The sequence below is a fragment of the Desulfitobacterium elongatum genome, assembly GCF_055378975.1.
The window spans coordinates 173,014-288,356 of record NZ_AP038772.1; the positions used below are offsets into that span (position 1 = coordinate 173,014).

The 115,343-nt window shown below is 42.8% G+C and carries 83 protein-coding genes and 8 pseudogenes (2 of these 91 only partly in view); 73 read left to right on the plus strand and 18 right to left on the minus strand.

Annotated elements, in window-relative coordinates; translation table 11 throughout:
- From uvrA to ACZ42W_RS00870, 3 genes are all read left to right on the plus strand, one after another.
- Positions 1 to 2,041, plus strand: partial view of an excinuclease ABC subunit UvrA gene (uvrA, locus tag ACZ42W_RS00860; protein WP_464167729.1) — the 3' portion only. It extends 779 nt beyond the left edge of the window; the window shows 2,041 of its 2,820 coding nt (coding positions 780-2,820); its start codon lies off the left edge, out of view; its stop codon occupies positions 2,039 to 2,041.
- Positions 2,042 to 2,128: 87 nt separating this feature from the next.
- The gene (locus tag ACZ42W_RS00865; RefSeq protein ID WP_464167730.1) at positions 2,129 to 2,935 is read left to right on the plus strand and encodes a Cof-type HAD-IIB family hydrolase; all 807 of its coding nucleotides are present in this window, start codon (positions 2,129 to 2,131) and stop codon (positions 2,933 to 2,935) included.
- A 205-nt stretch (positions 2,936 to 3,140) separates the two neighbouring features.
- Complete coding sequence (locus tag ACZ42W_RS00870) at positions 3,141 to 4,229, plus strand: polysaccharide deacetylase family protein (protein ID WP_464167731.1); 1,089 nt, start codon at positions 3,141 to 3,143, stop codon at positions 4,227 to 4,229.
- A gap of 67 nt (positions 4,230 to 4,296) precedes the next feature.
- Here ACZ42W_RS00870 and ACZ42W_RS00875 read toward each other — a convergent pair whose 3' ends face one another.
- Complete coding sequence (locus tag ACZ42W_RS00875) at positions 4,297 to 5,586, minus strand: glycosyl hydrolase family 18 protein (protein WP_464167732.1); 1,290 nt, start codon at positions 5,584 to 5,586, stop codon at positions 4,297 to 4,299.
- 197 nt (positions 5,587 to 5,783) lie between these two features.
- Here ACZ42W_RS00875 and ACZ42W_RS00880 point away from each other — a divergent pair, with 197 nt between their 5' ends.
- The 31 genes and pseudogenes from ACZ42W_RS00880 to ACZ42W_RS01030 all read left to right on the plus strand — a co-directional run bounded on the left by ACZ42W_RS00880 (position 5,784) and on the right by ACZ42W_RS01030 (position 43,382).
- A complete protein-coding gene (locus tag ACZ42W_RS00880; RefSeq protein WP_464167733.1) occupies positions 5,784 to 7,553 on the plus strand; it encodes a B12-binding domain-containing radical SAM protein in 1,770 nt (589 codons plus the stop codon).
- 12 nt (positions 7,554 to 7,565) lie between these two features.
- Positions 7,566 to 8,756, plus strand: coding sequence for an extracellular solute-binding protein (locus ACZ42W_RS00885; protein WP_464167734.1), 1,191 nt, complete (start codon positions 7,566 to 7,568; stop codon positions 8,754 to 8,756).
- A gap of 54 nt (positions 8,757 to 8,810) precedes the next feature.
- Entirely contained in the window at positions 8,811 to 9,710 is a 900-nt protein-coding gene (gene rapZ, locus ACZ42W_RS00890; protein ID WP_464167735.1) for an RNase adapter RapZ, read from the plus strand.
- Complete coding sequence (locus ACZ42W_RS00895; RefSeq protein WP_464167736.1) at positions 9,707 to 11,080, plus strand: gluconeogenesis factor YvcK family protein; 1,374 nt, start codon at positions 9,707 to 9,709, stop codon at positions 11,078 to 11,080. The genes rapZ and ACZ42W_RS00895 overlap by 4 nt, the downstream gene beginning before the upstream one ends.
- 15 nt (positions 11,081 to 11,095) lie before the next feature.
- Positions 11,096 to 12,031 carry a DNA-binding protein WhiA gene (whiA, locus tag ACZ42W_RS00900; protein WP_464167737.1) on the plus strand — a complete coding sequence of 312 codons (936 nt, stop codon included), beginning with the start codon at positions 11,096 to 11,098 and terminating at the stop codon, positions 12,029 to 12,031.
- Between the two features lie 31 nt (positions 12,032 to 12,062).
- Positions 12,063 to 13,472, plus strand: a complete 1,410-nt coding sequence (gene rpoN / locus ACZ42W_RS00905) for an RNA polymerase factor sigma-54 (protein WP_464167738.1) — start codon at positions 12,063 to 12,065, stop codon at positions 13,470 to 13,472.
- 158 nt (positions 13,473 to 13,630) lie between these two features.
- Positions 13,631 to 14,266 (plus strand): phosphate signaling complex PhoU family protein, encoded by a 636-nt coding sequence (locus ACZ42W_RS00910; RefSeq protein ID WP_464167739.1) that lies wholly within the window; start codon positions 13,631 to 13,633, stop codon positions 14,264 to 14,266.
- A gap of 42 nt (positions 14,267 to 14,308) precedes the next feature.
- Positions 14,309 to 15,916: a Na/Pi cotransporter family protein gene (locus tag ACZ42W_RS00915; RefSeq protein ID WP_464167740.1), complete on the plus strand. Its 1,608-nt coding sequence runs from the start codon at positions 14,309 to 14,311 to the stop codon at positions 15,914 to 15,916.
- 183 nt (positions 15,917 to 16,099) lie between these two features.
- Entirely contained in the window at positions 16,100 to 17,284 is a 1,185-nt protein-coding gene (locus ACZ42W_RS00920) for a phosphoglycerate kinase (RefSeq protein WP_464167741.1), read from the plus strand.
- 54 nt (positions 17,285 to 17,338) lie between these two features.
- A complete protein-coding gene (tpiA, locus tag ACZ42W_RS00925) occupies positions 17,339 to 18,106 on the plus strand; it encodes a triose-phosphate isomerase (protein WP_464167742.1) in 768 nt (255 codons plus the stop codon).
- On the plus strand, positions 18,103 to 19,635 hold the full coding sequence (gene gpmI, locus ACZ42W_RS00930; protein WP_464167743.1) for a 2,3-bisphosphoglycerate-independent phosphoglycerate mutase: 1,533 nt from the start codon (positions 18,103 to 18,105) through the stop codon (positions 19,633 to 19,635). The genes tpiA and gpmI overlap by 4 nt, the downstream gene beginning before the upstream one ends.
- 110 nt (positions 19,636 to 19,745) lie before the next feature.
- Positions 19,746 to 21,022, plus strand: a pseudogene (gene eno, locus ACZ42W_RS00935) (phosphopyruvate hydratase).
- A gap of 148 nt (positions 21,023 to 21,170) precedes the next feature.
- Complete coding sequence (gene secG / locus ACZ42W_RS00940; RefSeq protein ID WP_464167744.1) at positions 21,171 to 21,395, plus strand: preprotein translocase subunit SecG; 225 nt, start codon at positions 21,171 to 21,173, stop codon at positions 21,393 to 21,395.
- Positions 21,396 to 21,693: 298 nt separating this feature from the next.
- Entirely contained in the window at positions 21,694 to 23,709 is a 2,016-nt protein-coding gene (locus ACZ42W_RS00945; protein ID WP_464167745.1) for a sodium-translocating pyrophosphatase, read from the plus strand.
- A gap of 268 nt (positions 23,710 to 23,977) precedes the next feature.
- Complete coding sequence (locus ACZ42W_RS00950; RefSeq protein ID WP_464167746.1) at positions 23,978 to 25,399, plus strand: sigma-54 interaction domain-containing protein; 1,422 nt, start codon at positions 23,978 to 23,980, stop codon at positions 25,397 to 25,399.
- Between the two features lie 318 nt (positions 25,400 to 25,717).
- Positions 25,718 to 27,298 carry an acyl CoA:acetate/3-ketoacid CoA transferase gene (locus ACZ42W_RS00955; protein WP_464167747.1) on the plus strand — a complete coding sequence of 527 codons (1,581 nt, stop codon included), beginning with the start codon at positions 25,718 to 25,720 and terminating at the stop codon, positions 27,296 to 27,298.
- Entirely contained in the window at positions 27,295 to 28,041 is a 747-nt protein-coding gene (locus ACZ42W_RS00960) for an SDR family NAD(P)-dependent oxidoreductase (protein ID WP_464167748.1), read from the plus strand. The genes ACZ42W_RS00955 and ACZ42W_RS00960 overlap by 4 nt, the downstream gene beginning before the upstream one ends.
- A 28-nt stretch (positions 28,042 to 28,069) precedes the next feature.
- Positions 28,070 to 29,248, plus strand: a complete 1,179-nt coding sequence (locus tag ACZ42W_RS00965; RefSeq protein WP_464167749.1) for an acetyl-CoA C-acetyltransferase — start codon at positions 28,070 to 28,072, stop codon at positions 29,246 to 29,248.
- A gap of 53 nt (positions 29,249 to 29,301) precedes the next feature.
- Positions 29,302 to 30,696, plus strand: coding sequence for a GntP family permease (locus ACZ42W_RS00970; RefSeq protein WP_464167750.1), 1,395 nt, complete (start codon positions 29,302 to 29,304; stop codon positions 30,694 to 30,696).
- A 172-nt stretch (positions 30,697 to 30,868) separates the two neighbouring features.
- A complete protein-coding gene (gene smpB / locus ACZ42W_RS00975; protein ID WP_464167751.1) occupies positions 30,869 to 31,339 on the plus strand; it encodes an SsrA-binding protein SmpB in 471 nt (156 codons plus the stop codon).
- 115 nt (positions 31,340 to 31,454) lie between these two features.
- Positions 31,455 to 31,742, plus strand: coding sequence for an AbrB/MazE/SpoVT family DNA-binding domain-containing protein (locus ACZ42W_RS00980; RefSeq protein ID WP_464167752.1), 288 nt, complete (start codon positions 31,455 to 31,457; stop codon positions 31,740 to 31,742).
- A 108-nt stretch (positions 31,743 to 31,850) separates the two neighbouring features.
- Positions 31,851 to 33,581, plus strand: coding sequence for an ABC1 kinase family protein (locus ACZ42W_RS00985; RefSeq protein ID WP_464167753.1), 1,731 nt, complete (start codon positions 31,851 to 31,853; stop codon positions 33,579 to 33,581).
- A gap of 55 nt (positions 33,582 to 33,636) precedes the next feature.
- The gene (locus ACZ42W_RS00990; RefSeq protein WP_464167754.1) at positions 33,637 to 34,002 is read left to right on the plus strand and encodes a hypothetical protein; all 366 of its coding nucleotides are present in this window, start codon (positions 33,637 to 33,639) and stop codon (positions 34,000 to 34,002) included.
- A 178-nt stretch (positions 34,003 to 34,180) separates the two neighbouring features.
- A complete protein-coding gene (locus tag ACZ42W_RS00995; protein ID WP_464167755.1) occupies positions 34,181 to 34,648 on the plus strand; it encodes a methylated-DNA--[protein]-cysteine S-methyltransferase in 468 nt (155 codons plus the stop codon).
- Between the two features lie 69 nt (positions 34,649 to 34,717).
- Positions 34,718 to 35,638, plus strand: coding sequence for a patatin-like phospholipase family protein (locus tag ACZ42W_RS01000; RefSeq protein WP_464167756.1), 921 nt, complete (start codon positions 34,718 to 34,720; stop codon positions 35,636 to 35,638).
- 446 nt (positions 35,639 to 36,084) lie between these two features.
- A complete protein-coding gene (locus tag ACZ42W_RS01005; RefSeq protein ID WP_464167757.1) occupies positions 36,085 to 38,655 on the plus strand; it encodes a molybdopterin-dependent oxidoreductase in 2,571 nt (856 codons plus the stop codon).
- A 21-nt stretch (positions 38,656 to 38,676) separates the two neighbouring features.
- Positions 38,677 to 39,273, plus strand: a complete 597-nt coding sequence (locus tag ACZ42W_RS01010; protein ID WP_464167758.1) for a 4Fe-4S dicluster domain-containing protein — start codon at positions 38,677 to 38,679, stop codon at positions 39,271 to 39,273.
- Between the two features lie 3 nt (positions 39,274 to 39,276).
- Positions 39,277 to 40,113, plus strand: coding sequence for a dimethyl sulfoxide reductase anchor subunit family protein (locus tag ACZ42W_RS01015; protein ID WP_464167759.1), 837 nt, complete (start codon positions 39,277 to 39,279; stop codon positions 40,111 to 40,113).
- 178 nt (positions 40,114 to 40,291) lie between these two features.
- Complete coding sequence (locus ACZ42W_RS01020) at positions 40,292 to 41,983, plus strand: c-type heme family protein (protein ID WP_464170835.1); 1,692 nt, start codon at positions 40,292 to 40,294, stop codon at positions 41,981 to 41,983.
- The gene (locus tag ACZ42W_RS01025) at positions 41,964 to 42,668 is read left to right on the plus strand and encodes a response regulator transcription factor (RefSeq protein ID WP_464167760.1); all 705 of its coding nucleotides are present in this window, start codon (positions 41,964 to 41,966) and stop codon (positions 42,666 to 42,668) included. Before ACZ42W_RS01020 ends, ACZ42W_RS01025 begins: the two co-directional genes overlap by 20 nt.
- Positions 42,669 to 42,692: 24 nt before the next feature.
- Positions 42,693 to 43,382, plus strand: coding sequence for a TorD/DmsD family molecular chaperone (locus ACZ42W_RS01030; protein WP_464167761.1), 690 nt, complete (start codon positions 42,693 to 42,695; stop codon positions 43,380 to 43,382).
- A gap of 72 nt (positions 43,383 to 43,454) precedes the next feature.
- Here ACZ42W_RS01030 and ACZ42W_RS01035 read toward each other — a convergent pair whose 3' ends face one another.
- From ACZ42W_RS01035 to ACZ42W_RS01060, 6 genes are all read right to left on the minus strand, one after another.
- Positions 43,455 to 44,333, minus strand: a complete 879-nt coding sequence (locus ACZ42W_RS01035; RefSeq protein WP_464167762.1) for a nucleoside hydrolase — start codon at positions 44,331 to 44,333, stop codon at positions 43,455 to 43,457.
- Between the two features lie 21 nt (positions 44,334 to 44,354).
- A complete protein-coding gene (locus ACZ42W_RS01040; RefSeq protein WP_464167763.1) occupies positions 44,355 to 45,368 on the minus strand; it encodes an aminoglycoside phosphotransferase family protein in 1,014 nt (337 codons plus the stop codon).
- A complete protein-coding gene (locus tag ACZ42W_RS01045; RefSeq protein ID WP_464167764.1) occupies positions 45,358 to 46,434 on the minus strand; it encodes an ABC transporter ATP-binding protein in 1,077 nt (358 codons plus the stop codon). The genes ACZ42W_RS01040 and ACZ42W_RS01045 overlap by 11 nt, the downstream gene beginning before the upstream one ends.
- Before the next feature lie 64 nt (positions 46,435 to 46,498).
- Positions 46,499 to 47,314, minus strand: coding sequence for an ABC transporter permease (locus ACZ42W_RS01050; protein WP_464167765.1), 816 nt, complete (start codon positions 47,312 to 47,314; stop codon positions 46,499 to 46,501).
- Entirely contained in the window at positions 47,307 to 48,182 is an 876-nt protein-coding gene (locus ACZ42W_RS01055; protein WP_464167766.1) for an ABC transporter permease, read from the minus strand. Before ACZ42W_RS01055 ends, ACZ42W_RS01050 begins: the two co-directional genes overlap by 8 nt.
- A gap of 42 nt (positions 48,183 to 48,224) precedes the next feature.
- A complete protein-coding gene (locus ACZ42W_RS01060) occupies positions 48,225 to 49,472 on the minus strand; it encodes an ABC transporter substrate-binding protein (protein WP_464167767.1) in 1,248 nt (415 codons plus the stop codon).
- Between the two features lie 662 nt (positions 49,473 to 50,134).
- Here ACZ42W_RS01060 and ACZ42W_RS01065 point away from each other — a divergent pair.
- Both ACZ42W_RS01065 and ACZ42W_RS01070 read left to right on the plus strand, forming a co-directional pair.
- The gene (locus ACZ42W_RS01065; protein ID WP_464167768.1) at positions 50,135 to 50,431 is read left to right on the plus strand and encodes a DUF2325 domain-containing protein; all 297 of its coding nucleotides are present in this window, start codon (positions 50,135 to 50,137) and stop codon (positions 50,429 to 50,431) included.
- Positions 50,432 to 50,465: 34 nt separating this feature from the next.
- The gene (locus ACZ42W_RS01070; protein ID WP_464167769.1) at positions 50,466 to 51,059 is read left to right on the plus strand and encodes a DUF3793 family protein; all 594 of its coding nucleotides are present in this window, start codon (positions 50,466 to 50,468) and stop codon (positions 51,057 to 51,059) included.
- Between the two features lie 94 nt (positions 51,060 to 51,153).
- Here ACZ42W_RS01070 and ACZ42W_RS01075 read toward each other — a convergent pair whose 3' ends face one another.
- Genes ACZ42W_RS01075 through ACZ42W_RS01090 form a run of 4 tightly spaced genes read right to left on the minus strand, consistent with a single transcriptional unit; the run spans position 51,154 to position 56,262 of the window.
- Positions 51,154 to 52,479 carry an efflux RND transporter periplasmic adaptor subunit gene (locus ACZ42W_RS01075; RefSeq protein ID WP_464167770.1) on the minus strand — a complete coding sequence of 442 codons (1,326 nt, stop codon included), beginning with the start codon at positions 52,477 to 52,479 and terminating at the stop codon, positions 51,154 to 51,156.
- A 30-nt stretch (positions 52,480 to 52,509) separates the two neighbouring features.
- Positions 52,510 to 54,888: an ABC transporter permease gene (locus tag ACZ42W_RS01080; RefSeq protein ID WP_464167771.1), complete on the minus strand. Its 2,379-nt coding sequence runs from the start codon at positions 54,886 to 54,888 to the stop codon at positions 52,510 to 52,512.
- Positions 54,882 to 55,586: an ABC transporter ATP-binding protein gene (locus tag ACZ42W_RS01085; protein WP_464167772.1), complete on the minus strand. Its 705-nt coding sequence runs from the start codon at positions 55,584 to 55,586 to the stop codon at positions 54,882 to 54,884. Before ACZ42W_RS01085 ends, ACZ42W_RS01080 begins: the two co-directional genes overlap by 7 nt.
- Positions 55,587 to 55,614: 28 nt before the next feature.
- Positions 55,615 to 56,262, minus strand: coding sequence for a TetR/AcrR family transcriptional regulator (locus ACZ42W_RS01090; RefSeq protein ID WP_464167773.1), 648 nt, complete (start codon positions 56,260 to 56,262; stop codon positions 55,615 to 55,617).
- 311 nt (positions 56,263 to 56,573) lie between these two features.
- Here ACZ42W_RS01090 and ACZ42W_RS01095 point away from each other — a divergent pair, with 311 nt between their 5' ends.
- The 3 genes from ACZ42W_RS01095 to ACZ42W_RS01105 all read left to right on the plus strand — a co-directional run bounded on the left by ACZ42W_RS01095 (position 56,574) and on the right by ACZ42W_RS01105 (position 61,880).
- Positions 56,574 to 59,207 carry a DUF4118 domain-containing protein gene (locus ACZ42W_RS01095; protein WP_464167774.1) on the plus strand — a complete coding sequence of 878 codons (2,634 nt, stop codon included), beginning with the start codon at positions 56,574 to 56,576 and terminating at the stop codon, positions 59,205 to 59,207.
- A complete protein-coding gene (locus tag ACZ42W_RS01100) occupies positions 59,200 to 59,904 on the plus strand; it encodes a response regulator (protein WP_464167775.1) in 705 nt (234 codons plus the stop codon). Before ACZ42W_RS01095 ends, ACZ42W_RS01100 begins: the two co-directional genes overlap by 8 nt.
- Before the next feature lie 149 nt (positions 59,905 to 60,053).
- A complete protein-coding gene (locus ACZ42W_RS01105) occupies positions 60,054 to 61,880 on the plus strand; it encodes an APC family permease (RefSeq protein WP_464167776.1) in 1,827 nt (608 codons plus the stop codon).
- Positions 61,881 to 62,245: 365 nt separating this feature from the next.
- Here the strand turns inward: ACZ42W_RS01105 and ACZ42W_RS01110 are convergent, their stop codons facing one another.
- Complete coding sequence (locus ACZ42W_RS01110) at positions 62,246 to 62,707, minus strand: MerR family transcriptional regulator (protein WP_464167777.1); 462 nt, start codon at positions 62,705 to 62,707, stop codon at positions 62,246 to 62,248.
- A 171-nt stretch (positions 62,708 to 62,878) separates the two neighbouring features.
- On the opposite strand from ACZ42W_RS01110, the gene ACZ42W_RS01115 reads away from it, so the two are divergent.
- The 9 genes and pseudogenes from ACZ42W_RS01115 to ACZ42W_RS01155 all read left to right on the plus strand — a co-directional run bounded on the left by ACZ42W_RS01115 (position 62,879) and on the right by ACZ42W_RS01155 (position 75,358).
- Positions 62,879 to 63,724 carry an aldo/keto reductase gene (locus ACZ42W_RS01115; RefSeq protein WP_464167778.1) on the plus strand — a complete coding sequence of 282 codons (846 nt, stop codon included), beginning with the start codon at positions 62,879 to 62,881 and terminating at the stop codon, positions 63,722 to 63,724.
- Positions 63,725 to 64,452: 728 nt separating this feature from the next.
- Positions 64,453 to 65,352, plus strand: coding sequence for a LysR family transcriptional regulator (locus tag ACZ42W_RS01120; RefSeq protein WP_464167779.1), 900 nt, complete (start codon positions 64,453 to 64,455; stop codon positions 65,350 to 65,352).
- 172 nt (positions 65,353 to 65,524) lie between these two features.
- A complete protein-coding gene (locus tag ACZ42W_RS01125) occupies positions 65,525 to 66,547 on the plus strand; it encodes an alpha/beta hydrolase (RefSeq protein WP_464167781.1) in 1,023 nt (340 codons plus the stop codon).
- A 20-nt stretch (positions 66,548 to 66,567) separates the two neighbouring features.
- Positions 66,568 to 67,737 carry an iron-containing alcohol dehydrogenase gene (locus ACZ42W_RS01130; RefSeq protein WP_464167782.1) on the plus strand — a complete coding sequence of 390 codons (1,170 nt, stop codon included), beginning with the start codon at positions 66,568 to 66,570 and terminating at the stop codon, positions 67,735 to 67,737.
- 19 nt (positions 67,738 to 67,756) lie between these two features.
- On the plus strand, positions 67,757 to 68,497 hold the full coding sequence (locus ACZ42W_RS01135; RefSeq protein WP_464167783.1) for a flavodoxin: 741 nt from the start codon (positions 67,757 to 67,759) through the stop codon (positions 68,495 to 68,497).
- A gap of 60 nt (positions 68,498 to 68,557) precedes the next feature.
- A pseudogene (locus tag ACZ42W_RS01140) lies at positions 68,558 to 69,087 on the plus strand (flavodoxin family protein).
- Between the two features lie 264 nt (positions 69,088 to 69,351).
- Positions 69,352 to 70,317 carry an aldo/keto reductase gene (locus ACZ42W_RS01145; protein WP_464167784.1) on the plus strand — a complete coding sequence of 322 codons (966 nt, stop codon included), beginning with the start codon at positions 69,352 to 69,354 and terminating at the stop codon, positions 70,315 to 70,317.
- 680 nt (positions 70,318 to 70,997) lie between these two features.
- Positions 70,998 to 74,273 carry a cell wall-binding repeat-containing protein gene (locus tag ACZ42W_RS01150; RefSeq protein ID WP_464167785.1) on the plus strand — a complete coding sequence of 1,092 codons (3,276 nt, stop codon included), beginning with the start codon at positions 70,998 to 71,000 and terminating at the stop codon, positions 74,271 to 74,273.
- A gap of 813 nt (positions 74,274 to 75,086) precedes the next feature.
- A pseudogene (locus tag ACZ42W_RS01155) lies at positions 75,087 to 75,358 on the plus strand (NAD(+)--rifampin ADP-ribosyltransferase).
- Here ACZ42W_RS01155 and ACZ42W_RS01160 read toward each other — a convergent pair.
- Positions 75,332 to 75,796: a Uma2 family endonuclease gene (locus ACZ42W_RS01160; protein ID WP_464167786.1), complete on the minus strand. Its 465-nt coding sequence runs from the start codon at positions 75,794 to 75,796 to the stop codon at positions 75,332 to 75,334. The pseudogene ACZ42W_RS01155 and the gene ACZ42W_RS01160 overlap by 27 nt on opposite strands.
- A gap of 426 nt (positions 75,797 to 76,222) precedes the next feature.
- On the opposite strand from ACZ42W_RS01160, the gene ACZ42W_RS01165 reads away from it, so the two are divergent.
- From ACZ42W_RS01165 to ACZ42W_RS01235, 15 genes and pseudogenes are all read left to right on the plus strand, one after another.
- Positions 76,223 to 79,630 carry a DUF7507 domain-containing protein gene (locus ACZ42W_RS01165; protein WP_464167788.1) on the plus strand — a complete coding sequence of 1,136 codons (3,408 nt, stop codon included), beginning with the start codon at positions 76,223 to 76,225 and terminating at the stop codon, positions 79,628 to 79,630.
- Between the two features lie 68 nt (positions 79,631 to 79,698).
- Positions 79,699 to 85,953, plus strand: a complete 6,255-nt coding sequence (locus ACZ42W_RS01170; RefSeq protein ID WP_464167789.1) for a DUF7507 domain-containing protein — start codon at positions 79,699 to 79,701, stop codon at positions 85,951 to 85,953.
- Between the two features lie 194 nt (positions 85,954 to 86,147).
- Positions 86,148 to 86,494: pseudogene (locus ACZ42W_RS01175) on the plus strand (transposase); the annotation flags it as partial.
- Positions 86,495 to 86,835: 341 nt separating this feature from the next.
- Complete coding sequence (locus tag ACZ42W_RS01180) at positions 86,836 to 87,015, plus strand: transposase (protein WP_464167790.1); 180 nt, start codon at positions 86,836 to 86,838, stop codon at positions 87,013 to 87,015.
- Between the two features lie 283 nt (positions 87,016 to 87,298).
- Positions 87,299 to 88,741: an IS4 family transposase gene (locus ACZ42W_RS01185; RefSeq protein ID WP_464167791.1), complete on the plus strand. Its 1,443-nt coding sequence runs from the start codon at positions 87,299 to 87,301 to the stop codon at positions 88,739 to 88,741.
- Between the two features lie 552 nt (positions 88,742 to 89,293).
- On the plus strand, positions 89,294 to 91,039 hold the full coding sequence (locus tag ACZ42W_RS01190; RefSeq protein ID WP_464167793.1) for a GMC family oxidoreductase: 1,746 nt from the start codon (positions 89,294 to 89,296) through the stop codon (positions 91,037 to 91,039).
- Between the two features lie 557 nt (positions 91,040 to 91,596).
- A complete protein-coding gene (locus tag ACZ42W_RS01195; RefSeq protein ID WP_464167795.1) occupies positions 91,597 to 92,184 on the plus strand; it encodes a TetR/AcrR family transcriptional regulator in 588 nt (195 codons plus the stop codon).
- Between the two features lie 318 nt (positions 92,185 to 92,502).
- Positions 92,503 to 94,329, plus strand: coding sequence for an FAD-binding protein (locus ACZ42W_RS01200; protein ID WP_464167797.1), 1,827 nt, complete (start codon positions 92,503 to 92,505; stop codon positions 94,327 to 94,329).
- A gap of 300 nt (positions 94,330 to 94,629) precedes the next feature.
- A pseudogene (locus tag ACZ42W_RS01205) lies at positions 94,630 to 94,854 on the plus strand (IS1634 family transposase); the annotation flags it as partial.
- 656 nt (positions 94,855 to 95,510) lie between these two features.
- On the plus strand, positions 95,511 to 96,311 hold the full coding sequence (locus tag ACZ42W_RS01210) for a FadR/GntR family transcriptional regulator (RefSeq protein ID WP_464167799.1): 801 nt from the start codon (positions 95,511 to 95,513) through the stop codon (positions 96,309 to 96,311).
- A gap of 527 nt (positions 96,312 to 96,838) precedes the next feature.
- The gene (locus tag ACZ42W_RS01215; protein WP_464167801.1) at positions 96,839 to 97,432 is read left to right on the plus strand and encodes a TorD/DmsD family molecular chaperone; all 594 of its coding nucleotides are present in this window, start codon (positions 96,839 to 96,841) and stop codon (positions 97,430 to 97,432) included.
- A 21-nt stretch (positions 97,433 to 97,453) separates the two neighbouring features.
- On the plus strand, positions 97,454 to 100,018 hold the full coding sequence (locus ACZ42W_RS01220) for a molybdopterin-dependent oxidoreductase (RefSeq protein WP_464167803.1): 2,565 nt from the start codon (positions 97,454 to 97,456) through the stop codon (positions 100,016 to 100,018).
- Between the two features lie 3 nt (positions 100,019 to 100,021).
- Positions 100,022 to 100,573 (plus strand): DMSO/selenate family reductase complex B subunit, encoded by a 552-nt coding sequence (locus tag ACZ42W_RS01225; RefSeq protein WP_464167805.1) that lies wholly within the window; start codon positions 100,022 to 100,024, stop codon positions 100,571 to 100,573.
- Between the two features lie 34 nt (positions 100,574 to 100,607).
- Positions 100,608 to 101,489 (plus strand): dimethyl sulfoxide reductase anchor subunit family protein, encoded by an 882-nt coding sequence (locus tag ACZ42W_RS01230; RefSeq protein ID WP_464167807.1) that lies wholly within the window; start codon positions 100,608 to 100,610, stop codon positions 101,487 to 101,489.
- Between the two features lie 502 nt (positions 101,490 to 101,991).
- Positions 101,992 to 103,314: an MFS transporter gene (locus ACZ42W_RS01235; protein WP_464167809.1), complete on the plus strand. Its 1,323-nt coding sequence runs from the start codon at positions 101,992 to 101,994 to the stop codon at positions 103,312 to 103,314.
- Between the two features lie 233 nt (positions 103,315 to 103,547).
- Here ACZ42W_RS01235 and ACZ42W_RS01240 read toward each other — a convergent pair whose 3' ends face one another.
- A complete protein-coding gene (locus ACZ42W_RS01240) occupies positions 103,548 to 104,780 on the minus strand; it encodes an IS110 family RNA-guided transposase (RefSeq protein ID WP_464166797.1) in 1,233 nt (410 codons plus the stop codon).
- 556 nt (positions 104,781 to 105,336) lie between these two features.
- Here ACZ42W_RS01240 and ACZ42W_RS01245 point away from each other — a divergent pair.
- The 6 genes from ACZ42W_RS01245 (at position 105,337) to ACZ42W_RS01270 (ending at position 110,646) form a co-directional block, all read left to right on the plus strand.
- Positions 105,337 to 106,524, plus strand: coding sequence for a mandelate racemase/muconate lactonizing enzyme family protein (locus ACZ42W_RS01245; RefSeq protein WP_464167811.1), 1,188 nt, complete (start codon positions 105,337 to 105,339; stop codon positions 106,522 to 106,524).
- A 65-nt stretch (positions 106,525 to 106,589) separates the two neighbouring features.
- Positions 106,590 to 106,916, plus strand: coding sequence for an enolase C-terminal domain-like protein (locus ACZ42W_RS01250; protein WP_464167813.1), 327 nt, complete (start codon positions 106,590 to 106,592; stop codon positions 106,914 to 106,916).
- 256 nt (positions 106,917 to 107,172) lie between these two features.
- On the plus strand, positions 107,173 to 107,334 hold the full coding sequence (locus ACZ42W_RS01255; RefSeq protein ID WP_464167815.1) for a hypothetical protein: 162 nt from the start codon (positions 107,173 to 107,175) through the stop codon (positions 107,332 to 107,334).
- A gap of 391 nt (positions 107,335 to 107,725) precedes the next feature.
- Positions 107,726 to 108,487 carry a FadR/GntR family transcriptional regulator gene (locus tag ACZ42W_RS01260; protein ID WP_464167817.1) on the plus strand — a complete coding sequence of 254 codons (762 nt, stop codon included), beginning with the start codon at positions 107,726 to 107,728 and terminating at the stop codon, positions 108,485 to 108,487.
- A 566-nt stretch (positions 108,488 to 109,053) separates the two neighbouring features.
- A complete protein-coding gene (locus ACZ42W_RS01265) occupies positions 109,054 to 110,244 on the plus strand; it encodes a mandelate racemase/muconate lactonizing enzyme family protein (RefSeq protein ID WP_464167819.1) in 1,191 nt (396 codons plus the stop codon).
- A 276-nt stretch (positions 110,245 to 110,520) separates the two neighbouring features.
- The gene (locus ACZ42W_RS01270; RefSeq protein ID WP_464167821.1) at positions 110,521 to 110,646 is read left to right on the plus strand and encodes a hypothetical protein; all 126 of its coding nucleotides are present in this window, start codon (positions 110,521 to 110,523) and stop codon (positions 110,644 to 110,646) included.
- A 48-nt stretch (positions 110,647 to 110,694) separates the two neighbouring features.
- On the opposite strand, the gene ACZ42W_RS01275 is transcribed toward ACZ42W_RS01270, so the two are convergent.
- Positions 110,695 to 110,820: a hypothetical protein gene (locus tag ACZ42W_RS01275; protein ID WP_464167823.1), complete on the minus strand. Its 126-nt coding sequence runs from the start codon at positions 110,818 to 110,820 to the stop codon at positions 110,695 to 110,697.
- Positions 110,821 to 111,421: 601 nt separating this feature from the next.
- Here ACZ42W_RS01275 and ACZ42W_RS01280 point away from each other — a divergent pair.
- From ACZ42W_RS01280 to ACZ42W_RS01290, 3 pseudogenes are all read left to right on the plus strand, one after another.
- Positions 111,422 to 112,284: pseudogene (locus ACZ42W_RS01280) on the plus strand (transposase); the annotation flags it as partial.
- Positions 112,285 to 112,535: 251 nt separating this feature from the next.
- A pseudogene (locus ACZ42W_RS01285) lies at positions 112,536 to 112,595 on the plus strand (hypothetical protein); the annotation flags it as partial.
- Positions 112,572 to 112,679: pseudogene (locus tag ACZ42W_RS01290) on the plus strand (DUF2935 domain-containing protein); the annotation flags it as partial. The pseudogenes ACZ42W_RS01285 and ACZ42W_RS01290, both read left to right, overlap by 24 nt.
- Before the next feature lie 108 nt (positions 112,680 to 112,787).
- On the opposite strand, the gene ACZ42W_RS01295 reads toward ACZ42W_RS01290, so the two are convergent.
- Together ACZ42W_RS01295 and ACZ42W_RS01300 are read right to left on the minus strand one after the other, a co-directional pair.
- A complete protein-coding gene (locus tag ACZ42W_RS01295; protein WP_464167825.1) occupies positions 112,788 to 113,474 on the minus strand; it encodes an LrgB family protein in 687 nt (228 codons plus the stop codon).
- Positions 113,471 to 113,848, minus strand: coding sequence for a CidA/LrgA family protein (locus ACZ42W_RS01300; protein WP_464167827.1), 378 nt, complete (start codon positions 113,846 to 113,848; stop codon positions 113,471 to 113,473). Before ACZ42W_RS01300 ends, ACZ42W_RS01295 begins: the two co-directional genes overlap by 4 nt.
- A 111-nt stretch (positions 113,849 to 113,959) precedes the next feature.
- Here ACZ42W_RS01300 and cidR point away from each other — a divergent pair, with 111 nt between their 5' ends.
- On the plus strand, positions 113,960 to 114,865 hold the full coding sequence (cidR, locus tag ACZ42W_RS01305) for a cidABC operon transcriptional activator CidR (RefSeq protein WP_464167829.1): 906 nt from the start codon (positions 113,960 to 113,962) through the stop codon (positions 114,863 to 114,865).
- A gap of 312 nt (positions 114,866 to 115,177) precedes the next feature.
- On the opposite strand, the gene ACZ42W_RS01310 is transcribed toward cidR, so the two are convergent.
- Positions 115,178 to 115,343 carry the final stretch of a formate dehydrogenase subunit gamma gene (locus ACZ42W_RS01310; protein WP_464167831.1) on the minus strand. The gene runs 584 nt beyond the window's last position, so only the last 166 of its 750 coding nucleotides appear in the window; its start codon lies off the right edge, out of view; it ends in the stop codon at positions 115,178 to 115,180.

The window sequence follows — 115,343 nt, forward strand, 5'->3', positions numbered from 1 at the left end:
AGAAATCTCGCCTCGCCTTTTTTCCTTTAACAGTCCGTTCGGAGCCTGTCCTGCTTGTACAGGCTTGGGGGCAAATCTGGAAGTCGATGTAGACCTGGTCGTTCCTAACAAGAAGTTATCTTTAAATGAGGGAGCTGTAGCCCCTTGGGCTAAATCCCAATCGAGTTATTATCCAGCGATGATGTCAGCAGCCAGTGAGGCTCTTGGATTTACGATGGATACCCCTCTAGAACAACTTACAGACGAACAGTGGAAAGGGCTTCTTTATGGGATAGATAAGCCTATAAAATTTCACTATATGAATGTTTTCGATCAACCTAAAGTCTATAGTGCTCCCTTTGAGGGATTACTCCCTTATTTTGAACGACGCCATAGGGAGTCTACCTCAGACTATGTGCGGGCGGAGATGGAAAACTTCATGAGTGAGCGCCCATGCCCAGCCTGTGGGGGGAAGCGTTTAAAGCCGGAAGCCTTAGCTGTCAAAGTTGGGGAGATTTCTATCGATGATCTCACTCGGATGCCTATTACAGAAGCCTTGGAGTTCGTGAATCGAGTAGAGCTCAGTGAAAAGGAACAAATCATAGCCCAACAGATTCTTAAAGAAGTCCGTGAGCGGCTAGGGTTCCTCGTCAATGTGGGCTTGGATTACCTCACGCTTCATCGGGCTGCGGGAACACTTTCCGGTGGGGAAGCTCAGCGCATTCGCTTGGCTACACAGATTGGATCGAGTCTCATGGGGGTTCTTTATGTTCTGGATGAACCTAGTATTGGCCTTCATCAACGGGATAATGCTCGACTCCTGATGACCTTAGAGAGGCTTCGAGACTTAGGGAATACCCTTCTAGTGGTCGAACATGATGAAGATACCATGATAGCAGCGGATCATATCATTGATATAGGTCCGGGAGCTGGTGCTCATGGAGGACAAATTATTGCGGAGGGAACGCTTGAGGAGATCAAAGCTAATCCGAACTCTGTAACCGGGCAATACCTTAGCGGCAGGAGAGAAATCCCGGTTCCTACCGAGCGGCGCAAGCTGAATGGGAAGTGGTTAGAGGTTAAGGGCGCCAGAGAGAATAACCTAAAAAATATCAATGTACGGGTTCCGCTGGGAGTCTTCACAGTAGTCACTGGAGTTTCAGGCTCAGGAAAAAGTACTCTAGTGAATGAGATTATATACAAAGGTCTCGTAGGTCGACTGAACGGCGCAACAAGGGTTAAGCCCGGCCTCCATAAGAGCCTCGAAGGCCTAGAACACCTTGATAAAGTCATTGATATTGATCAATCGCCAATTGGTCGGACTCCCCGATCGAATCCAGCAACCTATACTGGAGTCTTTGATTTTATCCGCGAACTCTTTTCCCAGACTACAGAGGCTAAGCTGCGTGGCTATGCTCCTGGCCGATTTAGCTTTAATGTCAAAGGAGGACGCTGTGAAGCGTGCCGTGGGGATGGAATCATTAAAATCGAGATGCACTTCTTACCTGACGTCTATGTTCCTTGTGAAGTTTGTCGAGGTCAACGTTATAATAGAGAGACCCTCGAAGTAAGATATAAAGGAAAAAGTATTGCAGAAGTCTTGGATATGACCGTCGATGAAGCGGTTGAGTTCTTCCAGGTTGTTCCAAGGATTGCTCGAAAGATGCAGACACTACAAGATGTCGGACTTGGATACATTCGGCTAGGACAACCGGCTACGACCTTATCCGGTGGAGAAGCCCAGAGGATTAAGCTTGCAACGGAGTTAAGTCGTCGAAGTACTGGAAAAACGATTTATATTCTGGATGAACCGACAACCGGATTGCACACTGCCGATGTCGATCGTCTGCTCCAGGTTCTGCACCGTCTTGTTGACGGAGGAGATACCGTTCTCGTTATCGAGCATAATCTCGATGTCATTAAAACAGCTGATTATCTAATTGACCTAGGCCCTGAAGGTGGAAACAAAGGGGGGCAGGTCTTAATCGCCGGGACTCCAGAAGAGGTAGCAGTCTTCCCCGAGTCCTATACGGGACAATTTTTAAAGAAATATTTAAGCTAAAAATAGAGGCTGCCAAATTGGCAGCCTTTGTTAGAGGAATGCCACGCTACTTGTCGAATAAACGCAAGGTAAGGAGATGAAGACACTGTGACGATTCAATTGATCGCAACGGACTTGGATGATACTTTACTTCGAGATGATCGTACCCTTTCAGAACGGGTCATTCAAGCGATTCGCAAGGCACGGGAACAAGGCGTTCATGTCACGTTTGCTACAGGGCGGATGCCCGTTTCAGCTCTGCCATATGTAGAACAATTGGGGTTAGATGTACCGATTATTACTTATAACGGGGCAATGATTCAAGAGGCCCTGAGCGGGGAAATCCTATACCGAAAGGTAATCCCAGTAGAGACGGCCCGTGAGATTGTAAGATGGTTGCTGAATCAGGAGGTCCATCTTCATGTGTATCGAAGGGATCAGGTTTTTGTTCAGAAAATGAATGATTGGTCTATGGGATATGCAAAGGCTATACGGGTTCCCGTCGAAGAAACTAATCTTATCGAGTTACTTCAGCGTGAAGAGGATGGAATAGAAAAGATTATTTTGTTTGGTGAGAACAAGGAGTTAGAAGCCTGGGGTGAGAAAATCCATGAAGAGTTTACGGGAAAAGTACACATTACCCGTTCCAAACCGCACTTCCTGGAGTTGATCCATCCTGAAGTCAATAAGGGAGTTGCTCTAACAGCTTTGGCAAAACGTTTAGGGATTAACCAAGAGAATGTCATGGCGATAGGAGATAATTTGAACGATATTGAGATGATTCGCTGTGCTGGGCTCGGAGTAGCCATGGAAAATGCCCGTCAGGAAGTAAAGGAAGCAGCTGATGTCGTTACGACTTCAAATCAGGATGACGGTGTAGCCCAAGCTATTGAAAAGTATGTCTTGAAGGGGTAGGAAAGTCATTACGCCTCGATGTGCGCCCTCGATTATAGAAGTTAATTAAGTGAAGCCTCTAACTCTTTACAGCCCTTTGGAATAAATTACAGGTAGGATATTGTCTTAAATCGTAACAGATTTTATTATAGTTTACGTCTATATTTGGTGGATAATCTTGTAATATATGAAGTTTCGTCATGGCAAAAGAAGAGGGGCGTATAAAATGTGGAACAAGCAAGAAAAGTTAATGAGAGGATTTGCGCTAACGATACTTCTCATAGGGACGGTTGTTTTGAGTGGGTGTAGCGTAATTCCTTCGGTTTCACTTAAAACAGCGAAATCGACCCAAGTCGCCCAAACCGATGGGGGCTCTGAGAACTTGAAGGATGCATCTCACGAGGGGCAAAATCCTAATGTTAAATCAGGAGAGAAGGCTGGAGAGAGTACAGGAGAAGAAAACTTGACGGCAACTGGATCAGACGCTCAGAATAATGCCTCAAAAACAACTGGGACGCTAAATCCTTCTCAAATCGGTTCTAACTCTAATCCACAATCGACTCAACCCCCTCAACAAACCCTCTCTCCTCTTCCTGCTCCTCCTAATACACCCATTCGCCCGTTCTATGAATTATCCGGAACCCCTCCAACGGCTCCCGGACTGGCTATGAAGCAACGGATATTTAAGACAGAGCCTGCAAAAATTGCATACTTGACGATAGATGATGGGCCCTCTAATAATACCCCTTGTATTCTGAAGACGCTTAAGGATGAAGGAGTTAACGCGACGTTTTTTGTTATCGGGCGTCAAGTCGAACAATATCCCGGATTTTTGAAACAGGCCTTCGAACAAGGAAATGCTATTGGGAATCATACCTATTCACATAACTATGCAGAAATATATAAAACTCCAGAAGGCTATCTAGCGAACATCAAGAAAAATGAGGACTTGATCTATCAGTTAATTGGAATTCGACCCAAGATTATTCGAACTCCCGGCGGGACCCAAGGAAACTTTCATGTACGCTATTACAACGCAGTAGATGCAGCCGATTATCTCGTTTATGACTGGAATGTGAGCACTGGAGATGCGGCAGCTCCACTCGTACCTGCAGATCAAATCGTTCGTAATGTCATGGAACAAGTCCCTGGAAAAGACCGAGTCATCATCCTCATGCATGATGCCCCAGGAAAGACTACGACGCCTGATGCCTTACCGCGCATCATTCATTATCTTAAGCAGCAAGGCTATGAATTCGGAGTTATAACCCCTGAAGTTGCGCCGATTCTTTTCCCAGGCGGATTTAAAAGTTAATACAGAATTGAACTATAGCAAAGAAGGCACCGGAGGAATTTCCTTAGGTGCCTTCTTCGTATAAACCCTACTCCAACCTCTCCTTAATCACATTATAAATCTCGGGGTCATCCTCACCCGGATACCAGATGGAAATCCCTCGGATATTATATTGATTAACTAAATCGATGAACGAAGAGAAGTTTCTCGCATTCGTGAACCAGACTTGATGAACTACTCCACTGGAGTCCGTATAACTAAAATGTGGTCCATTTTGGGGATCCTCAATGATTTGAGCTTGAAAGCGCTGAGCAATGCTTATGGCGGTGTCATAGGAAATTCCAATTCTCTGATTGCCCCAATCATAACCATAAGTGGGAAGACCTGCTTCAAGCTTCCTTCTAGGGATTACAGAAACTGCGTAATCGAGAACCTGCTTAACCCAGCTCGCAGGAGCAATAGGACCAGGGGTCTCCCAACTATAGTCATAGAGCATAAGACGTACTCTGTCTACGGCACTACCAATTCCAGGGTAGTCATGACCAGCACTGCTACCGGAGGAAGTTGCGCTTGTCTTTGCCTGAATCGCGACCACGAGTTTTTTATTAATGGAGGTTAAAGCCGCTTTAAGTTCTTGTAAGAAAAGAACAAAAAGATCCTTATCGGCAACTGCAATATTCTCATAATCAATCTCAATTCCATCATAGTTCATTTGGGTAACTTTATTTATGATGTTCGTGATGTGTTGTCGCCGAATAGTAGGGTCGTTCAGAACTGTGGAGATTAATTGGGTATTAAAGCTATTGGCAATAAGAGGTATTAACTCAATTTTGCGATCCCTTGCGAATTGAATAACGGAGGATTCCTCCCCATTGGGGTATACAATTAAATCTCCTGTGGGGGTTACCTCATACCAAAAGGGGGAGAGGGTAGTGATGATATCGGCATGTTGTCTGATGACGGTCATCGCTTCTTGCTGCTTCCAGTAGGGAACCCAAGCAGCAACGTAATGTCTTTTTGGGATTTTAATTTGCTGGCCAATGCGCAATTGATTTGGATCTACACCAGGGTTTGCCGCAATAATACTGCTCACTGATACTCCATACGTTATAGAGAGCTTATAGTAGGTATCTCCCGCTTTTATCGTATAAAGAATATAGCCCGGTTGAGGTTCCGGTTGGAATAAAGCATTGTAAGTATTCGGACCAACAATTCCATCCGGGGTCAGACCACGATCCCTTTGGAATCTTATGACAGCTTCTTCTGTCATACGACCGAAGACTCCATCCACAGGACCAGGAATATAACCGAGTTCCCTTAAGCGAGTTTGGACGTCTGCAACATCTGTTCCTCTGGATCCTCGTTGTAAAACTCTCATAGTGCTCACCCCTAAACGTTGCTCTTAATATCATAAACAGTATATTCAAGGCCCCCTTCGAAGGGTGACACTATCACAGTGCTTTTGCAGAGAGTGGTAAATTTTCCAAGTACGCGAATTTATGCACAAATTCTGGCACAAGAATTGCAATAGACACCAGATGCGGCTATACTAAAGAGTGAAAGGAGTCGGTCCTTTTGCGAATTTTGCTTGTAGCCATTAATGCGAAATATGTGCATACCAATTTAGCGATACGGTATCTGCGAGAGAGTGTGATCGCTGAATTCCCTCAAGTTGAACTCCGTGAATTCACGATAAACGAGCCGATTGAGCGGATTGAAGCAGAAATTTTTGAAGCCAAGGCGGATGTCATTGGCTTTTCGTGTTATATCTGGAATCTCAGCGAAACGATGGCCGTCATTCGGCAGTTGCGCCCGGTATGCCCTAAGGTACGAATCGTAGTCGGAGGACCCGAAGTATCTTATGATGCTGCTCAATTTTTAAAGGAGCACCCGGAACTTGATGGAGTCGTATATGGGGAAGGAGAGATAACATTTCTCGAACTTCTGCGCGCCTGGAGAGATAGATCAGGGCTTGAGAGGGTAGATGGTTTAGCTTGGCGAGAGACCGATTTAATCCGCGTGAATTCTCCCTCCCGGCAGCTTTCCTTTGAACAAGTACCAAATCCTTATAGCAGAGACGAAGACTTTACGGGGCGACTTGCCTATGTTGAAACGATTCGGGGGTGCCCCTTCAATTGCCAGTACTGCCTCTCATCTACCTTTCAAGGGGTGCGTTATCTCGACCCAGAGAGCTTTCGCGTGATTTTAAGCCAACTCTTACGATGTGGGGCCCGTACGATTAAGTTCGTCGACCGAACGTTTAATGTGAACAAGCAGCATTCCTTTAAGATATTAGATATCGTTCGCGAAGAGTCCGCGAACTACCCACCTGATGCAGGAATTCGGGCTCATTGTGAGATGGCAGGGGAATTACTCGATGAGGATTGGATTCGGTACTTAAGAGAGTACCCAAAGGATCTCGTTCAGTTTGAAATCGGGGTCCAGTCGACAAATCCTGAGACGCTAGCGATCATCTCCCGCCCTCAGCACTTCGAACGATGGGCAAGTTCTGTACAGGAAATCCAGGCTATGAGAAAAGCTCATCTTCACCTAGACTTAATCGCGGGGTTACCAGAAGAAGACTGGACAAGTTTTCGCACCTCGTTTAATGATGTATATAATGTCCAACCCGATATGCTTCAATTGGGCTTTCTTAAAGTGTTGAAGGGCTCAGGGCTCCGTGAGAAAAGCGAGAAATATGGTCTAACCTATTCTCCTGACCCTCCCTATATCATACTCGAAACTCAAGTCCTAAGTCATGAGGAGCTACTCAAACTTCATCGCTTGGAGGAAATCCTTGACAAGTACTATAACTCGGGGAGATTTTCAACGATTTTGCCCTGTGCGCTGGAATTATTCCCTACTCCCTTCGATTTTTATTATGAGTTTGCTGAGTATTGGCATAAGCGAGGCTGGTTCAGACAGAACTGGTCGGGCAAAGCGCTTTTCGAGAAGTTGTGGGAGTTCCTGATTGCGACGGATAGTATAGAAGAGAGTAAGGGGAAGGTGGATTCAGAGGGTAACGTAAATCCTAAGGAAAATTCCATGGACCGATTTAGGGAGCTCTTAAGATTTGACTATTACCTGTGGGAACGCCCTAGCGTTGTACCCGATTATCTCCTTCAGTCATCGGAATCGCTGCCTATAGATTATTCCAAGGGAAAACTTCAGCTTCAGCACGATGAGGCTTGGGCTAGTAGGATTCCCGAATTTAGGAGTATGGACCGAAGACAATGGTCTCGGGCAACCGCTCTAGAATATTTCACGTATCCAAATCCACAGTGGGTTTTATTCTTCTACGCTCAAGGGCAAACAAAAGTCTATCCGCTATTAAACCAGCACTAAAGGAGCGATTTAATGGGGAAGGGTCCGGTTTCGCGAATTCAGAAAATGACTAAGTTCTTCGGCATTCTATTAATTATTATTCTCGGGCTCACAGGGTGTGGAAAGGATCCACTTCAAGGGCTTCCTGGTGGAGCTGCCCCCGCAGTGATTGAACTCTGGCATTCCTTGCAGGGAGCAGAAGCTGAAACACTGAGCAAACAGGCCCAACGAATCATGGATGGGCATCCCGAAGTTATTGTGCGGCTGGAATACCTTCCAGAAGATAAACTGGCTAAACAGGCGTATCAAGCACAGGCAGGGGGGGAAGGACCAGAGATCTTTCTAACTTCCGGAGAGGTTTTAACGACATTGTTCCATCAAGGAGCACTCGCACCCGTTCTTGGAAGCGCAGATTCTTTCCCTAGCGTAGTCTCACAGTTCCACTACGGAGAGAAGGATTATGCGCAGCCTGTTGTGACGGATATTCCGTTGTTCTACTACCGGACGGATTTGGCCCAGCCACCAGCAAACCTAGCAGGTTTTCTAACGACCAAGGGAGTCTTAGCCTTACCCACGCTCGATACAAAAACCTTAACCCCCTGGTGGAGTGGCCAAGCAGGAAAGTTATTGAGCAATGGACAGCCAACCTTGGAGGATCCAGCAAACCTCATCTTTGTCCAACAACTTTTGGCATGGCGAGATGCCAAACTCTTAGTCGTTGATCCCAATGCCTGGCTTCAATTCGTGAATGGACAAGCCGCTTACACGATATCTTGGGCTGGTCAAGCCAAGGGGTTAGCACCGACTATCCCTTGGGGAAGTGCTCTACTAACCCAATTAACGGGAGGACAGGGACAAATCCTTACCGGGAGAACACTTGGGCTTGCGAACTCATCCATTAAATCCTCTGAAGCCCTAAGCCCTATGATTCGACTAGTTGAAGAAGAGCTCCTTAACCCAGATACCCAATGGGCCTTAGGACAAGCTGGAAACCGTTTTCCAGTCAGCACTTCCTTCTACAAGCGTACCGAAGCCCAGTCAGGAGTCCTTCAGCAGGTTGGACAAGGCCTAGAAAAAGCCTGGCCCTTAAAGGGAGCTGCCCTCGAATGGAAGCTCATCCCCCTTCAAGACCAAGCCTGGCAAAAAGCTTTGAGCGGCATCGCTCCAGAAACAGCTCTGGCTGGAGCACAAGCAGAAGCCATAAAGGTGCTCGGTCAGAAGTAGCCATAAAATCAGACAACCTCTCATACAAATAATTAGTACAAGGGGGTGAACCCATTGGAATTAGATTCAAAACATGTACGCCTGCTTGTTATCACAGGACTCTCTGGAGCGGGAAAAACTCAAGCTTTGCAAAGCCTTGAAGATCAAGGATACTTTTGTGTAGATAATCTTCCACCCTCGCTTATTCTAAAGTTCGCGGAGCTCTGTGGTCAATCCCAGGGTAAAGTCTCAAAGGCCGCAATCGTGTGCGATTTGCGAGGGGGAGAGTTCTTCTCTTCCTTGACCGAAGCCCTGGTGAATTTGCAGGCCGAAGGGTTCCAGTATGAATTAATCTTTCTAGAGGCCTCAGACGGGATTCTCGTCGGACGCTATAAGGAATCGCGGCGAAGACACCCCCTCTCTCCGCAAGGGGGAATCCTCGAAGGTATTCAAATGGAACGTCAAAAGTTGGCTGAAATTCGGGGAGAAGCACATAAAATCATTGATACTTCAAGCCTTACCTCACAGCAACTTCGTCAACAGGTATCAGAACTTTTCGGAGGCGAACCTGGGCGAGGACGCTTAGCTGTCTCGGTTGTCTCCTTCGGTTTTAAATATGGGATTCCGCTGGATGCAGATTTGCTTATTGATGTTCGGTTTTTGCCTAACCCCTTTTATGTTGAGGATTTACGACCTCTCACAGGGGAGCATCCTCAGGTTCAAGAGTATATTTTCAAAAATCCTGTTGCTCAAGAATTCCTTGATAAGTATCTTATCCTGCTGGAGTATATTCTCCCTTACTACGTAAAAGAGGGAAAAAGGCATCTGGTTATCGGAGTGGGTTGCACGGGCGGTCAGCATCGTTCGGTCGCAATTGCAGAACGTATCGGAGTGTTTTTAAATGACCATCAGTACACGATGAGTGTTAAACACCGAGATGCTGTTCGTAACCGGAAGGGTGATAAAACGAAATGAAAAAGGGATTAGGCCGTTTTCTATCTAACAACCTTAAATGGCTTTATCCCAATCTTGGGGTAAAACGTTGGTTTTTGTTAGCGGTCGTCGGAATTTTTTTGTTCGCCACCGGCTTCTCAGTTATGAATTACGGGGTAGCGCTTGGATACTTGGAACTTCAGTTTCGTGAAGGTATCTATCGATTGACCGGAAGTGCCCCAAGTACGGCCGTTCCCATGGGAGCGTTTATCAGCTTCTTAGGAGTTATAGCCATCGTTATCGGGTTTAAACGGTTACTCCGCTCAATCATTTCCGTGCTTTTGCCCGATAATGAATCCAAGATTGTTGATGTTATGTATTCTCGAATGCATTTACGGCGTGGCCCGAAAATTGTAGTCATTGGTGGGGGAACTGGACTGTCCGCACTTCTGAGGGGTCTTAAGGAATATACCTGCAATCTCACCGCGATCGTCACAGTAGCAGATGATGGTGGAAGTTCAGGTAAACTTCGGCATGAAATGGGAATCATTCCGCCAGGAGATATTCGGAACTGTCTCGTCGCTTTAGCAGATACTGAGAATATCATGGACGATTTATTCTCCTATCGATTTGAAACAGGGACCTTAAAGGGACACAGCCTTGGAAACCTGTTTTTAGCAGGGATGGCAGATACTTTCGGGGATTTTCAAAAAGGTGTGGAACACATAGGTAAGGTTTTTGCACTTCGGGGAAATGTCTATCCCTCTACCTTAGAGCAAGTGGTGCTTGTGGCCGACTTAGCGGATGGAACCTCTGTAAAAGGGGAAACGGCGGTACGGGATACACAGGGGCGAATTAAGCGAGTGTATCTTGAACCGGGGGATAGCCAGCCGATCCCCGAGGCCTTACGAGCTTTAGAAGAAGCTGATTTGATCGTTTTGGGACCAGGGAGTCTATATACCAGTGTCCTCCCAAATCTACTTGTGGATGGGCTAAGAGAGAAAATCAGGGAAGTAGAAGCTCCCTGCGTATACGTTTGTAACATTATGACAGAACCTGGAGAGACAGATGGCTACCAGGTGTCAGACCACTTGCAGGCGATTATGGATCACTGCGGTTCTGACTTTGTGGATGTTGTTCTGGCCAATAATCAAGAGATTCCTGAGTACCTACTTAAGCGCTACGAGGAAGAAGGGTCCTATCCGGTTCGGGGCGAGGCGGTTAGTGTAGGATGGTTAGGAGTAAAATATGGTGAAGCAGAGCTTTTGCAAGCGGGGGAAACGATTCGCCATGATTCCAAGCGTTTGGCTCGCGAATTGGTACGCCTACTGTTCCGGATGAAGCCCATGGGAGAACGGATTGCGCTCGTTGATTCCTATCTCCTGAATCAAAAGTTGAGGGAAGAGCCCTAGAAAGGATGAGGGCGAATGTCCTTTAGTGCAGTAACCAAAGAAGAATTGGCTCGTATTACGGAACAAAAAGAATGCTGCAATCTCGCTGAGTTAGCAGCCCTTGTTCGAATGGATGGCACGCTACAGATTTCGAATCATTCCTATGCTTTAAACGTCATCACTGAGAGTGCTCCTGTCGCTCGAAAAGTCTATCGCCTAGCAAAAAATCTCTTAGAATTACCAGTTGATATCGTGGTCCGGAGAAAATTACGTTTGAAAAAGAATAACTCCTATATGGTTAAGATTTATCCCAAGGGAATTGTGGATCTGCAGCGGCTAGGTATTTTAGATGAAGAAGGAGAGATTCTCCCAGGAATTCCAGAGGATCTGGTGAAGAGCCGATGTGATAAGAAAGCGTACCTGAGGGGCGCCTTTCTGGCGGGAGGGTCGATCAATAATCCTGAGGGGACCTATCACTTAGAGATTATTACCAATGATCCCATTCACGCCGAAGCGCTCAGTAAACTTCTTAACAAATTTCGTCTGGGATCTAAGGTCAGTATGCGTAAAAATTGGCACGTGGTTTATATTAAAGAGAGTGAGCATATCGTTGAATTCCTGGGCTTTATCGGGGCTCATCATGCCTTACTTGAATTCGAAAACGTTCGAGTGTTTAAGGATATGCGCAATCAGGTGAACCGCTTGGTCAATTGTGAGACAGCAAACCTTAATAAGACGGTGGATGCATCAGTGCGTCAAGTGGAAAATATCCAACGTGTGGCGAAGACGATTGGACTGCAGGCACTTCCTGAACCCTTAAGGGAAATCGCCGAGCTTCGCCTTGAGTTTCCGGATGCAAGTCTTAAGGAACTTGGGGAGATGCTCCAGCCGAAAGTTGGTAAATCTGGAGTGAACCATAGGATGCGTAAGATTGATGAACTGGCAGAAAAGCTTCAGCAAGGTAAGAGTTGAGTTACAGTAGTGATGCGAGAGGAGGGATATCGTGCGTTTAAGTTATGGCCTTAACTTAGAACAAACACAGAAGTTAATCATGACACCAGAGCTGCGTCAAGCCATTGCAATTCTGCAGTTGTCGGCCCTTGAGCTTACCAATTATGTCGATCAGCAGATTTTAGAAAATCCACTTTTGGATGTTGTTGAGGACGCTACAGAGCAAAGCGTGGAAAGTCCGAATGAAGACAGAAGCAAACCAGAGAAAGAAGAGGTCAGCCCCGAAAATAACTGGGACATGGACTGGGAAGAATACTTTCAGCATCAAGAAGAGCGAGTGACTATAACCCGTGAGTATGATCCGGATGCGGGGCAGAATAATAGGATGGAGCCTTTTCTTACAGCGGCTCCCACACTTCAGGAACATTTACTTGAACAACTCCACGTCCAGAAGCTTCCAGCCTCTCTACCTCTCCTTGAATATATCGTAGGAAACTTGGATGATAATGGCTATCTGACAGTCACCTTGGAAGTGATAACGCAGGAACAAAAAATAGCCCTTGACGAGGCGGAAAAAGCCCTGGCAATTATCCAGGGGTTAGACCCACTCGGCGTCGGGGCAAGGAGCTTAGAAGAATGTCTGAGACTTCAGTTACCCCTTCTTCCTGACTGTCCCCCTGAGATGTCCGAGTTTCTTAAGTATTTGGAGGATCTTGCTGCTGGACGGCTTCAGAGAATTGCTACTCGCATGAAGCTTACCCCATGCCAGGTTCAACAACTAGCGGACCTTGTCCGAAAACTTGATCCAAAGCCCGGTCGACGTTTTTCAGGTTCCGGGGAAATTCGGTATATTGTACCTGACGTTGTGATCGAGGAAATTGAGGGTCAATTCATCATTCTCGTAAATGATGTCACGGTTCCGCGGTTGGGGATTAATCAAGCCTATCGTAAAGCGTTAAGTCAGGATAGTGAGTCAGAAACACGAAAGTTTGTAGAGCATAAACTCAATGCGGCCGCCTGGCTTATTCGGAGTATTGAACAAAGAAGGATGACCCTGTATAAGGTTGCGAATGCGATTGTCGAGAGGCAGGAGGATTTTCTGAGACGAGGAATACGATACTTGAAGCCTCTCACTCTTAAGGATATTGCGGAGAAAGTTGGAGTTCACGAATCTACTGTTAGTCGTGCAACAGCTAACAAATATGTGCAAACTCCACGTGGGATTTTCGAATTTAAGTTCTTCTTTGCCTCAGGTCTTGGAACCGAGCATGGGATGACTACAGAAGGAATTAAAGAAGCCTTAAAGGACTTAATCGCCAAAGAGAACCCGAGAAATCCTTATTCAGATCAGAAACTTTCTGAGCTATTAAAGGAAAAGGGAATGGAGATTTCGCGCCGAACCGTAGCAAAGTATCGGGATGAACTTGGAATCTCATCAACGGCTATTCGGAAACGCTATTAACCATAAAAATGTAATGAGCATAATTAAACGCATTTCCATATAATAAAATAAATCAACTTTTTTAGCCTGTTCATTGCAGGGAAAAGGTGGATTAGCCACAAATTTGGACTTGGGTTTAAGCCCATGAAATTTGTGGCTTTTTTTAAGGAGTGGCAGCTATGAATAATTACAGATTATCTGGCTATGATCGTGCATTGATGGAAATTCGAAGCTCAATCGTTGAGCTAGCGCAAGGGGTAAGTGCCTTGCTTGAGAAGGGCTTGAGAGTACTTGCTACTCCGGAATCCGCGAGGACTATTGATTGGCGGAAAGAAGATGACCAGATCGACCAGATGCGAGATCGCATCGTTCAGCGGATTCTAGAAATCATGACTCTCCAGCAATTAAGAACTCAGGATCTGAGGTGGTTACTCGGGTATCACCGAATGGCCCAGGAACTTGAACGAGTTGCAGATTATGCTTGTGATATAGCAGAATTAGCGGGCTTGAGTTCAGAAATCAAGCAGCCGGAAGAAATCCTTCAGATGGCTGAACAAACACAATTAATGTGTGAAAAGACGATAGAATCTCTTCAACTTGAGCAAGATAGGGTTGAAGAGCTTGATCGCCTGGATGACTTTTTGGACTCAACGTATATAGCTCTTCAGAAGAGGTTCGTGTCAGAGAGTCAGATCGAAAAAACTGGATATCTGGGTTTTTCACTTATTCTTGCTCGGACGATGGAGCGCATTGGAGATCATATTCTAAATGTTGCCGAAGCCCTTGTATATATTAAAGTAGGAAAGCAGAATTAAGGGCTAAGGGAGGGCTCAATCATCGACTGGAGTACGCTATTCATGTTCTTAGGAGGTTTAGGGATTTTCATGTATGGGGTGCATACGACCTCGGCGGGCTTACAGATGTTCGCTGCCAATAGGCTAAAGGAAATCCTGCAATCCTTGACTAAGAAAAGTTATTTAGCTGTGCTCTTTGGTATCGTCATGACAGTGGCTTTTCAGAGCAGCACAGCGACCACCGTTCTCGTGGTAGAGTTTGTCAATGTCGGGATGATGAGGCTAGGGCAGGCCTTAGGGATTGTCCTTGGCTCTGCCCTTGGCACCTCCATTTCAATACAACTTATTGCTTTTAAAATGCTGAATGTGGCTCTAGGGCTCATTTTCATTGGATTTATCCTTTATCTATTCGTAAGTTCTCCTTCTTTGAAGCATCTCGGACAGGCTATGATCGGTTTTGGGCTGATTTTTGTGGGGATGGCAAACATGTCTGGGGCGTCCGCTCCATTGAAGGAGGTCCCAGAAGTACAGCATTTCCTAACTCAGCTAGGAGTTAAGCCTTTTCTGGGGATTTTAATCGGACTTGTCCTAACTGCTATGATGCAGAGTAGTACGGCGACTTTAGCGATTGTTATTTCCTTGGCAGATCAAGGGCTGGTAAATTTGGGAGCTGTAATTCCGCTGGTTTTAGGAGCGCATATCGGAGGGACAGTGACCACCCTTTTTTCTTCCTTGGCAACTCAAAAGCTAGATGCGCGAAGAGCAGCTTTGGCGAATACGTTGTATAAAGTTGTCGGAACCATTCTCATTTTCCCCTTTTTGGGGGCTGTAGCCGATCTCCTGGTTTGGCTCAGTGGAGATTTGAAACGGCAGGTCGCTAATGCGCATTTGGTATTCTCCCTGTTCATGATTATTATCTTCTTGCCGTTAAATAACTGGATAGCTAAAATGCTTGTCGAGATTTTACCAGAGCGGCGCCACAAAAAAGGAGAAGTTCATTTTTTGTTCATTGACGAAGCTTCACTTGAACTGCCAACGGTTGCGATAACTCAAACTCGTCTGGAAATCCGAGAGCTGGGAAAGAGAATACGAGATCAGATTATGTTAGAAATTCCGGCGGTCTTTAAAGAGAACAAAACCGAGCTTCCCAGTAAGGGATCGGCAGTTGAGAAGGAATTTCACGGGTATTACAACACTATTTCTCGCTTCTTGTCGATGTTGTCAATGAAGGACACTTCTGGAGAACAACGGGAGGATATCCTCCATACCCAATTCATCTTGAAGGAATTTCAATATATCGGGGAGGTACTTCTTGATTTAGCCCCCTTTATCCAAAGATTACGTCGTCAGAATCCAGCCCAGGCCGATGAAATTTGGGATGAGATGAAGGAGCTTTATGAAAGCGTACTGAATAACTATAATCGGATGATTCAGTCGTTAAAAACTTGGGATACGGAGTTGGCAGGGGAAGTTATTCGTGAGCACCCAGAAATTGTTCGCCTGCAGCGCACTTTGCAATTTGGTCTTTTGGCACAGGGTGCAAAGTGTAATTTACCAGAAGGGGAACCCTCTCAAACAGTCTATTGGGGAAATCTCGATGCTGTAAATTTGCTTTATCGAATGGATAAACACACTGTAAACATTGCACAAGTGATTATGGGGCTTGTCTAAAATAGAGTAGGATTTTCCTTTGAAAGGTATACTAAGGATTATAATCCATGGTAAACTAAAGTTCGGAAACAGGGGAAGGTTTTACCAAAAATAGAGTAGCAGCAATATTCCTTGGGTTACTATATTGTTCCTATACATAATTGTTAAATGTTTAGTGTTTAGAATAAAGGAAGGAGAGTTAAAATGAACAAACAAAGTGTGAAGGATATCCCAGTACGGGGAAAGCGTATCCTAGTTCGCGTTGATTTTAATGTACCTATGGATGATAGCCGAAATATTACGGATGACACTCGGATACGGGCAGCTTTACCCACAATCCAGTACTTGATGGGAGAGGGAGCAAAAGTTATTCTTGCCTCGCATTTTGGGCGACCTAAGGGTCAGATGAATCCGAAATACTCCCTTGCCCCAGTCGCAACCCGGTTAGGGGAACTTCTTGAACAGGCTGTTCCCATTGCTCCAGACTGTATGGGGCCTGAGGTGGAGAGGGAGGTGGCTCAGCTCCAAGAGGGACAGGTTCTCCTTTTGGAGAATGTTCGCTTTCATCCCGAAGAAGAGAAGAATGATCCTGAATTTGCCAAAGCTCTTGCTAGATTGGCTGATATTTTCGTTAATGATGCTTTTGGGACAGCACATCGGGCCCATGCCTCAACTGAAGGAGTCGCTCATTATATCCCAGCAGTTGCTGGTTTTCTCATGCAAAAAGAAGTTGAAGTTATGGGGAAAGCCTTGGAAGAACCGGCCCGTCCCTTTGTAGCAATCATCGGAGGTGCCAAGGTCAGTGATAAAATTGGCGTCATTGAGAACTTATTGAATAAAGTCAACGCCCTGATTATCGGGGGTGGGATGGCGAATACCTTCCTAAAGGCCCAAGATAATAATGTCGGGAAGTCCCTTGTGGAAGAGGATAAAGTCCCTCTAGCCAAGGAACTGCTTGCCAAAGCTCGCGATCTTAAGGTAGAGCTCATCTTACCGCAAGATGCCGTAGTCGCTAAGGAGTTTAAAGCAGACGCTCAGTTCCGTACGATTTCCGTGAAGGAGATTGCCGAAGATGAAATGGCTCTCGATATTGGGCCGGAAAGCGCAGAAGCTTTTAGCCGATATATTGAATCCGCGCGAACCATTGTCTGGAACGGTCCGATGGGTGTTTTTGAAATGGACAATTTCGCCAAGGGGACCGAGAAGGTCGCACAGGCCGTAGCCAAGTGCTCAGGAATCACGATTGTGGGCGGAGGAGACTCTGTCGCAGCCGTTGAGAAGATGGGAGTGGCGGATCAGCTGACACATATCTCTACCGGTGGAGGAGCTTCCCTAGAGTTTTTGGAGGGTAAGGTCCTGCCAGGAGTGGCAGCATTAAAAGATAAGTAATACACTTTTTAAGTGATGTTTTAGATGAGACTATTCATGAAGGGAGCCAGGTCAATGTCAATACGTCATCCCATTATCGCGGGGAACTGGAAAATGAATAAAACCGTTCGTGAAGCTCAAGACTATGCTGTTAAACTCATGGAAAAGGTCGGAGATGTGACTGAGGTCGATGTCGTCGTTTGTGCACCCTTCACAGCCTTAAACACACTCAAGGTCGAACTTGAGGAGAGTGTTATTCATATCGGAGCCCAGAATATGTTCTATGCTCCGGATGGAGCCTACACAGGTGAGATTTCCGCTTCGATGCTTGTGGATGCTGCCTGTACTTACGTTATCCTCGGACACTCTGAGCGCCGTGAGATCCTCCGAGAAACCGATGAGGAAATTTCGAAGAAAGTCAAGGCAGCCCTTAAAGCAGGATTGACGCCCATTCTCTGTGTGGGAGAGAATCTGGCTATGCGCGAAGAAGGTAGAGCCTTCGCCATTGTTCGCGGACAAGTGATGAATGACCTTGCTGAGCTTCCCCCAGAAGATTTGAAACGCGTTGTTATTGCCTATGAGCCTATCTGGGCCATCGGGTCAGGGAAGACCGCCTCGAGCGAAGATGCTCAAGAAATGTGTGCCATGATACGCTCGAATCTGGCAGGAATCGCCGGTTCGGTTGCTGATGACGTGAACATCCTCTATGGAGGAAGCGTTAAAGCCGATAACATCGCGGAATTGATGGCTCAACCTGATGTGGATGGGGCACTCGTTGGTGGTGCAAGCTTAGACCCCGAAGGATTTGCCAAACTCGTGCAAAATGCGGTGTCTGCTTTATGAAACCTCTCTTGCTCATGATCCTTGATGGGTGGGGATATAGTCCAGTACTTAAAGGGAATGCAATTGCTCAGGCGCAAAAGCCGAATTTTGATCGCATTCTGCAGAACTATCCACATACCTTAATCAATGCCTCAGGGGAAGCTGTCGGGTTGCCGGCAGGGCAGATGGGAAATTCCGAGGTTGGACACTTAAACATTGGGGCAGGACGGGTTGTTTACCAGGAGTTAACGCGAATTTCTAAAGCTATTCGGACGGGTGAATTTGCCCAGAATCCTATTTTGAGTCAGGCTATGGATCGAGTTAAAGAAGGATCAGGTGCGCTTCATCTGATGGGACTGCTATCGGATGGCGGGGTCCACTCCCACCTTGATCATCTTTTTGCTCTGCTCGACAAGGCGAAAGAAATTGGAGTCAAGAAGGTATTTATCCATGCTTTTTTAGATGGTCGAGATGTTCTTCCCCAAAGTGCCAAAGAGTATATGACACGTCTGAATTCCAAGCTTGAAGAAGTTGGACTTGGGAAAGTTGCCACTGTAATGGGGCGCTATTACATCATGGATCGTGACCATCGCTGGGAGAGGGTTGAAAAAGGCTATAGAGCCTTGGTGGACGGAGAAGGCCTCAAAGCACCGAACCCTTTTGCAGCGATTGAGAAATCCTATGATGTTAGAATCACGGATGAGTTCATAGAGCCTACGGTAATTATTGATGCTGAGGGGAACCCGATTGGCAGGATTCAGGATGGAGATAGTGTGATCTTCTTTAATTTCCGCTCAGATCGGGCCCGCGAGATCTCGCATGCTATCGTGGACGAGAAGTTTACCGCCTTCGAACGATCGAAACGATTAGAGATTCATTATGTATGTATGACAGAGTATGAAGTTGGAATTCAAGCCCCCATTGCTTTCCCACCACAGAACTTAGAGAATACTCTTGGGGAAGTTTTGGCACAGTTTCATAGGAGACAACTCCGGATCGCGGAGACGGAAAAGTACGCCCACGTAACGTTCTTTCTTAATGGAGGGGTAGAAGACCCTTGCCCAGGTGAAGAGCGTTGCTTGATTCCTTCACCGAAAGTTGCTACCTATGACTCGAAACCAGAGATGAGTGCTCCAGAAATTACTGAAGAACTCCTGAAACGATTGAATTCAGAAACCAACGACATCATTATCTTGAACTTCGCAAACTCGGATATGGTAGGGCATACCGGTGAATTCTCGGCATCCATTAAGGCGATTGAAGCCGTAGATGATTGTATCGGGAAGATTGTTCCGGAAATCCTAAAACAAGGTGGAACGGTGCTCATTACGGCGGATCATGGGAATGCAGAAGCTAAAATAGATTTGGAAAGTGGTCAGCCTTTAACGGCTCATACGAAGAATCCTGTGCCGTTTATCTTGGTCGATGACCATTTGAAAGATCGGAAATTAAGAGAAGATGGGGCACTTCGTGATGTGGCTCCAACCGTGTTAGAACTTATGGGGATTCAACAGCCTGTAGAAATGACGGGGAAGTCGTTGATTCTTTAGGTCAGTTACGATTGTTATAAAAGTATTTGTGGATTACCCGCGAGCTAAGGCACGCGACGTAATAGCGCTATTCATTGCGCATGAAGAAATTATTTAGGGAGGGTACATAAATGAGTTATATTGCTGAAGTTTTTGGTCGGGAAATTTTGGATTCCCGTGGGAATCCTACAGTTGAGGTGGAAGTAACCTTAGAAGATGGTTCAATGGGCAGAGCTGCGGTCCCGTCTGGTGCTTCTACGGGTGCCTTTGAGGCAGTGGAACTTCGTGATGGAGACAAAACCCGCTATTTTGGTAAGGGTGTTCTAAAGGCGGTCGAAAATGTCAATGAAGTGATTGCCTCTGAGCTCGAGGGATTTAATCCGTTTGATCAACCTGCGGTTGACCGAGAGTTGATTGCTTTGGACGGAACGGACAATAAAGGTAAGCTCGGTGCAAATGCGATCTTGGGAGTTTCCTTGCCAGTGCGAAAGCAGCAGCAGAGTCTGTCGGATTGCCTCTTTATCAATATCTGGGTGGAGTGAATGCGAAGGAACTTCCAGTTCCGATGATGAACATCTTGAATGGTGGCAAGCATGCTGATAATAATGTGGACATCCAAGAGTTTATGATTATGCCGGTTGGAGCAAAAAGTTTTGCTGAGGCTCTACGGATGGGAACAGAAGTGTATCATAGTTTGAAGGCTGTTTTGAAGGAGAAATCCTTGGCGACTGCCATCGGGGATGAAGGTGGCTTTGCTCCAAGTCTTGAATCCAATGCAGATGCTCTTCTAGCGATTGTTGACGCGATTCAACGGGCAGGATATAACCCTGGAGAAGATGTTGCACTCGCACTTGATGTTGCAGCAACTGAACTTTACAAAGATGGGGTGTATCATCTTGAAGGAGAAGGTTTGACTAAGACTTCAGATGAGATGATTGAGTACTATGAGGACCTCATTAAACAGTACCCGATTGTATCGATTGAAGATGGACTTTCCGAGGAAGATTGGGAAGGCTGGAAGAAACTCACCGAAAGACTAGGACAAAAAATCCAACTGGTTGGAGATGACCTCTTTGTAACGAATCCTAAGCGGCTTGCAAGAGGGATCAAAGAGAAATGTGCGAATTCCATTCTGATTAAGCTCAACCAAATCGGTACGTTGACAGAAACACTCGATGCGATTGAAATGGCTAAGCGTGCGGGATACACTACCGTGATTTCTCATCGCTCGGGAGAAACCGAAGATGTGACCATGTCCCATATCGCCGTTGCTGTCAATGCAGGTCAGATCAAAACTGGCGCTCCTGCAAGAACAGAGCGCGTAGCAAAATATAATGAACTCCTGCGTATCGAGGAAGAACTCGGTGAAACGGGAGTTTACAGGGGACGGGAATCCTTGGCTCGCTAAACGAACGCAGCGAAGACGGGTTGGAAACCTGGACGTTTCCAACCCGTCTCTACTTGCCTTTTAACATTTTCCTATGCTAAAATAGGCATATTGACTAATTTCTTATTGTTTTCTAAAATAGTTTGAATCTTAAGGAGGTGATTCTGTAATGGTAATCTTTCTAACAGTACTTTTGGTTTTAAGCTCTTTAGGATTAATTGCGACTATTTTGCTTCAAACTGGGACAAGTGCGGGTTTGGGCGCAATTGGTGGTGCCGGTGAAGCCTTCTTTGGCAAGAAGAAAGGGATGGATGCGATTCTCTCCAAATTAAGCATCGCTTCAGCCGTTGTATTTCTGCTGAGCTCGTTAGGGGTTGCCTGGCTTTTAAAATAAAAGTCGGGTACCCTTTTTTTGTCTTTATTCAGATCCCATCGAAAAGAGCCGAGTATATACGATAATTCAAAACATCTATTGAACCTAGCACTATACATACTCATTTGTTGTAATAGTCTACATCGCAATTGACGAAGCAAACAAAAAATGTCTAAATATCTATTCCAAATGCATCACACTCCATCTTACGCAATCAATAAAAGCGTTCGCGGGGCAACTGAATAAATGCACGACGGGGACACCTTGGCTAAGCATAATTATCTTTGACTAATTATTTTGACTTAGGAGGTTTTTTGACATGAATTTTGCTTCAATGCCCTTTTGGGCAGTGGGGGCAGGACTACTGGGACTTGTATTTGCATTTTTCTTCGCAAAGAGTGTATTAAAAGAAAGCCCAGGAAATGCCCGGATGCAGGAGATTTCTCTTGCAATTCAAGAGGGGGCCATGGCCTTTCTCAATCGTCAATACAGAACACTTATCCCATTTGTCATTATAATTTTTATTATTTTGACGTTCTTGAAGAATTGGCAGACGGCAGTATCCTTCCTGGTTGGTGCAGTACTTTCTGCAGTCGCTGGTTATGTAGGAATGGGAATTACAACCCGTGCTAACGCTCGGACGACGGAAGCTGCTCGGACAAGCTTGAATAAAGCGTTGGGAGTCTCTTTCCGGGCCGGTGCCGTTATGGGTCTTTCTGTTAATGGATTGGGACTAATTGGTGTTGCTGCACTGTACTTATGGTTCAAAGATGCTGAGATTATTAACTCCTTTGCCTTCGGTGCGAGTGCGATTGCGTTGTTCGCTCGTGTCGGTGGAGGAATTTACACCAAAGCTGCAGACGTCGGAGCAGACTTGGTAGGTAAAGTTGAAGCGGGAATTCCCGAAGACGATCCTCGTAACCCAGCTGTAATCGCTGATAATGTCGGAGATAACGTCGGAGATACAGCAGGGATGGGAGCTGACCTCTTCGAGTCTTATGCAGCTTCGACGATTGCGGCTATGCTTGTAGGTGTAATCGCATTCCAAAACGTTCAAGGTGGAGCGCCTGGATTAATGCTTCCGCTGATGATCGGGGTAGCGGGAATCCTTTCCTCAATCATTGCAAGCTTTTTCGTTCGGACTGGAGAAAATGCAAATCCGCAAACAGCACTTAATAAAGGGTTATGGGGAACCAACCTTTTAACAGCTATTGCTTCTTATGGAATCGTCCATTGGATGCTACCCGCTTCCTTGAAGGTTAGCGATACGTTGACTCTCACACCGAATAAAATATTTATAGCTATTATCTCGGGTTTGGTCGTCAATATCCTCATTGGTTTGTTGACAGAATACTATACCTCAAACCAGAAGGCCCCTGCACAAGCGATTGCTAAAGCGTCTGAGACAGGTGCTGCTACGAATATCATTCAGGGTTTGGCTACGGGTCTTAAGAGTACAGCACTCCCTGTTATCGTAATTTGTGTTGCAACCTATATCTCCTTTGCTGTGGCCGGAATTTTTGGTATCGCTATGGCTGCAATGGCTATGCTTTCAACTGCAGGTATGGTTGTTGCGATTGATTCCTTCGGTCCCGTTGCTGATAATGCGGGTGGAATCGCTGAAATGGCCGAGCTTGAGCCTGAAGTTCGTAAGACAACAGATAAGCTCGATTCCGTAGGAAATACGACTGCGGCTGTTGCAAAGGGTTTTGCAATCGGTTCTGCAGCACTAACCGCCCTAGCACTCTTCAATGCTTTCGCAGAGCTTGCGCATCTGGAGAAAATTGATATTCTTGTCCCTACGACGATTATTGGACTGTTCATTGGCGCTGCTCTTCCGTTCCTCTTCTCTGCCTTTGCTATGGAAGCGGTAGGAAAAGCTGCCTTTGAAATGATTGCTGAAGTTCGTCGTCAATTCCGTGAGATTCCTGGCCTTATGGAAGGAACAGGAAAACCAGACTATCGAGCTTGCGTTGACATCTCTACGAAAGCCGCGATTCGTCAGATGATCATTCCTGGACTCTTGGCCGTCGGGACTCCACTTCTAGTCGGCTTTGGACTTGGTAAAGATGCTATGGGTGGAATGCTAGCAGGTGGAACGGTATCCGGTCTACTCATGGCAATCTTCATGGCAAATGCCGGTGGAGCTTGGGATAATGCGAAGAAGTTCATTGAAGCCGGAAATCATGGCGGAAAAGGAACTCCGACCCATGCTGCTGCAGTTATTGGAGACACCGTAGGTGACCCCTTCAAGGATACTGCAGGCCCATCTCTGAATGCTTTGATTAAAGTTATGGGTACAATCTCCCTGATTATTGCTCCCTTCTTGAGGTAATCATTCTCCAAAAGGACTGGAGAAAGTATTTAGGTTTAGGACTAGGATTGCTTAAAGGATAGCGTATCACTTACCATGCTTTACAAATGACTGACCTGATCTGGAAACGGGCGATCCTCGATTGGACTAGAGGATCGCCCGTTTCAGACTTTCTTTTTATTTTAGTTAAAACGAATCTAACTCAGATTATTAAAGTCTGAGTTTTTTGTTTTTTAAGTTTGCTGTATAATACAGCTATTAGAACTGTCTTTTGAAGTGGGGGACTGGAATGAGTCAACACGACGGAAATGATATGCAAAGCTTGGTGACCCAATTAGAGAGAACACAAAATCGTCTTGAGGGATTAGAAAATATATTTGAACATGCCTATGATGGAGTTATGGTGGTGGACCAGAAAGGAATCATTACGCGAATTACCCAAGCCTACTGTCGCTTTCTGAACGTAAAGCAGGAGGAGGCCATCGGAAAACACTGTACAGAAGTTCTGCCGAACAGTCGAATGCATATCGTGGCACAAACTGGAGTAGCAGAGATTGGTGAGCCAATGAGTATCCAAGGTAAGGAAGCTTTGGTTATGAGAGTGCCTTTAAGGGAAAACGGTGTGCTAGTGGGTGCAGTAGGTAAAGTAATGTTTCGTGATGTTCAAGAATTACGCACCTTGACGGAAAAGCTCGATTTATTGGAGAACAAAATCAAGTTCTATGAAAAAGAGTTACAACTGTACCAAAAGCACCGCTATACCTTTAACACGATTATGGGGAGTAGCCCTGCGATTCTTCGGGCAAAGGCATTAGCTGAGAAAGCAGCCTCTGGGAAATCTACGGTTTTATTGCTGGGTGAGAGCGGTACAGGAAAGGAACTTTTTGCTCATGCGATACATGGAGCAAGTCCCCGACATAATAACGCCTTTGTGCGTGTAAATTGTGGAGCGATTCCTGCAGAGCTGCTAGAGTCAGAACTCTTTGGGTATGAAGAAGGGGCCTTCACAGGGGCTAAAAAGGGTGGGAAAATCGGCAAGTTCGAAGCAGCCAATGGCGGTACAATTTTTTTAGATGAAATTGGTGATCTGCCTTTAGCGATGCAGGCAAAGGTTTTGCGAGTTCTACAAGAAAAGGAAGTCGAAAGAGTAGGGAGCAATCAGATTCAACGACTCGATATTAGGGTGATTGCAGCAACCCATCGTGATTTAGAAAAGATGGTAGCAAGCGGGGAATTTCGTAGAGATCTGTATTATCGGCTCAACGTATTCACTATCAATATACCTCCTTTAAGGGAACGGGAAGGGGATATTCCTTTCTTAAGTAATTTTCTATTAGAGAGAATAGAACGTGAGATGGGATCGGCTTCGCGGGTTTTGGATAAAAGAGTGAAAGACCTATTTGATCTTTATTCATGGCCAGGTAATGTGCGTGAATTACAAAATGCACTAGAACGAGCGTCAAATGTAGCAGAAGGGCATAGAATATTCATCCGAGATCTACCCTTGTATCTACAAGATCTTGAGGGTGGGCAACAGCTTAAAGCATTGCAACCGTTAGCACTGGAAATTGCTGAAGCTGAACGGAGTGCTATTTCGAAGGCATTAGAATTAACCTCAGGAAATAAAGCCAAAGCAGCAGAAATTTTAGGGATTCATAGAACGAATTTATATCGTAAAATGGAAAAGTATGAGATAACGGGATGGGAGTAACTTTTCCTTATGATGCGATTTCACTACATGTAGCGAAATCGCATCAAAGATACAAAGCCGATTCAAGTCAACGAATTCTCAGTAATTTACATTCGGCGTGTAGCTAATTCGCTACACCATGCATTTGAAAGTACAAAGAGAGAATTCCTGAGAGCCTAGAAGAATGAGTCTTCTAGGTTTTTTTATGTCTTGGCACAGATTTTGCTATATATTCTGAATAAGGAATAGATTGCTGATTCTTACGACTATTTGTCAAAAATATGTACTTTTGAACGAAAAAAGTAATCTATCCAAGCAACTCAGATAGGAGGGGTTTAATTGAAGAAGCAGTTTCTTACAGCCGATGAAGCAGTTGCTCTGATTAAGGACGGAAGCATGGTTGCAATTGACGGATTCGTGAGTATCGGGCATCCTGAAGAATTGACCTTTGCTCTAGAGAAGCGGTTCTTGGAAACTGGAAGCCCTAAGCAATTATCTCTTGTCTATGCAGCCGGGCAAGGAGACGGCAAAGACCGAGGAATGAATCATCTAGCGCACGAGGGTCTTATAAAGAGAGTCGTTGGAGGGCACTGGAACCTTGCGCCGAAATTAGGGAAGCTCGCAGTTGAAGAAAAGATCGAAGCCTATAATTTCCCTCAAGGGGTTATCTCACACCTTTTTCGTGATATCGCAGCGGGTAAGCCTGGGACCATCACTCATGTAGGGCTTGAAACCTTTGTAGACCCACGTAAGGGTGGAGGTAAGCTCAATCAAAAAACCCACGAAGATCTAGTTGAACTTCTCCCCTTGAGAGGAAAAGAATATCTCTTCTATCACAGTTTCCCCATCGACGTAGCTTTGGTAAGAGGAACATCAGCAGACTTAGATGGTAATATTTCGCTTGAGAGAGAGGCACTCGATATCGAGGTGCTTGCGGTGGCTCAGGCTGTTAAAAATAGCGGAGGAATCGTCATAGTCCAAGTTGAGCGTGTCGTCGAGCGGGGAAGTATTAACCCCAGAAACGTCAAAATACCTGGGATTCTGGTCGATGCAATCGTGGTTGCAAGTAAACCGGAATTTCACATGCAGTCTTTCAGTGAACAATATAATCCGGCTTATAGTGGGGAGCTAAAACTACCTCTCAGTAATTTAAGCCCGATTCCCTTGAATGAACGGAAAGTTATTGCGCGACGCGCCTATCTGGAACTTTTTACAGATGCAATCGCCAATTTGGGGATCGGTGTTCCAGAAGGAGTTGCAGCCGTAGCCTCGGAAGAGGGGACTCTGGATGAGATTGTTTTAACCGTCGAAGCGGGGGCCATCGGTGGTGTTCCTGCAGGCGGAGCAAGTTTCGGAGCAAGCTTTAATCCCGAATGTATCGTTGATCAACCGTCTCAATTTGACTTCTATGACGGAGGCGGCTTGGATATTACCATTCTAGGGATGGCCCAAATGGACAGGTTTGGAAATGTGAATGTAAGCCGTTTTGGAACGAGGATAGCCGGAGCAGGTGGATTTATAAACATTTCGCAAAATGCTAAAAAGGTAGTTTTCTGTGGCACGTTTATGGCGAATGGCTTGAAAGTAAGCGTGGGTCAAGGGGAATTGAGTATCGACCAAGATGGTGTGATACCAAAGCTGATTGAAAAGGTAGAGCATGTAACCTTTAGTGGTCAATATGCTCAACTGAAGAAACAAACGGTCCTCTATGTTACAGAACGTGCAGTCTTTGAATTGAAAGACGAAGGACTCGTCTTGACGGAGATTGCTCCTGGGGTCGATTTGGAAAAGGATATTTTAGAAAAAATGGCCTTCCGCCCACTCGTTTCACAGGACTTGAAAATCATGGATGCCAGAATTTTCATGGATGAACCCATGCTTGATCCAACAACGATGATTGAAAGGAATGTTGCTAAATGATGACAAAGGACAGAGTTGCACTCGTTACAGGTAGTGGTCAAGGACTAGGAAAGGCAATCGCTATTGCTTTTGCCAGGGAAGGTGCGAAAATTGCGATTAACGATATCTCCTTTAATGCAACAAAAGCAGAGGAGACCGTTGAAGAACTCCGCGTCATGGGTGTAGAGGCTGAGGTTTTTTTAGCAGACGTAACGAAAGAGTCTGAAGTTGACACCATGGTCGAGAAAGTGATTGAACGCTTTGGCCGGATTGATATTCTCGTGAACAATGCTGGGATTAATCGAGATGGTTTGGTGCATAAAGGGGATCTAAAGAACTGGAGTGCAGTCATGGACGTCAATCTCACCGGCCCCTTCCTCTGCACTAAAGCGGTATTGCCGAGCATGAGACAAAACAGTTATGGTCGAATCGTTAACATCTCCTCCCTTACAGCGCGCATGGGTATTTTCGGAACTGGCTATTATGCTACGACGAAGTCTGGCTTGATCGGCCTGACAAAAGTTACTGCCGTAGAGAATACCACAAAGGGGATCACCTGTAATGCATTGGCCCCAGGCTATATCAAAACGGATATGATGATGAAGTATCCAGAAGAAGTGATTAACGCTCTCGTCGCTAAGATTCCAGCAGGCCGCTTAGCAGAACCTTCGGAGATCGCAGAAGCCGCAGTATTTATGGCTGCTGATACCTCTTCCTATATTACAGGCGCGGTTCTCGATATCAACGGGGGTTATTTCATCTAAATGGGATTAATAAGAAAGGAGGATTATCATGCAAGAAATTGTTATCGCTAGTGCAGTTCGAACTCCAATCGGCTCCTTTTCTGGAGCCTTAGGACAAATGCAGGCCTCTGATTTGGGTGCTTTGGTGATTAAAGAAGCCATTCATCGAGCAGGAATTGACCCCGAACAAGTCGATGAAGTTATCCTAGGAAATGTATTGCAAGGGGGACAAGGTCAGAATCCAGCACGTCAAGCAGCAATTAAAGCGGGCTTGAAAAACGAAGTTCCTTCTTGGACTCTGAATAAACTCTGTGGATCCGGTCTAAAGTCTGTCATCGCTGCGGTTCAGGCAATACTAGCTGGAGATGCTGAAATCATCGTCGCTGGCGGTATGGAGAGTATGTCGACTGCTCCCTACGTTCTTCCTAAAGCACGTCAAGGGTTCCGGATGGGAAATGGTGAAATTATCGACAGCATGGTCTATGATGGACTGACTGATGCTTTTCATGGAATCCACATGGGCTTGACGGCTGAAAATGTGGCTGAGCTCTACGGAATAACCCGGGAGGCACAGGACAATTATGCTCTCCAAAGTCAAAATCGCGCCGAAGCGGCAATTCGGTCGGGGAAATTCACCGAAGAGATTGTTCCGGTTCTCATTCCACAGCGTAAGGGAGAACCAGTACGCTTTGAGCAAGATGAGTTCCCGCGTTTTGGTTTGACTTATGACGCTTTGGAGAAACTACGTCCAGCCTTCAAAAAAGAGGGAAGCGTGACTGCTGGAAATGCTTCAGGAATCAATGATGGAGCAGCCGCGTTTGTCATCATGTCCAAAGCAAAAGCCTTAGAATTAGGAATTGAGCCTTTGGCGACGATCAAATCTTGGGCCTCAGCAGGGGTTGATCCTAAGCTCATGGGAACTGGACCGATACCGGCAAGTCGTAAAGCCCTCGAGAAAGCGGGCTTGAAGGTCGAAGATATGGATTTAGTCGAAGCGAATGAGGCCTTTGCAGCCCAAGCTTTAGCGGTCATTCAAGATCTTGGACTTCTGCCGGAAAAAACGAATGTAAACGGTGGGGCGATTGCCTTAGGGCACCCGATCGGCGCAAGTGGCGCCAGGATTCTCGTAACCCTTCTGCATGAGATGAAGCGACAAAATGTTAAAAGAGGTCTAGCGACCCTTTGTATTGGTGGAGGTCAAGGGATTGCTATGGTCGTAGAGAAATAAATAAAATTCGTGGTGGAAAGAAGTAGAGAAGAAATTATGGAGGTGTATATCAGATGGAGGTAATTGGAATTCTCCTCAGTCTTGCGCTACTAATGTTTATGGCCTACCGAGGATTCTCTGTCATTCTGTTTGCTCCGATATTTGCCATATTGGCCGCGATATTTTCTGGAATGGCTATTATGCCAACGTATACAGAAATCTTTTTACCCAATTTAGCAAACTATGTTAAGATCTATTTCCCATTCTTCTTATTGGGTGCTATCTTTGGAAAAGTCATGGAAGAATCAGGAGCGGCAAAATCAATTGCACGCTTTATCGTTCAAAAACTAGGTAAACGTCAGGCTATGCTTGCGGTCGTATTATCTGCCGCCATCTTAACCTATGGTGGAGTGAGCCTCTTCGTTGTGGCCTTTGCAGTCTATCCGTTTGCAGCTTCTATCTTTAAGGAAGCCGATATTCCGAAAAGATTGCTTCCTGCGACGATTGCCTTAGGGGCTTTTACCTTTACCATGGACGCACTTCCTGGAACACCTCAAATTCAAAACTCAATTCCGATGAAGTTCTTTAACACTGACCTTTACGCTGCCCCTATCTTCGGAACACTGGGTACAATTATCGTTCTTGTCGGAGGGATTGCATATCTAGAATGGCGGAAGCGCTCTGCCCAAGCCAAAGGCGAAGGCTATGGAACAAATCATAAACAAGAACCTGAGATTGTTGAAGATACGAATCTACCCAGTCCCCTGCTTTCAGCTTTACCCCTTGTATCCGTCTTATTGGTTACTTTAATTCTCCAGAAGATGATCTTTCCCAAGTGGGATATACTCTCCTGGGTGACCCAAGCACCTTATAATATGGTTAAAACAGGTGTTGTAGGCTCCATGAATAACTGGGCTCTTATGATTGCCTTAGTTGTTGGAATTGTTCTCGCACTCATTATCAATCCAAAAGGGATTAAAGGAAGTGTGGCAAAGGCGCTAAATGCCGGAGCAATTGGATCCTTGTTAGCTGTAATGAACACTGCCTCCGAAGTTGGCTTCGGAAATGTTATCAAATCTCTACCCGGCTTCCAAAGTATTGCCCATGCTCTGATGGGGATCAATGGAGGTGGAAGCCCACTTCTCTCCGAGGCTGTAACAGTTAACGTGCTCTCAGGTGTTACAGGTTCTGCTTCTGGTGGAATGAGCATTGCACTAGACACCTTCGGGAAGCAATATTTGGAGTGGGCGCTAAAAGCTGGGGTAGATCCTCAACTCCTCCACCGTGTTGCATCTATGGCCTCGGGGGGGATGGATACCTTACCTCATAATGGAGCCGTGATTACCCTCTTGGGAATTGCAGGACTAACCCATAAAGAATCCTATAAAGATATCTTTGCCATTACGTTACTAAAAACAGGTACAGTTTTTGTCCTCATTATGCTTCAAGGCATGTTCCACTTTATTTAATTTAGACAAGTTAATATTCAATTGACATTAAAATGCACACGAGTAAAATCGGGTAGCCGTAATGGGCACCCGATTTTTTCGTACGCTTCCGCTGTGTTTTTCTTCCAATTGTAACTGGGAAAATTAAAAAAACTGTGCTATACTGAAAATCTGAACAGGGAGGAGGGTCACTGTGGCATCTGAAGGAATTAAGGTCATATCCGATAACCGTAAAGCCTATCATGATTACTTCATCGAAGAGAAGCTTGAAGCGGGTATTATTCTGACCGGTACAGAAATTAAGTCCATTCGAAATGGGCGTGTCAATCTAAAGGATAGCTATGCTCGGATTGAGAACGGGGAAGTATGGCTTCATCAGATGCACATTAGCCCGTATGAACAGGGGAATCGTTTTAACCATGATCCCTTAAGAAAACGTAAACTTCTCTTAAACCGTTCAGAGATTATAAAGTTAGTAGGCAAAATTCAACTTCAAGGCCTGACGCTCATTCCGACCAAGATTTATCTCAGAAGAGGGATGGCGAAGATCGAACTTGGTGTCGGCCGAGGTAAGAAGAATTATGACAAACGTCAGGATATTGCGGATCGGGATGCTAAGCGAGAGATCGAGCGGCATTTTCGAGGCCAGAGTAAAGAATATTGAATTTGAAACAAAAAACAGCTATCTAGAGTTTAAACTCGATAGCTGTTTTTTGTTTCAAAAAATAATTTGCAAGTATGAAAAGTATGATGTATCATACTTTGTAGAGGTGGTAAGTATGATGCATCATGGTAAATTCTATGGTTCGACGGTTATGGGAGAACGTGGACAAGTTGTTATTCCGGTCGAAGCCAGAGAAGAGATTGGTATCGAACCAGGAGAGAAACTAGTTGTTTTAGGGAATAAGAGAAGAGGGGTCGTCATCTTATTCAAAGGCGATGTCATGACGAGATTCGCAGAAATGATGTTTCGAAAAACCAGATTCTTTGAGGAGATGTTCAATTCTCCCCAGGAAGATTCAGAACAGGATAAAAATAAAGAGCAGGATAAAACTAAAGGGAAATAAGTCACAGCGTTACAATCTGAGAATGAGATTTCGACAATTTTTAACAATTATTAAGGCTAGTTATTAGACAAACATAACAGGAGTAGCTTGAGACTTGGGAGGAAATTGATGCCAATTATTATTAAGTTTTTTAAGGATAAACGCTTTCGCAAGATCATCTCCATGTTTCTGCAATTTGTATTTCAACTTTGGTGGGTTAATAAGAAGAGACGATTCCTTACAGAAGAAAAATATCAGAGGCAGACCAAGACCATCTATCGGAAGCAGGCCAGCCTATTTACAGAGACGGCTACAGAACTGGGTGGACTTCTCATTAAACTGGGGCAATTTTTCAGTTCTAGGGTGGACGTTTTACCTGAGGAATACACAAGTGAACTTTCGAAGTTACAGGATGCTGTCAAACCGGTTGGAACAGAAGAAATCATCAAGCGGATTGAAGAGGAATATTGCTGCCCCATCGCTGAGGTTTATACGAACTTTTCACGAGAACCTATTGCTTCTGCCTCTTTGGGGCAAGTTCACATTGCTGAGATTAAAGACCATAATAAAGTAGCCGTAAAAATATTGCGCCCTGGTGTCGAGGCGATTATCCAAACAGACTTTGATGCGCTCAGGTTTATAGTGACCTTCGCTAAACGATATCCTAGAATTAGCGCAGCCGTTGATTTGGAGCAGATCTATAACGAGTTTGTTGAAACGACACTCGAAGAACTCGACTATATCAAAGAGGGCCGACATGCGGATGCCTTTCGCGAAAATTTTGCGGGAGACTCGAGGGTTAGCGTACCTGAGGTGTATTGGGAGTATACAACTCAGCGAGTACTGACGATGGAATATGTCACGGGCTATAAAGTGAACGATTATAAGGCTCTAGAAAGGGTCGGGTTAGATCGTGAACAGATCGCGGACACCTTAATTTCTGCTTATGTACAACAATTGCTGACCGATGCATTTTTCCATGCAGATCCTCATCCCGGAAATTTGCTCGTTAAAGAAGATGGAACACTCGTTTTTTTAGATTTCGGAATGATGGGTCGAATTGAGAAAGGCATGCGCGAAGAATTGATTGCCTTCGTCTTAGCCTTATTTAAGAAAGATACAGAACAAATGGTGATCATCTTTGAAAATCTTGGCTTCCTTCGACCTCATGCGGATAAAACGACTTTAGCTAAAGGGCTCAAACTCATCATGGCAAATGTCTTTGAGGATCCAAACCTGAAGAACGTCAATTCAGAGGAATTTCTACTGGAACTAAGAGAATTTATGTATTCCCAACCGTTTCAGATTCCGGCGCGAACCTTGTTTTTAGGGAAGTCGCTTTTGACGATCATAGGAATTTGTAATGGACTGAATCCTCAGCTCGATCTAATAAAGACACTTCGCCCTTATGCGGAGGAGTTGTTAGCGGAGGAAGCCTCGGGATTTGGATCAGAGGGATTTGCTCAAGGGTTTATTCTCAATCAAGCAAAGAAGACACTCGGCGAGGTAGTTACACTGCCCGAAAAATTAAACCGACTTATTACTGGGTTAGAAGTCGGTGAGATAAGAATTCACCCGTCCAAGAGTTTTGAGCTCAATCTCTTGCAAAACCAAAGAGATCAGGCAAGTCGAATTGTACGTGCGATCTTTAGTAGCAGCTTTTTAATTTCAGGTGCGATTTTACTTGAAGGTCCGTATTATAAGGTGGGTTTGACGCTGATACTTCTTTCAGCTCTAGCCTTCGTCTCATTTTTGAAACCTAACTCAAACTCAACGAGGCGGAAAAGAAGTGGACAAAGAAGCAGTACGATGAGAAATGCTTCATCTTCAGGATTTAGGAAACCACGTTTTCATCCCTGATGATCAAAAGTGAGGTTCATTTAAATTCACATATGAGTAATAAGGAGAGGTGTTTATGAGTTTAGAAAACATCAAGTTTAGCTTCGAAGAGAATGAAGAAGGTTTCACAGTCACCCTTAAGGGGGATAAAGAGAAGCTTAGAGCGAAGTTGGAGGCCTTTGAGGCATTCTTAAACTTCCGAGAAAAAGCTAAGCAAGCAGGTTTCGAGCATCCTGGTAGTAACTCTCCGATTCATCAGTTCTTCAAAGCCATGCACAAACATCATGCTCATCATGGCCATGGGGGGCATGGGCAATGGGGTCACCACGGTTATCACGGTTGTCACGGAGAACACTCCTTTAAACACGGACAGTGTGCAGAGTCTTCAAAGGATGAGGTTCCAATGAATCAAAGTGAAGAAAACAAGAAGGCAGAAGAGTAAGTTGACGTAGAAGCGTTTAGCCCGTCTATCTTTCAGAAATGAGTGATAGACGGGCTATTTTTATTTTACTCATCTCCTGATAGAATTAGAGGGTGAAATAGCGAAAGACAGATTCGGTTACTTCAAATGAAATAAGGAAACGGAACAAATGAAGCAAACTATGCCTGGGAGGTAATTTATGAAAAACGTATTTTACTATGAGACAGAAATCGGCAAAATGAGAATAGAGGAAAACGGAACCGCGATTACTTATATGGATTTTGGCAGCAATGAATCAGAAGCACAGGGAACGGAAACCCCTCTGCTGGCTGAAGCGGCGAAACAGCTAAACGAATACCTTGCTGGAAAGCGGAAAAATTTCGATCTTCCGCTAGCTCCCGAGGGGACAACATTTCAGAAAGCGGTTTGGAACGCACTGCAGAAAATTCCCTATGGAGAAACCTGCAGCTATGGAGAAGTTGCAAAGAATATTGAACGGCCAAAGGCTTCCCGCGCTGTTGGCATGGCAAATAACCGAAACCCCATTATGATCTTTATCCCCTGTCATCGAGTTATCGGCGCAAATGGCAAGTTGGTGGGTTATGCAGGTGGCCTAGATGTAAAAGAACGTCTTTTGAAGTTAGAAAATAATCATATTAACGGTTAAGACAAAAAACTAGCGGCGCCAAGTTTCGCACAACTTGTACACCCCCATATGTTGTATGGGGGTGATTTGATGAAGAAAGTGGATGGAGTTTTTGAGGGTGGTGGCGTCAGGGGAATTGCATTTGTCGGTGCGATCTGCCAGCTTGAAGAGCAGGGATATGAATGGGTAAAACTTGCTGGAACGTCAGCTGGAGCCATCGTCGCGGCCCTTCTGGCTGCAGGATATACCGGCCAAGAGCTTAAAGTGGTGCTCAATGAGTTAGATTATAGAATGTTTCTTGACAAGACCATGCTCCAGTCCGTCCCAGTGATGGGGAAACTAGCAGGACTTCTTTTTGAACGAGCAATTTATAATGGAAATGCCTTCGAAGATTGGTTCACCAGCCTATTAAAGAAGAAAGGAGTCAACACATTTAAAGATCTTAATTATGGTGAATCCCAATTAAAAATTATTGCTTCAGACATCACACTCAAAGAGTTACTCATATTACCCGATGATTTGCTTCGTTATGGATTAGATCCCTTAGAATTTCCAATCGCTAAAGCAGTTCGAATGAGTATGAGTATCCCATTCTTCTTCAAACCGGTTAAACTTTACTATAAGGAAAAGTCAAGCTTAATCGTTGATGGTGGAATTCTAAGTAATTACCCAATCTGGATTTTCGATGTGAAAGGCAAGCCCCGTTGGCCTACCTTCGGATTTAAGCTTGTGAATCCAGGTAAAATTTCAGGCTCAGGTGAAACAAATATAGTTTCTTATTTGCAAGACATTATTAGTACAATGCTCGATGAAAATGATGGACGTTATTTATGCCACAGTGAAAACATTCGATCAATCTCTATACCTACCTTAGGAATTAGTAGCACGCAATTTGATATCAGTCAGAGTGATAGCCGTAAGTTATATGATTCAGGATATGAGGCAGCTAAACAATTTTTAAGAACTTGGGACTTCCAACGTTATATTAAGGAAAACAGAGTACAGAAATGATGGGTTGTCTTCAACGATTAAGAGTGGATTTATAAAATTGAGTTTCGCCAAATATTAAGATATAGTTTTAGATCGTCTGGATAATATAAATTCTTGGAAAGTTAATTAATTTTCTTGCGGTATTGTATGGAGACAAAGGGTCGGTTTTTCTGCTTCCTGAGGCGAAGAACCGACCCTTTGTTTACTCATTGGGGTAAATTTCTTGGCAGTAGAATGTAGTTATTAATAAAAATTAATAAAAATAAAATTATTTCAAAATAGAATTAGTCTTTTTAATTTGTTAGTATTTACACAAAGATTTTATTATAAGCTTATATATTGCCTACAATTCAAGAGAGGCATGGACAGAAAAAGTATTATTAGAGAAGTAATATGATAAGGAGGTAAATGGGACTATTTTCTGAGTGATTTTTACTATTAATAAATCGGGGAGGTTAAAAACACGTATGGCTGATTTTATGGACAGAATTGGCACTTTAAACCTTAGCCGCAGAAACTTTATTAAAGCTAGTTCAGTAGCTGCTGCCAGCTTATCTTTAGTCGGTTGTGGCAACACGTTAAAAGCAGTAGATGCTCCTGTAAACCAAGGAGAAAAATGGATTACTGGTGGTTGTATCTATGATTGTGGCTGTAGATGCTTAAATAAAGTATTGGTCAGGGACGGGGTTGTAATTAGGCAAAAAACCGATGACCTGGACCCAGATAGTCCTGATTTCTTTCAGCATAGAGCTTGTAACCGCGGACGTGCTCTAAGGAAACACATGCTCGCTGCAGATAAACTAAAATACCCGATGAAGCGTAAGAATTGGGAACCTGGAGGCGGCAAAAAGGAACTGCGCGGCAAAGATGAATGGGTACGTATTTCCTGGGATGAAGCTTTGGATATCCTTGCCAGTGAGCTTAAAAATACAAAAGAGAAATACGGCAATCGCTCCATCTTGTCCGCCAATAGAGAAGTTAGTAATGTGATAAAAGCCTTTGGCGGACATGTTACAGGATGGGGTACTACATCATTTGGTTCCTGGGCCACAACTGCACCTAGAATGGGTTACATGTATTATAATCCTGACCCTGTTAATGATAGGTTTGATATGCGTAATTGCGAAACTGTGATTATTTTTGGTGGGAATCCGGCTTGGTCTTCGCCTGGCAGTGCCATGTACCATTCTTATCTACAGGTGAAGAAAGCAGGGGCAAAATTTATTATTATTGACCCCATCTATACCGACAGTACAGCTACTTTGGGTGCAGAATGGATACCAATTCGTCCTAGTACCGATGCAGCAATGCTGTTAGGTATAGCCCATACTTTGATTACCGAAGATGACCCTATCACTAATCCTTTGATCGATTGGGATTTTCTAAAACGTTGTACCATAGGTTTTGATGCAGAAGGCGTACCTGAAGGTGCGGATCCAAAAGAAAACTTTAAAGATTATGTCTTGGGTACTTATGATAATGAGCCAAAAACTCCCGAATGGGCTTCGGAAATCTGTGGTGTTGAACCGAATAAAATTCGTTATCTGGCTCGTGAACTAAGGAAAGATAAAAAAGTAGCCTTTTTGACTACTTGGGCTTCAGCCAGAACCAATAATGCAGACAGTTTGCCACAACTGTTTATTACAATTGGAGCAATGACCGGACATATTGGAAAATCCGGACACATGACCGGAGACTCTGCTCATAGATGTGGTGGAAATGGCGGTCCTTTCCATTGGACGGTAGGTGCGACCGGTTTACCCAATCCAAAAAATCCGGTAGATGACTCAATTAATACATCTGAACTTTGGCAATGTATACTTGATGGTAAATATAGATATACTGGCGGCAAAGATGCTTATTTGGCACCGGTCGAAAGAAATATTGATATTCATGCAATTATTCACACGGGTAGTAATACTTTACAAACAACACCTAACGTAATGAAAGGAATAGAAGTTCATCGCAAAGTAGATTTTGTGGCAGCCGTCGCTCTATTCCCTATTCTTAACGCCCAATATGCCGATCTAATACTGCCTGCAACAACAATTTGGGAAAATATAGGTGATATTGGTACTTGGGGTACGAAAGAAGCCGTGATTGTCTCTTCAAAAGTATATGAACCTCTTTATGAAGCAAAGACTGACCGCTGGATTGCAACCGAATTAATGAAACGATTAGGTATTGAGGAGTCTATATTGTTCCCGATTAGTGAAAAACAAGTTTACTTCAATCAAATTGCAGGGGCAACAGTTCAAGTCGATCAAAAAAAATATGTTCCCTTAGTAACAGTCACCGAAGCAGATCTTACTGAGTGGGGTGTAAAAGGCAAGCCTCAACAGGGCCAAATCGCATTGAGGGAATTTATCGAAAAAGGAATATACAAAGTTAAGAGAAGTCCTGGTGATATTTTAGGGAATATTGCTTTTAAAGATTTTGTCGATGATCCTGAAGCCCATCCTGTGGCTTCAGAAAGCGGAAAATTAGAGATTCATTGTAAAAAACTTGCTAACGATAATAATAGAAGGGCCTACTCTAAAATAAGGCCTATTCCCACTTGGATTCCTGTTGTAGAAGGATATCAAGACTCCTTCTCTGATTGGAATAAGAAGGTGAAAGGAGAATATCCTTATCAAGTGGTTCAGGTCCATCATTTAAGTAAAGGTCATACAAATTTTGCTAATAACCCTTGGTTGCTGGAAGCATGGGATAACCCCATCTATATGAATACCAAAGATGCTGCTGATAATGGCGTGTCAGAAGGAGATTCTGTTGTTGTCAGTAGTAAATATGGTAAAGTGCTAAGGAGAGCACATGTCACGGAAAGGATGATGCCAGGAGTTATGGCGATTCATCATGGATGCTGGACTCAAATAGATGAAGCTACCGGAATTGATATTGGTGGTTCAGAAAGTACATTATTGGGTGCTCCCCCGACAGGCGTTGGGTTAAATGGGTATAATTCTTGTCTTGTCAAGGTAGAAAAATGGACGGGAACTTTTGTTCCAGATGTAAAAAGACCTTTGAAGTTGATTTAACAGAGAGGAGGTTATTTCTTAATGGGTAAATTAGGATTTTATTATGATCAAAACTTGTGCACTGGCTGCAAAGCTTGCCAGACCGCTTGCAAGGACAAAAACGATTTAGATGTTGGAACTCTTTTTCGCCACGTCAGAACCTTTGAAACCGGTAAATACCCGAATGTAGGGCTTTATCAATATTCCGCTACCTGTAATCACTGTGCAGAACCGAAATGTGTAAAAGGATGTCCTACCCGGGCCATGCATATAGCTGAAGATGGTACCGTACAACATGACAAAGAATTGTGTGTGGGATGTCGATATTGTACGTGGAATTGTCCATATGCAGTTCCTCAATATATAGAGAAATTAAACATAATCAGAAAATGTGACAGTTGTAAGGACTTAAGGGATCAAGGTCAAAATCCAGTGTGTGTTGATGCATGTAACATGCGGGTTCTAGAATGGGGAGATTTAGACGAATTAAAAGCAAAATACAAGGATACAGTTGGTGATTTACCTATTCTACCTCGCTCAACCATCACCAATCCTTCTTTGCTTATCAAACCCAGAACGGCTGCTTTAGAAGAAAATCCTCGGGAATTTAAACAAAATCCCCGAGTAAAGGGGGCTTAAGAAATGGGTGAAACTCCATTACTGATTTTTTCATTTTGCCTTCAGGCTGCCATTGGCACCATGTGGTTTATGACCCTCAGTAAACAACTGTATAAAGGGAAAATATTCAATGTCGCGAGTATCACAACAGCAGCCTTAAGTATTATTGGGGTCCTTGCCTCTTTGATTCACTTGGGCAAACCATTTTCCGCTTTGAATGCTCTCTCCAACCTGGGAAGCTCCTGGTTGAGCAATGAAGTTCTTTCTGTCAGTATCTTCATGGGGATTGCTGTACTATACGCATTTGCCCAATACTTTAAATCTGATAACCAAAGCTTGAGCAAGATTTTAGCAGGAGCTGGAAGTGCAGTTGGCATTTTCTCCGTCTTTGCTATGGCTAAAGTCTATACCACTACCATTGTTCCTGTTTGGCAGGGAACCAACACTTTCGTCGATTTTTACGCCACTTCTATTGCCGTAGGTGCCCTAATCTTTATCACTTCCAGTTTAAAGGAGTTAGGAAATATCGATAAAAGAATCTACGGGTTTATTGTTTTAGCTGTCGTAATCATCCAGGCAGCCATAGCAGTCCCTTATGCGATTGATTTAAGTGTAAGTGGACAGGCCGCACAGGCCAGCGCTGAACTGCTAAGCGGAATGAATGCTGTCATCGGCTTTAAATGGTTGCTTATTCTAGGTGGAGCCGGAATTCTGATGTGGCCTGCAACTCAAAAAGCCGATGCGGCAAAAGCTACAACAGGTATTATCTACTTGGCCGGTGCTGCTTTGATTCTCGGTGAGTTCATTGGAAGATATGTGTTCTATGCCGCCATGATTGCTGCTAGAATTGGCTTAACTTAAATCTTCATTCCTTTCTCTTACCTAATCGAAACCCAGCTTCTGCTATCAGATGGAGCTGGGTTTCATCACTTGAATCGTTATCACCGCGACAACAGCTAATGTTATGATTAGAAAGTTTTCCATGTGAAAAGCAGAATAAATGCTATAATGTAAGTATCTGTCGAAACGGCCGGAGGTGATTGGGTTGGGGAATGTACGCTTGAGAACCCGATTTATCATATTGTTGGTGGGTATTTTGGCTGTTTCACTGCTCATGAATGTGGGTTGGATTGGTATCACCCAAGAAAAGCAGGCCGTAAAGGAAATGCATGAAAAGGCCTATGTACTTTCACAGCAAATGAATGCTGTTTGGGAGTTCATGGTTATCAATCAAGATATTATTAATTATGATGCCAATGGCGAATACAATTTTAAACGCTTACATTGTTCACTTGTGGGCAAGAGCATCGGTAAATTGTTTGGTAAGAAAACAGGCTACACTGTACGCTATACTAATTTTAATCCGCGAAATAAGGCAGATACTCCGGATGACTTTGAACTGGAGGCCTTGGCCCTATTTGCTAAAGATAAGAATGTAACGGAATTTTATAAGGTAACCGAGTATGAAGGGAAAGATACGTTTCGCTTTACCGCTCCTATGCGTATTGAAAAGAATTGTTTAGAATGTCACGGGGACCCTGCCGGCGAGCTGGATATTTTGGGTTTCCCCAAAGAAGGATGGAAAACAGGTGACCTGGCTGGCGCTGTTAGTATCGTGATGCCTATTGATATGTATACGGAAAACATTCATTCTAATGTGATTAAGCAAGTGGCCTATATTTTTCTGCTCACTTTATTTCTTGTATTACTCATATTTTACGCCATGTCTAAACTGGTTACAAAACCCTTAAGCCAATTAAAAGTTGCTATGGAACACGTCAAAACCGGAGATTTGAAAGTCGATTTAGAGGATATTGATGCCCAAGGAGAAATTCGGGAGTTAGCCGACCATTTTGAAGTCATGACCGAAGAGTTGCAGAATTTATACAATGACCTTGAGAATAAGGTTGAACTACGGACTCAAGATTTAGCTCGAGCCAAAGATATATTGGAATCTCAGCGTATCCAACTGGAGGAGGCCAATCGTCGATTACAAGAGGATAATCAGTATAAATCGGACTTCCTTGCCATTATGAGCCATGAGTTGCGAACGCCCCTGACTTCGATTATTGCCTTCGCTGAAGTTCTGGAACGAGGGAAAAGCCCGAAGACCGAAAAGGAACAACGAGTGGTTCAGGAAATTAAAGGAAACAGTCAGATTCTCTTGAGCATGATCAATAATATCTTAGAAATGGCTCGCATAGAAGCAGGAAGAAAAGAACTGATTCTAGAACCCATTGACCTTGTTGATGTGATTAACGCCGTGGAAAGTGTCATGGAACCTTTGATTGAGAAGAAGGATATCCGCTATTCCAGTATCGTCCATCGGGAGGTGCCACTGATTGATGGCGATAGGGAAGGTTTGCGTCGAATTGTCGAAAACCTGGTGAGTAATGCCATGAAATTTACGCCGAAGGGCGGCGAAATTAAAGTCAGGGTTGCTTATGATCGAGATAAAAATGAAGTTTTAATTAACGTTCAAGATAATGGTATAGGAATCCGCAAAGAAGACCAACCCTATATTTTTGAAAAGTTTGTGCAAAGCGATACCTCTATTCAACGGCAGTATAACGGCAGCGGTTTGGGCTTGGCTTTGGCCAAGGAGCTGACAGAGCTCCACGGAGGATGGATTAGGGTTGTTAGCGAATTAGGTCAAGGGAGCTTATTTACGGTCGGTATTCCTGCGGGAGATCGTAAAGGGGGGATGCTAGATGAAGATTATGGTGGCTGATGATGAGGAGAGTATCCGTATCGTGGTTGAGCATATTGTAACCGAGGACTGCAACGGCTATGATTTTTGTTGCGCTTCAGATGGGGCAGAGGCCTTGATAGTCTTTGCAGCTGAACAGCCTGACTTAGTCATCTTGGATGTGATGATGCCCAAGCTTAATGGCTTTGACGTTTGCAGTATATTAAGGAAAGAAGGTAGCACAGTTCCTATCATTATCTTATCCGCCAAAGGGGATATCGTGGATAAAAGCATAGGATTCAAGGCAGGAGCCGACGATTATCTGGTTAAACCTTTTAGCTCCTTGGAATTGTCTTTGCGTATTGAGGCTCTTTTGCGCCGTCGGAACATAAAAGATGGATATGGCTCTAACGCGGAGAAGAAGGAAAGCTGTAAGGTTGGAGATTTAGAAATCTTCTTCAATCGTTATGAGGCAAAATTAAGGGGTAAGCGCGTGGAATTAACCCCCAAAGAATTTAAAATTCTGGCCTATATGGCGGCTAATCCAGGAGATGTTTTTACGAGAGAACAATTGCTCGCTTATGTATGGGGCGAGGATTATGTAGGCGAGTTAACAAGTATTGCGGTATTTATTCGCAAAATACGTGAAAAAATTGAGGATGAACCCTCTAAACCCAAATACTTACAGACGGTATGGGGAGTGGGTTATAAGTTCGGCGCGAAGTAAAATATGAGATAGGTGGTATAGGATATGAACGCACAAAACGAGGGTATAGCCATTCTGCTGGCCAACCGTTATTATTTGTATAAATTATTACAGCGGATATTTGGGGATGAACCTAGCGCAGAATTGATGGAAATTGTAGCAGGCCAGCATACCCAGGAAGCGTTGCTGCTCTTACTTGCTGAAGATGAACATCATTTTGATGCTTACTTTGAGTTATTGACTCAGTTAAGAGAGGGTTTAGCAGATGACGCAGAGGGTACGTTGGATAAGCTGAAGGATGAATATACGTATTTATTGATTGGGCCCAATAAATTACCCGCTCCCCCTTGGGAATCAGTGTATCTAACTAAGGAACGTACGATTTTTCAGGAAAGCACGTTGAATGTGCGCCGCATATATTTGGGGTACAACTTCTTACCTGCTAACTATCCTCATGAAGCCGATGATCATCTTGCGTTAGAACTGGACTTCATGGCTCATTTGGCGGAATTGACCCAAGGCTGTTTCGAGGAAGAAAAGACTGAGGAGATTAAGAAGCTCTTGCTTGATCAGAAAGCCTTTTTAGATGAACATCTGTTGGTTTGGATTGGCGATTTTGCGGAGCAAATTCAGCAAGGTAAAACGCAGTATTTTTATCCGCAGGTGGCGTCATTAACGGAGCAAGTATTAAAAATCGATGCAGCTATTTTAGTAGAGATTCTCTCTTTGATGTAGCAGCCGAAACGAAACATTGCTTAAATAAGATGGGGGTGTAACAAACTTTAGTTTTGTTACACCCCCATTATTTCATTTCGTTAAATTAAAATTTAACCACGCCTCGTAGACATCATCAGTGAACGTCGTTAGATTATGAATTGTAGGTATATTGATTAGGTTGGTCACCCCATCTTGTTGAGTACTATTAGTGATTAGACCTCGTTCAAGTTTTTTTAGATTTGGGGTTACGTTGGTTAGAGCATCCTCAAACAAGGAGGGGTTCACTAAATACGCTGCGGCAACGACATCCCAGTTGTGAAAACCTTCTAGATTGAACCTAGCCATCATATTTTCGAACCAGTATGAACACTTTTGGGATATATAGTGTCCAATCGGTCTATTACTGGAACCAAGTCTACTTTTAAATTCTTGGTCTGTAAAAAAGGCCTCAAGACAATTGTTGCCGGTTATCATCGATAGATTTCTGGCATTTTTTAAAACGCAGGCAGCGGCAACAGGATCACAGGCAAAATTGAGTTCATCCAGAACTTTGCCGCTGATTATTAATTCCTGCGTAATCCCACCCATCAGAACAACTTCAGATACCTGATCAAAAATGGTGTTGTCTAAGTTATAAGCGGCATACAGATTCGTCAGGGACCCTGTCGCTAGTATAGAGATATTACCCTTATGGGCCTGGACCGTTTCGACGATGAAATCTGCCGCTTCGCTCTTCAAGTTATATCTATTAGCGCAGCCTTTTAAGAGGGGTATATCCGATCGGCCCAGTTCTTTGAGCATTTTCGAAGTATTGGCGTAGACTGTTTCGATATCGCTATTCCCATACGTCGTCGTAATACCGCCTATCTCGACGCCTTTGCCCAATAGATAAATTAACGCTAGACCATCATCAACATCACAATCGGTAACTCCCATGGTATTATCGCAGTCAAAGATGACTTTTTTCATGATTTCAACCTCACCTCTAAATTATCCGATGATACGGTCTAAAAAATCCGGTTCTATATATCGCTTGATTTTTTTAAAAGTATCACTGTTGCTCAAAGGTCGACCCGGCTGGGTATATTCCGTCCAGGCCATTGCACACCAAGAAATCGCGCGCAAGTAATTAAAGAATTTGAACATCTCCACTCGATCCACTAATGTCTTAGCCTGTGGGCAAGGTAGAAGTTCCTGCAAATAGGCCTCAAGAAATAAAGCTTCTTCCTCTGGACTGAGTACGTAATTCCCTTTCCAGAACGTCGTCGTCTCGATCAAAAAATGGCTTAAATCTTGAGCGGGTTCACCATAAATGGGTTTTTCCCAATCAATTAAAAAACAGGACTTTGTCTGAGCATTGACGATAAAGTTATGAGAATTGACTTCTGTATTGATTACCCGTAGCCAGGGTTCCTTTAAGAGGTATTCTTCTTGCTGCTTTCGCTCCTCAGCTTTGGTAAGATAGTGCTCCAGTCGACGAGCGGTTTGAGGATTCGCTCGTGGGCAAGCAAAGTATTTCTCCGATAAACGGCAAGCTTCATTATAAATACCCGTAAAGGGTCCAGGTTCTTTCACCAGAAATTCAATATTTTCGTCCTTGAATTCCAAGCTATGAACACGGGCCAACGTTCGGGCAGCCTGAACTAAGTCTGTGCGGTAATTTAAAGGTCTCCCTGGTAAGTACTCCATAACCAGCAGTCCATAGGGTATCTTTTGTCGGGTATCATCCAGATAAAAAGCTTGGGGAGTGACGTTAGACTTCCTTAATGTGTGTAATGCTCTAAACTCATAGGCAATCTGATTCTCCAAGTTCATCTGGCTACCGGTATTAATTCTTAGGACAAACTCTTGTTCCCCGGACTGTAACAAATAGTTCAGATTGTATTCACCCTGGGCGAGAAATTCAACCGTTATCTCTGTCTTTGTCTGCAGACCTAAGGCTAACCCAAAATCCTTTTGATTCACATATCTTCTAACAGGATCAAGCAATTCTTTAGCAAGCATCCTTGATCCCTCCTTGGACATGCTTAATAGGTCTTACCTCCCGCTCGTTCTTATAGAAAATTCCTTTTGCATAATCGGGTTCGATACATAGGAAATCTCCGACTCGAAGCTCACTATCAGCAGACGTCGTGATTAAAAGATCTGAGATACCGTCGGTAATCCGAACATGATATGTTTCACCGAGGTAACCAACTGAGGTTACTTTCCAAGGACCAGGCCCTTTAATCGGCTTAATTTGGCTAGGCTTGAGCATGAGTAAATAGTTTCCCTCTTCTAACGAGGCCTGGAAGGTACTAAGCGAGTCATTAGAACTACAAGTGAAATGCCCGTCTGTAACAAAGCCTTCGATATAATTCATTTCGCCAAAATAGTTGGCCACTTCAGGGCAAGAGGGATGGTCATAGACTGACTTTGGCGTGTCATACTGCAAAATCTGCCCATCTAACATGATTGCGATACGATCGGACATCACTAAAGCTTCCTCTTGATCATGCGTCACCAAAATAGTCGTTAAGCCTAGCTCTCGGTGGAGTGTAATAACGAGTTCCCGCATTTTTTGACGTAGATTTTCGTCGAGGCTGGAAAATGGCTCATCTAAAAGAAGGACCTCCGGCTCTGTGACGAGTGCCCTGGCTAAAGCAACTCTTTGCTGTTGCCCTCCGGAAAGTTCGTGAACTTTACTTTTTTCATAACCAGCTAGACCGACTTTAGCGAGAATGTGGAGGATCTTCTGATGTCTGATTTCCTTACTGATTCCTTTCATTCTCAAACCAAATTCGATATTCTCGCTGACATTCATATGGGGAAAAAGTCTTAGATCTTGGAACACAATCACGGTTCCACGATTTTCAGGCGCTATCTTATTCGCTAGTCTGCCACCTATATAAACTTCCCCTGTATCAGGTTCAAGCAGACCCGCCGTCGTTTTCAATAACGTACTTTTTCCGCAACCAGAAGGACCCAAAAGAGCTACGAACTCTCCCGGGTGTACATCGAAATCGATTCCCTTTAATATTTTTTTGCCACCCAGTGTCACCTGGATATTCTTGAGTGAAAAATAGTCCATCTTAACCTCTCCAACTGTTTGCGAGTAAACCTTAAAGTTTCAAGCTAACTCCCGTTAAGTTATTTTAGCTGAAAAAGAAAACATCCTCAATATCGTAGTGCCTTTTAACCGTTCGATCCAATAAAATAAAGACGATAAGAGTGGCCAGAATAAATACCACGCTGTAAGCCGAAGCGATGGTTCTGTCTCCACCTTGAATATAGGGAAACATAAACATCGCATACGTAACCACCGTTCCTCCACCAATGAGCAAGGTGACGAAGTACTGACTAAAGGATATGATAAAAGCCATACACATCGAGGATAAAATCCCTGGCATCGCTATGGGAAGTGTGATATTTGTAAAAACTTTAAGGGGAGAAGCACCTAGAACCCGAGCTTGCACCTCCAGCTTATCCCCTGTCGCTTCCGTGACTTCCATCATGATTCTTACGGTATAAGGTAAACAGAGAATAATATGGATCAAGATAACACCAAGCACCGTATCACTTAAGCCAATTCTCATAAAAAAAACATGAATGCCCATAGCGAAAGCAGTCGCCGGAACAATGACCGGCATAAGAACCAGGAACCTCAGGAGATTCCGGCCAAAAAAATCATAGAAAACAATCGCTCGCGCAGTACTAATACTAATCATTACAGCAATCAGGGCAACGACTATTGAAAGCAAGATACTGGAAAAGAGAACTTTAATCGCTCCGGAATACCCACCGAACAATTCTTCGAGGGCTCGAATGGATAAAGTCTCCGGAAGGAGATGGGGCCAAGGCCATAATCCCGTAAAGCTCCAGATGATCAAGATAAGAATTGGAAATAAAACAATGAGATAGTTTAAGTAGACAATCCCCTTAAGAAGAGGTTTTTGCGTTTTTTTAGTCATGGCGGACACCTGTCTTCAAGAGATTTCGTGACAGTATTTTATAGTAAAAGTAAGTGATCCCTACGGATACGGCGATCATAATACTGTTAAGCACCATCGCATAGGGTCGATGTTCAAGGTCAGGGTGTGTGTATTCAACATAGGTCCGAACCGGCAGTGCTTTAGGCTCAGTTGCCCCTAAGAGATAGGGTATTTCATAAGCTCCAAAGGAAAAAGCGAAAATGATAATAAAGGAAGTAAGGATGGAAGGGAAACAAAGGGGAAGAGTAATAGTTTTGAAAACCTTCCATTTGGAAGCTCCCAAGTTAATCGCTGCTTCCCCTAAGGTGAAATCGATATTCGCCATAATGGTGACAATCACCAGAACGACGAAAGGTATCTCTTTCCATAAGTAAGTCAAGATAATCCCAATCGAATGTTGATCATACATCAGGGGCAAAAAGCTTTCCTGCCCCTGAATAAGCTGTAACTGGTAGGCGATCCGAGCAACAATACCACTTTGAGAAAACAAGTTGATCATGAGTAAAGCAGATACCGTATGCGGAATAATGACAGGGATTTTAACAATCTCGAAGAACTTACTTTTTACCAACCCCGAAGCTGTAGCCGCAACACTAATGAGAACTCCTAAGACTACAGCAATCAGAGAAGAGACCAAAGAAATATACAGGCTTAGGAATAATGAAGTTGTAAGATTTACATTCGCTAATACTTCTTGGTAATACGAAAGAGTGAATCGGGTCAAACCAACTGCTGGCATAATTCCAAAGCTTTCCAGCAAGCCATTGATCAGACCCAGGATAAAAACACTGAGAAGTAACACGACTGGTAAAATCATCAGATAAGGTTTCATCTTTGTATAGCTCATTGTCAAATCCTTTACTAGCAAGCCCTTTATTGATTCACTTCGTTATTTATTGGGGATTTCTGCTTGCCATATTTCCTCGATTAAAGGGACCACTTGGGCGGGTAATTCAGGCTGTCTATTTTTCATGAGTGTTGTCAGCGGAATAACACCTTTGCCCAGCGGGATCTTGTCAAATAGTGCTTTCTCGTTACTGTCTAGTTTTGCATTGTCAAGTACAGGCAAGTCTCCCCAGTTGGCTGCGTCATATTTGGAGGCTTGCAATTCTGCACTCAGTACAGCATTGATAACAGCTAAGGCTCCGTCTTTATTGGGTGCATTGGCAGGAATCGCAAGAAAATGAGTATTCCCAATCATCCCTTTTTCAAACGTAAAATCGCGAGCGGTATCTTTGTATTTGCCTTTACTAATCATACCAGCTACGGCATTAGGGTTATACGAGACATTAAAAAAGACTTCCCCATCTGCGAACATGTTATCCAATTGGCTTAGTGATGCTGGATAGGTCTTACCTTCTTTCCATAAGTAAGGTTTTAGCTCTGTAAGATAATCTAAAGCAGGCTGAATGGCTTCTTTAATCTTTTGTTTATCCGAGCCAGCACTTTTCACTTTATCATAACCCACGATATCGTAGATAATCTGACGAACGAACACACTTCCTGTAAAGTCAGGCGGCGCTGGATAAGTAACCTTCCCGGGGTATTTCTTGGCATAAGCCAATAATTCCTGCGCGTTTCTAGGAGTTTCGGGAGTTTTCGCCGAATCGTTGATAAACACAAATCCAGCTTTACCATAGGGGGCTTCATAACCATTAACTTCATAACCAAAATCAAATAATACATCGCTGGAATTCTGATCTACATTTTTTTTGTAGTTGGGTAAGTATTGTGTGAAGGGACCATAGAGCAATCCATTTTTTTTGGCGGTGTAAAAGTTCTCTCCATTTATCCAAAGTAAATCAACCGAGCCTTTTTGTACATTCGCCTGCTTTTCATTAGCCAATTTAGAGATTGTAGTTTGGATGTCGTCCACAGGAGTAAGTTTCAGGGTAATATCATAGTTGTCCTTAACCTTTTTGGCCCAAACTGTATTAATCCATTTGTTCGTCCTTTCGTCCCCACCCCAGCCATAGAAATTGACGGTCGTACCTTTAGCATTTTTGAGAACGGTTTCAAAGTCGCTTTTATCAGTCGAGGCTGTATTCTGCTGAGGGGCAGTGCTTTTACCACATCCTACAGTCAATAAGGTGAGTGACATGACAAGAACGAGTGTCCTGATAAAAAATTTCTTCATTTAAAAACTTCTCTCCCTTTTGCAATAATTTAATGTCTCTCTCATTCTTTTATTTCTTTATAATTCTGTCTTACCTTCTAATCTCCTTTCTATCAATGGATTGAAGTAAAATATTGGTCATTTGTCTTACTGACCTGTTTTACATGTAAAATCATATGCAATAATCGTGCCTAGATATTGTGATTCCTTAAAGCCTGATGAAATAGGGCTTTTCCGTTTTAATCTCATCGAGGGTACGCGCTTTCATTCACCAATATTGGAAAGATTATCTCATTTTGATACTGATAGTCTAAAAAAAGCCAGAGTTTTTTAACCCTTTCTTGGACATGCGCATACTGTAAAGTAACAAGTCCTTCATAATTTTATGAGTATCAGGAAGAGGGGGTTTGTCTATGTTGTGGTTTTTGCTCATTCTGTTAATTGGGTTTATTCTCTGGCTGTGGTTCAATGGCGGGTTAGTTTTAGCGGGTTAAATTCCTCAAAAGAGCGCGGCGAAGGCGCTCTTTTCGCATAATATAGATTAGGAAGGGAAGGATACGAACTGAAAAGATGATATTGAAAATCATTATCATTTAAGGTACAATAAACTAAAAATAAGGGAAAAATAAAAATTAAGATAACGTTTATGGTACCCAAATATACACAATAGGAGTGTGGCGACGATGAGTATATTACTCATTGGGGGGCTCGATCGAATGCACGGGGAATACATACATATAGGATCTAAACGAGGACATAATTTAAAAGTATATACGCAATTGCCCACACGCTTTGAGAAAGTAATGGGTGAACCCGATGGGATTGTCTTGTTTACAGGAACTGTATCTCATGCCATGGTCAAAGTTGCTATGAAGTTGGCGAAAAGTCGAAACATTCCCCTGATTTGCAGTCACAGTAGCAGTTTGACTGCACTAGAGCGCGAGTTATGCAGACTAGAGGAAGTTAATCTAGCTACCTGAACACAGAAAGGGTTTTTCTAAGGAGGGAGCAAATGTGGACAAAATTTTAGTTCGGGATTTCTATCAAGCATTAAACGGATTTGAAGATAGAGAATATCTTTTGTATAGGATACACTATGATATCGCGCCGACTTTGGCGGGTATAAAACCAGCCTCGCTGATAACCTTTGTTAATCAGACAAGGAATATGTATGAACTCTGGGATCGGTATAAAGATGAAGTATGTACTAGCCTAGGCGTTCGCTTTTATGAATTAAGAAGGAAAGATGATCGGGTCATTGTCTTGTTTTATCAGGATGAGGCGTTGGCAGAGTGTTTATCCCTCTGGAAGAATAGACAGTTCCTGCTGGAACAGGGCTATCAGGGTTCATCTGAGGTAGAGGAAAATTTGCATCATCTGAAGGCGAGATATGAGGTAGACTGTCCTCATGAATTAGGAGTTTTTTTAGGTTATCCGCTCGAAGATGTAACCGCCTTTATCGAAAATAATGGTGCACCCTGCCTTATATGTAAGTATTGGAAGGTTTATCAGGATGTAGAGAGCGCCTTAAAGGTTTTTGAAGCTTATGATAAAGAACGGGAAAGAGTAATAAAATCGGTACTTCATTTCTATAAGAGAAGTGCATAGGGAATGCAAAGAGTAAGTAGGCTTAGAGTACAATAAGCTAGCAAATCTGGGTCAGATTCGCTAGCTTATTTTAATGCGAGCTTGAACGATTCAATTAAGATTTAATCCGTTTTCCTTCCTTCAAACCCTTGAGATCGGTATCAAGTAGAAGCTGATCTCCATCCTTAAGCCCTTCCGCGATAATCACTTGACGGTCGTTTTCCATTCCTTTGGTGATCGGCTGAATTTCAGCCTTACCATTATGCACGACCCAAACCGCTTGACCTTCTTGATAAGGGAATAGAGCGGTTTTAGGGATCAGGAGTTGGTTGCTTTCTTTTTGGGTGGTGAACTTTACGTCCATGCTACTGCCTAAAACGACAGGGGCTTCGCTTTTCAGAGAGAGGGTCACCTTGACCCGGTTCTCTTTCAAGCCCAGTGGAGAAATTCGTTCAACGGCTGAGGGATCGATTCTTTCCACCTGCCCAGATAAAGTCTTCTTACCATTACTGGTTTCTTGAACGATTTCAACTGAATTCCCGGGTTTTATCTCTAAAGCATCGCTGGCTAAGACATAGCTTTCTAGTTTATATCCTTGTTCTTGAAAAACATGAAGTAAGAGTTGACCTTGCGGGAGAAGTGCACCTTCTTTGAAAGTCAAATCCTTTACTAAGCCGTCCTGCGGAGCCGTGACTTTAGATTTCAGAATCTTCTCTTCGAGTTGACTAATTTGCGCATTTACGGCTTCTTTTTGACCTGCAAAGAAAAGATCGGTTCCGGGTGCAGGGGTTTGTTGTTCATAAAGAAGTCGAAGCGCGCTTTTTTGTTGTTCCAAGAAATTCTTGGCTTTATCGGCTTGGCGCTGCGCCTCCTCATATTGAACGAGAGGGAGAGCACCTGCCTCGTAAAGCGTTTTCATCCGTTCAAGATTTTGATTCTGAGCCAGAATGTCTTTCTCTGCTTGTTCAAGGAGTAAGGTTTGTTGCTTCACCAAAGCCTCATAGGGACTACGGTAGTTTTGAAGACGCTGACCTTCGATGCTTTTAAGCTGAGCTTTAAGAGAATCCAACTGGTGATTTAGATCACTGGTTTCAATCACTAAGAGTTCTTGACCTTTTCTCACTCGGTCTCCATTTTGAACTAAGATGGAGGCTACTTTCCCATCTACAGCATTGTAAAGGGGCCACTCCTGTGCAGCCAAGACTTGACCTTCCTCCGTAAATCCTTTCGTGAATTCCCCGGGATGTACAGTAAGAAGATTTCCTTGAAGAGGCATCAGACTTGGGACAATAGCTGCTGCAAGGACGAGAACGGCAATGATCCCGTAGATAATACGTCTTTTCTTCTTGGAGCCCTTAGCTGAGGACTTCTTGGAATCCTTATTTAGGAATGGAAGATGAAATCTGAACCGTGTGGAAGGGGTTGGACGTTCGACAGACATTAGGATCCCTCCTCAAATTGTTTTTTTGTGCTACTCCTTCGTCGCAAGAATCTCCACAAACGGAAGTGACTTTATCTTTCGCTGAGTTCGAGTCTGAGCAATCCATACGGATAAGGCAGTTCCTAAGGCTCCCCCGATTAAAGCAAGAGGTGGGAGCTCAGCTGGGATAGAGTAAAGATCCGTGCTTAAGGCCTGAGCCATACCCGCCATGAGACCAAAGGTGAGGGGAATCCCAAGTACAATCCCCATCAAGCACAAGGTCCATTGCTCGGAGGTAATCACTCGTAGGACTTCCCTCGGGGTCATCCCGAGAACACGCAGGGAGGCGAGTTCTCGTTGTCTTTCCGAGAGGGAAATAATGCTTGAGTTGTAGATGAGGGCGAAGCCTGCGATTCCAGCGAGAACGGCGAGGAAGTAGATGGTAAATCCTGAGGAGGCCATCATCTCTTGGATTTTCTCTGAACTATCTGCCACGGATTCAATCGAGGAAACTTGGCTCGCATCGCGATATTTGCTTTTTAAAGCGCTCACTCCCTCGGGATCCATCTTGATGAGCATGGAGGTACTAATTTCCCCTTGCTGAAGAAGCTTCTGTAACGAGCCGATTTTCATAAAAGCATTGAGACCGAGGTACTGGGGAACGACTCCTTTAACGAGTAGGGTTTGATCTCTATTATCAACGAAGTCTTTGCGCAGCGGACTTTCAAGTGTGAGCGAATCTCCCGCTTTGACTTGGAGTAGGTTAGCAAGGCGCTCGGAAAGTAAGATTCCGTTCTCGGGAACAGGCACCTTTTTCTCCTCTTTATCCAGAATGTTATACAGTGTGGCTTCTTTAGTGAGTCCCATGATTACGACTTCTTTTTTATGCCATTGATTTTTGAGGGACGCTGGAATTTCTAAGACGGGCTCTACTTTAGAGAGGCCAGGCTCGTGCGCCAAGGCGAATTGTGTTGATCGAGAGGAAGCGGGACTGGTTAGAGAGATTTTTAAATCGTAGGTCTGGACTTGTTCAAACTGAAAAGTAGTCAGCTTATCCGTCATGTTCTGCATCGACCAGGTAACGGTCATCAAACTATACACGACAGCCATTCCAACCACTGTAAAGATACTTCGGACAGGGGAGCGAAAGACATTACGTACGCCCATCTGGGCTTGAGAGGAGAGTTTACTCCAAAGCCAGGTGATCTGCTCGATTCTTGTTTTTCGTGCTGAACTAGGAGCAGCAGGGCGCATTGCCTCAGCAGGTTCTAAGCGGAGGATGTCGAGACTCCCCTTGATTCCACTCAGTAAACTAAAGGCTAGAGATAAAGCCATCCCAAAGAAAAGATATTTCATGGAGAACGTGCTTTTCAGTCCAGGAAGTGCGAAGTATTCCTGGTATAGGGAGGTTAAAGGAAAAGAGAGGGCAATTCCAGAGAGCCCACCGAGGAGTCCGCCAAAGCTGCCGATGAAAAGAGGATAAGAAAGGTAGTGGAGAATGATTTCGCGGTTCGTAAATCCAAAGGCCTTCATCGTTCCTATGGCAACGCGCTGTTGTTCGATGAGGCGACGAAGCATCGTGTACAGTATGATGGTTGCAACACCGAGAAAAACGGTAGGGAGAGTCTGTGTTGTCCCTTTGAGGGATTTTAGCTCATTAGTGAGGATGGCATGGCTGGTTTGATCTTTACGAGGAATGATGCTTTGCACTCCGTAGCGTTTAAGTTCTGTTTGTAGCTGGTCCTTGACACCCTCAAAACTCGCTCCAGGTTCTAACGCAAAGACGATATCGTTAACCTGACCTGATTCTTTAACCAGGGATTTGAGGGAGTTAAGAGGAATGTATGAAATGCCAAACGTAGCAGGATCGGGATAAAGGTCTTGGGCGGAACGCATCGTATAGATAAATTCAGGACTTTGTGCAGTACCAACGATAGTAAAGGTTGCTCGTTGCCCCTCGAGAATCAAGGTTAAGGTGTCGCCGAGAGTGAGCTTATTAGCCGCGAAGAACTTTGGGTCCACAAGGATTTCAGACTTATTATCTTCCGGAAGGCGTCCACTGAATATTTGAATTTGATTTAGTTCTGGTGGATTAGAGCGGTTTAAGGAAACCATACGCAAGTAACGGTTGGAATCAGACTGCTCTTCAAAGAGACGTACGTCTTTCACGATGCGCCCTTCGATGATATCAATCCCGGGGAGATTCTTTAGAGCTTGGACTTTACTCTCTGGATAGCTCGTCAGCTTGACGAATCCATCGGCAAAGTGAGTCTGGGTATAAAAGTCTTGTTGCGCGCGTTGTAGGTTCTCAAGGACAATTGACATCGAAGTATACGTTAGGAGGCCAATAGCGATGACCACCATACAAGCGATATATACCCCTTTATTCTCTATGATTTCCCGAATCGTCTTTTTACGAAGAACTACCATGAGATTTCCTCCGGCTCGAGCGGCTGTTCATTCACTATGACACGCTCAAGAGCTCCATCTTTGAGATAAAATACACGATGGGCCATCTTCGAGATCTCCGCGTTATGCGTGATAATAAGGATGGTTTTCTTGTAATCTCGGTTAAGTTTCTGCAGTACTTTTAAGACTTGGATTCCGGTTTGAATGTCTAAGGCCCCTGTAGGCTCATCACAAAGAAGAAGCTCTGGGTTTTTCACAATTGCTCGGGCTATTGCCACCCGTTGCTGTTGTCCGCCGGAGAGCTGGGAGGGGAAATGATCTGACCAGGCTTCAAGCCCTACATCGTTCAGAACATCGTGGATGGAGAGTGGCTTTTCTGCAATCTCAGAGGCCAGTTTCACGTTTTCATACGCCGTGAGATTCGGCATGAGATTATAATGTTGAAAGACAAAGCCCACAGCATTTCGCCGATAAAGGGTAAGCTCGACATCATCTGCTTCGTGGAGCGCTTGATCCCTGTAGTAGAGCTCCCCCGAAGAGGGTAGAGTCATCCCACCGATGATATTGAGAAGGGTTGTTTTTCCGGAGCCGCTTTGCCCGAGAACGACGATGAATTCTCCCTGATTGACTTGGAAATCAATCCCTTTGAGAACTTCAGTCACTACCTCCCCGGTTTGATAGATTTTGCCGATTCCTTTTCCTTCAAGCAGGATGCCCATAGGGGTCACCTCCTGGATATAGACTGATTTAGTTTGATTTGTTCTTTAGCCCGTTGGCAAGAAGATAGAGCATCTTATCGACGATGGGTAAAAGCGTGTTCTCATCGGTGAAGGCGTTGAGGGATTCAGGCCCGAGCGACAGATAGTAATCACTAAAGGCGGTGTTCAAGGAATTCATAAAAAGTGTGGCCACAGCTTGATCAATCTTTGGATCGAGTTGTCCACTTTCGATGCCCTTTCGAATCATCTCTGCATAAATGTTATTTGCTTTAGGAAGCTGTTCGCCAAGGATTTCATCGCGTAAAGCACTATTGGTTTCCTTATAAAATTTATTTCCTATGGCTAAGAGCTCTGGATTCTCCTGAGCAAATCGGATACCGGCAGCGAAAAGCTCGTGTAGAGTTTGAAAGAATTCAAAGCCTTCCCCTTGAAAATGGGGAACCATCACACTGAAGTATTGAAGCTTTCTTTCGCCGGCGAGATCGAAGATATACTTATATAAGTCTTTTAGGTTCTCAAAGTATTGATAGAAACTCCCACGCGGAATTCCAGCGCTTTCGATGATGCGTGCAATGCTGGATTGATCAAAGCTATAGGTTGCAAATTCTTGTAGCGCTGCATCGATAATTCGCTCTCGTTTTTCACTGGGGAGATTAAAAAAAGTTTGGGTTGGCAATATAAGATCTTCCTTTCTAAACTAAATAAATGGTGTAGTGGAAGCAAGGGTACACCAATAGTGTATGGACAAAAAAACAAGATATGACATCATTGTCACGTCAATAATATGACAGTGATGTCATAGGGTCAAGGAGAATATTTTAAAGCGCTTCCTACAGTTGCCTTCATTCGCAAAATAACTATAGCGCTCACAGTAGTCAGCTAAAGGATCATAAGATATAATTTAGGAATATCAGGAACAAATCATTAAGAGTAAAGTAGCACATTAGAATTTTTATAGACACTTAGCTAATTTAAGGGGGTGAGACTATGGCAGGAAAACTAAAAATTTTCTTTGGCTATGCCGCTGGTGTAGGTAAGACCTATGCTATGCTTGATGATGCTCAGTCACAGCTAAAAAGCGGCATCGACGTTGTAGTTGGTTATGTGGAACCTCATACATGTCCAGAAACGATACAATTGCTCGATGGATTGCCTACCTTGCCACCTAAGGTTGTTGAACATGAAGATATTCGAATCAAAGAATTTGATTTAGATACAGCCCTTAGCAGAAAGCCCGAACTCATTGTTGTTGATGAACTCGCGCACTCGAATGCTTACGGAGTGCGTAATAAAAAGCGATATCAGGATATAGAAGAACTCCTCAATGCTGGGATTGATGTCTATACAACAGTGAATGTTCAACATATCGAAAGTCTAAATGATATCATGCAGGATATCACTAAAATTAATGTACAGGAAACTATCCCAGATAATCTATTTGATCACTCCGATCGGGTTAAGTTTATAGATATTGAACCAGACGAACTGTTAAGACGTTACGAGGAAGGGAAAGTCTACCGTTCAGAAAGAGCTGAAACGGTGACAAACCATTTCTTAGCGAAGGAAAGTTTATGCCTTCTGCGTGAGGTGGCCATGCGCAAGGCCGCAGACAGGATTAGCCATGATAATCAGAAGGAACAACATCAATCTGAAAAAATGGCCACCATGAAATTTCTAGTCTGTGTCAGTTCCTCTCCCTCCTCTGCAAAATGTATCCGTTGGACAGCAAGAACCGCGGAAGCTTTTCATACGCCATGGATAGCCGTATATGTAGAAAATATGGAAGATGAGTATTTTACCGATGCTGAGAAGAAAAGCATTCGGGCTAATTTGGAGCTGGCGGAGCGGTTAGGGGCAAAAGTTGTAACACTCAACGGACATGAAGTCGCTCCTGTAGTTGCGGAATATGCAAAACTTTACGGCATCACAAATATCGTAGTAGGGAAAAGTAGAAATAAAAAAACACTGAAAAGCTTATTTGATATGGATTTTGAGGATAAGCTCATTTCTAGGCTACCGAGCATCGAAATCCATATCATTCCAGGTAGTATCGCGCCAAGGCCCTATCGAAAGCCAAGAAGGATACAGATAAGGAAGAACCTGTTCTTATCATGGCCTGATACCTTAAAGACCATTGGAATTCTGATCGTAACGACCTTGATATCAATGGGGCTTCGAGCCCTTGATATAGGGGATCAAAATGTTATTATGGTGTGTATTTTGTCTGTGCTGGTTATATCAAGAATTACGATGGGGTATGCCTACGGTGTTGTGGCTTCCGCAATTAGTGTACTTATTTTTAATTTCTTTTTTACTCCCCCTTATTTTACCTTCGATGCAAAACAGGCGGGTTACCCTATTACCTTTGTAATTATGCTTTTTGTTGCATTGATTACAAGTGCCTTAACTGTCCGGATTAAAACACAGGCGAGACTTGCCGTAGAAAGAGAGCGTCGTACTGAGGTATTGTATGAAATCAATAAAAAGCTACTGAAAACCAGAGGACTCGAGAATATAGTAACTCTGACTAATGAACATATTACAAAACTCTTTGATCGTTCAGCAATCTTTTACACACAAGACCCTGTAAAGAGTTCACCAGGTTCCCTGATGCAATCCTCGGAAGATCCTGAGGCCTCCTTCATGCTGTCGGAAAATGAAAGAGTGGTTGTCCATTGGGTATTTATCAATCAAAAGAGTGCGGGAGCAGGTACGGATACTCACATGGGTGCAGGAGCTTTTTATATTCCGATTATTTCACAGGGCATCGTTCTTGGAGTGATTGGTCTCTCTTGTACCAAAGGTAAGCTTAGCCAAAATAACCGTGCATTATTAAAAATGATAACTTCACTGGTTGCGATGGCCTTAGAACGTCAGTACTTATCCGATGAACAGCAGAAAATACTTATTGAGTCAGAAAAGGAAAAGATGAGAAGTAATCTGCTTCGAGCAATTTCCCACGACTTGCGTACTCCCCTCACCGGTATTTTAGGCGCGAGCTCTGTCATTCTTGAAAACGGTGAATTCCTGGATAAACAGACACATGATAAACTGGTATTTAATATAAGAGAGGATTCTCAATGGCTTATACGCATGGTGGAAAATCTCCTCTCAGTAACGCGTATCAATGAAGGGACAATGAATGTCACTAAAACACCTGAGGCTGCTGAGGAAATCATAGCTGAAGCCATTAGCCGTATACGGAAACGGTTTCCTAGGCGAAAAATATCTGTGAAAGTTCCCGAGAAACTTTTGTTGGTTCCAATGGATGGAAAATTGATTGAACAAGTCCTTATCAATCTTCTTGAAAATGCAATTAAGCATTCACCAGAGGATTTAGAAATCGAGGTGGAAGCGAAAAAAATAGGGAATTACGCAGTATTTGAGGTCATCGATAAGGGAGTAGGAATTGCCGAGCAGGATTTCCCCTATCTATTCGAGAGCTATGTCCCTAATGGGAAGCGAAGCTCAGATTCATCGAGAGGAATGGGAATTGGTCTATCGATTTGTATGTCCATTATCAAGGCGCATCACGGAAAAATGGAGGCTGCCAACAAAAAGGAAGGTGGCGCAGTCTTTCAATTTGCACTGCCGTTGGAGGAGGGGGTAAACCATGAATAGTAAACCCTTAATTTTAGTTGTTGAAGATGATGAGGGTATATGTAACTTTATTTCCGCTATATTAACTTCAAATGAATATAACGTCATGAAAACCGCAAAGGGCAAAGAGGCTATTTCAATGGTGGCCTCTTATGGTCCCGACTTGATTTTACTTGATTTGGGCTTGCCGGACATGGATGGCATGGAAGTATTGAAAACGATCAGACAGTGGACGGCTATACCTGTCGTTATTGTATCGGCTCGAGGACATGAGCGTGAAAAGGTGGAAGCGCTCGATCTGGGGGCGGATGATTATATTACAAAACCCTTTGGAACCTCAGAACTGCTGGCCAGGATTAGAACTGAGATTCGCCACAGTCAAAAGAGTTCAAATAAAAGTCCTTCCGAAATCGATAAAATAACAGTGGGAGATCTCGAAATCAATTATGGCAAACGACTTGTATCGCTTGCAGGAAAGGAAATCCACCTTACTCCAATTGAATATAAGATTATCGTGTTACTATCTAAACATATAGGTAAAGTACTTACGCACGATTATATAATAAAGGACGTATGGGGGCCCTATACAAACGAAATACAAGCGCTTCGTGTCAACATGGCAAATATCCGAAGAAAACTTGAAACGAATCCTGCAGAACCCAAATATATCATCACCGAGGTTGGAGTAGGCTATCGAATGGTTGAGGAATTACAGTAAAATTCTTCAATGGATGTTTGAATTTCTTTATACAATCTTAATATGAAAATGATCAATCTGAATCCTGTCTTTATGTGATAGGTGCTATAAATATATAGCTGATGGTTATTCTGACTATAGCTATATATTAAATTAGATGGAGAGAACAGATGATATCTTCCATAAAACGTTTTTTGCTTGGGCGTCCTTTAAAATCGACGGAATTAGGAGAACAGAAACTTAACAAAAAGAAGGCATTAGCGATTCTTTCTTCTGATGCGTTATCCTCTGTCGCCTATGGTCCTGAGCAAATATTAATTGTCTTATTTACCTTGGGTGCTGCAGCCTTTTGGTATTCCATCCCGATAGCAATCGGGGTATTAATCCTGTTAATCGCTTTAATTTTATCGTATAGGCAAATTATCTTTGCCTATCCACACGGCGGTGGGGCTTATGTGGTTTCAAAGAATAACTTAGGGACCAATTATGGATTAATAGCAGGGGGATCCCTGTTGGTGGACTACATTTTAACTGTAGCAGTGAGTGTGTCTGCGGGTACAGACGCACTTACATCTGCTTTTCCGAACTTACATGCTCATAACGTAGGTATAGCCATTCTATTTGTCATCTTTATTACGATACTCAATCTAAGAGGGATAAGAGAGTCTGCTTCTATCTTAGCCTACCCCGTTTATTTGTTTGTTGTCGCCTTATTTATATTGATAGGAGTAGGGCTATATAATATCATTACCGGTCAAGTGTCACCTGGACTCCATTCACCGATCGGTGCACCCGTGGCAGGAGTAAGTTTATTTATACTCCTAAAAGCCTTTGCCTCTGGGAGTTCCGCTTTGACAGGAGTTGAAGCCATATCTAATGCAATCCCCAATTTTAAAGCCCCTGCACCTAATAATGCGGCGAAGACCTTGATGGCAATGGGGACTTTACTTGCTCTACTATTTTCCGGAATCGTAGTTTTAGCCTATTATTATGGAATTGCTCCGAGTAAATCGGCAACCGTCGTCTCCCAAATCGCTGAGGCGACATTCGGACGGAATTTTATCTATTACTTTATTCAAGGAACGACGGCGTTAATATTGATCCTTGCGGCGAATACAGGATATTCGGCTTTCCCTCTGCTTGCGGTAAATCTTGCGAACGATAAATTCATTCCAAGAATGTTTACCATTAGAGGAGACCGCCTTGGATATTCTAATGGAATCATCTCACTTGGACTTTTTTCGATTATCCTCATCATTGCCTTTAAGGGACAAACAGAACATCTTATTCCGCTTTATGCAGTGGGCGTGTTTATACCCTTTACCTTGTCCCAGACAGGAATGATGGTGAAATGGATTCGAGAAAAACCCAACGGATGGATGCCAAAACTCATCGCTAATTCGGTTGGGGCCTTTATTAGTTTCACGGTGACAATCATCTTCTTCTTAACTAAATTTACACAGGTATGGCCCGTCTTGATTTTTTTACCGATCATTATTTTCTGGTTTCAAAGAATTCACAAGCACTACGAAGCCGTTGCAGATCAACTGCGAGTTTCACCGTGCGAACCGACTATCCCAATCGAAGGGAATATAATCATTATACCCGTTGCTGGGGTTACCCGCGTTGTAGAAAACTCGTTAAACTATGCCAAATCGCTAGCGGCTAAAAATATCATTGCGGTATACGTTTCTTTCGATAAGGAAGATGAAAAAAAGTTTGAAGAAAAATGGGAGAAGTGGAATACCGGTGTCAGGCTAGTCACTTTGTTATCACTTCATAGAAGTCTTGTTTTACCCCTTACAAAATTTATAGATACCATTGAGCATAAAGCGAGTGAATCGAACTATCAGGTTACTGTTCTCATCCCGGAGTTTATTCCCAAAAGGGGATGGCACAATATTCTTCATAACCAATCAAGCTTATTGATCCGTACTTTCTTGCTTTATAGAAGAAAAGTAGTAATTACTACAGTACCTTATCATCTCAAGAAATAAACAACGGCTCCTCGATACAGGGGTGCAATCCCCCTCGCCTCTACTAATACATAGTGAAATAACAGTCCGAAAGGGCTGTTTTTTATTTGGGTGTAAAGGTAAAAATCTTTTTACTCACTGACTGCATCCCTCTTCAACATTTTCAACTTTTTTGATTATAACAAAATACCCCGCAGAGTAGCTTTTTATCATTGTCTACTCTACAGGGTACATTTTAGTGAGTTGTATCTCTTTGACTGGCTTTTTATTATGATACTGTTTTCTAAAATATTTCTTGTCAAATTCGAATATTTATTTACCGAGACAAAAATTTTGTATAGGTTAGAAAATATGTCTCCAGATTAAGAATGCTATAAATAAAGGTTTTATGAAGCTTCATGCTCAACCGAAATCGTACATATAGAATTCTTCACTTGCGATTCTGAACTGGAAATATCCCATGTTCCGGGATTACTGTTATCCGGTATACGATGATTCATGATGTCCTCATACCATTTTGCTTTATATTTAATATATTGGTATCTTTCATTCATTTCCCTTACCTGTTCCTCTAGCTGCTTCTTTTGATCTAAAATAATTTCATATCTTATTTTTAAAGTGGATTTACCCTGCAGGCACAGGTTTACATAATCCTTCACCGCCTGTATGGACATACCGGATCCTCTAAGATTCTTTATGCCAATCAGCCAGTTCTTGGACTCCTCATCAAAAAGTCTGTTTCCGTTCTTATCACGTTTTAAAGAAGGAACTAATCCCATATCTGTATAATACCTTACCGTATGTTCCGTCATATCAAGGAGCTTTGCAATCTCTTTTACTGTATACATTTTTACCTCTTCCCATCGTCAAAGACGAAAATTTTTTTACTATATACTTGACTTCGAGTTACTCGAATGGAATAAAATAATTTTACTGCAGGAAATCTAACTGTGTAAAGATATTTCTGCTCAATCAGATGACATAGAGAAGGATAAAATTAGAGTAAAGGAGAAATTAGTATGAATTATGTAGAATTAAACAATGGTGTCAAAATGCCAATCTTGGGATATGGAGTATTCCAAATTGCAGATCAGGGAGAATGTGAAAGATGTGTACTAGATGCAATAGAGGTAGGTTATCGCTTAATCGACACTGCTCAGGCATACGGCAATGAAGAAGCGGTAGGAAAAGCTATTAAAAAATGCGGTGTTCCAAGAGAGGAATTATTTATTACTACAAAAGTTTGGATTTCCAATGCTGGATATGAAAATGCAAAGAAATCTATTGAAGAATCATTGGAAAAACTGCAGCTTGATTATTTAGATTTATTATTAATCCATCAACCTTTTAATGATTATTATGGAACTTATCGTGCAATGGAAGACCTATATAAAGAAGGAAAAATTAGAGCAATCGGTGTAAGTAACTTTTATCCAGATAGATTAATAGATCTAATAAAGTTTAATGAAGTTGTTCCAACAGTCAATCAGGTTGAAACACATGTGTTTAATCAACAAGTAAAGGCTCAAGAAGTAATGAAAAAATATGGCATTCAGATTCAAGCTTGGGCACCTTTTGCCGAAGGAAAAAATAACTTATTTATTAATGAAACATTAAAAGCAGTTGGAGGTAAATATAACAAATCAATTGCACAAGTTGCTTTAAGATATCTTATTCAAAGAGGAGTATCAGTGCTTCCTAAATCAGTTAGTAAGGAAAGAATGATACAAAATATCGATGTATTTGATTTTGAATTGTCAAAAGAAGATATGGATGTGATTGCTGCTTTAGATAAAGGGGAAAGTTTATTCTTCTCACATTATGATCCACAAACAGTTGAATATTTAACAAGCTTAACAAGATAGAATTAGTTGTGATGTACTAGTAAAAATGCCACTTCAGCGCAAACTGTTCTAACTTGGGAATTAGCACAAAAGCCTTAAATTGTTCCAATTACCGGTACAACAGAATACACCGGTTAGAAGAAAATTTGGGAACTACTAATATTAAATTAACAAAACTACTACATGGTTTGCTTGTAGTAGTTTTGTTGTTTTACTTAATGTTACACCCACATAGACACTATGTAGTTCTATGTGGCGGATTATGTCTTGATGACTAATTCTTAAAAACTTGTGTCAGCCATTTGTCAAAATCCAATATCCACTTACCATCTCCGACACCAAAACCATGAGGCCAATCTTGTAGAGCATGGGATCCAACTGCGACACCTGCCTGCTGTCAAGGCATTGACACATGCCTTAAATTCATTAACAAAGGGATCTCTTGTGCCATAAACGAAAAAAGCAGGGGGTAAATCCGAGCTCTTAAATTTTTCAACATCTGTAGATGCAACACTCAGTCTTCCATAAAAGGAATAGACCATTCCCACCGCACTGACATCGGCAGATATCTTATCCAATTCATCCGGTACATAGCTTCGATAACCTAAGGGTTAAAACTGAAATAAGAATATACATCTTGCAGTTGAAGCAGATATGTAAGCAGTTCTTACTTTATATATGACTTTGAGTTAACTTCAAGTGGTAGAATGTTATATAGGCTATCAAACGAGAGAAGGTGATGATATTTCATGTACAATCCACAGTTAGACACTTTTATTCAGGTCGCAGATTCAGGAAGCTTTTCCAAAGCTGCGGAGGAGCTGCATATTTCTCCAACCGCAGTGATCAAGCAAATCAATCTGTTGGAGTCCAACTCGAATTTGAGGCTGATTGCCCGTACACACCGGGGGATTACTTTGACCGAAGCGGGAAAGTCCCTATACAAAGACACAAAATACCTCATTCAGTATTCTAAGGACTCTCTTGTCAGGGCGAGAAATGCGATGCAGAGCAATGAAAATATTATTCGCATCGGCACTTCGCTTATGACACCGACCCAATTCCTGATGGAGCTGTGGCCTAAAATTCACGAGCATTGCCCAGAGCTGAAGTTTAAGTTGGTTCCCTTTGAGAATACACCGGAAAACGCAAGGGAAATCTTAAAAAATTTGGGGCAGAATATCGATCTTGTAGCAGGTTTGTTTGATGGAGCATCTTTAAAATACCGTGGCAGCGCAGCATTGGAACTTTCCAAAGAGCCGATTTGCTGTGCGGTGTCCATTCACCATAGGCTTGCCGTAAAAAGTAAATTAACTGTTTCGGATTTGTTCGGTGAAAATCTGATGCTAATTCGGCGGGGCTGGAACAGCTATGTGGATTTACTGCGGGACAATATTTGGGAAAACTATCCCCAAATCAATGTTGTCGATTTTCCTTTTTATGATGTGAGCGTATTCAACCAATGCGAAAGCGGCAATGATGTTTTGATGGCAATTGGAAATTGGGAAAATGTTCACCCCTTGCTGAAAATCCTGCCTGTTCAGTGGGATTATGTCATTCCCTTCGGATTGCTCTATTCTCCAAACCCATCACCTCAAGTCCTTTCATTTATTCGAGCTGTTGCACAGATTTTTGAATTAGATCTGTAAATTAAATATCAAGCAAGAGTTCATAGAGCAGATTGTTCTATGAACTCTTTTTACTTTTAGTTATAACCTAAAGGTTTATGCTCGGGAACATATCGAGACTTCTGTATAAGCTCAATTCTCTTCATAATGTAAGAGAATAAAAAGGAAAATGTTAAGACGGAGGTAGCTCTTAATGAAAAAAGCATATTTTGGCGTGCTCATCGTGTTACTGTTGCTGTTTGTTGCAGGCTTTATGGAGCGCAGCGGTATGACCAAACGTGAGCCGATGCCATCCGATATAAGCAGTCAAGAAAATTCGGAGGGAGGATTTATTCATGTGAATACCGAGACAGCTATCGTCGATGAAATCAATCATCCGGCGTTTCAAGGCTTTGGACGGTTTCTATTTCCGACAGAACACGAGATGCCCGATAAAGAAATGAGGCTGAACGAAATTGATTTGCTTCTGCCTTATCATAACAATATAAATTCTGATACCACCGTAAATGTGCTTAATCATATGATGGATGAAGTGAAAGGTGGAGAAACCATATTTTATGATTACTATACTGAAAGTCAAAAGCAGGATGAACCCGACAAAGGAAATACTGGGCTTTTCTTCTTCCGTGGAGAGCCAAATGCGCCCTTTGCCATTATATGCCCAGGCGGTGGTTTTTCCTATGTAGGCTCTATTCATGAGGGATTTCCCCACGCTTTGGAGCTGAGTAAAAAAGGATACAACGCTTTCGTCATTCAATACCGTGTTGGAGGTGCGGATATTGCCTGTAAAGACCTTGCAGCAGCTATTTCCTACATTTTTGAAAACGCTGAATCACTCAGAGTCGGCACAAAGTACTATTCCGTTTGGGGTAGCTCGGCAGGTGCAAGGATGGCAGCGTATATAGGCTCTTATGGCACGGTTGCCTTTGGCGGTGCAGACTTGCCAAAACCAAGTACAGTGATAATGGCTTATACAGGTCACTCCGATTATACAACGGATGATCCTCCCACATTCGCTGTGGTGGGTGAGCGTGACGGAATTGCCAATCCTTCTATAATGCAGCGGCGTATCAATGCTCTGAAAAGCGCTGGCATCAATACGGAGTATCACGAATACCCAAATCTCGGTCACGGCTTCGGACTTGGCATTGGAACTTCTGCGGAAGGATGGCTAAACGATGCCGTTCAGTTTTGGGAAAAACAAATGTCTGATTAACGAAAGGAGTATTGCATACTATGAATAATTTTGTACTTGAAAACTCAACAAAGGTTTATTTCGGGAAAGGCTGCGTAAAAGAGTATCTTGCCGATGCACTCAGCAGTTACGGAAATAACGTGTTGCTGGCCTATGGCGGCGGTTCCATTAAAAAGAACGGTGTTTATGACGAGGTAACCGCTATATTAGAAGCTGAAGGGAAAAATATCATTGAATTTGCAAATATTATGGCAAACCCTACCTATGAAAAGGTGCTAGAGGGTGCAAAGCTTGTAAAAGAAAATCAGGTGGATGTCATTCTCGGTGTAGGCGGTGGCTCCGTGATGGATTGCTGTAAAGCGGTTTCTATGGCGGCTGTTTGCCAGGAGGATGTGTGGGAGAATTTCTGGGCAAGACCAGGCATTATGGATTTTGAGCCCTTACCCCTCGGCGTAATTGTCACCGTTTCCGGTACCGGAAGCGAGATGAATGGTGGTGCGGTGATTACTAATGAAGAAGTCAAGGTGAAAACTGGCCGTGACTACCCAAAGTGTAATCCTAAATTCGCCATGATGAATCCCGAATACACCTTTACCGTGTCCCCAAGTCAAACAGCTTCGGGCGGCTTTGACATTTTAAGCCACATCATGGAAACCTATTTTAGCGATCCCAATGAGGACAATGTTTCGGACGATATCTCCGAAGCGCTGATGAGAAGCGTCATCCGCAATCTTCCAATTGCCCTGAAAAATCCGTCGGACTATACGGCTCGGAGCAATCTCATGTGGGCATCTACTATGGCGGAAAACCGAATCATCAAACTGGGAAAAAAGGCTGACTTTCAGGCGCATCAAATTGAGCATCAGCTTGGCGCATATACGGATTGCAATCACGGCTGCGGTTTAGCGGTCATAAGCCCGGTCTATTATAAACATATCTATTCCTATGGACTTTCTAAGTTTGTATGTTTTGCTCAAAATGTATGGAATATCCAGGCAGAAGGCAAAACGGAGGATGAGCTAGCAAGAGCGGGTATTGAGGCGCTGTCTGATTTCATCAAAGAAATTGGCTTGCCAACGACACTACGGGAGCTTGGTATTACGGATAAGGATATGCTAAAGCAGGTTGCCAACTCCTGCAACATCTCTGCTGGAAGCTATAAGAGGATGACCCATCAGGAAATATTGAAGATTTTAGAAGAATGTTATTAATAACAGAGGAGTTAAAAGCATGAAAAAAGTTATTTCTTTTATACTGACGATAATCATGATTTTTGCATTGTCTGCCTGCGGTAGTAAAGAAAACCCTTCAACGAGCGGTACGCAGTCTTCTGCTCCAAATACTACGTCTGAGTCTTCTAAAGAGCCCTCAAAGGAAAGTAAGACTACAGATAAAACAACACCTAATGCAGAGGTTAGCAACCAAAATATCTTGGTAGTCTATTTCACTATGCCGGAAACTGACGGTGTAGATACTGTGGCAGGAGCCAGCCGCGTGGCAGCGGATGGTAAAGTGATCGGCAATACCCAGTTTGTTGCTCAAGCAATTCAGAAAACTATCGGCGGCGACTTATTTGCAATTGAAACTGTGAAACAGTATCCGAGAAGGCATGACTCTCTTGTGGAGCAGGCTGCAGAGGAAAAGGATGCAAATGCAAGACCGAAACTGTCTACACATATTCAAAAACTAGACAATTACGATGTGATTTTTGTTGGTTACCCAATCTGGTGGTCAGATATGCCTAAGCCGATGTACACTTTCTTCGAAGAATATGATTTCAGCGGTAAGACTATCATTCCCTTTTCCACACATGGCGGTAACGGATTAGCTAGTACTATTAGTACTATTGCGGACCTGCAGCCTAATGCCACAGTAGTAAAAGATGGATTTACTGTATCCAGAAACAGCGTAGCATCCTCTGAAAAGGATGTGGTTTCGTGGGTTCAGAAGCTTGGTTTTCGGAAAAAATAGGGAAATTGCTTCATGAGCTTTGTATAATTATTTTGTTTATGTGTGAGAAAGGAGAAAGCAATGAAAAAGCTATTAGTTTTATCCGGTAGCCCACGAAAGGGCGGCAATTCAGACACGTTATGTGATCAGTTTATAAAGGGTGCAGAAGAGGTTGGTCATTCAGCGACGAAGATTTATGTAAGAGATTGTAAGATAGGAAGCTGCAATGCCTACTATGCTTGCCAAAAGAGCGGTATTTGCGTCAGAAGGATGATATGACAGATATCCTTCAGCAGATGATCGATGCGGATGTCATCGTTCTAGCCACTCCTGTCTATTTTTATTCTATGGACGGTCAGATGAAAACACTGATTGATAGGACACTGCCACGCTATACCAAAATTAAGGATAAAGATTTCTATTTTATTGCCACTGCGGCTGCGGGTAAGAGCGCCATGGAGCGTACCATCGACAGTTTGCATGGATTTACGGATTGTCTGCCAAAGGCTCATGTAAAAGGCGTTATTTATGGAGCAGGTGCATGGCAGCTTGGCGACATTCAGGGGAACAAAGCAATGCGGGAAGCCTATGAAGCAGGCAAAAACGCATGAGAATATACAATAAAAAACAAATAATTGCTGTCCTGTCTATACTGCAAATCTTATCTTTAAGTGGCTGTAGTACCAGGACAGAAACAAATACTAATAGTACTGAAAGCAGATTGTCAGATCGAAGAATAAAAAAGTCCTGATTGTCTACTTTGCTGTTGCAGAAAACTGTGAAGTAGATGCAATTTCTTCTGCCAGTGTGTGTGAAGTGAATGGAGAAGCCAAGGGAAACATCCGTTATTGTAATATAGGAGTTGAGGAAGGAATATGAAGACTAGAAAATTCGGTAACCAAGGGTTAGTTGTTTCAGAAATAGGACTTGGTTGTATGGGAATGGATCATGCTTATGGCCCATCAGTAGATCGCCATGATATGGTTAAGCTGATTCAAAGATCAGTAGCATTGGGGTGTAATTTTTTTGATACTGCTGTTGTTTATGGACATTCAAATGAAGAGCTAGTAGGTGATGCTCTAAAGCCTTTTAAAGGAAAAGTTGTTATTGCCACTAAGTTTGGAATTACTGGAACAGAACTAAAAGAAGGACGACTAGTTCACGTATTAGATAGCAGGCCGGAATCCATTAGAAAACAAATACAAGGATCTTTAAGTCGTTTAAAAGTAAACTGCATTGATTTATACTATCAACACCGTATTGATCCTAAAGTAGAACCGGAGATCGTTGCAGCCGTGATGAAAGAATTAATATCAGAGGGTAAAATTAAACACTGGGGGTTATCAAACGCGCCAATGGATTATATGAGACGTGCTCATGCTGTTTGCCCTGTTACTGCTATTGAAAATCAATATTCAATGATGTGGCGTGAACCTGAAAAAGAGTTGTTTAAGGTTTGTGAAGAACTAGGGATTGGATTTGTAGCTTACAGTCCATTAGGAAATGGCTTCTTAAGTGGAAAATATGCAAAAGATACAAAATATCAAGAAGGTGATTTTAGAAATTTCATGGGAAGATTTAAACCTGAGGTAATTGATCACAATCAGGTATTATTAGATTTAATTGCACAAATAGCTGAGAGGAAAAATGCCACTTCAGCACAGACTGTTCTAGCGTGGGAATTAGCACAAAAGCCTTATATTGTTCCAATTCCTGGTACAACAAAATTGCATCGATTAGAAGAAAATTTGGGAGCTGCTAATATTCAATTAACAGGGGAAGAATTAGCTAGTATCAATGAAGCTTTATCTAAAATTGATATAGATGAAACCCATTTTTAATAATTTAGGGACGTATAAGTATTAACAGTGATTTAATGTGCACTCAACAGCGAAATGAATTTATAGAAATTAGGTTAAACTCTATTTTGCGAGAAAGTATAAAGGGTTTAACTGCAGGCGCCCCCCTTATTTTAGGGGGTACATTATTATGCAAAATCAATATTAATGCGTTTTAGAATCACTTAACTGCCAAAACACACGTTAAGACGGTGATTCTCCTGCAAAGAAAACACACCCATAAATTTAGTGTTAAGCGAGTGGCGGCGACGATATATTTAGTATTTTTGGACGAAAAGGACATATTCCCTTGAACCGGAAGAGTAGTCAGAGGAAACATAAATTCGTACAATATGTTCTGGTACACTTTCGCGTTGAGACCGTTGTGTTGATAGGGCAGAAGTAGCTAGATATCTGCGGTTTTAATGTTTAGGAGTAGTTTTCTAAATGTATTTTATGTTTCCATGGACGCTTGTTCAGAGGAAACTTTTTGTTTAGGGGGTCGTACTTTGACGCAGAAATAAAATGTTTATGATTTGGGTAGAAGCAATTTGTATCTGCCTTTTTGTTCCTAGGACTTTAGTCACTTGAAAATTACCATAATTTTAGAGATGCCAACCTCATTTCCAATTGTTAATATTAAGGAAGGTATGAATTCTACAAAAAGAGAAATGAGGACGTAAATGACCAATCGTAGACATCAGAGCTTAATCTCACTCAAAAATTTCAAAAAGATTTTGGTTCTTCTCTTGACTTTTCTTTTGCTAACGCCCTCGTTTACATTAGCCAATACAACAACATCGTCAGCCTTTGATCAAGCTACGGTCGTTCCCCTTAATTTCGTGCCGATTGATTCATTGCTTAATCCTACAGAACCCATTTTGTATTTTACCTCTGTAGCGGAGAAGGAAGTTTACGCCTTTAATTACCAAACCAAAGAGATGAAGAGTTTATCGCTCAGTCTTGCCCCGGAACGCATGGCTTTTCAAAATAATGAGCTTTATGTAACCATGACTTACGGACACTCTAATTATAACACACCACTAAACGGCTCGATTGCCATTATCGACCCGAACAGTTTAACACTTAAAGACACGATCCCAGTGGCGACGGATCCTTATAGCGTCGTTGTCGACAATGACGGCTCTATTTACGTTTTCCCAGGGTCAGGCCAATGGGGCAGTGTTTTAAGTTATGATCGAAATAGCAAAAAGCAGATTAGCCAATCCACGAGCGTTTTTACCATGATGCTAAGTCGTTTTAATCCTAAAACCAACACCGTTATCACCGTGGATAAAGATGTTTCTCCGCTGGATCTGTTCAAATTCGAGGTAACACAAGGCCAATTCAAGACCTATATGGATTCCCCTTATCATGGGGATTTTCCGTTAACGAGTTGGATTCAAATTTCTCCCGATGGGAAGTATGTTTTTAACTCCTCCGGTCACATTTTTTCTGACAGTCTTCAGCATGTGACTAAGCTTAACAATAGCTTTTCTGATGTGGCCTTTGATTCTGAGCATGATCGCTTCTTTACCGGGGAGAATCCTAAGCTTGTTATCGCTTATGATTATAATCAAGGGGTTGTTGATGAATCGAACCGCTTCCAAGCCGCGGGTTCTTTTTATACTCTAGGAGATGTCAGCCGCTTGTTCTATCAAAACAATACCCTTATTTCGGTCTCAACACTGGCGCAAAACCAATATTTCTTAGAGATATATAACATGCCTTCTGACGGTTTGCCCAAAACGAATCCCGCAGCCACATTGAATGATGGGTGGGTTGCGCCGGCACTTACACCGGTGACCCCGGACATTAAAATGTTTTCCTTAGGTCTCACCCCGTTGGATTCGCTTATTGATCCAACCCGTCCGGTACTCTACCTGACGAACAATAACTCAAATTCGGTCTATGCCTTCAACTACGAAACAAACACCATGTCTGAAGTGAAATTTTCATTAAAACCAGAGAGGTTAGCTTTCTATAATAATGAACTCTATGTTACCTTGACCCATGGACATGAATACTGGACAACAAGTCAACTCTCAGGCGCTATCGGTATCATAGATGCTAATAGTTTCACGTTTAAAGATCAGATTAATGTAGACACGGATCCTTATGATCTACACGTAGACCATGACGGCTTCATCTATGTTTTGCCGGGATCGAATCAATGGCAGCCAATTTTGGCTTACTCAAGGATTACCAAACAAAAGGTAGGGGCAAGCACGACATTTAGAGCATGGAGCTTAGCTGAGCCTAATCCGATCGATAACGGCTTTTATACGGTTGATACGGATTCGTCCCCCCGTGATATGCAGAAGGCTGTTGTTTCCCAAGGTCAATTCCAAAAAGTGTTTGATTCTCCGTATCATGGAGATTATCCCATGGCAACGAACTTCCGGGTTTCCCCAGATGGCCGCTTTGTCTTTAACGGGAGCGGGGAGATTTTTGATAGCATATTGAGTCATGTTAGTACGATCTCAGCCTTTATCGACATTGCCTTTGACGTCCAGAATGAGCGCATATTCGCTAGCAGCCAAGATGGGATAATTACAATTTATGACTATAACAATAATAACCTCGGTCGGGTATTTCACAAATTAGGTACCTTTAAGAACGGTGAAACTGTAGATAACCTTTATTATCGTGATAATCAGCTATTTGTTCTCGGTAACAATGGGCTGAGGGTCTATACCATTGAACCTGGAACAATCCCGTCAAACGGCGGCGAAGTTGATGGGATCAAGACAACCCCGGTGGATAATAGTGCCCCTTTTGCTTTAAAAGACGTTTATCCCACGAATAACTCCAGTGATTTACCCGTTAATACACCGATTGCTGCGCAGTTTAATCATAACATCCAATCGGGGGTGAATAATAATACTATCTCTATAACCGATTCAACGGGCAAAAGTATCCCCATCTCAACTCATATTAGCGACAATGTCTTACTCATCTTACCCAAAGAGGATTTAGCGTATAGTACCACCTATACCGCCCTTATTCCGGCAAGAGCTGTCTCTGATGTGAATAATACGGATTATGGCCAAGAGATTAAACTTCAATTTCAGACCGGCAGTGAGTTTAATCGTCTGGGTGGAGCGGATCGTATAGGGACCAGTGTCACGATTTCTCAAGAAGGTTGGCCCTCTTCGGATTTGGTGGTGTTAGCAACAGCGGAAGATTTTCCGGATGCCTTAGCTGCAGCCCCTTTAGCTAAACAGTATGCAGCTCCGATCCTGTTAACTGAGCACAATAAGCTTTCATCCGCTACTGCGGAAGAAATTAAGCGCCTCAATCCCAGTACCATTGCTATCATTGGGGGCACTGGTGCAATATCTCAAGGAATTGAAGACGAATTAACCGCTAAAGGCAAAGAATGTGTACGTATTGCAGGGCAAGACCGTTATCAAACGTCTTTAGAAATTGCAAGGTACCTTGATGCACCGAAAGATGTCTTCGTCGTCTCCGGTGAAAATTTTCCTGATGCGCTGTCCATTGCCTCATATGCAGCAGCTAACGGGGATCCCATCATTCTCTCCGAGCAAAAGGGATTAGTAAAGGATTCTTTAGATTATATTCACTCACTTGGAGTGAATAATTCCTATATTATTGGCGGAACCGGGGTTCTAGCACAAAGTATCGAGCAGCAAGTTCCTAGCCCTAAACGTATTGCAGGGCAGGATCGCTATGAAACAAACTACAAAGTTCTCTCATCGTTGAATTTCGACTTCACCAATACCTTTTTTGCCACAGGAACGAATTTCCCTGATGCCCTATCCGGTTCTGCTTTAGCTGGACTAGTGAATGCCCCCATCGTTCTCTTATCAGGTAATGAAGCAGGCAAGACACCGGCATGGAACAACCTAGAGAGCAAGATGAAGATGAAATATATGCTTGGTGGCGAAGGGGTTGTTCCGTCAAGCACGCTCATGAATGTATTCGCGAGAAACTAATTAGGATCGTTCCACAGATTAAGGCAACTTTTATAACTCAAGGCAGATACGGATTTGTGTCTGCCTTTTCTGATTCCCAATAGAATTTGAAGAATGGAACATTAGGGTGTAATAAAAGGTTACAGTCGTATTGATAGAGCGGGAGTAGCTTGGAATTTAAGTTAACAAGAAATGACTTTGAGTTTTATAAAATAATTTATGCCGATCCCGCTCAATTGTGGTTTCAAAATGGAACGGTTCGCCTCCACAATAAAATCACTCAATAATTGATACAAATAAAAGTCCAGTATAACTGGGCTTTTTTGCATTTTAGGCTAAATTTAGCCTTGTTTAAGAAGGCGTTTTTTTGTTTTTGCACCCAATTGTTAAAAGATGCACCCTCCTCAGGAAAATTCCTACCTTTCGTTAAAAAGTATAGGAATCGTTAAAAAGTATGAATTAAGATCGATTGACATGTTCCCTTGAACGCAGCACGTTGAGACGGTAGTTCTCCTCAATAGAAAACACACCACAATATAGTGTATAAACACGATCATATCAACACTATATGTTGTGGTTTTGATGGAAATGGATATGTTTCCGTGGACTTAAGGGGTTGAGTAGGTAGACATGTTAAGGCTCACATAGCCGGTGTATCTATGGGTAAATATTTTAGGAGTGAGCGATAAATGGTTGATAATAATACAATAGACAGGGGAGGAATATGACAATGGACGAAAAAATAACGAACAAAATCAAAGCGGACAAGGGGCAACGCCATTCGCTCAAACTTATTTTCATGGAACAAAGGTAGACTTAAAAATTGGGGACCTGATTGAAGTTGGTTACAACTCAAACTATGGGCAGAGAAAAAATGCGAATTCATTTTCTTGTCTGCAACATTAGATGCTGCAATTTGGGGTGCTGAACTTGCTATTGGTGAAGGAAGAGAAAGAATTTATTTAGTAGAACCAACAGGAAAAATTGAAGACGACCCCGATTTAACAAACTCCGGACTAGCAGGACGATTAACAATGTCTCAGCAGGAGCGCTGGCCTTTAGGCGGCAATCGTTTTGAATCAATACTCTTTAAATACTTCAGATAAATCTATACGTATCGACTTCGATATCTCAGATTCTATTATTTCAGTTTCGCAATAGATGTCGGGGTGACCGAATTTCCCTTCTTTGTCCCATTTAAAAACTACGACAGTTTTTTGTTCGGGGTAGATTATCCAATATTGATTTACACCGGCTTTTTCATAGAGATAAAACTTATCCTTAATGTCTTTACGCAGAGTAGATTGGGATGTTACCTCAATTACTTGATTTGGGCCACCGACACATCCGTGATGATCCAGCTTAGTTCGATCACAGATAATAGCTAGATCAGGTTGTACAACAGTGAAGATATCGTCGCTCTTTTTCTCTTGTTCCGGTAATCTTACATCAAAAGGGGCGCCAAAAACTTGGCAAGGACTGTCTTTAAGAGCGTTGTAAAATTGAGCTATGAGCGTAGTAACAATTTTCTGGTGTTGTGTCAATGGAGCGGGAGTCATATTATAAGGAATTCAGTTGATGAGCTCCCACTGTTCTTCTTCCGACCAAGTTAGATAGTCTTATAAGTAAATTTACGGTCAAGATTCTGTTCAGGTTGACTCATCAAGGATCCTCCTAACAAAGTTAGTTAGCTTTCAAAGCTCATTTTTTGTTACTTACAGGAATGCTCCTTGATTCTATATAAGGCAGAGCAGTTCCTTTCTTATCTGTTGGTTGTCCTAGGTGCTCAATTGAATAAATTGGAAACAAAAAGTGGTATGCTCAAGGAGATGGTTATCAGTCAGTGTCAAAACACAACAGGGACCGAAACAGAATAGTTAAAATTAAATTGAATATTTTGTGACATTTATTAGTTGCGGGAAATAGTATGGAATAAAAGATCGGGTGTAACTAAAAAGGAGCTGTCAAATATGCCTTTTATCACAAGATATTCAATAACAACTAATGGCGCAATAACTTTTACCGGAAATACACTGGGTTTAAGTCAATTGATAAATGTTAATCAAGCTGGAACCCAAGGTAGCATCGGCGCATTTATTTCGCTTTCAGGATCACAGGTCCCAACTTTCCCTGTTGGGACAACCCTAGACTATCTGGATAACAGTTCCCAGGCCATATTAACTATTCCCCCTGGCAGTACAATCCTTTATGCTGAACTCATTTGGGGTGGTAATTACCTAACACGCGATCAAAATATCAGTGGGCTACTCAACGACTCCATTACATTTACCACCCCGCTGGGAAACAATACTATTGCTCCCGACCCGGCTACAGCAAATCAGCCAACAACGGTTGTAGGTGTTAATACATTAGGCTTCTATATGCGTTCTGCCGATGTAACCAGTCTCGTCCAAGCGTCAGGCAGCGGGACATATTCTGTTGGAAGTGTTCCTGGGCTTGTTGACCCATTATTTGTATCAACTTCTGACTCAAACCATGCCGGCTGGACTTTGGCAGTAGTTTATGGAAATCCGAGCCTGCCTGCTCGCGATTTAGTTTTATTTGTAGGTGCTGAAATAATTCAAATAGGTACCAGCACAGATATCTCCTTAAGCGGATTCGAGACCCCAGTTGTCGGCACGGTCAATGGACGAATTCTTTTAAGCGCTCAGGAAGGGGATGCGAATATTGCTGGAGACCAAGCACTTTTTGGACCGTCTGTTGGCACTTTAGGAATACTTTCGGGACCTAACAACCCGGTAACTAACTTTTTTGGTTCTCAGATCAATAACGATTCGGGTAATCTTGATACAACGGGAACGTTCGGAGATAGAAACCAAGATCCGTTTACCTTGACAAATACTGTCGCAGGCCGACAGGGCTGGGATATAACAAACGTTGATGCTTCCCTTTACCTGACAAACGCGCAAACAACCGCGGTGTTACGACTTAGTACTTCTGGGGATCTCTACATGCCAAACACAATAGGTATTCAGATCGATGTCAACGCTCCAAACTTGCAGCCTGTCAAAAGTGTGGATAAAGCCTTTGCAGCGGTAGGAGATACTTTGACCTATACTGTCGTCATTCCCAACAATGGCCAAGCGGATGCAACCAACGTTATATTTACGGATACAGAACCCCCGGACACTACCTTTGTCCCCGGCAGTTTTACGCTGAATGGCGCGCCTGTATTAGGCGCAGACCCCAATGTGGGGGTAAATATCGGGACCATTCCGGTCAGCGGTTCAGCAACGGTTACCTTCCAGGTGCTAATCGAGGCTTTGCCTACCCCTAACCCCATCGTCAATCAGGCAGCCATGAACTACGAGTATCAAAGCAGCGTCGGAGGACCGATTCTGAGCGGTTCTGCAATCAGCAATCAAGTGACTACGCAGGTTAATGTGGCAGAGCTGACGATGGTCAAAAGTGTGGATCAGGCTTTTGCAACGATAGGGGATACCCTGACCTATACTACGGTGATTACGAATACAGGCGATGTATTAGCCAGTAACATTTTCTTTGAAGATATCCCTCCGGCGGGATCTCTGTTTGTGCCAAACAGTGTAACGGTAAACGCTGTCGCTCAACCCGGGGTCGATCCCAGTGTTGGTTTTAATATCGGCGATCTTGCGGCAGGAGCAACAGTCACCGTAACGTTCCAGGTCATTGTTAATTCACTCCCTGTACCCGCCCAATTAATCAATACGTCAACGGCGACTTTCCAGTACCAGATTGACCCAGGACAGCCTCCTGTGACGGAAACAGCAAGCAGCAATTCCGTCACAACTCAAGTAAATGTGGCTTCGGTCAGTGTGGTCAAGAGCGTCGATCAGGCTACGGCTATCACGGGAGATATCCTCACTTATACGACTGTGATCACTAATAACGGCAATATCCCCTTGTTAAATGTCATCTTCACAGACACCCCGCCGGCAGGCTCAAGCTTTGTTCCCGGCAGCGTAACTCTTAACGGGGTTTCGCAACCCTTGGACGATCCCAGTCCCCCCGGATTTTCAATCGGAGATATCCCCAGCGGAGCAGCCGTTACGGTAACCTTTCAAGTTCTTGTAACCGTCATACCTGTGCCGCCGACACTTCCGGAGTTGATTAATACTTCAACCATTGATTACCAATATCAGATTGATCCGAATTTGCCGCCGTTAAATGGCACAGCAACCAGCAATCCGGTCATAACCGAGGTCATTTTAGGAGAGCTGGGGGTTGTCAAAAGCGTGGATCAGGCCTTTGCCACGGTAGGGGATACTCTGACCTATACCTCAGTGATCACCAATCAAGGGAATGTCGAGGCCAGTAATATATTTTTCCTGGATGCGCCTCCGGTGGGCACCGCCTTTATCCCCGGAAGCGTCACGATCAATGGATTGCCTCAGGCAGGACTAGATCCTGCGGCTGGGTTTAGTATCCCGGCCAGTCCTCCCAATGATGTCCTTGCGCCGGGCGGAGTAGTGACGGTAGCCTTTCAGGTGACAATATCCGTCCTGCCTGTCCCGCCGCTGTTAACCAATGAATCGATAGTAAACTACCAGTTCGGGGAGTCGCCCATTATTGTCACCGCCCCAAGCAATCCGGTCACAACTCAAGTGAATGTAGCCCTCGTCAATGTGGTCAAGAGTGTCGATCAGGCTACGGCCATCACAGGGGACATCCTGACGTATACGACCGTGATTACCAATGATGGCAACATCCCCTTGCTGAACGTGATCTTCACGGACACTCCGCCGGCAGGCACGAGCTTTGTCCCCGGCAGTGTCACGGTTAACGGCGTCTCCCAGCCTCTAGCTAACCCGAACCCTCCGGGATTCCCAATCGGAGATATTGCTGTGGGAGCAACAGTCACCGTAAACTTCCAGGTTACCGTAACCGTTGTACCTGTGCCGCCGGCGCTTCCGGTGTTAACGAATACGTCAACCATCGATTATCAGTATCAGATCGATCCGAACTTACCGCCGTTAAATGGCACAATGACCAGTAATCCTGTGGTAACCGAAGTCATCCTGGGAGAACTTGGGGTCGACAAAAGTGTGGATCATGAGTTTGCCACCGTAGGAGATACCTTGACCTATACCTCAGTGATCACCAATCAAGGCAATGTAGAGGCCAATAATATATTTTTCCTGGATTTACCTCCGGCAGGCACCGCCTTTGTCCCCGGAAGCGTCACGATCAATGGAGTACCGCAAGCAGGCCTGGATCCTGCGGCTGGGTTTAGTATCCCGGCGGGTCCTCCCAATGACGTCCTTCCTCCCGGGGGAGCGGTGACCGTAACCTTCCAAGTGACGATATCTGCACTTCCGGTTCCACCGCAAATAACGAATAACTCCTTGGTAGAGTACCAATTCGGGAGCCGCCGGTAATCGTCACGGCGGTAAGCAATCCGGTCACAACCCAAGTAAATGCAGCTCTGGTCAACGTGGTCAAGAGCGTGGATAAGGTCACGGCCATCACCGGAGAAATCCTGACTTATACGACGGTGATCAGCAATAACGGCAACGTCCCCTTGTTAAATGTCATCTTCACGGATACCCCGCCGGTGGGCACGAGCTTTGTTTCCGGCAGTGTAACCGTTAATGGTGTCTCACAGCCCTTGGACAGCCCCATTCCTCCGGGATTTTCAATCGGAGATATTCCTGCGGGAGCAACAGCGACGGTAACGTTTCAGGTTCTGGTAACCGTTGTACCCGTGCCACCGGCAATTCCTGTGTTAACCAATACGTCAACCATCGACTATCAGTATCAGATCGATCCGAACTTACCGCCGTTAAATGGCACAATGACCAGCAATCCGGTGGTAACCGAGGTCATCCTAGGGGAGCTTACGGTGGTCAAAAGCGTAGATCAGGCCTTTGCCACGGTTGGGGATACCCTGACCTATACCTCAGTGATCACCAATCAGGGGAATGTGGAGGCCGGTAATATCTTCTTTCTCGATGTCGTTCCGGTGGGCACTGCTTTTATCCCGGGAAGCGTTACAATTAATGGAGTACCCCAAGCAGGACTAGATCCCACGCTAGGCTTTAGTATCCCGGCGGCTCCTCCCAATGATGTCCTTCCTCCCGGCGGAGTGGTGACGGTAGCCTTTCAGGTCACGATATCTGCCCTGCCGGTGCCGCCCCTGTTAACCAATGATTCCATAGTAAATTATCAGTTCGGTGTGTCGCCTATTATCGTTACAGCGCTAAGCAATCCGGTCACAACCCAAGTGAATACAGCCTCTGTCACTGTGGTAAAGAGCGTGGATCAGGCCACGGCCATCACTGGAGATACCCTGACCTATACAACGGTAATCAGCAATACCGGCAATATTCCTCTGCTGAATGTGATTTTCACGGATACCCCGCCGGTGGGCACCAGCTTTGTTTCCGGCAGTGTAACCGTTAACGGTATCCCGCAACTCTTGGCGAACCCGATTCCTCCGGGATTCATAATAGGCAATATTCCCGCAGGAGCAACAGCCACAGTAACCTTTCAAGTCACGGTAACCGTTGTACCAACCCCGCCGGTATTTCCTGTGTTAACGAATACGTCAACCATCGACTACCAGTATCAGATTGATCCGAATTTACCGCCGTTAAACGGCACAAATACCAGCAATCCGGTTGTAACACTTGTTACAGAGGGTATCGTTGGGGAGCTTGAGGTCGTCAAAAGTGTGGATCAGGCATTTGCCACTGTGGGAGATACCCTGACCTATACTTCGGTGATCACCAATCAAGGCAATGTCGAGGCCAGTAATATATTCTTCATCGATGTCCCTCCAGTGGGCACTGCCTTTAGCCCGGGAACTGTCACAATCAATGGAGTGCCTCAAGCGGGACTGAATCCTACGGTTGGATTTAGTATTCCGGCTGCCCCTCCCAACGATGTCCTGCCTCCCGGAGGCGTGGTGACCGTAGCCTTTCAGGTGACGATAGCCGCCCTGCCGGTTCCTCCGCAAATTACGAATAATTCCTTGGTTGAGTATCAGTTCGGCGATCCGCCGGTTATCGTCACAGCGGAAAGCAATCCGGTCACGACTCAAGTGAATGCCGAGCAGGTCAACGTGATCAAGAGTGTGGATAAAGCTACGGCTATCACCGGCGATATCCTGACCTATACAACGGTGATCGGCAATAGCGGCAACATCCCTTTGTTGAATGTCATCTTCACGGACACTCCACCGGCGGGCACCAGCTTTGTCACCGGCAGTGTCACAGTTAACGGTGTCTCCCAGCCCTTGGCCAATCCCATTCCTCCGGGATTCTCGATCGGAGATATTGCCGTCGGAGCAACAGCCACGGTAACCTTCCAAGTTCTCGTAACCGTTGTACCGGTGCCGCCGGCACTTCCCGTGTTAAGCAATACGTCAACCATCGACTACCAGTATCAAATCGATCCGAATTTACCGCCGTTAAATGGCACAGCCACCAGCAATCCCGCCGTAACCGAGGTTATCGCAGGGGAACTGGGGGTCGTCAAAAGCGTGGATCAGGCCTTTGCCATGGTAGGAGATACCTTGACCTATACCATAGTTATTACTAATCAGGGCAATGTTGAAGCCAGTAATATATTTTTCTTGGATGTCCCTTCGGCAGGCGCTGTCTTTAGCCCGGGATCGGTCACAATTAATGGAGTGCCCCAAGCAGGACTAAATCCTACGCTGGGCTTTAGTATCCCGGCGGCTCCTCCCAATGATGTCCTTCCCCCCGGAGGCGTGGTGACGGTAACCTTTCAGGTGACGATAGCCTCACTCCCGGTTCCTCCGCAGATCAGGAATAATGCCTTGGTAGAGTACCAGTTTGGTGAGCCGCCGGTTATCGTCACGGCGGCAAGCAACACGGTCACAACCCAGGTCAATGCAGCCTCGGTCGACGTGGTCAAGAGTGTCGATAGGCTCACAGCCATTACAGGAGACATCCTGACGTATACAACGTTGATCAGCAATACCGGCAACATCCCCTTGTTGAATGTCATCTTCACAGATACCCCGCCGGTTGGCACCAGCTTTGTCCCAGGCAGTGTTACGGTTAACGGTGTCTCCCAGCCCTTGGTGAACCCGATTCCTCCGGGATTCTCAATCGGAGATATTCCCGTAGGAGGGGCTGTCACGGTAACTTTTCAAGTCACGGTAACCGTTATGCCCGTCCCACCGGTACTTCCGGTGTTAACGAATACGTCAATCATCGACTATCAGTACCAGATCGATCCGAATTTACCGCCGTTAAATGGCACAATGACCAGTAATCCAGTCTCAACCAGAGTTATCCTGGGAGAACTGGGGATTGTCAAAAGCGTGGATCAGGCGTTTGCCACGGTAGGATATACCCTGACCTATACCTCAGTGATCACCAATCAGGGGAATGTGGAGGCCAGTAATATATTTTTCCTGGATGCACCTCCGGTGGGCACTGCGTTTATCCCGGGAACCGTCACGATCAATGGAGTACCCCAAGCGGGACTAAATCCTACGCTGGGCTTTAGTATTCCGGCGAATCCTCCCAATGATGTCCTTCCCCCCGGAGGCGTGGTGACCGTAACCTTTCAGGTGACGATATCGTCACTCCCCGTCCCCCCGCAGATCACCAATAATTCCTTGGTAAACTACCAGTTCGGTACGCCGCCGGTTATTGTTTCAGCGGCAAGCAACCCGGTCACAACCCAGGTAAATGTTGCCCTGGTCAACGTGGTCAAGAGCGTGGATAAGGCTACGGCTATCACAGGAGATATTCTGACGTATACAACGGTGATCAGCAATACCGGCAACGTCCCCTTGTTAAATGTCATCTTCACAGACACCCCGCCGGCCGGCACCAGCTTTGTCCCCGGCAGTGTCACCGTTAATGGTGTTCCACAACTCCCGGCCAACCCCATTCCTCCGGGATTCATAATAGGCAATATTCCCGCAGGGGCAACAGCTACGGTAACCTTTCAGGTCACGGTAACCGTAGTACCGGTGCCGCCGACGCTTCCCGTGTTAAGCAATACGTCAACCATCGACTACCAGTATCAGATTGATCCGAATTTACCGCCGTTAAATGGCACAGTCACCAGCAATCCCGCCGTAACCGAGGTTATCGCAGGGGAACTGGGGATCGTCAAAAGCGTGGATCAGGCGTTTGCCACGCTAGGAGATACCTTGACCTATACCATAGTTATCACGAATCAGGGCAATGTTGAAGCCAGTAATATATTCTTCTTGGATGTCCCTTCGGCAGGCGCTGTCTTTATCCCGGGAACGGTCACGATCAATGGAGTACCTCAGGCAGGACTAAATCCCACGGTAGGATTTAGTATCCCAGCCAGTCCTCCCAATGATGTCCTTCCTCCCGGCGGAGTGGTGACGGTAACCTTTCAGGTGACGATATCTGCACTTACGGTACCGCCGCAGATCAGGAATAATGCCTTGATAGACTATCAGTTCGGTGAGCCGCCGGTTATCGTTTCGGCGGTAAGCAACACGGTCACAACTCAGGTGAATGCAGCCTCGGTCAATGTGGTCAAGAGCGTCGATAAGCTTACGGCCATTACCGGAGATATCCTGACTTATACAACCGTAATTACTAATACCGGCAACATCCCCTTGTCGAATGTGATCTTTACGGACACCCCGCCGGTCGGAACAAGCTTTGTCCCGGGCAGTGTCACAGTTAACGGCATCTCACGGCCCTTGGCCAACCCAATTCCTCCGGGATTCTCAATCGGAGATATTGCCGCCGGAGCAATGGCCACGGTAACCTTTCAGGTCACGGTAACCGTAGTACCGGTGCCACCGGCACTTCCGGTGTTAACAAATACGTCAACCATCGACTACCAATATCAGATTGATCCGAATTTGCCGCCGTTAAATGGCACAGCAACCGGCAATCCAGTCACCACCGAGGTCCTGTTAGGAGAGCTGGGGGTTGTCAAAAGCGTGGATAAGGCGGTTGCAATTGTAGGAGATACCCTGACCTATACTTCAGTGGTCACTAATCAGGGGAATGCAGAGGCCAATAATGTATTTTTCCGGGATGCACCTCCGGTAGGCACTGTCTTTAGCCCGGGAACGGTCACAATCAATGGAGTACCTCAACCAGGACTAAATCCTACGGTAGGATTTAGTATCCCAGCCAGTCCTCCCAATGATGTGATTCCTCCCGGCGGAGTGCTGACCGTAACCTTTCAGGTGACGATAGCCACACTTCCGGTCCCCGCGCAGATCACGAATAATTTCTCGGTTAACTATCGGTTCGGTGAGCCGCCGATTATTGTCACAGCCGTAAGTAATCAGGTCACAACTCAGGTGAATGCAGGGGAGCTAGTGATAGTAGAAAGCGTGGATAAGGCGTTTGCCACCGTAGGGGATACCCTGACCTATACCTCCGTGATCACCAATCAGGGGAATGTGCCGGCCAGCAATGTGTTCTTCCAGGATGTACCGCCAGTGGGCACAGCATTTATCCCAGGAACGGTCACGATCAATGGAGTGCCCCAAGCAGGGCTAAATCCTGCGGCAGGATTTAGCATCCCAGCCAGTCCGCCCAATGATGTGGTTCCTCCCGGCGGAGTGGTGACAGTCGCTTATCAGGTGACGATAGCCTCACTCCCGGTCCCTCCTTTGATCACGAATGATGCAATGGTCAACTATCAGTTTGGTGAGCCACCGATTAGTGCTACAGCGGTAAGCAACCCGGTTACAACCCAGGTAAATGTTGCCTTGGTCAACGTGGTCAAGAGCGTGGATAAGGCTTCTGCAACGCTAGGAGATATCCTGACCTATACCATGGTTGTAACGAATACAGGAAATATTACCAGCAATGATGTGTTCTTTACAGATGCGCCGCCGGCAGGTACTGACTTTGTTCCCGGAAGTGTGACCTTTGGCGGCTTAGTACAGCCTAGTCTGAATCCAGCTATTGGCTTTAACTTAGGCAGCATTTCGCCTGGAAGTTCTGTGATAGTAAGTTTTGAAGTACAGATTGCTTCAGGATTAGCACCCTTCAGCATCATTAATCAGGCTCAGGTTACCTTCAATTATCGGATAGATCCCAGCGGGCCTCCCGTTCAAGGTAGTGCGACAAGCAATCCTGTTCAAACAAACGTTAATGAAATTATGGAGTCAGTTTGTATCGTTGCTCAGAAAGTATACTTCTCGTGTCAACAACGGGAATGTTTCCCGACCTTTACGGTTGAGCTCCCTACCACAGGAGGTCCCTTCACCTTCTTGAGTATAGAGTTCGGAAATGGAGTTATCGTCGGCAGTCCTATCTTCACCCCGATTCCTTCCCGTCCCAATTTCTCAAGGGCCCAATTTACAGTACGAATTCCTTATGTGTTGGTATTGAAAAACGCCCTTAATGAATCCGTCCAATTAAGTGGAGACTTGCCAGACATTCAGAAGGATATAGTAGTTTACCTTCCGCCAAGCCGCTCAGAGCTGGAATTAAGTTTACTTGTTGAAACACGAACTCAGCTCCTGACGAATCCAACCTTCTCAGATGCTAGTGTCGAACTTGCGATTGGTAGTTTTATCATTACCAAAATAACCGGGATAGTGCAACTCCTTATACCGGCGTTTGGATTCTGCCCTGAACCGTCCCCATGTGAAGAGTTTGTGCCTGATGATCAAAATTCATGTCTGATTTTTACGGATCCCACTCTCACACCGTTTCCAAATGATTTCTTTCCACCTCAATTGGACACAGCTACTTGTATGAGCTAGTGTTATGCTCTCTGAAAAGGCCCAACTACACATGTTAAAAAGTTGGGCCTTTGAAAAAAGTATAGTATTTACCTAAGTCTTACAGAATAGACCCAAAGATTTAGGAGTAATAAGATTTCAAGGTTCTTCACGCCTAATCCCAATTTAAGGAAATAATGAAATACGACAAAAAACGTTACAATATGACGATGACCATGTACCGTCAACCAAGTGGTCAAATAAAAATAGAAGACTTTGTTTTGCCCTTTAAAGGGAACCTAAATACTGAGAACCGTTGGGTTAAGTTATCTAAGTTTATCTCCGGGGAAGAGATTGAGAAAACCTATGCTAAGATTTTTTCTTTAAGTACAGGAACCGAAGCCAAACCTCTTCGCATGGCTCTGGGAGATCTCATCATCAAAGAAAAATGTGGGTTTTCAGATCGAGAGACCGTTGAGCAAATTATGTAAAACCCATTTTCCAGTTCTTTATTGGCTTAGAACGATATCAAGATGATAAACCTCGCTTTGACCTAACGCTCATGGTTCAATTTCGAAAGCGGTGGCATGAACAGCGAAAAGGACGAACCAAAAGATTCTCAAGATCTTTGAGAGCCGCCTGTTTCTCATATGGCAGTTCCGAGGATACGTCGAAAACCATTCAGCCAACCTTATATTCGTACAATTGTAAGGGGAAAAGCCAAAGCATCTACTGAATTTGGAGAAAAGACTACCAGATACACTTTGGCTACTATCCTGAAGCGGTTTAAGCGGATCAAATCTTTCGGAATCGCTAAAACCGAGTATACTGCAGGAAAAATGGAATCCGCCTGAGTGGTCCAGCATTAAGAGACGGTCAAAAGTTGGTGAAACCAAGAAAAAAGAACAACTTAAAGTCTAGGATATGAGTGAACGTAACCAAGTGGCAGGTGGATTTGGAGTAGGCAAGCGAAAGTATGGTCTAGTTCGAATCATCGCACGCTTGAAAGTGGCGGCTGAGAGTGTAATTATGCTAAAATTCATTGTCATAAACATGGAGCATTGGCTCAGGGTTCTTTTCTACTTTCTTCATGTTTTACTTTAAGAAAGATCCATGGCATGTTCAGACTGTTCATGCTAGCGACGAACTAAAATTAGATGGGGGTCGTTCAACAATTTCTACCTAAAATACAAAGTTGTTGTCAATATACTGAGTCTGTATAAAAATAACGGACAGGCGTCAGATTGGTAAAAAATACATCTCTATTCATTTATAACTAAAGTTTCGCACCCCTAAAAATAGGGGTAAAGACATAAAAATTCCGCATGAACACTGGGTTTTGGTATAATTTTGTTGACGACAAAAAACTACCAAACGAGGTGTTATCATGCGGAAACCTGTCAAAGAAATTGAAAACGTTCTTAATACACATGGCTATTCAATTAACAACATCATATTCGATGTGATGAAAACTTTCAAGTTCAAAACACTTTGTTGCCAAGTAGGCTTCAATAAAAAGGATGGCTATAGTGCTTCGGAAGTCATCACGCTCATCATGGTGTTACCCCTGATGTTGCTGAAAAGTGTGAACGCCTTGTATAAGAGCGAATTCCAAAAGGTTACCGCAATGAAAAAGGATACCATTTACCGCCTTAAAAATGATGAAAGAATGCCTTGGAGATCGTTGCTTCTTGCTGTAGCCAAACAGTTCCAGCAATTGGTGAATCCTAACAAGGAAGTGGCGAGTAATTCAGCCTTTATCCTAGACGACACAACTGAGGCTAAAACCGGAAAGAAAATCGAACAAATCTCCATTGTTCACGACCATGTTACGAGTAGGAAAAGCAATACATTAGGATTCAAAAACTTGACTCTTGGCTTTTTCGATGGAAAGAGCACCATCCCCCTTGACTTTAGCCTCCACTCTGAAAAACGCTTAAAAAAGGCAAGACACCGGAAAGAGCAGTTTAAAAAGCAGCGAAATCCCAAATCTTGTGGCGCCAAACGGATTCGCGAGTGCAAAATCGACAAAATTACAAACGGTTTGAATATGCTTAAACGTGCTCTTAAAAAGGGATTTAGAGCAAAGTATGTGTTAGTGGATAGCTGGTTTAGCAGTAAAGAATTTATTGAAACCGTTCGAAAACTGGACAACCAATCCATGCATGTCATCTGTGGAGTCCGGAAAGACTGGCGGAAATACACCTATAATGAAAAATCGTTGAATGCGCAGGAGTTGCTCAAAACATTGAAAAAAGAGAGGAAGGAAAAACGCTGTCGTAAACGGAATACCCGCTATTTTGAGGTTATGGTGACTTATGAAGGGATAGGCGAAGTTAAACTATACTTTTGCCGTTTCCCCTATCAAAAAGAATGGAGATTATTCCTTTCCACAGACACATCGCTGTCCTTTTTAAGTATGATGGAGATCTATTCCATCCGCTGGACCATTGAGGTATTTTTCAAAGAAGCGAAGCAACATCTGAAATTGGGGTCTTGTCAATCCAGAGATTTTGATGCCCAGATAGGCCATGTGTCAACCTGTTATCTTCTCTACGTCCTTCTGGCTTATTTTCGCCGAGTAAACGCGTATGAGTCATTAGGCGGGGTATTTCATGTGATTAAAGACGAGTTACTCGAAAAAAACTTGGCCCAAAGACTCTGGGATTTATTTGAAGAGTTACTGCAAGTGATCATCGCTGAGATGGCTGAGCATGGTTTTGTGGACATTTTGGAATTTAAAAATTCCAGTGAGTATCAGTACATAAAAGAACTTTTTGAGGATTCTTTTCTAACAAATCAGTTAAAAAGGATTGAAAAGGCATGCTGAGTTGGAATAATCCGCAAAAACAAAGTGTCGAATTTTAAATATTCGTCCCACGTAAGTCGAGCTTTCGGGGTGCGAAACTTAAGTTATAAGGTAAATCAGGTGAGAAGCTAAATTAAAATACAAAAAAAAGTTATAAATTTCATTGAACTAGACTTGTCTCTCACCCAGTTAAATGCCCACTTGGTTTTGATGAGAAAGCTATTTTCCTGTCTTGGAAAAATGCATTTTAGATTAGTGGAAGTTTCGTACACCACCATCAAGGGCATACCAGATTGATAATACATCTTTTTTGTATCCTCAAGGCACGTGGAGTGTGTTGCGTTGATAGAGCGGAAGTAGCTTGACGTAAGGGGTATAGAGTTTTTTAAGTTTAAATTGATGTATGTTATATTCCCTCGGATTAATGTTTGAAGGGAATTTTTTGTTTTAGGTTTTCTATTTTAGCGAGACAAGGTCATAATGTTTAGCATTATTATGTAACCAAGCTTTACATATTACCATAAATTGTATTAGGGTAATAAATCTCCTAATACAATTGAAAGGTATGATAAGATGTCAGATAAAAAAATATATGATTATATCGTTGTTGGTGCAGGTACTGCCGGAGGAATAATTGCAAAAGAATTAACAGATGACAGATGCACTAGTGTACTCGTCCTTGAAGCAGGAACGAATATGATGCAGGAGCAAAGTAGCGGCAGTAACCCCGGATCCGGTGTCTTAAATGCTGATAATAAGCTTTCATTTAATATGCTTACAAAACTTCAGCCAGTCATAGGCAATCGGCAACTTAGAATATCAAGCGGCCGAACAATTGGAGGAAGCTCTGAGCATAATGCAATGTACGCAGTACGCGGAAGTAAAGAGTATTATGATGAACTAGGAAAACAATTTGGCCAACAATGGAGCTATGACAGTCTCAGGCCTTTATTTATAAAGAATGAAACCTATACAGGAAACACACAAGATCCTGATGAGCGTGGGACAAAAGGTCCGATTTTTGTCAGACAGCAAATGATTCCAAAGAACGGCCTGACAACTGTTTTGGCTAAAGCAACATCAGATGTTTTGAATATCCCTATTGTTGAAGACTATAATACAGGTGTAAGAGATTGCACTTTTTACAAATCACAGATTTTGAATAAAGAAGAAAATGGCAAGTTTGTTCGTTCTTCTACTGCAACCGGATATTTAAATGAAGAAATTGTAACACAAGGTAACGAATTTCACCCTGATGAGTACGGAGTTCATGGCAGGGACTTGGTAATTTTAGCGAAAACTACTGTAGATAATATTATATTTTACCAGAAAAAAGGGGAAAATATTGCAGTTGGTGTTAGGTTTGTCCGTGACGGAGTATCACAGAAGGCTTATGCAAGAAAGGGTGTAATTTTATCAGCAGGTAATTTTTCCTCTGTCATTCTGCAGCGTTCTGGAATAGGAAAATCTACTGATTTAGCTAAAGCTGGCATATCAACATTAGTAGAGAGCCCAAATGTTGGCTACAATTTTGTAACACATTTTATTGCCGGAATAGGAATAGAAGTAGAAACATCACGCCTCCAGGCGTTAAGAAATGCAGACCCGGATCTGCCATTTCCGTTAGGGGCTTTTAAAGGCGAAGGACCAACTGGAGGCCGACGGCTCCAATTATATAGTTCTGTGACACCATCCAGTGTCCCTGCTCCAGTAGTAGTTGCTAACAACTGGGCTTTTGACCCCAATAAACCCAGCAATGTCATGAGCATTAGTATTTATGACCTTATCCCTAAAAGCACAGGTACCATTATGGTAGCACACAGTGACCCTGAGGCTTATCCGTCTCTTGATCTTAACCCTTTGGCTAATATTGATGACTTGAATTTTATGATAGACCAATATATTGAAGTGTATAAAATTATGAAAAGGGCTAGTCAACTTGATTCCCAAGGTATTTACAAAGTTGTATATCCTTCAGAAAGTATATTCGAATTAACAGATGAGCAAGAAAAACGAAGACAGCTTGCTAATTATGTAAGGGCCTCTTATGGTAATACAGCCCACTTTGGTGGACAGTGCAGGATGGGAAGGAATATTCAGGAGGGAGTTGTTGATGGTTATCTGAATGTCTTTGGAACCAAAAATCTTAAAGTTGCCGATTTATCAATTTGCCCTGTTTTACAGGATGGAAACAATACCCTACCTGTGCAGATAACCGGCCTGAATGCAGTACGATTTATTAAGAAAGATCCAAAGCCATGCGTGGTAACCGATAAAATTTTGAAAAAGCTAAGTCAAGCTGATTTTTTGCAGATGTGAACTCTCTCAGAATTGGGTTAGAGGCTAGAATTGTGGCTATAACTGTCGGTCGCAAAAATTCTATCCTTATTAGATTAGATAAATGGAATTTTGCATCGAGAAAACAAAAAATTTATAGCTTCTGCGAAAAGGGTTTGGGTTTGGGGCATTTAGCCCCTTTTTCTTTTTGTCTTTTATGTTTCCCAGGACAAGGGATCCGTCGGTTTTTCGCCCCCTGGGGGTCGCACTTTTGCGCGTATAGTTGTATTACAGAATCTTCCATTTCTTCGATTAAGAGGGCGTTCATAAAGTGTTAGTTATTTCAAGCTTCACGCTTATGGAAATAGAAAGAGCCTTGGGTCTCCTTGTGTCTCCTTGTGTCTCCTTGTGTCGATGCTCGGTGGTGCTCCCGCGGTTGGGTGGGAATGACCTTATTACTGATGATGTGGTATAGTTAATAAAAGCATTGTAAATAGCATTTTACGGAGATAAAGAAACGAAGCATAAAATCAAATATTGAAATTAATAAACCAGAAGACTTGGGGCTATAGTGATTAGAAAAGGATTGATTACTAATTATGGGTAAACGAGCACAAAATGATGCTGAGAAAATTGCTAGAATAAAGGATGCTGCAAGAATGTTGATTTCTCAAAAAGGTTACGAAGATGTAACTATTCGGGATATTTGTGCTATTGCAAATGTGACAATTGCATCATTTTATAGAAAATACCATAGTAAGGATGAACTTCTACTTGAACAGATAAAAGAACAAAACTATTATTTCCGTTCTGAAACAGATAAACTACGTGAAATTTCGGATGCCAGAATGCAACTAGAAAGATTTGTTGAGATATATTGTGACTATTGGCAAATGCAAGGGTTCGATCTTGCACGTACAGTGAACAAATTATATTTAAACAACCCAGGAGGGTTATATCTTACTTATGATTTAACGCCACCTCAAATACTTATTGACATTTTTCAAAACGGTCAAGATAACAGTTTTTTTAGAAAAGATTTATCAGCGGCTAAGATGGCAAGAACTGTTTCCATCATTCTAAAAGGCTATTGTTTTGATTGGAGTAAGAATAGTGGAATGTTTGATTTTAAATCTACAGTAACTTCTGAAATGAAGATTATTTTAAAGGCATTTTATCTCTTGTAAAACTTTTACTATTTTTTTGATAAAGCACGTTTCTTAGAGATTCCTCCGCTTACTATATTAAATAAGTAGGCGGGGGAATTTTAACTTATCTACCGTTTTATTATTAACCAAAATTATTGATAATTCATTGACAATGAAGCAGGAATATTATAAATTATAAATACGAAACATGTTCCGAATTTAAAATCAGTTATAAAAAAATCAAATTTTAATTCTTCGACTTTTTATTGCTGGAAAAAGGAGGGGATTTGGGCTTTTAATTTTCAAGGGTTTTGTCACGAAGAGTAGTAGCCCGTGATAGTATGGAGAAATATGTGCATGACTACACAAGTACTAACTTTACAGGGAGGGATTTATTTGCTTAATAACCGCAGGGTTCTTAAAGTAATTTCAATCGTTACTACACTGTTCATATTGCTGCTCGCTTCTGGTTGCACAAAAACCACAAATTCACCTGAATCAAAAAATGCCGTATCTGGAACTTTTACTGGTGAAGGGACTGGTTTAGGTGGCCCAGTTAAGGCAGAAATTGTACTTGATAAGGGAGTTATTAAATCAGTCAAAATTTTAAGCCATAAGGATACACCTGGAGTAAGTGATAAGGCATATGCAACACTTCCTAATAAGATTGTAGAAACCCAATCAGTTAGTATTGATACAGTATCGGGAGCAACCCGTTCAAGTGAAGGTATTAAGGGTGCTGTAGAAGCTGCTCTGGTAGCTTCGGGTGTTGATGTAGAGAAATATAAAGTTAAGAGTACACAGCAAGCTGTAAAAAAAGAACCAAGCCGCAGTGAGGAAGCAAATGTTGTTGTTGTCGGTGCTGGTGCTGCTGGTTACATGGCTGCCTTAGAAGCTTCCCAAAGCGTTGACAAAGTAATTCTGCTTGAAAAAATGCCATTTACAGGTGGCTCTTCAATTCGATCACTTGCGCTTATGTGGTCTGTTAATTCTAAAATTAACAAAGAGTACAAAGTAGGCCTTGACCGTAAAGGGATGGAGGAACATTATGAAACCATTTCTCACGGCAACTTAAATCACCCATTACTGAGTAATGTACTTGATATATCTGGTCCTACTGTAGATAAGCTATTAGAACTTGGTATGCCATATACTACTGAAGGATTTAGGGTGTCAAATCCAGAGTATCCAAATCTGAAAGTTTTACAGGTCAATGGCGGTGGAAAGGGACTCATAGAGAACTTTGATAAAATGGTTAAGAAAAATGGTGTAGATGTACGTCTTGAATCGAAAGCAACTGAACTTGTGATGAATGGTAAAGAAGTTGCCGGAGTCGTAGTAGAGAGCAACACCGAAACCTATACCATTAAAGCAAAAAAAGTTATTTTAGCTTCAGGTGGGTTTGATCGTAATGTCGAAATGCTCAAAAAGTATACTCCTACAACAGATGATTTTTATCCTATCTCAGGGGTAGGGAGTACCGGTGATGGCATAAACATAGCATTAAAAGCAGGTGCTCAGCTTACTGGCAATGGTGTACTTGGAAACGTAAGGGTCATGAAAGTCATTAAAGAGGAGACAAAGTCGGCTGATATTTCCTCTGTTCCGAATGGTGCTCTCTATATTAATCTTTATGGGAAACGCTTTACAAACGAAGCAGGATTTTACTCAAAAGTTGCTCGAGCCATAAGTGAGCAACCTCAAAAGCTTGCTTATACGATACACGATTCTTCAAATCAAACGACGGTTGCGCTACTAGAAAAAGCGGTTACTGACGGAATTGGTATAAAAGCCGATTCTATTGAAGAACTTGGTAGCAAACTTGGTATGGATATTAAAAATTTGACTTCAACAATTGCTGAATATAATAAGGCTAAAGAAGCAGGAAACGATCCTGGATTTGAACTTAAAAATGCACAAATGCTTCCAGCAGTAAAAGCACCGTTCTATGCTTTCCGTATATCCCCTATCACCATTGGCACAATAACCGGACTTAAAGTAAATGAAAATTGTCAAGTCCTTGATGCACAAGGTATTGTTATCCCCAATCTACTTGCTGCAGGTGAAATAATGATAGGTAATCTATTGGATGATACTTATACCTCTACTGGTTCATCAATTGCTAATGATATTTACACAGGGCGTATTGCTGCTCAGAAGGCAATCGATCAACTAAAGAAATGAACCATTGACTGAGAAAAACTTTGGAATTCAAAGAAATGCCCTATATAGTAGACTGATCTGTCTACTATATAGGGCATTTCTATTTAACAGAGTAGGATGGAGATTTTTAACCGTATCTCAGCCTCGAGTTTGACAGCAGCAGCGAAAAAATTGTTGCTTCCAATTTGTAATTATGACTTTCTATGCGAGTTCTAAACTTTAAGTTTCGTTAAATGATCCGTCAATAATAGAAATGTAGTGCCGCACACTTCCACATAATTACTGTCTCGACCCAGATTTTAATGGTATAATTGTGTTGCTATGTTTGCGCGAATTAAAACGGCCTACAATCGGGACGGCTCAGAACGCCGTTACCTTCAAATCTGTGAGAGCCGTCGCGAAGAGGGTAAGGTTCGTCAGAAAGTCCTTTGCAACTTGGGGAGAGAGGAGGATCTCCAAAATGGGAAACTCGACGACCTGATTCGCTCTCTAGCGAAGTTCTCCGATAAGCTTACCATTGTGGATGCAGCGGAAGATCTCTTTTCTCGTGATGCAGATTAAATTTCAAAAGCAACTTTTGCATAGCAAAAGCGAATACGGTTATACCGAAGTTATTCGCGCATTAAGAAAGGTTCAGGGAGTAAAACTTAAGGTAAAAGATTAAGAGCATTTAGTCCGGACTGAAGTTCATGGAGCCGCTGCAATAGCCTTTAAAGCCGTAGGGGCAAAGATTCCAGAGCGAGTCCAGAAGGCGTAAAACCAGTTCCCATAAATAGGGAATTGTAGTGGTACGCGCAAATTTAAAGTTTTGAAACCTTTGAAATTCATAATTACAACTTTCTAGGTGTCAAACTCGAGTTGAAGCAGGTTTGATATGTAGACGGCAGATACTACTCTAATCAGAGGGATGGGATTACCTCAAAGGAATACACCTTTATGAGCCCCATTCCTCGACCCATTGAAACATATGACGTGGGGTCCCAAGTCAAGTTTACCTCAGAGTGGTTCCCTATCCCAAAAGAGTGGTGTTAATAAATATCATAATCAAACTGCAGGAAAAAATATTGCCAATGATTAATTGACACCTACACGATCCGAAATCGTTTTTTATTAATTAGATATATGTGGTATACTAGAAGTAGGTATACGGTGTTCGCTAACTATACAACGTTAAAAATGAATTGAAAGTAAGGTTAAGGATAATGGATAAGATCATCGAAAAAATTACGGATAATGTATCAGACCCTAAAATGAAGTTAAAAAGACTTCCGCTTACTGAACAAGTTTATCTAGCGATTAAGGAAGGCATCGTATCGGAAAAATGGAATGTGGGCGATAAGCTTCCTTCCGAAAACGATCTTGCTGAGATTTTTGGAGTAAACCGTTTAACTGTGCGTGGTGCCCTACAGAAGTTGAACATTCTTGGCATCGTGGAAACCAGAGTGGGTGAAGGAACCTATGTCTTAAGCTTTAATTTTCGTAAATACATCAGTGAAGTGGCAGAGTTCACCATGCAACCCGAGCAAGAGAGTGAAATTAAAGATTTCCGAAAGTTAGTCGAAATTGAATGCGTAAGATTAGCTATTGATAGGGGAACCGAGGAAGAGTTCGCTGAGTTAAAACGGCTAGCCGATGAATGTAAAGAGATAAGTCAAAAGTTTAACGAGAGTTACAGAGATGGTAGTTTTGAAAAAGAGTTTTATGTTGAGTATGTGACCACAGATTTAAACTTTCATGGTCAGATTTGTAAGATGTCCCATAACTCTTTATATCTGAACTGCTTTAACTTAGCTCGGGAATCAATACATCGCTATATCCTTTTGGTTATGGAAAAACATTATAACAAATATATCTCAAGCGGAGGATTAGTAGACGAATATTTCAGAGTATTTGACCATGATGATATTTATAAAGCTATGAAGGATAAGGATTTTGAAAAGTGTAAGAAACTTTATATGGAAATGATTGATCCTGATGTAATTAGAGATGACTACAAAAGTTAGCCAACATCAGTTATTCTTGAAGCTTTACCTCTCTTCACTCTCAAGCTTATTTAAGATTTAGGAATATTATGGGCTTGATGGACTGTGGTATCGGTATGGTGTGTACGAATTAAAAGTGAATCCTTTAAAATAAAGGAGCACAACTTGTTCAAACAGGTTGTGCTCCTTTTAATAATAATACAACAATCGAATAATTTTAAAGCTTGCATCTTTAAATATAAGTAAAATTTGTAATTTATTTTTCATTGCACTAAAGAACTCGTTGTTGTATAATTCCACATAGCGAATATCATACAACCAGATGAGCAAATAGGTCAACAACAATCAAGCTAAGAGCCGATAATAGTTTAGCACATATAACTCAAAGAAATAAACGTAGAATATGTGTTTTTCTTGGGTAAGAAAGGAGGCAATGCAATCTGACCAGTGTAAATCAGTTTGAGAAAATTCAACCTTTATTAGAAACAAGAATCTTCGTTTATGACCTGCTAAGGAGAGTTTTTCTCCAAGAACCCTCAAAGGAATTATTGCATTTCATTAACCAGAAGGGATTTATTGAATCGTTTCCCTTTATAGAAGAAGACAAAGAGATTTGCGAAGGTATAGAACGTGTCGCAAACTACCTAAGAGAGCATGACATAAGTTGTGAAAATGAGTACGATTCCTTGCATTGGGATTATACACGGATGTTTATAGGACCGGATAAATTAACCGCTCCTCTCTGGGAATCTGCTTACTTGCATAAGGATCGGTTGCTTTTCCAAGAACAAACCCTCCTCGTTAGGCAGGCGTATTTGAAATATCAATTTCTCCCTAAGTATTTTCAACAAGAAGCAGATGATCATCTGGGCTTAGAGCTTGATTTCATGTATCAACTCAGTGAAATGAGTTTAGTGAATCTAAAGAATGAGGATTATGTAGAGATCAGGCAAGTCTTAGAAGATCAAAAGTCCTTTTTAATAGAGCATCTATTGAAATGGGTTCCTGAGCTTACGAAAAAAATCCTTGCCAGTGCAGAGCTGGATTTTTATCCAGGTATGGCCAAGATTCTCAAGGGTTATCTCACTATAGATCTTGAAGCTCTGGAAGAGCTTTTAGATATAGATTTCAAGGTGTCTTAAATTAACTGGAGGTGAACAAACGTGGCAAATCTAATTGAGAAGGCAAGGGATTACGCCATGAGTAGAAGATCCTTTCTCGGTGCAACAGCAACTGTCGTTGCAGGGGCAACAGCTGCAGTCACTTTGCCCGGATGCGGTTTGCAAAAAGTGAATGCCGATATGACCGCAGCTTTGGCTAGCAAAGAGGGAGAATGGATCACGGCAGCCTGCTGGCATAACTGCGGCGGACGCTGTCTTAACAAGGCTCTTGTCGTTGATGGGGTTGTGGTTCGTCAGAAGACGGATGATACCCATCCGGATACTCCGGATTATCCTCAACAAAGAGGGTGCGCACGTGGCCGTTCTCATCGCAAAATGGTCATGGGTGCAGATCGTCTGAAGTATCCTATGAAGCGTAAGAACTGGGCACCCGGTGGCGGCAAAAAAGAGCTCCGGGGTAAGGACGAGTGGGTTCGTATTTCCTGGGATGAAGCGCTGGATATTGTTGCTTCTGAGCTTAAAAGGATTAAAGAAAAATATGGTAACGAAGCCTTTTTCTTGCCTCCTGGTGGTTCGGGTGGAGATATGGAACCGATACGCCTTCTGAGTGCCTACGGCGGATGTACGACACGGTGGGGTAGTGTTTCCTGGGGATCCTGGCCTGTCGTTTGGCAAAAGGTCACAGGAATTCAGGATACCGGAGCGATGTCAGGAAATGACCGGTTCAGATTACGGGATTCAAAATTGATTATCCTTTGGGGAGCCAATCCCGCCCAGTCCAGTCAAGGACTTCCCGCCTACAACTTTTTACAAGCCAAAAAAGCAGGAGCAAAGTTTATAGTTATTGATCCGATCTATTCAGAATCAGCTAGAGTTCTGGCAGATGAGTGGATTCCGCTTCGCCCTGCTACCGATACAACCTTGATCTTAGCTATGTCCCACTATATTCTTACGAATAACTTGGTCGACCAAAAATTCCTGGATACCTATTGCGTTGGCTTTGATGCGGATCATATGCCTGAGGGAGCGGACCCGAAGGAAAACTTTAAAGATTATGTGTTAGGAACGTATGATGGAACACCCAAAACACCGGAATGGGCTTCAAAAATTTGCGGAGTAAGCGCTGACCTTATTAAAAAATTAGCAAAAGAATATGCTACAACAAAACCTGCAGCCATCATTTCGGGTGGGGCACCTGCTCGAATCAATAATGGCGAACATTTGCCCCATGCCATGATAACACTGGGTTTAATGACGGGAAATATGGGGATTCCTGGTGCAGGCGTCAGTCCCAATATGCACAATTCATCGACGAATGCGGGTCCGAACTTGGTTAAACCGGGTGCCAGTGGTCTGCCTAAAATCGCTAATCCTGTAACAAACAGCATGAATAGCGGTGAAATGTGGAATGCAGTTCTTAATGGTAAGTTCACAGTGAGCAAAGGAAAGCAGAAAGACGTTAATATCCAAATGATTTGGAACTGGTTTGGAGCAACGTTGAACCAGAGAGCGGCTACGACACAAGGAATCGAAGCCCATCACAAGGTTGAGTTTATCCTTTCGCAAAACTTGTTTTTACACACTGATTCCAAGTATGCAGATGTCGTCTTGCCTGTAACCTCGCAATGGGAGAGGCTCGGGGGCTTACTTACTGGAAACCGTGAAATGCTTATTTACCATCGACAAGTCATCAAGCCTCTTTATGAAGCAAAAAGCGATATGTGGATTGTCACGGAGCTGGCTAAACGATTAGGAATTGATCCGACGAAGGCAATCAATCCGATTTCCGAAGAGCAATATCTTTATAATATGCTAGCAGGATCGACCGTAATTAAACCTGACGGTTCCGGATATGAAAAATTGTTAACCCTGACGGCAGAAGATATCAAAGAACTAGGAGCCCAAGGTACAACTCAGACAGGCCGTATAACCTATAAAGAGTTCAAGGAAAAAGGAATTTACCAAGTTCAGAGATCACGCGGTGATAAATTAGAATTCACAAGTTTTGAGGACTATCTCGCTGATCCTGTAGGAAAAAAATTAGCAACTTCAAGCGGTAAATTTGAAATCTACTGTGATGCTCTGGCAAAACATATTGACAATGTAGGCTTTACTTCAAAATCCCCGATCCCCAAGTATGAACCACCGCGTGAGGGATATGAAGAAGGAGTAAAGGACGGTTATCCCTTCCAGTTGATGACGATTCACTATTTTAGACGTTCCCACTCCACGTTGGACAATGTGCCCTGGTTACGGGAAGCCTTCTCACAAGAGTTTAGGATGAATACGAGTGATGCTGCCCAATTAGGAATCAAGAATAATGATATCGTAAAGATTACCAGCCGTCATGGTTCCGTAATCCGGCCTGTTTTTGTTACAGAAACCATTATGCCTGGGGCGGTCGCCTTAGGTGAAGGGGCATGGGTTGAGATGGATGAGCAAGCGGGAGTTGATAAGGCTGGCTGCACCGGAATCTTAAATGGTCCAATCCCTACAGGTCAGGGTCATACTGGCTATAACTCTTGTAATGTTAAGGTCGAGAAGTACAATAAACCCCTTGACCCTGATGTCAAATGGCCCCAAAGAATCATTTTCAAGGAGGTGTAAGCAATGGCACAACTAGGCTTTTTCTATGACATGGCGGCTTGCACAGGGTGTAAAACTTGTCAAATCGCCTGTAAGGATAAAAACAACTTGAACGTAGAAGTATTTTTTCGGAAAGTGCATCAATATGAGGGGGGGAAGTTTCCTAACCCTTGGGTGTATAATCTTTCGTTAGGATGCAATCACTGTGCAGAACCAAAATGTGCTAAGAACTGTCCGACAGGTGCTCTGTACAAAAGGGAAAAAGATGGCATAGTCATGCATGATGTGGAGAAGTGTATTGGCTGTAAGCTATGCACTTGGTCTTGCCCTTATGGAGCACCCCAATATATTGAAGCCAAAGGGAAGGCTGGGAAGTGTAATTTCTGTGTGGATCTCATTGATAAAGGGGAACAGCCTGCTTGTGTATCAGCTTGTCAAATGAGAGTTCTTGAATTTGGTGATATCGAAGAATTGCGTAAAAAATATGGTAATACCGCAGATATTAAATCACTACCAGATTCAGGGATTACGCATCCTTCCCTAACCATTAAACCGCATAAGGAAGCTATGAAGTAGATAGCACAAAAAATAAGAAAAGGAGGCTGGTAGAATGTTTGCTGAAGAGTGGCCTTTAATGATGTTTACGTTATTTAGCCAATTGGCAGTTGGAAGCTTTGTAATATTACTTCTTATTCGCACAGTCTTGAGTCAAAAAAATACCGAGAGTGCGAACAAAATAACTGGGTTCGGAATGAAACAGGTTGGGTGGATCATGATTTTCGCCTTTGTATGCTCCCTGTTCCATCTTGGAACTCCTACAGGAGCTTATCGTTCCCTCTATCATTTAGCGTCTTCCTGGCTTAGCCGGGAAATCCTAACCGCCGGAGCTTTCTTTGTTCTGTGGTTAGTCACGCGTTCCGCCTTGAAGAAGGGAAGCTCAGCAACTGCCTTAGCTTGGGTTACCGCATTAGTTGGATTAATCGTAGTTTACAGTATGGCTAGCATTTATACGAACTCGGTTCGTCCGGCTTGGGCGAATATAAATACTTTTGTGGCCTTTTATGGAGCAACCTTTGCCATGGGAACTGCTGGAGCACTGAGCTTCATGGCTTATGGGGCCAAAGGAACTCAAATTTCAGGTGAGGTTTCGGGTTCTCTAAAAAATATTTCGCTAACTGCCGGAGTGAGTGTTCTTGTACCACTGCTTTATCTTCCGGTTTTCATCTCATCTTTGAAGAAGGGTGTATCGGCTGCACAAACGTCTGCCCAGCTCTTGTCTGGAAGTTACATGTTACCCCTCATCTTAGGGGTAATTATTTCCCTCGTTGGAGCAGTTCTTCTTTACCTTGGCTTTAGTAAATCCGGGAAGAGTGTAAATACTTTACCTGTGTCAAAAATCTATCTTGGATTCCTACTCCTGTTTGTAGGAGAATTCGTGGCACGCTATGTTTTTTATGGTACGGCTGTCTCGATTATGATAGGCTTGAAATAACGGAGTTGCCTACTTAACTTATGAATTCGCAATTTGAATCTAAATCGCCCTACCAATAAATAAGACAATAGGTAAAATAGTAAACAACATCACCCATTTGGGTGATGTTGTTTTAACTTCAACAGAAGAACCTATCTGCACTGGATCGATTTCAATAGGGGATAACTCAAAAAAGGTAGCACCATTATTTCAAAAGTTGCCAATTGTATACAACAAGTCAAATATTCGAAAAAGAATAAAAGTATATTGCAAAACGGGAAAGGTTAGTGTATTATTTACATAAGCTAGCGAACAACGTACAACATACAACGTACAGCAAACAACGTACGAAGTACAATGTGCACAAATCGACAAAACTAAGTAGGAGGGACAAACCGACCTAATTATTAAAAAAATTACATTACCCTGCTACTTAAGTTAAAGAAAAAAGAGGTGGTAGAAAAGCGGATTGAATATTATAATTCTATATTATTCGACAAATTATTTAAAGGGAGGTTAATCTATGAACGCTTCGGCTATTGAAAAAAGCGCAATATCCAAAATGACTTTGCACTTGATGCCCTTGTGTGTACTTCTCTACATCATCAACATTATTGACAGAGGAAATCTTGGTTTCGCTGCCCTTGAAATGAATAAAGCATTGAGTATCTCCCCTGCAGCCTTCGGTTCTTTGACATCAATGTTCTTTATCGGATATTTCTTCTTTGAAATCCCCAGTAATATATTCATGCACCGGACAGGCGCCAGACTATGGATGGGACGTATCATGTTCACTTGGGGTCTCGTAACCTGTGCAATGTTCTTCGCCCAAAACTTTACCCATGTTGCTATCCTCCGGGTTTTACTTGGGATTATGGAAGCTGGTTTCTTCCCTGGCATGATGTACTATTTCACCTTCTTTTACCCTGAAAGACATCGGGCATCCATCATTTCGATATTCTTCCTAGCTGCACCTATCGCTTCTTCTATCGGAGCTCCGTTTGCTACTCAGATCATGACAAATATCCACTGGTTTGGATATGCCGGTTGGAGATGGGTGTTCATGATCGAAGGTCTCCTTGCTTTAGTCGGTGCTGTCATTACTTGGGCATTCCTGAAAAATGGTCCTGAAGACTGTGCTTGGCTTAACCAGGAAGAAAAAGCTTGGGTTAAGGGTGAATTAGCCGGTGAAATGACAAATAAATCTGAAACCGAACACTTCAAGCTTGGAGATGTATTTAAATATCCTACAATTTGGCGCTTAGGTTTCATCTATATGTTCATTCAAGTTACTACTCAGACCTTTAATTTCTGGTCCCCAACCCTTGTTAAAGAGTTTTCCAGCACCTTCAGTAACAATACAGTAGGCTGGCTCATGATGCTGCCTGGAATTGCCGGTGCGATTTTCATGCTCTGGTGGGGTCCACGCTCCGATAAAAAGAATGAGAGAATTTGGCATACCGCGATTCCAATGTTAATTTTCGTATTAGCACTTTCTGTAATTGCCTACTCTGATAACATTACCGTAAAAGTTATCGCATTGGCAGTGACCGGTATCGGTAACTTTGCGTTCTATGGTCCTTACTGGGCTATACCATCCCTCTACCTCTCTGGTGAAGCTCTGGCCATCGGTTTGGCGCTCATCAACTCCTTGTCCAGTTTCGCAGGCTTTGCCGGAAATCTTATTATTGGTTACATTAAAACTTCTACCCTTGGTTCCACTGGTGTACTTTTGTTTCAGATTTTATGTGCCGCAATTGCTTTTTTACTGGTAATTACCTTAAAGATCAAAAAAAATGAGGAACCTGCAGAAAACACAAAAACCGCTAAAGGACTCGCTAAATAATTTATTCCTAAATTAGTGGCTAATTAAACTCCAAAAAGATTGCTTAAATAAACTCTTTCAAAAGAGTACAGGAAAAGTCCTTCGGTAATATATCAAGACCATAAAATATATGGTCAAACTTTTCTAGTAGCCAGTTGTCCTAAAAAAGGCAATAAAAAATCTACCCATTTCCAAAGCGATATGGAAACAAGTTACAAAAATGGGATTTAGACTTTTGGACTATTGAATCGCTCTCACCCCCAATTACCTTTCGGCTGGTAGATTTGGTTAGTGCGTAGCAGAGCATCAACCATACGTACGAGTTTACGTGCAGTGAGCACTAAAGCACGGCGATGATGATGGGTTTTACTTTCATTGAATTTACGAGAGTAGAAAGCTTTGTACTCTGGCTCGTTCAACCGAACCATATTAGCTGCTTGGACAAAATAAGACCGGAGGTAGCGGTTACCAGAGTTGCTTAAAGGGGTGTCATCGGCTGTAAAATCACCCGATTGATGAGTTTTCCAAGTTAGACCTGCATATTTAGCTAAAGCAGCTTCATTAGGGAAGCGCCGAATATCAGCAATTTCAGCAATAATACCAGCAGTAAAGACTGGACCAACACCTGGAATAGAAGTGAGGGTGTTAGGAAAATGTTCAAGCTCAGCTTCAATTGCCTTATCAATTTTCTTGAGTTGGAGTTGTAACGTTCTAATGGTTTCGAAGCTTGTCGCTAGAATCAGATTTAGGGGTTGAAGTAAATTACCCCGAAGACGATGTGCTTTGCGTGCTGCTTCCTTAAGTGCAGTAGCAGTCCCTTCTGGATCCTTAAACTTGCTTTTCCCTTTGTCCACGAGGAACTCAATTAATTCATCAAGCGGTCGAGCCGCAATTTCCTCAGGAGAGAAAAATTCAAGAATAAGGGATTCAGAAGTAGCCCCAAAAGTGTTGCTAAAGACCTCGCCTTGAGCTAAAGTACTAAATTTTAAAAACAAGTTCGTTAAGAAGTAATTTTTCTCCCGGGTAATAGTTTCTACTAAGTGACAGCGAAAGCGGGTTAATCTCTGAAGGGGTAAGAAACGAAAATCAACTTGGCAATTCTCCGGAAGACGTCCAAATCTTAAACGATCTGCAATAATCCAAGCATCAACCCAATCGTTCTTAGGCAAATCCAAATAGGATTCTTTAAACTTGCTCACGATTTTAGGATTAAAAGAATAGATTTGTGGGTTAAAGGGAGCGATGCTTGGTTCTTCGGCCAAAAACATCTGGATATGCCAGCTGTAGACAGAAGTAGCCTCCATACCAATAACAAGGCGATCTTCGGAATTAGTCTTACAAGCATTAACTAAGTATGAAGCCAGAGATTCGACACCTAAACGATCATTAGAAGCATGAAAACGCTTGGAAACTTCATCGCCCCGATCATTCATCACTTTTACTTTAAAATCTTTAGAACTGACATCAATGCCAACAAATAAACTCATAGAAATCACCTCCCTTTCTAGTGGAAGTATGTAAAAATTACTGCTGGGCACCAGGCACCACAACCGTTCAACAACCTCGCCGAATCAGCACTTTCTTGTAGGAACCTTTGATCCAGACGACCTGCTACTATCGAAAGGAGGACCATCAAGTTGCGCAACCTTCGCGTTAAAAGCTCAAGATGTGGGCTGGGGGTCAGACTTTTCAAGAGGTCAAGCCTCAAGGAGTAAAATACCTTCCCAGAATGTAACCTTACGGTTTCATTGTGCCTGTAAAGCCAGCAAAATTAAATACTTTTCTGAGATTAAGAATCTTAAAGTAAGGCATGCGTGTGTGCCTTAATGTGGAAAAGCAATTTGGGGTAGTGTTAAAAGAGCTTTCCCACAACGGCACGCCCCACACACCTTCGACGACTGCATGGGGTATGCGTTATACTGCGCGCACCTTATTGCTTAAGGGAATTTCCAGTTGAAACGGGTTCAATTTAAAAGCTCCCCGTTCCAATCTAAAGGACTCGAGGAGCTAGGAACAAATATTATTATACGAGGAGTAAGAGGAATGAAAATCACAAGTGTAGATGTTATCAAATTGACGAATGGTAAACCTGCTGTAGAAGGAACCCCTTGGAATCCAACGGTTGTGAGAATCAATACCGACGAAGGTATTTATGGATACGGTGAAATCGGTCTTGCTTATGGTAATGCAGAACATGCTCAGTTTGGCATGGCTCGCGACTTTGGCAAATTGATCATTGGCATGGATCCCATGAACAATGAAGAAATCTGGGAAAAAATCTTCAGAATGACCTTCTGGGGAATGGGTGGCGGTACTGTAATATTTGCCGCGATAAGCGCCATTGATATCGCTCTCTGGGATATTAAAGGAAAGGCTTTGGGAGTGCCAGTATATCAATTGCTCGGTGGAAAAACCAATAAAAAGCTCCGGACCTATGCCAGTCAGATCCAATTTGACTGGGGTCCGAAGAGCGCAGCCTTAGTAAAACCTGAAGAATATGGCGAAGCAACCAGGAAAGCTATGGCTGAAGGCTATGACTGCATAAAGGTTGACCCTGTTGGATTTGATCTCGAGGGTAACTGGATGGGATGGAGCAACTATGGACTCCTTCAGTATGATCAGCTTAAGATTGCAGTGGATCGGGTAGCAGCCATTCGTGAAGCTGGCGGTCCAAAAATGGATATCATTATCGAGCTCCACTCCTTAACCGATACCAATACAGCAATCCAGCTTGGCAGAGAGCTCGAACAATTCAGATGTTTCTACTATGAAGAGCCTGTTCATCCCCTCAACGCAGAGTCCATGAAACAAATAAACAGAAACGTTAAAATTCCGATTGCCAGTGGAGAAAGAATCTACAGCAGATGGGGTTACAGACCCTTCTTTGAAGACCGCTCCTTGAATGTCATTCAACCGGATCTGGGTAACTGCGGCGGACTCACCGAAGGTAAGAAAATCTGCGATATGGCAAATGTCTATGACTGTGGCGTCCAAATGCATATCTGCGGTGGCCCGATTGCTACAGCAGCAGCTCTGCAGCTTGAAGCAGTTATCCCGAATTTCTTAATCCATGAGCACCATGCAGCAGCATTGTTGCCCGAAAATATCGCCCTTTGCAAATATGACTATCAACCGAAGAACGGTTATTTTGAAACTCCTGATCTACCAGGTATTGGTCAGGAACTTTCAGAAGATGCTCTCAAGAAAGCAGAGATAGTTACTCTTAAATAAGGCAGCTGACTTAGACAGTTGTCTAAGTAAAGTAATTACCGTACTTTGAAGAATCCTCATTACATGTGATTCAACCGGATATTGGCAACTGTGGAGGTATCACCGAGACCAAGATGGTCTGTGATATGGCACATACCTATGATGTGAGCGTTCAAATCCACATTTGCTCCAGTCCATTGCTCACTTCAGCAGCACTACATTTAGAATCCGTGATTCCAAACTTTGTGATTCATGAGCATCATGAATTCAACTTGAAATCTTGGAATAAAGTACTTTGCGTCAAAGATCCTCAACCTGTAAACGATAAGTTCTATGTTACTGAAGACCCCGGTATCGGAAACGAGTTCTCGGAATATGCCTTAACTCATTGCGAAAAGGCAACTGTGAAATAAGTATTCAACCGGCTTTAACATCCAAGACGTAGTCAGGACACGATAGGAGATAAATTATGTCCCTTATTGTGTCCTATCCTTTATGTTAGAGGTTATGATGGTAGATTTGATACATGATATCGCTACTGAAGCTGAAATCATTCATTTATAATAAGAGCTTTAACTTGGGTAATCAATAAAGGGTGTTTTATAAATCAAAAGCGGCGCATTATTAAATGATATATAAAAGGATATATACTAAAAGGAGGACACCCATATGGATTTGGCATCTCTTGCATTAGTTGGCTTTATCGTATTTGGAATTATTACCTTAGTAATGACTAAGCAGAGAAAACAAAAGCCCAAGCGGATATTTATGATATTGACATTAATCTGCTGGGCGATCTATTTAGGCTATATGCTTGCAAGTGCAGGATGATTTAGTGCTGATGACTAATAAATAAGGTAGTAAATCATTTTTGTTAAAATTGAAGGAATGGGAGCAATGTTTGAAAAGACTGCATTCACATACGGCGCCTTTGTAGTGATTGATATTTTAGTGCTTATTCTTTTGCAAATAATCTTCAGGAGCAAGCGAGCATCGATTAAGTAAAAACCATAGCGTGTTTTACTGGTTATTAAACTCTTCTGGTATCGCCCTGGAAGAGTTGATTTATTTTAAAATATGTTTAATAAATTTAGTTTGGGTAAAGTAGTAAATAATTTAAAATATTTCGTTTTTAAAATCAGATTTATATGGTACAATGACATATGGATTAGATGTTCGCTAACTATACAACGTAATAGAATTGAAGGCATGGTAAAAGATTATGGAAAAGAATTTAAACCTCAAAACGAAATTAAAAAGACTTCCGCTGACTGAGCAAGTTTATATAGCTATTAAAGAAGGGATTGTATCAGGAAAATGGCAAATAGGTGATAAGTTACCTTCCGAAAACGAACTTGCGGAAGCTTTTGGAGTCAATCGTTTAACTGTTCGTGGAGCATTACAAAAGCTAAATATTCTTGGTATTGTTGAGACAAGGGTAGGGGAAGGAACTTTTGTTTTAAGTTTTGACTTTCGAAAATATATTAGCGAGGTAGCAGAATTTACTTTGCATCCTGAACGTGAAAGCGATATTAGAGATTTTAGAAAGCTAATTGAAGTTGAAGCTGCAAGATTAGCAATTGAAAAAGGGACCGAAAAGGAATTAGCCATTCTAAAAAAGTTATCAGATGAATGTTCAGAGATAGGGAAGAGACTAACCGAAAGTTATACCGATAGAAGCTTTGATAAAGAATATTTTATCGATTTTGCCAACGCAGATTTGAACTTTCATCATCAAATATTTAAAATGTCCCATAATTCGTTATATATTAATTGCTTTAACCTTGTTCGTGAGTTAATTTTCCAATACATTCTTTTAACTTTTGAAAAAGTCTATAATAATTTTATAGCCAGTGGTGGTACAGCATTAGATTTTGATAAGGTAAATATGCATGATCAAATTTACAAATATGTTAAACAAAAGGACTATGCCAATTGTAAGAGAGTCTATTTAAATATGATCGATTCGAATGAACCCTTATGATTTAATTAAATTATTTAGTGGAAGGTCGTCTTCTGTTATTAACAGAAATAACTCTCTCGCTTCTTTTTGGGAGGTTATCTGTTCTACGCTACAGGCATTCAAATCATGATCGGCGGCTTAATTAACCACGTCGAGTTATATAAGGATACATTTATTCGCAAACTGACGTCAGTTTATAATGATGTGCTCCTCTTGTGAATGGTAGACAGTAAGAATTACAAACTGTTTACCATTCACAAGAGGAGCATTTTTTGTGCACTGAATTAAATCTTATGATTAAATAAAACTTTCTGAGTAGGATCTTCTGTTATTTAGCAAGATGAATCCCACTGGTTTCATGATATACAGGGTCCTTTTAAAAATAAAATTTTTTAAAAAGTATATTGTGCCAAATGGAAAATAGTTATATAATTTATACATAGCGAACAACATACAGCATATAACAGACAGATGAACATTAACAGAAGTTGTTTGTTACTAAGACAACAAGAAGAAAGCTGAGATTGTAACTGTTAAATAAGCAGTTCAATGTATAAATTTTTAAAACAAAAGAAGGAGTGGAGTATATGAAAATCACAAGCGTAGATGTAGTTCAAATCAAGACCATAAACCCGTTGTGGCGCCCGATTATTTGTCGTATCTATACTGATGAGGGTATCTATGGAGACGGCGAAGCCGCATTAAGCTACGGAATCGCTGCGCCTGCCGCTTTTGGAATGATAAGAGATTTAGCAACTCTGTTAATCGGTATGGATCCCCTCGATAACGAAGTTATTTGGGAAAAAATGTATAAGTCGACCTTTTGGGGACAAAATGGCGGTCCAGTAATTTTCGCCGGTATCAGCGCCCTGGATATCGCCTTATGGGATATCAAAGGAAAATTCTTCAATGTTCCTCTTTATAAACTATTGGGCGGTAAGAAGAGAGAAAAGCTTCGCTCCTATGCAAGCCAGTTACAATTGGGTGGATGGCAAAACAATATCGATTCTTGGGACTTTATTTCCCGCACCGAGGACTATTACGATGCAGCCAAGAGAGCAGTAGCCGAAGGTTATGATTGTGTAAAGGTTGACTTCTTCAACGTCGAAAAGGACGGCACCCCTATTGGCCCAGAACAACAAACAAGATTATTGAAACCTCATTATGTTAATTTGGTTGAGGAGAGATGTGCAGCAGTTCGCGATGCTGTTGGACCAAATGTGGATATCATTATGGAGAATCACTCCTATCCAGATGCTCAATCAGCTATACAGCTGGGTAAGGCTGTTGAGAAGTATAATATCTTCTATTTTGAAGAGCCCAACACACCGACTCCCAAGTTGACAAAATTCATCCATGACAATGTAAATATTCCGATCTCATCAGGCGAAAGAATTTACTCAAGATGGCAGTATGCCCCCTATTTTGAGAATCTCTCACTTCAAGTTATTCAGCCTGATATCGGCAACTGCGGTGGCTTAACCGAAGCTAAAAAGATCTGCGACATGGCTCATACCTATGACATCAGTGTTCAGGCCCATGTATGTGCCAGCCCATTTTCAACAGATGTAGCAGTTCATCTTGAATCGGTTATTCCCAACTTTGTCATCCACGAACATCATGTTTTCAACAGATATAACTTTAATCACAATATGACCCTGTACAACAATCAGCCTGTCGATGGATTTATCATGCCTTCTGAGCGTCCTGGCGTAGGTAATGAATTTGTTGAAGATGTTTTCAAGAACCCTGATAATGATAAAGTCACAGTGAAATAGAAGATGAAGAAATTGGCTGTTGAAAAGTTTATAACTTTCCAACAGCCAATTTGACTTATTGTAGTTAAATGGTAGAAGTCCTTCGATAATATGTATGTCAAGACCCTAAACGAATCAATTTTCAATGTACCATTGAAAGAAGGCTAAAAAGGCAACAGGGATTATCCGATAGCCGCAATGACATGGGAATAATTGATAAATTCAAGTGGAGGATTTAAATGATAATTAAACAGTTCTTTTATAATATTAGCTTCAAAGGGCATAGCAATAGGGACTATGAGCCTTGCTGTTGGCACAGCAAGAGCCTTTAAAGAAGGTGGATCTATGAGCAGCCTGGCTATATCGATAGCAGGCACGCTTACTGCGATATTATCTCCTCTGTTTATTATGTTTTTAAAGTGAGGCAATTTACTATCTAAAAAGATTATCTTTAAAAACTAACAGCCTGGGTTACAAAGAAAAATCCCTTGCTTTAACTTGCCCAAACCCCTTGGGTGGGTCAATGGATATGGCTTCAATGAGCAGGGGAAGCTGTCTTATTGTTATGTCCCTTACATCGGCTGGCTCTTTTGCCACTTAAATCTGGCCCCCGCGCGTACTGTCCATAACTTTGAAACTAAAGTTCAGGGGAAAAGTAATCCAAATGGTTATTACTTACCTAAAAATACAGTCTGGATGGTATTCTTATAGCTCGTAATGAGCAGGTCAAGTTTGAGTATGTTCTCTGTTCAGAACCCTCAGATTCTTGCGATGGATTGTGGTTTTGAAAGCGAACGGTTCGCCTCCACCAACTAAGTACTCAATAATTGATACAATTAAAGTACATTAAAAAGTCCAGTAATACTGGGCTTTTCGGCTTTCCAGGGCATTTTTAGCATCGTTTTAAGTGGTGCTTTTTCTTATTTTGCACCCTTATCGTTAAAAAATGCACCCCCCGTGAGGGTGAATTGTGGACAGGTGAAAGGTTTAAGAATCATCAAATCCTTGAACGTGGACACAAAAACGTGTAAACTGCATGGAAGCAATTTTGTGGGGAGATAACACATGAATTGGAAGACGTCTGGTTAAAAAAATTATCTTAGCGGACAGGGAGGCAAGGAATTAAGGGAATCTTGCTTATTTTAACTATATGAAGTTTGGAGCCTATGGGGGAAATCCAAATTAACCAGGCGTAAACCAGTTGATATGCCAAGGTCGGAATCTGTTTCGGTTATTTTAGAAGGAAACCGGGCAGAGTCCCTTCCAGGTAAAGATGTGGTTTACCGGTTTCTTAATGAATCCGGTTATAACTGGAGACGTTTCTATCAGTTACTCAGTTTAAGGTTGTAAGCCGATTCGAAAAACTCACCTCCACACAACGTATCCGTGTTTTCATCGTAGATGATTCAGTCATGGGCCGGGAACGGAGTAAGAAGGTTGAACTCTTAGCTCGAATTTTTGACCACGTTTCAGGCCGTTTTATCCGTGGCTATAACTTACTCACGTTGGGTTGATCTGATGGTTACAGCTTTGCTCCCATCGATTTTACGTTGATGAGTTCAGCTAAGGCTAAAAACCGTCTTTGTGAAATGCAAGAAGACTTGGACAAACTAACAATCGGCTATAAACGATGTCTGGAGGCGATGAAACCTAAACCGGATGCTGTCGGTCCAAATGCTTGAAGGGGCTTTAAATGCTGGATTCTCAGCTGATTACGTTCTCATGGAATGTTGGTTTACTCATGCTCCGCAATTCCAGGGGCGGTACTTCGACATGATGATCAGCCACACCACCATAGTCTTTTCACGTTATCTTATCCTTGAGTTAGAACGTAGAGAAAATAATGATGATCGCTCCCTGGGAGGATTGTTTTACCTTTTTGACGATGAAGTAATGGACTTAGACTTAAAAACAGCATTACGTCAGTTAATGGCTTTTGTTCTCGATCTACTGCCGAATAAGCCGGAGAAAAACGAATCGCTTAGTCAATTACAAAATTGGATCAGTGAATTGCCCAGTTATTTCAAAGCTTTATTCGCACAACCGGGGTGCGAAAGTTGAGTATATTATATTAACCAAAATATTTTTGGCATAAAGATATATCTTCAAGAAATATTTTTGAATTTTATTAATCCTATTTTTATTGAACTTTTTGACCCCAATAGGCTAAAAAGATTGCAGGAGAGAACGAGGAGACAAAATCCCTTGATGAACTTTCCGGCATGGAGAGGATTGAGCTCAAGGCAATCAAAGACGCCATGAAGAAAGTTAAAAAACAATGTACAAGATGCAGCAGATTTATTGGGTTTAGGTCGTTCAACCGTTTATCGAAAACTAAGGCATTATATTTAGCCTGTCAGATAAGATCGATAATCATTCCGCTGTTGGGAGACCACGGGCTTAGGGAGGCTAACCATTTTTTAAGAATCCTGACGAATCCCCGTAGTTTACTTTAGACATTTGCATTTAAGATGCAAAGAGCGGGAATTTATTTCCCGCTCTTTGTATTCTTTAACTTTTCAATTGTAATAGATTTGTGATTAGTGCTTTTATCTTATTTTCGTTCATCTAGCCAAGAAGTTCACCATCAATGGAGCAGCAAATATCGTAATAAATCCTGTAAGGATCATAGACACACTCGATATCGTCCCTGAGATCGAACCGAATTCAAAGGCTTTTGTCGTTCCTGCTGCATGTGAACTTGTACCAAGAAGCACGCCGCGGGCGATGCAGTCTTTAATTTTGAGTGAATTGATAATGAAGGGTCCGATGAGGCTGCCAATTATCCCTGTGAGGATTGCAAAGACGGCTGTGATTGCCGGTGCACCGCCGATGCTTTGGGAAATATCCATGGCCATAGGTGCAGTTACGGTTCGTGGAATTAGGCTATCAATCATTTGAGTATTTAAGCCGAGCAATCCTGCAATATAAGCTGAGGAAGAAATGGCAATAAGGGATCCGAAGACGACGCTCAGAAGAATCTGAGAAGCATGCTTTTTCAGTACGTTAAAGTGCTTGTAGAGAGGGATTGCAAGGGCAATGGTTGCTGGTTGAAGGGTCTTAGTTAGATAATGTGCACTCGTATTATAGGATTCATACGGGATATGACTCCATAGTAAAAAGGCAACTAAGAAGATGGGGGTTAAGAAAAGTGGGGAGAGTAAAGCTTTATTCTTTGAGGAGCGGTAAACTCCTTTTGCGATCCAATAAATAGCAATTGTTATTAAGAAACCAAATACAGTGTAAATCATAGAGTGTTTTGCTCCTTTCCTTTATGTTTTGAAATATTCTCAGCGAACAACCCAGTTAAGACCATGACGACAGTAGAACCGATAACGAGTACAGTCATTAAGCGTATTCCATTCTCAGAAAGTAGATGAGTATATTGAATAATTCCTACTGCCGAAGGGATGAGAAAAAGCATCAGGTTACCTAAAAGCCAGTTTGCCCCAGCCTCAATCCATTCCAGACGGATAATTTTTGTTTGAAGTAGGAAGAAGACAACAATAATGCCTAGAATGGTTCCTGGTATTTTTAAGTTAAAGAATTCTACAATTTTATTGATGCTTAGCGAAATTAGAAATAATATTATTATTTGAGTGATTGCTTTAATTACTTGAGTCATATCCATCTCTCCTTTAATCAAAGTGTACAATGATTAGCATAATAAGGTAAAATACAATAAAGGAATGTCTGCCATTCCTTTTGGTTATCGATTGAGAGGAAGGAACTGGAGATGGATATACGTCATTTAGAATACTTTATGGAAGTAGCACGTTATTGTAGTTTTACAAAGGCTGCACAAACTTTGTATATCAGTCAACCCGCTATTAGTAAGGCGATAAAAACTATTGAGGACGAGTTTGGAATTGTCCTATTTGACCGCTCGGGGAAGCGAGTCGTATTAACCGATGCAGGAAAGATTCTCTATAATCAAGCCCAGAGCATCGTTAAGTCCTTTCGGAGTTTATCAACTGAGATCAATGATTTGATAAATTTAGAAAAAGGAAATATCCGTATAGGACTACCGCCAATGATAGGATCTAATTTTTTCCCTAAAGTTATTGTTCAGTTTCATGAGAAGTATCCAAACGTTACGATTCAGCTTGTTGAAGTTGGAGCGAAAAAGGTAGAAACAGAAGTGGCAAATGGGAATCTGGATATGGGGGTTGCTGTCTTACCAACGAATGAAGAGATGTTTCACACTTTTCAATTTGTAAAGGATAGCTTAAAGTTAATTGTGCATCCTTCTCACCCCTTGGCAGAGAGGGAATTCGTCACCCTATCCGAGCTAAAAGACGAAGATTTTGTATATTTTCATGAGGATTTCACGCTCCATGACCGAATCTTAGAAGAGTGTCTAAATTTAGGATTCGAGCCACACCTGATATCGAAGAGCTCCCAATGGGATTTTGTTGTTGAGATGGTCGCTTTTAACTTAGGAATTGCTTTACTACCGGAGACAATATGTAAAGAGCTGAATTGTGTTAAAGTTCTTCCTCTCATTGAGCCAGAAATTCCTTGGCATTTAGGGATAATATGGCGAAAAGATGGCTATCTTTCCTATGCCGCACGTGAATGGATTAGGATGCTAGAGATATTTTGGAAAGTCAAAGAAATTTCGCAAAATGAACACTTATGACAGCCAAAATCGCTCGAAAGAGCTAGTCAAACAGTAGTAATAATCAAACGGAATAACCTTGAGCGAATCTTATCTGAAAAAGACGAAAGGAAGTTGATGAGTAATCTTGTGGCCCTTGATTAAAGTATGAAAGAGCTGGACTAGGGTCATAGGGATAATCTTTTAAAGTGGGAAGACTTCGTATTCATTAGTACATATGAAAGGAAATTACTTAAGCCAGCAGTTTAAACTAAACTGCTGGCTTTTGATGGTGTGCCACGCATGGCGATTAACTTGGTGGTGTCGAGGCTTGTTGCGGTCTTCTTAACTAGTTTACATAGAATTATTTATTTGCTTATGATTTTGTTGAAAAGCTAGGTCTTTAGGAGAATCGATGGATTCATCCACTGAGATTTCTCTATTGCTCAGGAGTTTGGCATACCATATGCTATGGCGGTGTTTCACATAGTCATGGTTGATATATCCGGTGAACATCCCT

Coding starts and splice junctions, on each gene's coding strand:
- ACZ42W_RS00870 (WP_464167731.1), top strand. CDS start 3,141: ATGTGGAACAAGCAAGAAAAGTTAATGAGAGGATTTGCGCTAACGATA.
- ACZ42W_RS00875 (WP_464167732.1), bottom strand. CDS start 5,586: ATGAGAGTTTTACAACGAGGATCCAGAGGAACAGATGTTGCAGACGTC.
- ACZ42W_RS00885 (WP_464167734.1), top strand. CDS start 7,566: ATGGGGAAGGGTCCGGTTTCGCGAATTCAGAAAATGACTAAGTTCTTC.
- ACZ42W_RS00895 (WP_464167736.1), top strand. CDS start 9,707: ATGAAAAAGGGATTAGGCCGTTTTCTATCTAACAACCTTAAATGGCTT.
- whiA (WP_464167737.1), top strand. CDS start 11,096: ATGTCCTTTAGTGCAGTAACCAAAGAAGAATTGGCTCGTATTACGGAA.
- ACZ42W_RS00910 (WP_464167739.1), top strand. CDS start 13,631: ATGAATAATTACAGATTATCTGGCTATGATCGTGCATTGATGGAAATT.
- ACZ42W_RS00915 (WP_464167740.1), top strand. CDS start 14,309: ATGTTCTTAGGAGGTTTAGGGATTTTCATGTATGGGGTGCATACGACC.
- ACZ42W_RS00920 (WP_464167741.1), top strand. CDS start 16,100: ATGAACAAACAAAGTGTGAAGGATATCCCAGTACGGGGAAAGCGTATC.
- tpiA (WP_464167742.1), top strand. CDS start 17,339: ATGTCAATACGTCATCCCATTATCGCGGGGAACTGGAAAATGAATAAA.
- gpmI (WP_464167743.1), top strand. CDS start 18,103: ATGAAACCTCTCTTGCTCATGATCCTTGATGGGTGGGGATATAGTCCA.
- secG (WP_464167744.1), top strand. CDS start 21,171: ATGGTAATCTTTCTAACAGTACTTTTGGTTTTAAGCTCTTTAGGATTA.
- ACZ42W_RS00945 (WP_464167745.1), top strand. CDS start 21,694: ATGAATTTTGCTTCAATGCCCTTTTGGGCAGTGGGGGCAGGACTACTG.
- ACZ42W_RS00950 (WP_464167746.1), top strand. CDS start 23,978: ATGAGTCAACACGACGGAAATGATATGCAAAGCTTGGTGACCCAATTA.
- ACZ42W_RS00960 (WP_464167748.1), top strand. CDS start 27,295: ATGATGACAAAGGACAGAGTTGCACTCGTTACAGGTAGTGGTCAAGGA.
- ACZ42W_RS00965 (WP_464167749.1), top strand. CDS start 28,070: ATGCAAGAAATTGTTATCGCTAGTGCAGTTCGAACTCCAATCGGCTCC.
- ACZ42W_RS00970 (WP_464167750.1), top strand. CDS start 29,302: ATGGAGGTAATTGGAATTCTCCTCAGTCTTGCGCTACTAATGTTTATG.
- ACZ42W_RS00980 (WP_464167752.1), top strand. CDS start 31,455: ATGATGCATCATGGTAAATTCTATGGTTCGACGGTTATGGGAGAACGT.
- ACZ42W_RS00985 (WP_464167753.1), top strand. CDS start 31,851: ATGCCAATTATTATTAAGTTTTTTAAGGATAAACGCTTTCGCAAGATC.
- ACZ42W_RS00990 (WP_464167754.1), top strand. CDS start 33,637: ATGAGTTTAGAAAACATCAAGTTTAGCTTCGAAGAGAATGAAGAAGGT.
- ACZ42W_RS00995 (WP_464167755.1), top strand. CDS start 34,181: ATGAAAAACGTATTTTACTATGAGACAGAAATCGGCAAAATGAGAATA.
- ACZ42W_RS01000 (WP_464167756.1), top strand. CDS start 34,718: ATGAAGAAAGTGGATGGAGTTTTTGAGGGTGGTGGCGTCAGGGGAATT.
- ACZ42W_RS01005 (WP_464167757.1), top strand. CDS start 36,085: ATGGCTGATTTTATGGACAGAATTGGCACTTTAAACCTTAGCCGCAGA.
- ACZ42W_RS01010 (WP_464167758.1), top strand. CDS start 38,677: ATGGGTAAATTAGGATTTTATTATGATCAAAACTTGTGCACTGGCTGC.
- ACZ42W_RS01015 (WP_464167759.1), top strand. CDS start 39,277: ATGGGTGAAACTCCATTACTGATTTTTTCATTTTGCCTTCAGGCTGCC.
- ACZ42W_RS01025 (WP_464167760.1), top strand. CDS start 41,964: ATGAAGATTATGGTGGCTGATGATGAGGAGAGTATCCGTATCGTGGTT.
- ACZ42W_RS01030 (WP_464167761.1), top strand. CDS start 42,693: ATGAACGCACAAAACGAGGGTATAGCCATTCTGCTGGCCAACCGTTAT.
- ACZ42W_RS01035 (WP_464167762.1), bottom strand. CDS start 44,333: ATGAAAAAAGTCATCTTTGACTGCGATAATACCATGGGAGTTACCGAT.
- ACZ42W_RS01040 (WP_464167763.1), bottom strand. CDS start 45,368: ATGCTTGCTAAAGAATTGCTTGATCCTGTTAGAAGATATGTGAATCAA.
- ACZ42W_RS01045 (WP_464167764.1), bottom strand. CDS start 46,434: ATGGACTATTTTTCACTCAAGAATATCCAGGTGACACTGGGTGGCAAA.
- ACZ42W_RS01050 (WP_464167765.1), bottom strand. CDS start 47,314: ATGACTAAAAAAACGCAAAAACCTCTTCTTAAGGGGATTGTCTACTTA.
- ACZ42W_RS01055 (WP_464167766.1), bottom strand. CDS start 48,182: ATGAGCTATACAAAGATGAAACCTTATCTGATGATTTTACCAGTCGTG.
- ACZ42W_RS01060 (WP_464167767.1), bottom strand. CDS start 49,472: ATGAAGAAATTTTTTATCAGGACACTCGTTCTTGTCATGTCACTCACC.
- ACZ42W_RS01065 (WP_464167768.1), top strand. CDS start 50,135: ATGAGTATATTACTCATTGGGGGGCTCGATCGAATGCACGGGGAATAC.
- ACZ42W_RS01075 (WP_464167770.1), bottom strand. CDS start 52,479: ATGTCTGTCGAACGTCCAACCCCTTCCACACGGTTCAGATTTCATCTT.
- ACZ42W_RS01080 (WP_464167771.1), bottom strand. CDS start 54,888: ATGGTAGTTCTTCGTAAAAAGACGATTCGGGAAATCATAGAGAATAAA.
- ACZ42W_RS01085 (WP_464167772.1), bottom strand. CDS start 55,586: ATGGGCATCCTGCTTGAAGGAAAAGGAATCGGCAAAATCTATCAAACC.
- ACZ42W_RS01095 (WP_464167774.1), top strand. CDS start 56,574: ATGGCAGGAAAACTAAAAATTTTCTTTGGCTATGCCGCTGGTGTAGGT.
- ACZ42W_RS01100 (WP_464167775.1), top strand. CDS start 59,200: ATGAATAGTAAACCCTTAATTTTAGTTGTTGAAGATGATGAGGGTATA.
- ACZ42W_RS01105 (WP_464167776.1), top strand. CDS start 60,054: ATGATATCTTCCATAAAACGTTTTTTGCTTGGGCGTCCTTTAAAATCG.
- ACZ42W_RS01110 (WP_464167777.1), bottom strand. CDS start 62,707: ATGTATACAGTAAAAGAGATTGCAAAGCTCCTTGATATGACGGAACAT.
- ACZ42W_RS01115 (WP_464167778.1), top strand. CDS start 62,879: ATGAATTATGTAGAATTAAACAATGGTGTCAAAATGCCAATCTTGGGA.
- ACZ42W_RS01120 (WP_464167779.1), top strand. CDS start 64,453: ATGTACAATCCACAGTTAGACACTTTTATTCAGGTCGCAGATTCAGGA.
- ACZ42W_RS01125 (WP_464167781.1), top strand. CDS start 65,525: ATGAAAAAAGCATATTTTGGCGTGCTCATCGTGTTACTGTTGCTGTTT.
- ACZ42W_RS01130 (WP_464167782.1), top strand. CDS start 66,568: ATGAATAATTTTGTACTTGAAAACTCAACAAAGGTTTATTTCGGGAAA.
- ACZ42W_RS01135 (WP_464167783.1), top strand. CDS start 67,757: ATGAAAAAAGTTATTTCTTTTATACTGACGATAATCATGATTTTTGCA.
- ACZ42W_RS01145 (WP_464167784.1), top strand. CDS start 69,352: ATGAAGACTAGAAAATTCGGTAACCAAGGGTTAGTTGTTTCAGAAATA.
- ACZ42W_RS01150 (WP_464167785.1), top strand. CDS start 70,998: ATGACCAATCGTAGACATCAGAGCTTAATCTCACTCAAAAATTTCAAA.
- ACZ42W_RS01165 (WP_464167788.1), top strand. CDS start 76,223: ATGCCTTTTATCACAAGATATTCAATAACAACTAATGGCGCAATAACT.
- ACZ42W_RS01180 (WP_464167790.1), top strand. CDS start 86,836: ATGAGTGAACGTAACCAAGTGGCAGGTGGATTTGGAGTAGGCAAGCGA.
- ACZ42W_RS01185 (WP_464167791.1), top strand. CDS start 87,299: ATGCGGAAACCTGTCAAAGAAATTGAAAACGTTCTTAATACACATGGC.
- ACZ42W_RS01190 (WP_464167793.1), top strand. CDS start 89,294: ATGTCAGATAAAAAAATATATGATTATATCGTTGTTGGTGCAGGTACT.
- ACZ42W_RS01195 (WP_464167795.1), top strand. CDS start 91,597: ATGGGTAAACGAGCACAAAATGATGCTGAGAAAATTGCTAGAATAAAG.
- ACZ42W_RS01200 (WP_464167797.1), top strand. CDS start 92,503: ATGACTACACAAGTACTAACTTTACAGGGAGGGATTTATTTGCTTAAT.
- ACZ42W_RS01210 (WP_464167799.1), top strand. CDS start 95,511: ATGGATAAGATCATCGAAAAAATTACGGATAATGTATCAGACCCTAAA.
- ACZ42W_RS01225 (WP_464167805.1), top strand. CDS start 100,022: ATGGCACAACTAGGCTTTTTCTATGACATGGCGGCTTGCACAGGGTGT.
- ACZ42W_RS01230 (WP_464167807.1), top strand. CDS start 100,608: ATGTTTGCTGAAGAGTGGCCTTTAATGATGTTTACGTTATTTAGCCAA.
- ACZ42W_RS01235 (WP_464167809.1), top strand. CDS start 101,992: ATGAACGCTTCGGCTATTGAAAAAAGCGCAATATCCAAAATGACTTTG.
- ACZ42W_RS01240 (WP_464166797.1), bottom strand. CDS start 104,780: ATGAGTTTATTTGTTGGCATTGATGTCAGTTCTAAAGATTTTAAAGTA.
- ACZ42W_RS01245 (WP_464167811.1), top strand. CDS start 105,337: ATGAAAATCACAAGTGTAGATGTTATCAAATTGACGAATGGTAAACCT.
- ACZ42W_RS01255 (WP_464167815.1), top strand. CDS start 107,173: ATGGATTTGGCATCTCTTGCATTAGTTGGCTTTATCGTATTTGGAATT.
- ACZ42W_RS01260 (WP_464167817.1), top strand. CDS start 107,726: ATGGAAAAGAATTTAAACCTCAAAACGAAATTAAAAAGACTTCCGCTG.
- ACZ42W_RS01265 (WP_464167819.1), top strand. CDS start 109,054: ATGAAAATCACAAGCGTAGATGTAGTTCAAATCAAGACCATAAACCCG.
- ACZ42W_RS01270 (WP_464167821.1), top strand. CDS start 110,521: ATGAGCCTTGCTGTTGGCACAGCAAGAGCCTTTAAAGAAGGTGGATCT.
- ACZ42W_RS01295 (WP_464167825.1), bottom strand. CDS start 113,474: ATGATTTACACTGTATTTGGTTTCTTAATAACAATTGCTATTTATTGG.
- ACZ42W_RS01300 (WP_464167827.1), bottom strand. CDS start 113,848: ATGACTCAAGTAATTAAAGCAATCACTCAAATAATAATATTATTTCTA.
- cidR (WP_464167829.1), top strand. CDS start 113,960: ATGGATATACGTCATTTAGAATACTTTATGGAAGTAGCACGTTATTGT.